Source organism: Sphingobacterium sp. UBA5996, assembly GCF_002429765.1.
GTDB lineage: Bacteria > Bacteroidota > Bacteroidia > Sphingobacteriales > Sphingobacteriaceae > Sphingobacterium.
In genome coordinates this window covers 288357-382662 of record NZ_DJAS01000021.1, presented here as the reverse complement: position 1 = coordinate 382662, position 94306 = coordinate 288357, and the positions used below count along the sequence as shown (strand labels likewise).

67 protein-coding genes (1 of these 67 running past the window's edge) are annotated in these 94306 nt (G+C 40.8%); 41 read left to right on the top strand and 26 right to left on the bottom strand.

What is annotated here, in order from left to right; translation table 11 throughout:
- Positions 1–285 precede the first annotated feature (285 nt).
- Positions 286–819 (bottom strand): NADPH-dependent FMN reductase, encoded by a 534-nt coding sequence (locus tag B3E00_RS16510; protein WP_293939340.1) that lies wholly within the window; start codon positions 817–819, stop codon positions 286–288.
- A gap of 240 nt (positions 820–1059) precedes the next feature.
- A complete protein-coding gene (locus tag B3E00_RS16505) occupies positions 1060–1593 on the bottom strand; it encodes a GNAT family N-acetyltransferase (protein WP_209575890.1) in 534 nt (177 codons plus the stop codon).
- Between the two features lie 327 nt (positions 1594–1920).
- Between B3E00_RS16505 and B3E00_RS16500 the strand changes: the two genes are divergently transcribed.
- Positions 1921–2619, top strand: coding sequence for an RNA ligase family protein (locus tag B3E00_RS16500; RefSeq protein WP_293881160.1), 699 nt, complete (start codon positions 1921–1923; stop codon positions 2617–2619).
- Positions 2619–3728, top strand: a complete 1110-nt coding sequence (locus B3E00_RS16495; protein WP_293939339.1) for an AAA family ATPase — start codon at positions 2619–2621, stop codon at positions 3726–3728. The genes B3E00_RS16500 and B3E00_RS16495 overlap by 1 nt, the downstream gene beginning before the upstream one ends.
- Positions 3729–3789: 61 nt before the next feature.
- On the opposite strand, the gene B3E00_RS16490 is transcribed toward B3E00_RS16495, so the two are convergent.
- Positions 3790–4284 (bottom strand): hypothetical protein, encoded by a 495-nt coding sequence (locus B3E00_RS16490; RefSeq protein WP_293881156.1) that lies wholly within the window; start codon positions 4282–4284, stop codon positions 3790–3792.
- Positions 4285–4570: 286 nt separating this feature from the next.
- On the opposite strand from B3E00_RS16490, the gene B3E00_RS16485 reads away from it, so the two are divergent.
- Positions 4571–5146 carry a Crp/Fnr family transcriptional regulator gene (locus B3E00_RS16485; protein WP_293939338.1) on the top strand — a complete coding sequence of 192 codons (576 nt, stop codon included), beginning with the start codon at positions 4571–4573 and terminating at the stop codon, positions 5144–5146.
- Positions 5147–5177: 31 nt separating this feature from the next.
- Here B3E00_RS16485 and B3E00_RS16480 read toward each other — a convergent pair whose 3' ends face one another.
- The gene (locus B3E00_RS16480) at positions 5178–5663 is read right to left on the bottom strand and encodes a hypothetical protein (protein WP_293881152.1); all 486 of its coding nucleotides are present in this window, start codon (positions 5661–5663) and stop codon (positions 5178–5180) included.
- 672 nt (positions 5664–6335) lie between these two features.
- Between B3E00_RS16480 and B3E00_RS16475 the strand changes: the two genes are divergently transcribed.
- The 3 genes from B3E00_RS16475 (at position 6336) to B3E00_RS16465 (ending at position 10100) form a co-directional block, all read left to right on the top strand.
- Positions 6336–7727, top strand: coding sequence for a 3-keto-disaccharide hydrolase (locus B3E00_RS16475; protein ID WP_293881150.1), 1392 nt, complete (start codon positions 6336–6338; stop codon positions 7725–7727).
- A gap of 11 nt (positions 7728–7738) precedes the next feature.
- Positions 7739–9154: a Gfo/Idh/MocA family protein gene (locus B3E00_RS16470; protein WP_293881148.1), complete on the top strand. Its 1416-nt coding sequence runs from the start codon at positions 7739–7741 to the stop codon at positions 9152–9154.
- 448 nt (positions 9155–9602) lie between these two features.
- A complete protein-coding gene (locus B3E00_RS16465; RefSeq protein WP_293939337.1) occupies positions 9603–10100 on the top strand; it encodes a DinB family protein in 498 nt (165 codons plus the stop codon).
- 29 nt (positions 10101–10129) lie between these two features.
- On the opposite strand, the gene B3E00_RS16460 is transcribed toward B3E00_RS16465, so the two are convergent.
- Positions 10130–10498: a winged helix-turn-helix transcriptional regulator gene (locus B3E00_RS16460; protein ID WP_293939336.1), complete on the bottom strand. Its 369-nt coding sequence runs from the start codon at positions 10496–10498 to the stop codon at positions 10130–10132.
- Between the two features lie 468 nt (positions 10499–10966).
- Between B3E00_RS16460 and B3E00_RS16455 the strand changes: the two genes are divergently transcribed.
- The 13 genes from B3E00_RS16455 (at position 10967) to B3E00_RS16395 (ending at position 29169) form a co-directional block, all read left to right on the top strand.
- Complete coding sequence (locus tag B3E00_RS16455; RefSeq protein ID WP_293881142.1) at positions 10967–11647, top strand: response regulator transcription factor; 681 nt, start codon at positions 10967–10969, stop codon at positions 11645–11647.
- A 2-nt stretch (positions 11648–11649) separates the two neighbouring features.
- Positions 11650–12996 carry a sensor histidine kinase gene (locus B3E00_RS16450; RefSeq protein ID WP_293939335.1) on the top strand — a complete coding sequence of 449 codons (1347 nt, stop codon included), beginning with the start codon at positions 11650–11652 and terminating at the stop codon, positions 12994–12996.
- Between the two features lie 90 nt (positions 12997–13086).
- Complete coding sequence (locus tag B3E00_RS16445; RefSeq protein WP_293939334.1) at positions 13087–14358, top strand: TolC family protein; 1272 nt, start codon at positions 13087–13089, stop codon at positions 14356–14358.
- Positions 14358–15464, top strand: coding sequence for an efflux RND transporter periplasmic adaptor subunit (locus B3E00_RS16440; protein ID WP_293888212.1), 1107 nt, complete (start codon positions 14358–14360; stop codon positions 15462–15464). The genes B3E00_RS16445 and B3E00_RS16440 overlap by 1 nt, the downstream gene beginning before the upstream one ends.
- Before the next feature lies 1 nt (position 15465).
- Positions 15466–18561 (top strand): efflux RND transporter permease subunit, encoded by a 3096-nt coding sequence (locus B3E00_RS16435; protein ID WP_293939333.1) that lies wholly within the window; start codon positions 15466–15468, stop codon positions 18559–18561.
- Between the two features lie 439 nt (positions 18562–19000).
- Positions 19001–19900 carry a dihydrodipicolinate synthase family protein gene (locus B3E00_RS16430; protein ID WP_293881132.1) on the top strand — a complete coding sequence of 300 codons (900 nt, stop codon included), beginning with the start codon at positions 19001–19003 and terminating at the stop codon, positions 19898–19900.
- Positions 19901–20069: 169 nt separating this feature from the next.
- On the top strand, positions 20070–21527 hold the full coding sequence (locus B3E00_RS16425; RefSeq protein WP_293888214.1) for an aldehyde dehydrogenase (NADP(+)): 1458 nt from the start codon (positions 20070–20072) through the stop codon (positions 21525–21527).
- 38 nt (positions 21528–21565) lie between these two features.
- On the top strand, positions 21566–22564 hold the full coding sequence (locus B3E00_RS16420) for a 4-hydroxyproline epimerase (protein ID WP_209575847.1): 999 nt from the start codon (positions 21566–21568) through the stop codon (positions 22562–22564).
- A 23-nt stretch (positions 22565–22587) separates the two neighbouring features.
- A complete protein-coding gene (locus B3E00_RS16415; protein WP_293881126.1) occupies positions 22588–23850 on the top strand; it encodes an NAD(P)/FAD-dependent oxidoreductase in 1263 nt (420 codons plus the stop codon).
- Between the two features lie 31 nt (positions 23851–23881).
- Positions 23882–25654 carry a DUF885 family protein gene (locus B3E00_RS16410; protein ID WP_293888217.1) on the top strand — a complete coding sequence of 591 codons (1773 nt, stop codon included), beginning with the start codon at positions 23882–23884 and terminating at the stop codon, positions 25652–25654.
- A 6-nt stretch (positions 25655–25660) separates the two neighbouring features.
- Positions 25661–27085, top strand: coding sequence for an APC family permease (locus B3E00_RS16405; protein WP_293881122.1), 1425 nt, complete (start codon positions 25661–25663; stop codon positions 27083–27085).
- Positions 27072–28859 carry a DPP IV N-terminal domain-containing protein gene (locus B3E00_RS16400; RefSeq protein WP_293939332.1) on the top strand — a complete coding sequence of 596 codons (1788 nt, stop codon included), beginning with the start codon at positions 27072–27074 and terminating at the stop codon, positions 28857–28859. The genes B3E00_RS16405 and B3E00_RS16400 overlap by 14 nt, the downstream gene beginning before the upstream one ends.
- Entirely contained in the window at positions 28852–29169 is a 318-nt protein-coding gene (locus B3E00_RS16395) for a prolyl oligopeptidase family serine peptidase (protein WP_293939331.1), read from the top strand. The genes B3E00_RS16400 and B3E00_RS16395 overlap by 8 nt, the downstream gene beginning before the upstream one ends.
- A gap of 130 nt (positions 29170–29299) precedes the next feature.
- Here B3E00_RS16395 and B3E00_RS16390 read toward each other — a convergent pair whose 3' ends face one another.
- The 3 genes from B3E00_RS16390 to B3E00_RS16380 form a co-directional block, all read right to left on the bottom strand.
- A complete protein-coding gene (locus B3E00_RS16390) occupies positions 29300–30973 on the bottom strand; it encodes a M1 family metallopeptidase (RefSeq protein WP_293888219.1) in 1674 nt (557 codons plus the stop codon).
- A 21-nt stretch (positions 30974–30994) separates the two neighbouring features.
- A complete protein-coding gene (locus tag B3E00_RS16385) occupies positions 30995–33169 on the bottom strand; it encodes a S9 family peptidase (protein WP_293881116.1) in 2175 nt (724 codons plus the stop codon).
- 80 nt (positions 33170–33249) lie between these two features.
- Complete coding sequence (locus B3E00_RS16380) at positions 33250–34638, bottom strand: aminopeptidase P family protein (RefSeq protein ID WP_293888223.1); 1389 nt, start codon at positions 34636–34638, stop codon at positions 33250–33252.
- 505 nt (positions 34639–35143) lie between these two features.
- Here B3E00_RS16380 and B3E00_RS16375 point away from each other — a divergent pair.
- From B3E00_RS16375 to B3E00_RS16365, 3 genes are all read left to right on the top strand, one after another.
- Positions 35144–36028, top strand: a complete 885-nt coding sequence (locus B3E00_RS16375; RefSeq protein ID WP_293888225.1) for an AraC family transcriptional regulator — start codon at positions 35144–35146, stop codon at positions 36026–36028.
- A 590-nt stretch (positions 36029–36618) separates the two neighbouring features.
- Positions 36619–39858, top strand: a complete 3240-nt coding sequence (locus B3E00_RS16370) for a SusC/RagA family TonB-linked outer membrane protein (RefSeq protein WP_293888227.1) — start codon at positions 36619–36621, stop codon at positions 39856–39858.
- A 44-nt stretch (positions 39859–39902) separates the two neighbouring features.
- The gene (locus tag B3E00_RS16365) at positions 39903–41414 is read left to right on the top strand and encodes a SusD/RagB family nutrient-binding outer membrane lipoprotein (protein ID WP_293888229.1); all 1512 of its coding nucleotides are present in this window, start codon (positions 39903–39905) and stop codon (positions 41412–41414) included.
- A gap of 835 nt (positions 41415–42249) precedes the next feature.
- Here the strand turns inward: B3E00_RS16365 and fabF are convergent.
- Together fabF and B3E00_RS16355 are read right to left on the bottom strand one after the other, a co-directional pair.
- Positions 42250–43488, bottom strand: a complete 1239-nt coding sequence (fabF, locus tag B3E00_RS16360; protein ID WP_209575826.1) for a beta-ketoacyl-ACP synthase II — start codon at positions 43486–43488, stop codon at positions 42250–42252.
- 61 nt (positions 43489–43549) lie between these two features.
- Positions 43550–44143, bottom strand: coding sequence for a TetR/AcrR family transcriptional regulator (locus B3E00_RS16355; protein ID WP_209575824.1), 594 nt, complete (start codon positions 44141–44143; stop codon positions 43550–43552).
- Positions 44144–45039: 896 nt separating this feature from the next.
- Here B3E00_RS16355 and B3E00_RS16350 point away from each other — a divergent pair.
- Together B3E00_RS16350 and B3E00_RS16345 are read left to right on the top strand one after the other, a co-directional pair.
- Positions 45040–47007 (top strand): sensor histidine kinase, encoded by a 1968-nt coding sequence (locus B3E00_RS16350; RefSeq protein WP_293881107.1) that lies wholly within the window; start codon positions 45040–45042, stop codon positions 47005–47007.
- 12 nt (positions 47008–47019) lie between these two features.
- Positions 47020–47643: a response regulator gene (locus tag B3E00_RS16345; RefSeq protein ID WP_293888232.1), complete on the top strand. Its 624-nt coding sequence runs from the start codon at positions 47020–47022 to the stop codon at positions 47641–47643.
- Positions 47644–47656: 13 nt separating this feature from the next.
- Here the strand turns inward: B3E00_RS16345 and cydB are convergent, their stop codons facing one another.
- Both cydB and B3E00_RS16335 read right to left on the bottom strand, forming a co-directional pair.
- Complete coding sequence (gene cydB, locus B3E00_RS16340) at positions 47657–48733, bottom strand: cytochrome d ubiquinol oxidase subunit II (RefSeq protein WP_293939330.1); 1077 nt, start codon at positions 48731–48733, stop codon at positions 47657–47659.
- A gap of 6 nt (positions 48734–48739) precedes the next feature.
- On the bottom strand, positions 48740–50077 hold the full coding sequence (locus B3E00_RS16335; RefSeq protein WP_293939329.1) for a cytochrome ubiquinol oxidase subunit I: 1338 nt from the start codon (positions 50075–50077) through the stop codon (positions 48740–48742).
- A gap of 227 nt (positions 50078–50304) precedes the next feature.
- Between B3E00_RS16335 and B3E00_RS16330 the strand changes: the two genes are divergently transcribed.
- Entirely contained in the window at positions 50305–51291 is a 987-nt protein-coding gene (locus B3E00_RS16330; protein WP_293888236.1) for a hypothetical protein, read from the top strand.
- Positions 51292–51400: 109 nt separating this feature from the next.
- Here B3E00_RS16330 and bglX read toward each other — a convergent pair whose 3' ends face one another.
- The 10 genes from bglX to B3E00_RS16280 all read right to left on the bottom strand — a co-directional run bounded on the left by bglX (position 51401) and on the right by B3E00_RS16280 (position 69742).
- Positions 51401–53677 carry a beta-glucosidase BglX gene (gene bglX / locus B3E00_RS16325; RefSeq protein WP_293939328.1) on the bottom strand — a complete coding sequence of 759 codons (2277 nt, stop codon included), beginning with the start codon at positions 53675–53677 and terminating at the stop codon, positions 51401–51403.
- A 167-nt stretch (positions 53678–53844) separates the two neighbouring features.
- A complete protein-coding gene (locus B3E00_RS16320; RefSeq protein WP_293939327.1) occupies positions 53845–55230 on the bottom strand; it encodes a glucoamylase family protein in 1386 nt (461 codons plus the stop codon).
- A 77-nt stretch (positions 55231–55307) separates the two neighbouring features.
- Positions 55308–56738, bottom strand: coding sequence for a RagB/SusD family nutrient uptake outer membrane protein (locus tag B3E00_RS16315; protein ID WP_293939326.1), 1431 nt, complete (start codon positions 56736–56738; stop codon positions 55308–55310).
- A 20-nt stretch (positions 56739–56758) separates the two neighbouring features.
- Positions 56759–59860: a SusC/RagA family TonB-linked outer membrane protein gene (locus tag B3E00_RS16310; RefSeq protein ID WP_293939325.1), complete on the bottom strand. Its 3102-nt coding sequence runs from the start codon at positions 59858–59860 to the stop codon at positions 56759–56761.
- A gap of 266 nt (positions 59861–60126) precedes the next feature.
- Positions 60127–63012, bottom strand: a complete 2886-nt coding sequence (locus B3E00_RS16305; RefSeq protein WP_293939324.1) for a helix-turn-helix and ligand-binding sensor domain-containing protein — start codon at positions 63010–63012, stop codon at positions 60127–60129.
- A gap of 419 nt (positions 63013–63431) precedes the next feature.
- Entirely contained in the window at positions 63432–64625 is a 1194-nt protein-coding gene (locus B3E00_RS16300) for an MFS transporter (RefSeq protein ID WP_293939323.1), read from the bottom strand.
- A gap of 268 nt (positions 64626–64893) precedes the next feature.
- Entirely contained in the window at positions 64894–65955 is a 1062-nt protein-coding gene (locus B3E00_RS16295) for a dihydrodipicolinate synthase family protein (RefSeq protein ID WP_293939322.1), read from the bottom strand.
- Complete coding sequence (locus tag B3E00_RS16290) at positions 65955–66977, bottom strand: NAD-dependent epimerase/dehydratase family protein (RefSeq protein ID WP_293939321.1); 1023 nt, start codon at positions 66975–66977, stop codon at positions 65955–65957. Before B3E00_RS16290 ends, B3E00_RS16295 begins: the two co-directional genes overlap by 1 nt.
- A gap of 6 nt (positions 66978–66983) precedes the next feature.
- Positions 66984–68216: an Nramp family divalent metal transporter gene (locus tag B3E00_RS16285; protein ID WP_293939320.1), complete on the bottom strand. Its 1233-nt coding sequence runs from the start codon at positions 68214–68216 to the stop codon at positions 66984–66986.
- Positions 68217–68221: 5 nt separating this feature from the next.
- Positions 68222–69742, bottom strand: coding sequence for a PQQ-dependent sugar dehydrogenase (locus B3E00_RS16280; RefSeq protein ID WP_293939319.1), 1521 nt, complete (start codon positions 69740–69742; stop codon positions 68222–68224).
- A 374-nt stretch (positions 69743–70116) separates the two neighbouring features.
- Between B3E00_RS16280 and B3E00_RS16275 the strand changes: the two genes are divergently transcribed.
- The 6 genes from B3E00_RS16275 (at position 70117) to B3E00_RS16250 (ending at position 79926) form a co-directional block, all read left to right on the top strand.
- Positions 70117–73302 carry a SusC/RagA family TonB-linked outer membrane protein gene (locus B3E00_RS16275; RefSeq protein WP_293939318.1) on the top strand — a complete coding sequence of 1062 codons (3186 nt, stop codon included), beginning with the start codon at positions 70117–70119 and terminating at the stop codon, positions 73300–73302.
- An 11-nt stretch (positions 73303–73313) separates the two neighbouring features.
- The gene (locus B3E00_RS16270) at positions 73314–75146 is read left to right on the top strand and encodes a RagB/SusD family nutrient uptake outer membrane protein (protein WP_293881075.1); all 1833 of its coding nucleotides are present in this window, start codon (positions 73314–73316) and stop codon (positions 75144–75146) included.
- A 25-nt stretch (positions 75147–75171) separates the two neighbouring features.
- Positions 75172–75567, top strand: a complete 396-nt coding sequence (locus B3E00_RS16265; protein ID WP_293881073.1) for a hypothetical protein — start codon at positions 75172–75174, stop codon at positions 75565–75567.
- 8 nt (positions 75568–75575) lie between these two features.
- Positions 75576–76568: a DUF4466 family protein gene (locus tag B3E00_RS16260; RefSeq protein ID WP_293939317.1), complete on the top strand. Its 993-nt coding sequence runs from the start codon at positions 75576–75578 to the stop codon at positions 76566–76568.
- A gap of 4 nt (positions 76569–76572) precedes the next feature.
- Positions 76573–79221, top strand: a complete 2649-nt coding sequence (locus B3E00_RS16255; RefSeq protein WP_293939316.1) for a hypothetical protein — start codon at positions 76573–76575, stop codon at positions 79219–79221.
- A gap of 66 nt (positions 79222–79287) precedes the next feature.
- A complete protein-coding gene (locus B3E00_RS16250; protein WP_209575775.1) occupies positions 79288–79926 on the top strand; it encodes a GntR family transcriptional regulator in 639 nt (212 codons plus the stop codon).
- Between the two features lie 30 nt (positions 79927–79956).
- Here the strand turns inward: B3E00_RS16250 and B3E00_RS16245 are convergent, their stop codons facing one another.
- A complete protein-coding gene (locus B3E00_RS16245; RefSeq protein WP_293881066.1) occupies positions 79957–80754 on the bottom strand; it encodes an SMP-30/gluconolactonase/LRE family protein in 798 nt (265 codons plus the stop codon).
- A 153-nt stretch (positions 80755–80907) separates the two neighbouring features.
- Between B3E00_RS16245 and B3E00_RS16240 the strand changes: the two genes are divergently transcribed.
- Genes B3E00_RS16240 through B3E00_RS16210 form a run of 7 tightly spaced genes read left to right on the top strand, consistent with a single transcriptional unit; the run spans position 80908 to position 89372 of the window.
- Positions 80908–82230 carry an aspartate aminotransferase family protein gene (locus B3E00_RS16240; protein WP_293881064.1) on the top strand — a complete coding sequence of 441 codons (1323 nt, stop codon included), beginning with the start codon at positions 80908–80910 and terminating at the stop codon, positions 82228–82230.
- A 9-nt stretch (positions 82231–82239) separates the two neighbouring features.
- Positions 82240–83418, top strand: coding sequence for a galactonate dehydratase (gene dgoD / locus B3E00_RS16235; protein ID WP_293881062.1), 1179 nt, complete (start codon positions 82240–82242; stop codon positions 83416–83418).
- Between the two features lie 31 nt (positions 83419–83449).
- Positions 83450–84217, top strand: coding sequence for an SDR family NAD(P)-dependent oxidoreductase (locus tag B3E00_RS16230; protein WP_293881060.1), 768 nt, complete (start codon positions 83450–83452; stop codon positions 84215–84217).
- Positions 84218–84220: 3 nt separating this feature from the next.
- Entirely contained in the window at positions 84221–85612 is a 1392-nt protein-coding gene (locus B3E00_RS16225) for a hypothetical protein (RefSeq protein ID WP_293888244.1), read from the top strand.
- Positions 85593–87158 (top strand): SLC5 family protein, encoded by a 1566-nt coding sequence (locus B3E00_RS16220; RefSeq protein ID WP_293881057.1) that lies wholly within the window; start codon positions 85593–85595, stop codon positions 87156–87158. The genes B3E00_RS16225 and B3E00_RS16220 overlap by 20 nt, the downstream gene beginning before the upstream one ends.
- 50 nt (positions 87159–87208) lie before the next feature.
- Positions 87209–88408: a M20 metallopeptidase family protein gene (locus tag B3E00_RS16215; RefSeq protein WP_293881055.1), complete on the top strand. Its 1200-nt coding sequence runs from the start codon at positions 87209–87211 to the stop codon at positions 88406–88408.
- A complete protein-coding gene (locus B3E00_RS16210) occupies positions 88401–89372 on the top strand; it encodes a Gfo/Idh/MocA family oxidoreductase (RefSeq protein WP_293881053.1) in 972 nt (323 codons plus the stop codon). The genes B3E00_RS16215 and B3E00_RS16210 overlap by 8 nt, the downstream gene beginning before the upstream one ends.
- Before the next feature lie 35 nt (positions 89373–89407).
- Here the strand turns inward: B3E00_RS16210 and B3E00_RS16205 are convergent, their stop codons facing one another.
- Genes B3E00_RS16205 through B3E00_RS16195 form a run of 3 tightly spaced genes read right to left on the bottom strand, consistent with a single transcriptional unit; the run spans position 89408 to position 91552 of the window.
- Complete coding sequence (locus tag B3E00_RS16205; RefSeq protein WP_293881051.1) at positions 89408–90085, bottom strand: YiiX family permuted papain-like enzyme; 678 nt, start codon at positions 90083–90085, stop codon at positions 89408–89410.
- A 16-nt stretch (positions 90086–90101) separates the two neighbouring features.
- The gene (locus B3E00_RS16200; protein ID WP_293881049.1) at positions 90102–91058 is read right to left on the bottom strand and encodes a hypothetical protein; all 957 of its coding nucleotides are present in this window, start codon (positions 91056–91058) and stop codon (positions 90102–90104) included.
- 2 nt (positions 91059–91060) lie between these two features.
- A complete protein-coding gene (locus B3E00_RS16195) occupies positions 91061–91552 on the bottom strand; it encodes a hypothetical protein (RefSeq protein ID WP_293881047.1) in 492 nt (163 codons plus the stop codon).
- Between the two features lie 314 nt (positions 91553–91866).
- On the opposite strand from B3E00_RS16195, the gene B3E00_RS16190 reads away from it, so the two are divergent.
- The 3 genes in view from B3E00_RS16190 to nadE are tightly spaced (at most 4 nt apart) and all read left to right on the top strand, a layout consistent with a single transcriptional unit that may run on beyond the window.
- On the top strand, positions 91867–92679 hold the full coding sequence (locus B3E00_RS16190) for a hypothetical protein (protein WP_293881046.1): 813 nt from the start codon (positions 91867–91869) through the stop codon (positions 92677–92679).
- A 4-nt stretch (positions 92680–92683) separates the two neighbouring features.
- Complete coding sequence (locus B3E00_RS16185; RefSeq protein ID WP_293881044.1) at positions 92684–94180, top strand: nicotinate phosphoribosyltransferase; 1497 nt, start codon at positions 92684–92686, stop codon at positions 94178–94180.
- Positions 94170–94306 carry the 5' portion of an NAD(+) synthase gene (nadE, locus tag B3E00_RS16180; protein ID WP_293881042.1) on the top strand. The gene runs 646 nt beyond the window's last position, so the window shows 137 of its 783 coding nt (coding positions 1–137); it begins with the start codon at positions 94170–94172; its stop codon lies beyond the right edge, outside the window. Before B3E00_RS16185 ends, nadE begins: the two co-directional genes overlap by 11 nt.

The following is a 94306-nucleotide window of genomic DNA, read 5'->3' as shown; positions in this document are numbered from 1 at the left end:
TGCTGTTTCTCTGCTATTTGTTTGCTGTTTCTCTGCTACTTGTTTGCTGTTTCTCTGCTACTTGTTTGCTGTTTCTCTGCTATTTGTTTGCTATTCCTTTGGTAAAAAGACAACAAAATGGTAATAAAATAGTAAGTAGAAAGTCAATAATCAGCAAAGAAAGGCCAAGCCAGTATGCAACTTGGCCTATAGAGCATCTTTATAAAGCTTTACCCAGCAAATTCAATGCATTGAAGGAATGAATTGCAAAGCTTAGAAAAGTAACAGTGGATTACGAAAGTACGATTAGGCAGAAATCTGCTTTTTAAATCCAGCAATTCTTTCCTTTAGCGTATCACTGTGTTCTGGACTGATTACGCCATTATTCTGATCAAAATTTTCGTAAAATTTGGGAAGCGAAAATGTTTCTTTAATGATTGCTCCAAACTGCGGAAAGAACTTTTGGGCTTCCGCCATGACATTCCCACCGCCATATCCCCCTGGCGAGGTAGTCATAAGAAGCATGGGTTTATCTTGGAAAACTTTCACATTGATCCTAGATGCCCAGTCGAACACATTTTTAAATGCAACGCTATAGGAACGGTTATTCTCAGCAAGCGAGCAAATAATAACATCACAAGCAGCTATATTTTCTAGGAAAAGCTGTGCTTCCCGCGGAAACCCATCTTTTTCGAGATCGACGGAAAAAACTGGCATGTCATAGTCATTCAGATCGATCAAATTAATCTCGTGTTCATCAAAACTTTTAAGTACAAATTTGACCAGCTGTTTGTTGATCGAAGTGGAAGAATTACTCCCAGCGAATGCGAATATTTTCATATTTTATTCTTTATAATTCTCAGTTCTTTAAATGTAGCCATTTCCTAAATATAGTATATGTTTAAGTTTAGCATACTGCTTTTGGTAAGTTAATCAGCAAATTTTCCATATTATACCGAATATAGTCATGGAATACCTTGAAATTAATACAGAAAGAATAAGGGTACTGCCACATAAAATATGAGTATAGTAAATGTATAATCAGAGCTAAACTTGATTTTTTATTCACGAATACCTCTTTTATTTTTCCGTATTGAAAATAGAGTATAATGGAATATCATAATATTTTCCATCTTTTTTTAGATGCTGTTTCAATAGTGCTTCTTTTTCCATGCCTATTTTTTCCATGACCTTTCCCGAAGCTGGGTTATGTGGAAAGTAGGTCGCAAAAATCTTGTTAAAATGCAGTTCTCTAAATCCAAAGTCAATGATGGCTTTTGCTGCTTCAGTAACATAACCTTTGTTCCAATAAGGAATAGCAATCCAGTATCCCAGCTCAGCCTTATCCGAGCCTTCATCGTGTAATCCGATCGCCCCAATCAGTTTTTTATCTTTATTTCGAATAGCAAAAGTAAAACCTTTACGATTGATATATGCTTCTTCTGCTAATTTAAGCCAATATTCAGCATCTTCTTTTCGGTATGGGTAAGGAATATTTGATGTAAAGTCCGAATATACTTTATCTTTAAGATAGTCAACAATCTGTGGAATATCAGAAGTAGTAATTGCATTGAGAATAAGTCGTTCTGTTTCTAGTTGTGGGAAATCTTTCATTTCGATAAGTCCTCAATTCGGTTTAAACGATATTTCGAGTTATTTAGTTGTTGGCAAATGTAATGATTTTATTAATTTCAAACTAATAACATTACGCTTTGGTGTCCATATCCGCTTTCATTTTCTAGGATCGATAGCATTGATTATGTTTTTAAAATAAATTTTATAATTTTGCAGCTGTAGATCATTCATGTTATCAATTTTTAAAACGTAAAGCCATGTAATGCATTGTCGATATTTAGGAGGAAAAGTAATCAACGGATTTATCTGATTTGATTACCCTATTCCTACGTCTTCAATTTTTTAGTATGGACTTAAATTTTAAAAATGAATTCAACAAAATATGGTCGTACCTACCATTTCCCTTTTTCTCCGGGGACAAGCAGCGACGATCGTTTTAATCAGCATTATTGGACGGATATACAATCCTTCCATCAACTGTTATATACAGAAAAGTTAGATGGTGAAAACAACTGTCTTTCACAAAGGGGGGTATTTGCACGGTCTCATGCGGCCCCGACTACCTCGCCATGGACGGCCCAGCTAAGGGAACATTGGGCCAGATTAAAAAATGATCTGGATGATTTGGAATTTTTTGGTGAAAATCTTTATGCTATACATTCAATCGAATATCGGAAACTAGAGCACTATTACTATGTTTTCGCTGCTCGAATTAAAGATCAATGGCTTTCGTGGGAAGAAGTTACTTTTTACGCTAGTTTATTTGATTTGCCCATGGTACCTGTTTTAAAATTCGAAAATGTAAAGGATATGACAGAACAGCAGCTTCAACGTTCAGTCGAAAACTTGTCCACACAGCCCTCGGTGTTTGGATCTGTTGATGCTAAAACTGGACATATATGTACGATGGAAGGGGTGGTGTGTAGGAATGTCGACGCATATAGTGTTGGCGAATTTCAGCACAACGTTTTTAAATATGTAAGAAAGGGACATGTGCAGACTGATGAACATTGGACAAAGTCATGGCGTAGGACAAAAATGATTTGGGAAAGGAGAGATTATTAATGGAATGGAAAATAGCAGTAGATAAGGACTGGGCGACGTTAGAGAATAAATTCTCTTGGGTAATGGATATGGAAAAGGTACAGCAGGATCCTTGGCATCATGCAGAAGGAAATGTAGCAATTCATACACAAATGGTTCTTCAGCAGCTTGAAGAGCTCCCTGAATACCAAAAGCTGGACGGGCAAAAGCAGGAGTTGATCTGGGCTTCTGCCTTGTTGCATGATGTCGAAAAAAGATCCACCACCATTCTCGGGTCAGATGGACGTATCAGTTCGCCAAATCACGCTAAAAAAGGCGCGAAGACCGCGCGCGAGATTTTGTTTCGTGATGTGGAGACTCCTTTCGCCATAAGGGAGCAAATTGTGTCCTTGGTACGCTACCATGGTTTGCCATTATGGCTTATGGAGAAAGCTGATCCCCTGAAGAGCGCCCTGGAGGCTTCGCTCACTGTAAATATGAGTCAGCTCAAGCTGTTGGCTGAAGCAGATGCCAAAGGTAGATATTGTCGCGATCTGGATGCACTGCTCTATGCGTTGGATATGTTTGAACTGTATAGCAAGGAGATTGGCTGCTGGAATGAGGCTCGTCCCTTTTTAACAGACAATGCTCGATTTACCTATTTTAATGGAAAAGACAGCTACGTCGATTATGTTCCTTTCGATACATTTAAATCTACGGTTATCGTGCTTTCAGGGCTGCCCGGAATGGGTAAAGATTATCATATTCAAAAAATGAATGCAGATATACCCGTTATTAGCCTGGATGATATCAGACGCAAATATCGCATTGATCCCACTGATAAAAGGAGAAATGGATGGGTCATACAAGAAGCGAAAGAACAGGCAAAAAAATATTTGCGCTGTGGACAGGATTTTATCTGGAATGCCACGAATATAACTTCCCAGATGCGTCAGCAGCTGATCGATCTTTTTGTTGGCTACCAAGCCTATGTTAAATTACTGTATGTCGAAAAGCCCTATCAGGTATGGCGCACACAGAATAGAGATCGAGAATATCCATTACCTGACGCAGTGTTAGATAAAATGCTCCGTAGTTTGGACGTTCCTCAGTTGACAGAAGCTCATGAAGTTCAGTATATCACAACATAAATAGCATCTTAACAAAGGGTATTTTGAAATTATCCTTTGTTAAGATATGAACGATTCCTATTTACTGTGTCAATTTTTGATTTAATAGTGGAATAAGCTCCTCTTCCCTGATATTGATCACATCCATGTCGATCCATAGACGAGCTGGCTTTGTGGAAAGGTTACGGTCGATAAAGCTTAAGAGATGTATGAGACGGTTTGTTTTTTGTTTTCGTAGCAATGAAGAGTCTTTTAATTTTATAAATATAGAAGACGTTCGGTATAAACCGGTAACAAAGCAATCGATGTCCGTCCACGGAATTGGCTGGGGCTTTAATGCGCTGTTGTTTACGAGCATGTCCTGATCTATCGTGAGTGCTGCTATCCCTTTTTGATAGCGACTCATTTGCTGTATTCTGAGGTAAAATACGCTTGCTGCTGCTAGCGCCCACACCGTCGACGCCAGTTTTACAATAAGATCTTTATGTAACCAAGCATAAAGCGCAACGACTGTCGCGAAAAAACAAAGCACCATGCTTATGATAATTTTACCTTTGTTAAAATGAATTTTGATCATTAATTTTTCTTTTTATAAACATACAAACTCTGCTAAAAATAGGCGAAGATTATCTGCTGCAAAACGGCTCTTTCTGTTTAGTGCTCATTTTGGATTTGCTTTTCCTAAAGATAAGCAGTAAAAACGGTCTAATCTATTCGCATTTATTATTCGCAGCTGTTGAATGATTATCCGTAATATATCAATTTATTTTGTCAGTCCTTTTAAATTGAATGTCGTTGAAATAGATTTGAACTTTTTTTTAGTAAAATGAATAGTAGTTTTGATTGTACAATAAATTGTCAAAATGTTAGAAAATCTCAAAGGACATTTAAAGAAATTTATCGATGTAGATCCGATCCAATTAGAGGAAATACTGGGATATTTGAGAACAAAAACGGTCGCAAGAAAAGAAAATATACTGGAAGAGGGACAGGTTTGTAAATATCATTTTTTTGTATTGAACGGTATGCTTCGAAAATTCTTTGTTAATGAAAAAAGTGTCGAACAAACGACGGAATTTGCGATAGAAAACTGGTGGATCACAGACAATATGGCTTTTGAACAGCGGGCAGTCACTACATTTTACATTCAAGCAGTAGAAAAATCAGAATTGGCATATATCAGTCAGGAAGATCAGGAAAAATTGGTGGCGGCATTTCCTACAATGGAGCGTTATTTCCGCTTTGTTTACCAAAGGGCGTATGCCGCGGCGCAAATGCGGATTAAATATCTATTCTCTTTATCCAAAGAGCAGTTTTATTTGGATATGCTTCAAAAGTACCCTCATTTTGTACAACGTGTTCCGCAATATCTGATTGCATCATTTCTTGGGTTTACGCCTGAATATTTAAGTGAAATCCGAAAGAGAATAATCCGCTGAATGCGCCGTTAAAATTAGCTACAACTAAAGACTAGTAACATTGGTCAGAATCAGCAACACGGAAGGGATTAATTCGAAATTGAAGGTTGTGCTCTTTTGCATAGTCATAGACTAATTTTTCGAATTTTTCCATAGCACTTTCTTCCGAAGCAGCAAAACAGTGCAAGTTTAGTTCAAGCGGTTTTTCTGAGGTTGCTGGATCTATGCGTAGTTGTTCAACTTCAGAGAGAACAACCGCAAAAGAAGTTTTGCAAATCTCTACCTCTAGCTGCGAAGCTACTAATTGAGATGAAATGCTATAATACGAATTTTTATTTTGGATTTCTTCTTGAAAAGGATCTAAATATGTCGTAATAATAGATCGATAACCATATTTAGCATTACCAAAAAACTGATCAATATATTCCTGCGCTTTTTCATATGTTGAGAAGACACCTTCGAGATTGGTGAACAAATCTGGATCTTCCCTTACTTCTTTTGAAACTACTGTATATACCTTAATGAGGTTGGTTGTCATATTTCGTATGCTACTTTTTGTACATTAAGTAAGTTTTTCTGCAAAAAAACTAATTTAGAATTTTATCCATGATCGATTATAAGATAAAATCATCGTTTTAAAATAAAAAATTTCCTCTACTAATTTGTAGCCTGTTTTAGATCAGGTGCTTGTGCTTTAAAGTTGTATATAATTTTCGTATTATCCAAATATTTTGCCAATTGTTTTCGTTTACACATCTTAAAGATCATCATATCACCAAATACGCCTTTCAGCATACGAAATCGATATCGGATGCAGCTTGCTGATTAGCTTCACTTTTGCATGTTGACACAAGAGGAACACGCCAATGTTTAGGTAGACTTGTCATCGGCTCTTCAAAAGGGCAGTCTAAAAGCACTATTTAAGAAGCTTTTTTACACTCGATCTTTTAACCTAAAAATATAGCCTAAACAATTTTACTTTTGAATGGAACATGCTTTCTTTGGTGCAGATTCAAACGTTTTCGTAAATAAATCATACCATTTGATTCATTTCACTTATATTAATTAATATATTGTTTTGCCAATTCAATTCAATTGAAATGAATAGCCCATACCTAAATTAGGATGTATGTGGCTTAAACTTGTTATGATTTACAAACCAATGATGAATAAATAAACCGGGTCTATAGACTCTAGATTAAATTATAAAATGAGAAGAAATACACTATTTAAATCTGTTTTAGTGGCAGCTATGGTCAGCAATGTTGTATTGACCCATGCCCAGACAGATAAGAGTAATGAAAAAGGTTGGACAAACCTTTTTGATGGAAAGACGCTAAATGGATGGAAGACTGTTGGAGGAAAAGCGCCCTATTCTATTGAGGGAGATGCTATTGTCGGCCGAATGACAAAAGGCACCCCCAATTCTTTTTTAATTACTGAAAAGGAATACGGTGATTTCATATTGGAGCTGGATATTAAACTCGAAGGAAATGAAACTAATTCAGGTATCCAAACTAGGAGCCATCTCGATCCAAAAGCCAATGATGGACGAGGGCGTGTATATGGAAGACAAGTAGAGATTGATCCATCCGAGCGCGCGTGGACGGGTGGAATATATGATGAAGCACGTCGTGGATGGATTTATCCTTTGGATTTAAATGAAAATGCCAAAAGAGCATATAAAGCAGAAGAATTTAATCATATCCGAATTGAGGCCATCGGCGATGAGTTGCGTACTTGGGTCAATGATATTCCAGTGTCTTACGTTGTTGATACTATTGATAGAATAGGGTTTATCGGACTACAGGTGCATAGTATTCCGGCGCAATTGGATGGAAAGAAAGTTTATTTTAAGAATGTAAAAATAAAGACAACTGATCTTAAACCGAAAGGTTTTCCTAAAGATGTATATATCGTCAATCTCAAGCCCAATGAAGTGGCCGATGCTGAAAAGAAAAAGGGTGTTAAACTCTTATTTGACGGTAAAACCAATAAAGGCTGGCGAAGCATACATAGCGATAAATTTCCAGAACGGGGGTGGGAAGTCAAGGACGGACAAATGACTGTACTAAAATCTGACGGCGGAGAATCAACTAATGGTGGAGATATTGTCACAAAAGATAAATATGCTGTGTTTGATCTTTCATTTGAATTTAAGCTTAGTCCAGGTGCAAATAGTGGTGTTAAATATTTTGTCACCTTGAAAGAAAAATCAAAAGGATCGGCTATTGGTTTAGAATACCAAGTGCTTGATGATGCTTTGCACCCTGATGCAAAGTTGGGTAGGGACGGAAACCGTACGTTGGCATCCCTATATGACCTCATCACATCCAACCGTGATGAGCGTGCACGCAGACCGATCGGTGAATGGAATAGGGGTAGAGTCGTTGTTACAGCAGATAATAAAGTTGAACATTATTTGAATGGCATTAAAATGCTGTCTTATGAACGGGGCTCCAAAGCGTTTAAAGATTTGGTTCAAATCAGCAAGTATAAAGACTGGGAGAACTTTGGCGAAGCTAAGGAAGGCTTTATTCTTTTGCAGGACCATGGTGATCGGGTCTCCTTTCGCAGTATAAAAATCAATACACCCAATTAAGACTACTCTTTATGAATCATTATTTATCGCGCAGAAGCTTTGTTAAACAGTCCGTTATTGCTGCAGGAGCTGTTATGTTGTCCAACAGTGTCTTAGGAAAGGTCAATCTGGCCAAACCCAATGAACGTGTTAATCTAGCCTGCGTAGGATTAGGCAATAGGGCAGCGGAAATCATTAAAGAACTCTATAAGACTGGACTCTGTAATATCGTAGCCTTATGTGATGTGGATCTTGGCGCTAAACATACACAGGAGATATTGGGTATGTTTCCCGACGCACCTCAATTTAAGGATTTTAGGGTGATGTTTGACAAAATGGGAAATCAGATCGATGCTGTGAGCATAGGAACCCCTGATTTCTCTCATTTTGCAATAACGATGCTTGCATTGGATTTGGGCAAACATGTTTACGTGGAAAAACCAATGGCAAGAACATTTCTTGAGGTTGAACTTATGACAGAAAAAGCTCGGAAAAATCCGAAACTTGCTACCCAAATGGGAAACCAAGGGCATTCTGAAGCAAATTATTTTCAGTTTAAAGCTTGGAAAGATGCGGGTATTATTAAAGATGTTACACGCATAGATGCGCACATGAATATGCCGCGCAGATGGCATGGCTGGGACGTGAATATGAAGGGCTTTCCTGCCGCGGAGATGATACCCGAAACGCTAGACTGGGATCTTTGGCAGATGCAGACTATTGGTCACAATTATAATAAAGATTTTGTCAATGGACAATGGCGTTGTTGGTACGATTTCGGAATGGGCGCTTTGGGCGATTGGGGGGCTCATATATTGGATACAGCACATGAATTTTTAGATTTGGGACTCCCAACCGAAGTCTCAGCGGTAAAGCTAGAGGGGTATAATTCGTATTTTTTTCCGATGTCTTCCACCTTAAAATTTCATTTTCCAAAAAGAAAAAAAATGCCTGCAGTAGATATTAATTGGTATGACGGCTTGGATAATTTGCCACCTATACCCGAAGGCTATGGGGTATCCGGACTGGATCCTAATATTCCTCCACCAAGTACAGGAAAATTAGAGCCCGCTAAATTAAATCCCGGAAAAATTATCTATAGCAAGGATTTGATATTTAAAGGTGGCTCCCACGCCAGTACGCTGCAGATTATTCCAGAAGCGAAGGGGAAAGAAATGGCGGCTCGTTTACCGGAAGTGCCAATATCACCATCCAACCACTTTGCTAATTTCTTAAAGGGGTGTAAAGGTGAAGAGAAGACGCGGTCGGCTTTTGAAATTGCAGGTCCTTTGAGCCAAGTGTTTTGTTTAGGTGTCATTGCCCAGCGATTAAACAGTAAATTGGTACTGAATACTCAGACAAAAGAAATTGTCAATGATAAATTTGCCAATGCTCTTCTAGCCGGACCTCCACCGGCTAGAGGCTGGGAACAGTATTATAAGATGTAAAGAATCGAAGACTAAACATAGAAATGAAGGGCAATGTAAAACGTTGCCCTTTTACGTTAATAAAAGCGCTGTTCTTATCCTTATGATTCGCCTGCCATCAATACATATTAATGAGTGGAAGATAGTAATAAATACGAAATCTAGATGTAGAGAGAAAAATTAGGTCTATTTTGATGAACCGATACTTTACTTCAGCCCCAAAAAAAAGGTTTTCAAACGGGGAGAATGAAAACCTTAAATAACCAATTATAAACCTAAATTATGATGATACAAATGTAAGTGTATTTTCTACACTATGCAAATTTATTTTAAAATAATTTGATGTTCTTTATACAAATTAAAAGAAGTCATTATTTTTACGTTATCAAAGCTTATTTTTACTTACAAATTTTCACGAGGTGGACATGGCAGTACATTAATAGTTGAAAATAACATATTAGATATTTATATGGAAAATTTAGAAGTGTGGATGCGCGGACCCATTGCTGGAATTCCCGATCTGCTGCAGCCTGTTGCACATACACTTTCGCAAGTCGCAGAGGATGTATCCACCTATACTGATCAGCTGTCTGCACAACAGCTCTGGACAAAGCCCTGTGGGAATGCCAGCATAGGTTTTCACCTACAGCATATCAGTGGGGTAATCGACCGAATGTTTACTTACACTGAAAGCAAGCCCCTTTCGGATGAGCAATTGAATTATCTCCACAGAGAAGGTATAGAAGATGTCGATGCAAGTCTTGCATCTCTTATCGAAAACTTACATCAACAGATCAACAGATCTTTGCAAAAGTTAGCTTTAATCGATCCGAATATATTGACCGAGCAACGTTTTTTGGGAAGAAAACGCATCCCCACCACATTGATTGGCCTGTTGTTTCATGCTGCAGAACATGCGCAGCGTCACGTGGGCCAATTGCTGGTAACGGCACGTTGCCTCCAATAAAAATGAAACTACGTGAAGTTAGATAAAGCCTATTTATTAAATTCTGGAGCTTGTTTTAATTTTTCCCCCCATTTCCCCAGTTCCTCGATGATCGGTCTGAGCGGATAACCAAGCTTGGTCAGTTCATACATAACGCGTGCAGGTACCTCCGCATATACGTGACGCTTTACAACTCTATGCTCTTCCAGTTTCCGCAGCTGTAGGGTCAGCATGCGTTCGGTAATATTGGGTAAACATTTTCTGATCTCCGTATAGCGCAAACTTCCATTGATGAGATAGCAACATATTGCTAAAGCCCACTGACCGCCAATCACATTGGCCGCAAATACTTCAGGACAGTCATTTTCAAGTCTCTTTTTATTCGAAAAATTAATAGAACACGCTTTAATTCTAGTCATACGCACATTTTTTATAGTACCTAACATTGGGTTGCCTATAAACCAAAATAGTAATTATGTTGCTATTTTTAAATCACAATCATGTCGTTTATTAAAACTGCTGTATGGGAGCAATATTAATTTATAAGTAATCTGGCAGGCTATTCAACAGCCATCGGTGACAAGAAACTCAACCTGAGGCGCAATCTTTTCTATATCCGGTAGTCCGCCCAATGCTGCTCTGTGCTAGGCAATTGATGCGGCGTTAATTATTTGGTTAAGGATAATCAATTTAGGTGATGCGAAGTATTTTATATCAGAATCGATTAATGTTGATTGGATGTATCCCTAAAAATCAGTGGACAGGATTGAAGAAGTGGGGGCGCCTATGGATTATCGGACGATTAAATTGTAAATTTGTATACTTGTAAGATTCTAAGAGGAATTCATGATTTTTATAATCCCACATAAAAATAAACAGCGTATACTATGCAGATACTTTTAGTAGAAGACGATCGCCGCATTAGCAGCTTCGTCGTTAAAGGCTTAGAAGAAATGGGAAACCAGGTGATCCTCGTTGAATCTGCGGAAGCGGCACGCGAATGGATCAATGTAGATTCATTGGATATTATTGTACTTGATATTATGTTGCCTGGTATAGATGGCATACAGTTTACAAAGACAATCAGGTATCGAAAAAATCATATTCCGATATTGATTTTAAGTGCTTTAGGAGAGATTGAAGATAAAGTCGAGGCCTTAGAAAGTGGGGCTGACGATTATCTTGTCAAGCCCTTTTCTTTTAAGGAATTGGTAAGCCGTATTAAAGCGCTAGTACGCAGGGACAACTATAAAAATGTACAAAATGATAGTAGTATAGAGATTCGCGATTTAAAGGTCGATCTTGAACGCTACGAAGTCTTCAAGAATGGTAAAAATGTCGATCTATCTCCTAAAGAATTCAAGCTATTGAAGTATCTGATCGAAAATCGCAATAAAACTCTTTCGCGAACAGCAATATTACAAGCTGTTTGGGGCATTGATTTTGATAATAATACCAATGTAGTCGATGTGTATGTTTCTTATCTAAGAGGTAAGGTCGACACTGGTCATGTGGCTTCCATTATCAAAACAGTGAAAGGTGTGGGGTACATGCTTACAACGGACTGATTATGAATTTAAAGATTCGGCTTACACTCTTTTCAACGTTGGTATTCACCATTATTTTCGCACTTGCAACAGTAGTCATTTACTGGATGTTTTACAATTCGTCTGAACGACATCTAATAAGCTCGCTGGAAAAAAATGCAAAGATTGCCGGTATTTATTACCTTGAAGCGGATGAACAGAGTCCATTAAAGCATTTGGAATCTAAAAATCAATATGAAAGTTTGGTCAAACGTGCTATGGTAGCAGTCTACAATGCCGCAGGAAAAGTAAGTTACGGCGGTATGCGTTTCGATAGTCTAATTAATAAGGATTTATTACGCCAGCTGAAAACAGACAAAACAATCTATTTAAAAACAGAAGATAGCTTTTATTTTGGTTTGTATTATCCCGATAATCAAGGCGATTTCTTTGTGTTTGTAAAAGAATCAAGTGCTGACTTTGATCATCAATTGAATCGTTTGCTCATGACACTTGTCCTTGTATTTCTTGTAGCATTGATCAGTATTGCCTTGTTGTCAGTTTGGCTAAGTAAGTATGCCTATCTGCCCATTCGTAAAGTAATCCAGGAAATTCAGCACAAGGATTTAAGTACCATCCAAGAGCCCTTGACAAGTATAAATACCAAGGATGAACTGCAAGATCTTATTGAAAGTTATAATGCTCTTCTGCGGCGGATTAGCGAAAACATGATTATTAGAAAGAACTTTGTTAGTTATGTTTCACACGAATTTCGAACGCCTCTGGCAGGTATACTCGGGTCAATCGAGGTTTTCGGCACAAAAGTGAGAAGCGAAGAAGAATATCGTGAATTAGCTGAAACTATTACCGACCATGTGAAATTTCTGAATCAGCTAATTGGTAATTTTCTTTTACTCACAGATGATCAGGCCGTGAAACGTTCCCAAGAACTTTTTAGGATCGATGAGGTGGTTTGGGATCTTGTACCTAAGCTTTCGCGATCGTTTACTGCTCCTCTGAAGATTGATATACAGGTCGATGAACCGCAACATTTTAATTTTTGGGGAAATAAGATGCTTGTCACACTTTCTATCTCTAATTTAATAGAAAATGCACTTAAATATGCAAATAGGCAAGAAGTACTTGTCCGAATGACAAATTCAAATGGTAGATTGTCTTTGCAGATTATAGACCACGGCATTGGGATTCCAGCAGCCGAACTGGAGTCTGTGAAGCAGACTTTTTATCGTGGCTCGAATGTAGGCAACGTCAAGGGCAGTGGTATAGGTCTTTCTTTTGCCCAAATTGTATTTAAGGATCAAGGGGTTGACTTTGAAATCCATTCAACCGATTTGGGTACAACGGTATCGCTACTATTCCCTAAATTCTAACCGTTTTCTAATCTCTTCTAATCAAACTTTAATTTACCCTAAAGTTACCTGTAATCCTCGCCAGTTAGTTTTGTAGAAATTCAAAATTAGGTGAGAAAACTACAGATTACATTATTGCTACTACTTGGCCTGAATAGTAAGCTATTTTCACAGGAAGCCGGCGAAAACCGTTTACAAAAATCAGAGATAGAACAAATTTTCCTGGCCCATAACCTGAACTTAATGGCTCAACGTTTTCATATGCAACAAGCGGAGGCAGCTGTGCTTCAGCAAAAGTTGTGGCCCAATCCAACGATCTCAATCTCTGAGGTCAATCTTTGGAAAAACTCCTCCAGCGAATCGCTTCCAGTGCTGATCGGTAATTACGGTAAATACCAGCAGGTGTCGGTCGAATTGGAACAGACTATCGAAATGGCTGGTAAACGAAAGAAAAGGGTTCATCTGCAACTGCTGGAAAAAGAGAATGCGCAGCTTCAATTCCAAGAATTGCTGCGGAACCTGAAATATGATCTTCGGAGTCAGTGTCTCGAATTACAGATCTTGCAGGAGAAAGAAAAGTTATACGATAATCAGGTCAATATCTTTCAGACATTGGCTCAATCGTATCAAAATCAATGGAGAGAAGGCAATGTAAGTGAGATGGACTACCTCAGGATTCAAAGCGAATCTATCGCGTTTGGGAACAAATTAAATGAAATCCAACAGGAGAAAATTGAAAAAATGAATGCGGTTGCGCGCTATCTCGGGAACGAGGGAGCCGCACTCACGATATCAGATACGATCGACATGCCACATTTTCTGCAGGGAAGAAAACAGGAGTGGAAAATGATGGCCCTCGACAATCGCAGCGACTATAAAATCGTCCGAAACGAATTGAAAAAAAGTGATGCTCAGCTGAAAATCGAAAAGGCAGAACGTATACCGGACTTGAAGGTATCAATCAATTATGACCGCGGTGGAAATATTATGCGTGATTTCGTAGGGCTGGGGGTGGCCATGGATCTTCCTTTATTTAATCGAAATCAGGGCAATATCAAAATCGCTAAACTGGAACTTGAGAAAAATAAAGTGGAGATCGAGCAATTTCGTATCGACATCGAACGCGAAATTGATTTCCTTTCGGCGCGATTGACCAATCTCGAAGTGAGTTTGAAAACGATGAATACAGGCTTTGATCATAATCTTGATGTAGCGCTGGAGCGCTATGTCCGAAATTTTCAAGAGCGGAGATTGACCATTGTTGAATTTATAGACTTTATCAATAATTATATGGAAAATAAGGAATCGATATTGGAACGTAGGGTCAAATACCTACAGTATAGAGAAGAATTGATGTATTTAATCGGAAAGGATATTGTCTAATGAAAAGAAACTTATTAATGCCATTGACCTTGATGTCCATCTGTGTAATTTGGGGATGTCAATCGACGAAAAACGAAGAGCAGGCTAACCTGTCAACCAAAGGTTTCTGCCTTAGTGCTGATTTCAAAAACCAAATCAAAATTGATGCTATAAAGAAGAGGGCGGTATCTGAACAGATTGCTTTGAATGGTGTGATCCAATATGATCAGGATGAACTTGCAGCGCTGAAGAGTCCGATACCCGGTATCGTGCAGTCTGTCTCGTTCAAAATGGGTGACTACGTGGAGAAAGGACAGATTCTTGTGTCGCTTAAAGGCACATCAGTCAATGATTTGGGAAAGGAGCTACGTGAGCTCGAAAATAGTAAGCGCTTGACGGAGCGTAAATTGGAAAGTCTGCACAGCTTGCTGAAAGATGGTATGGCTTCTCAACGCGAGCTGGAAGAGATGGACAGTGAACTGAAAGCCATACAGATCGGAATTCGCAATGTAAAGGCCAATATGAATCTGCTCAATGGATCATTAGAAAACGGTATGTTTTATATCCGTGCACCTAAAGCTGGTTATATTGTGGATAAAAAGGTGAGCCCCGGTATGACAGTTGGCGATGATACGGAGTTACTGTCGGTTAGTAAACTGAATGAAGTATGGGTTTCGGTCAATATTTATGCAAATAACCTGCCTTTTGTAAAAAATGGTGCTCCCGTCAAGATCACAACATTAGCTTATAAAGGAGAATCTTTTGAAGGTTATATTGATCAAGTAGCGAATTTTTTTGATCCCGATGAACGTGTTGTTAAAGCGCGTATAAAATTGTTAAACAAAGACTTGAGATTAAAGCCCGGCATGAGTGTAGATGTGTTGGTAGAAAAAGCCGTGTCTGGACAGGAAGAGCACATGTTGGCAATACCCAAAGATGCAATTATTCTTCACAACAATCAGAATTTTGTAGTTCTCTATAAGAATGATTGTGATTTAGCTGTAAAGCCAGTAGACATTGTTGCTGAGAATGAAACCTATGCTTTCGTCAAAACAGGAATGGCTGAGGGGGATCAGGTGATGACTGAAAATGAGCTGATTGTATTTGATGAATTGATAAATAAATAGGATGAAGAAAGTTGTACAAAATATTGTTTCATTCTCATTGAAACACTCCTTGGTCGTCCTTTTTTTTACGATGGCATTGTTATTCGGCGGTATATATGCCTATTTGCATACACCGATTGAAGCCTTTCCCGATGTTACCAATACAAGGGTTAGGATTATCACGCAATGGCCGGGACGCAGTGCTGAGGAAATAGAAAAGTTCGTCACACTGCCAGTCACCAAAGAAATGAATACGATTCCAAAGAAAACGGATGTTCGCTCGATATCATTATTTGGTTTATCTGTTGTAACGATTCAATTTGAAGATGGTGTAGCAGACTTTTACGCACAGCAATATGCAGGTAATAAAATGCGCTCTATTGAATTACCAGAAGGTGCTGAAAGTTCCATTGAACCACCCTCTGGCGCAACAGGAGAAATTTTTCGCTATGTGGTGAAGAGTAATCTTTCGATTAAAGAGGTTTCTGCCATTCAGGATTGGGTGATTGAACGGGAACTCGTTGGTGTGCCTGGGGTGGCAGACGTCGTTAGTTTTGGGGGCGAGGAAAAGATTTACGAAATAAAAATCAATCCAACAGAATTGGCCAATTATAACCTTTCGCCGTTAGATGTATATGAGGCCGTTTCGCGGTCGAATATCAACGTGGGCGGAGATGTTATCCAAAAGGGTAATCAGGCCTATGTGGTACGAGGTGTAGGGTTGTTGGATAAAATCGATGATATAGGCAATATATTGATCAAAGTGGTGGGCAATACACCGATACTCGTCAAGCATGTCGCCGAAGTAGAATTAGGGGCCAAGCCTCGGCTCGGGCAGGTAGGTCTCAATCAAGAAGATGATCTTGTCCAGGGAATTGTCATTATGCTTAGGGGAGAAAATCCATCTGCAGTCGTGACAAAGTTAAAAGAAAAAATAGCTGAACTGAATGAACGTATTTTACCCGAAAATGTCAAGATTGAACCCGTCATAGATCGTACGAAATTGGTGAACAATACAGTGCATACAGTCTCTAAAAATCTGATAGAGGGAGTTCTGCTCGTTTCGATTATCGTCTTTATCTTTTTAAACAACTGGAAGACAACCTTTATTGTCGCATCTGTTATTCCATTAGCTTTCCTATTCGCAATCGTCTTATTGAAGATTCAAGGATTGCCGGCCAATTTGATCTCTATGGGAGCCCTAGACTTTGGACTGTTACTCGAAGGTACGCTGGTCATTGTAGAAACTGTTTTTGTCTCTTTGGAAAAAGAGGCACATCGGCTTGGGACAGCCCGTTTTAATAAGATATCCAAGTTAGGAATTATCAAAAAAAGTGCAGGTTCAGTAGCCGGATATATCTTTTTTGCCCTGTTGATTTTAATCGTCGCGTTGACTCCGATCTTCTCTTTTCAAAAGGTGGAAGGAAAGATGTTCTCACCATTGGCTTTTACACTCGGTTATGCTTTGCTGGGTTCATTGATCCTGAGTTTGACGTATGTGCCCGCCATGTGTAAATACTTGCTGAAAAAAAATATCAAAGAGGATGAAAATAAGATCACTAAAGTTAGTCGGAATGCCATTTTTAAAGGTTTTAAGAAGGCTTTTGATCATCCAAAATGGACGTTATCTATTTTTGTCTGTGTGTTGTTAGTTTGTATTGTTCGATTTAGTCACTATGGTTCAGAGTTTCTTCCTAAACTGAATGAGGGGGCAATTTATGTTCGTGCAACTCTACCCAACAGTGTCAATCTGGAAGAATCGGTTAAGTTGACCAAAACGATGAAGACAAAATTGATGAAGCAGTTTGATGAGATCGATTTTATTATGACGCAGACAGGTCGTCCCAATGATGGAACAGACCCAACAGGTTTTTTTAATATAGAATTCAATATTGAATTGAAACCTCAGGGTGAATGGAAACGTAAACTGTCAAAAGAGAAATTGATCGGTCAGATGCGGGACAGCCTACAGACATTTCCTGGAATCAACTTTGGTTTTAGCCAGCCCATCCAAGATAATGTAGAGGAGTATGTAGCAGGAGTAAAAAGTCCACTAGTGATCAAAATTTTTGGTGAAAACTTACAAGATTTAGAAAATAAAGCTAATAGATTTGCAGAGTCACTTAAAAAGGTGGATGGTATCACAGATGTCAATGTTTTTAAAAATATAGGCCTTCCTGAATTGCGTATCCAATTGCATGATTCAAAGATGGCTAAATATGGTGTTTCAACCAAAGATGTACAGTCCGTTATCGAAATGACTATTGGTGGGCAATCTGTTACGCATTTCTACGAAAATGAGCGGATTTTTGATGTTCGCCTGCGCTTCCAAAAATCATATCGTGATAATCCAGAAAAGATCGGAAATATCATCATACCGACGATGAATGATCAGAAAGTGCCACTACGCGAGATCGCAACAATAGATTATCATACCGGTCCGGCTTTTATTTATAGAGAAGGTAATTCCCGTTATATTGGCGTTGGTTTTAACATTGAAGGACGGGATTTGGGAAGCACTATTGCCGACGCAAAAAAACAGATAGATCAGGATATTCAGTTGCCTAAATCCTATAAAGTGGTATGGGCTGGCGAATTTGAAAGCAAAGAACGGGCAACCAAACAGTTGATGAACGTCGTTCCTATTTCTTTGATTTTAATATTATTACTACTTTATGCCAATTTCGGCAATGTAAAAGATACACTGATTTCTTCGCTGACCCTCGCCTTTGCATTTATTGGCGGATTTATCTCCTTGTGGGTCACCGGAACAACTTTTGGAATTTCGGCAGGTATTGGATTTATTATTCTTTTTGGTGTAGCCACGATTGATGGTATTGTTTTAATTGGGGTTATGAAAGAAAATCTGGTACATAAGATGAGTTTGAAACCTGCTATCTATGAAGCTGTAAAGAGCCGCATAAGGCCCATTTTAATGATCGCTTTAATGGGTGCAATGGGATTATTACCAGCTGCGCTTTCCAATGGAATGGGATCCGAAATTCAAAAGCCGCTAGCTATCATGATTGTGGGTGGATTGATTATGTGTATGATACTGTCCTTTTCAATATTACCCATAGTTTTTTATTATGCATATAGAAAGGAAAGCAACATTTAGTTAACCATTTTTAAGTATTTATAATACGATGCAAAGGTTGCCTGTTTGACAGTGCAGCCTTTGTTGGTTGTAGTCCCTATCGGTGTAATTGCTATTTAAGGAATACTCAAAACGTCAGATAATGACATTTTAAAATCCGACGCGCCCCCTATGTATTGGAACGTATTTTTTTATAGCCCATTTTTTGTAAATATTATTATAAATGTTGAACTTACATTTACGTTGTTAAAACCGAACTTCATCTTAAAAAATAAATAATACATCGCGTACTGAAAAAAGTTCCAAGTCTGCATTTAAAGTTAAAAAGCCATTCTTCAGGTTTGTCATGAATGATTTTGCTGGAAAAGGTCAATATTAGGTCAGTGTTGATTAATTCATAAGAAGACTGTGTATCTTATTTCAGATAGATTTGTGATAAAGAAATAATAAAATATACGCTATGGCACAATTTAAATGGGAAGGAATTTACCCTGCAATGTTATCTCCATTTGATGAAAATGGAAATTTGGATTTTGATATGTTTGGTAAAAACATTGAAGCACAATTGGATGGAGGTGTTCACGGTCTAATTATCGCTGGATCGTTGGGAGAGGCAAGTGTTTTAAGTACGGAAGAAAAATATGATTTATTGACATATGCGTTGAAACTTGTCGATGGACGCGTCCCAGTGTTGCTTAATATTGCAGAAAATACGACGGCTGCTGCAATTAAAGTTGCTCAGACCAGTGAAGAATTGGGGGCAGATGGTTTGATGTTATTGCCACCGATGCGCTATAGAGCTGATGACCGAGAAGCTGTGACATATTTTCGTACTGTAGCACAAAGTACCAAACTGCCAATCTTAATCTATAATAATCCCGTTGACTATAGTACCTACGTATCTCTCGACATGTTTGAGGAACTATTATTAGAACCAAATATTCAGGCAGTGAAGGAATCGACACGCGATTTAACCAATATTACGCGTTTAAAAAATCGTTTCGGTGATCGCTTGAAGATTATGGCTGGCGTTGATACGTTGGGACTTGAGTCTTTGATGTTGGGAGCTGATGGCTTAGTGGCTGGATTGGTAGACGCGTTTCCTAAAGAAACGGTTGCTATGTACGATTTAGTGAAGGCGGGTGAGTACAACAAAGCCGTAGAAATATACCGTTGGTTTATGCCTTTATTAGAATTGGATATTCACCCTAAATTGGTCCAATATATTAAATTAGCTGCAACAGCCGAAGGAATTTCAACACCCTATACACGCGCCCCTCGATTACCATTGATTGGTGAGGAAGAACAACGGGTGAAAAAAATTATTGCAGATTCAATAGCAACCAGACCACAACTATAGGGACGTTTCTGAACTTTCTGAAAGAAGGTTCAGAAAATTTCCTTTTTAGGGTCTGTTAATAATAGGCGGAAAGAACCTTCTTATTTATATTCAAGCCACAAGGGATGAAAATATAGGGAAGGTTTTTATTGATTTTTGAAGATACTACTTACAATAAAAAACAAAAGGAATGGATAGAACGCAAAATGACATTGATTACGTCGTAAAACAGGCAGATGCTGGATTTCAGTTTCTTCAGAAAACTGATGTCACTGAAAGAGCGGAATTAATGTATGCTATTGCCGCTGAAATTGAGGGACTGGGCGAAATATTGATTGAAACAGCTCATCTGGAAACGGCACTTCCTTTGGGAAGACTGCAAGGAGAAAAGGCGAGAACCGTCAATCAGTGGCGTAGGTATGCCGATGCCGTCCGCACAGGTTTATACAGCGAAGCGCGGATAGATCGGGATCCAAATGGCCAATTTGATTTAAGGAAATATAACAAAGGACTCGGTCCAGTTGTCGTCTTTGGCGCTAGTAATTTCCCTTTCGCCTTTTCGACTGCTGGCGGAGATACAGCAAGTGCCATTGGTGCAGGCTGTTCGGTTATCGTAAAGGCTCACCCTGCTCATCGCAAAACCTCTCAACTAATGGCCGACGCTATCGATCGGGCGATTTCAATGTATGGTGCTCCAAAAGGTGTTTTTAGTCATGTGGTGTCGGATTCTTTCGACGCCGGACAGCAATTGGTGCGCCATAGCTGTGTGAAGGCGGTCGCATTTACAGGCTCATTTCATGGCGGGAAAGCCTTGTTTGATCTCGGACAGTCAAGGCCCGATCCTATTCCGGTATTTGCTGAAATGGGAAGCGTAAATCCGGTCTTTCTTTTACCTGATTACCTTACTAACAATCTTGAAGCTTTTGCAAAGCAGTATATTTCCTCACTACTTTTAGGTGTTGGTCAATTTTGTACCAATCCAGGTGTTTTGGTCAGTGTCGGAAGCGAACAGCTGGATCGACTTAAAGCGGAGTTGAAGAAAGAACTTCAAGCTGCCAATACTGGCAAAATGCTGCACGCAGGCATATTGGATACCTACAACCGTTTAAAAGAGGAAATGGTTCAATACGATGGTGTTCGTATATTAGAAGAAGGACAGGATAATGCAGCGCAAGATTTTGCTCAGGCACTACTTGTGGAAACCGAGGCAAGCCAAGTTTTAGCTAATCCTAAGTTATTGGAAGAGGTTTTTGGACCTTTTGGACTAATTATATCTTGTGCGGATCTCAACGAAATGAAACAGGTAATGGAGCAGCTCGAAGGGCAGATAACCATCACTTTCGCAGCTTCGGCGCATGATATTCGCGACTGTCAGAATCTTTTTGCCTTGGCACAGGATAGATGCGGAAGGCTTTTGTTTCAGGGTATGCCAACAGGCGTAGAAGTTCAATATGCCATGCAGCATGGTGGCCCTTTTCCGGCAACCACAGATGCGCGTTTTACTTCTGTGGGACCCGATGCGGTAAAGCGTTTTCTGCGACCTTTGAGCTTTCAAAATTGGCCAAACGAATTTTTACCCAAAGAATTGCAGGATGGAAATCCATTACAAATTGATCGTTTAGTCAATCAACAATGGACTAAAGCATAATTTAAACAAATGACCATATCAACAACAAAGAATCAGAAATGAAGAAAACTTTTTTTTGTATTGATTCGCATACCTGTGGTTGTCCCGTGCGATTGGTCGCCGGGGGAGCCCCGTTATTAGCGGGAAATTCCATGATGGAGCGCAGATTACATTTTATACGTGACTACGATTGGATCCGTATGGGATTGATGTTTGAACCACGCGGACACGACATGATGAGCGGAAGTATGCTCTATCCACCATTCGATCCTCAAAACGACATTGGTGTTCTTTACATTGAGACGAGTGGCTGCCTTCCCATGTGTGGACATGGAACGATAGGTACCGTTACGATTGCCATTGAGGAAGGACTCGTTCAACCTAAGGTTCCCGGAAAATTGAGGTTGGAAACTCCGGCTGGACTTGTACATATTGACTATGTGCAGGAAGGACCCAAAGTAAAAAGTGTCAAGCTTACAAATGTAAAATCATTTTTATATGCTGAAGGCCTAACGGTCGATTGCCCGGATCTGGGTGCAATTAGCGTTGATGTGGCCTACGGTGGGAATTTCTACGGTATTATCGATCCGCAGGCTAATTTTGATGATATTAGCTCCTATTCGGCGAGCCAATTGATCCATTATGGTAAGATAATCCGCCAGTTGCTAAACGAAAAATATTCCTTCGTACATCCCGAAGATGCCAATATCCATGGGTTGACACACATCCAATGGACCGGCAATCCAAAGCTTTCCAATTCATCCGGACGTAATGCCGTATTGGTTGGAGATAATGCCCTAGATCGCTCTCCATGTGGAACAGGTACTTCTGCGCGTATGGCACAATGGTATGCAAAGGGAAAACTCAAAAAAGGAACCGAATTTATACATGAAAGCTATATAGGTTCGCAATTCACCGGTAAAATCGAAGCTGAGACAACCGTGGATGGTCGGCCGGCTATTGTACCCTCCATAGAAGGCTGGGCGCGGATAACAGGGTATAATACCATTTTTTTAGATGATGAAGATCCTTATTTTGGAGGTTTTCAGGTGATTTAGTAATTTAATAAGACAATAGCAACGTGAAAGAAAACAATAGAGGTACAGTTGTCGTAATTGGCGCTGGAATTGCCGGACTTGCTTCGGCCTATTACCTTGTGAGAGACGGGTGGGAAGTGAAAATACTGGAAAAAAACACTTTGGATAATAACTGTTCTTACGGTAATGCTGGTATGATCGTTCCGAGTCACTTTACTCCCTTGGCAGCCCCAGGTATAGTAGCACAAGGGATAAAGTGGATGTTCAATAGCAAAAGCCCTTTCTATGTACGGCCTTCGCTAAACCCTCGGTTGGTCAATTGGGGACTAAAGTTTCTAAAACATGCCAATCGCGCCCATGTAGACCAACATGCATCTGCTATTCGCGATCTGAACTTATATAGCAGCAGGCTGTACAATGAATTGGCTGTGGAAGATGGCTTTGATTTTGAACTGAAGCAGAACGGTATACTGATGATGTATAAATCAAAGGAAATGCAGCATGAAGAGATTGAGCTGGCCCATCGTGCGCAGGATCTCGGACTGGACGTCGATATTCTGGAAGGGAATGCTGTTCAAGAACTGGAACCCAATCTGAAACTGGATGTATTAGGCGCCATACTTTATCGATGTGATGGAAAACTATATCCTTCCAAGTTAATGCAGCAATTGATTCACTACCTGAAAGCCGCTGGCGTAGCTTTTTTTGAAAAAACTGAAGTCCATAAGTTTGTTACGTCCGGAAATAAGATTAAAGAGGCAATCAGTGATAAGGGAAGTTTTCAAGCAGATGCTTTTGTATTGACCGGTGGTGCTTATTTGCCGCAGCTGACCTCAAAGTTGCACATAAATACACCGCTTATGCCTGGAAAAGGATACTCATTTATGTATCAGCCCGAGAAAGAGAACACATTGAATCATGCGGCATTATTACTGGAGGCTCGTGTTGCTGTAACGCCTATGAATGGCCAGATCAGATTCAGTGGTACGATGGAGTTGGGGCCTGCAAATGATCGGATTTATGAAAACCGTGTCCGCGGAATTGTAGAATCTATTCCTAAATATTATCCCGAATTGAAGGTAGATTACCCAAGCGAAAAAATATGGTATGGTTACAGACCATGCTCGCCTGATGGATTGCCCTATCTGGGCAGATTGAAGAAATTTGATAATGTCCTAATTGCGGGCGGGGGTGGAATGATGGGGTTGAGCTTGGGACCTGCCTATGGGAAAGTTGTTGCAGATTTATTGGCAGGACAGAAAATCGAGGCTGAAATCGCTGGTTTTAGGCCTGATCGTTTTGACTGATAAAATTAGGATATAAACCAACACCCAAATTATGAATCGTTCTTTTTCTTTTAAAGCTCCCAAAACATTGTTTTATGGGCTACTCTTTCTATTCCCCATCTCCATGCATGCACAGAAGATGAAATTATACGACCATACAACCCCTATAGAACCTTTTATTGTGCAATACAAGCATGATGTTGAGGCGATAAATTATTTTTATGGCCCTATGCCCAAAGGCTGGGGCAATCAACAGGCTGCCGCTTCGCCCGAACAGTTGGCACGTCTCCAACGTTTGGATAACGAATATTTGAACAAACTGGACAAGTTTCCCTATGAAGAACTCGAGACATCGGGACAGGTAGATTTTATCTTACTCAAGCGCAAACTAAAAAGTGATCTCCTTTCATTGGAAGAAGATGAGTCGAATTACAAGCGGTTAGCCATGTATTTACCTTTTGCACAGCGAATATTTACACTTGAAAAGGAACGTCGTAGGGGGAAGCGTCTCGCGGGAGAAGATGTCGCGAAAGAACTGACGCTCGTTGTGGGAGAAATAGATCAATCAATCGCTGCATTGCAGGGAAAAACCAAAATTCCTGATGCCGATGTGAACTTTTTAACCGCCTTATTAAATTCGTTGGATTTAAGGATCACGAGCACCTTCGATTTTTACAATGGTTACGACCCCGAATTTACGTGGTGGGTACCCGCCATCTTTCAACAGGTGAAAAACAAGTTGTCAGACTACAAGGAAAAATTAGGTGCAAAAAGCGACCGGAAAGTGTTTGATGATGGTAGCCAGATTGCGGGTGTGCCAATTGGCGAAAAGGATATAAACCGAAGGCTCAAAGCTGAAATGATCAGTTATACCGCTACTGACCTTTTAAAATTGGCTGATCAAGAGTTTAAATGGTGTGAAGCGGAGTTATTGAAAGCAAGCCGTGAAATGGGCTTTGGGGATGACTGGCGGGCAGCGCAGGAAAAGGTTAAAAACTCCTATGTACCCATTGGGGAACAGCCCGAGCTCATTATGAAATTGTATAATGATGCACAGCAATTTATCGAACAAAATAAACTCATGGATATTCCCGAGCTGGCAGACGAGACCTGGGGTATGATCATGATGACACCTGAACGGCAGCGGGTCAACCCCTTTTTTACAGGCGGGCGGGAAATTAGCATATCCTATCCGACAAATACCATGGATCAGCAGGCAAAATTGATGAGCATGCGCGGCAATAATCCTTATTTTTCCCGCGGTACAGTTCAGCATGAGTTAATTCCCGGTCATCATCTGCAATATTTTATGAATCGACGGTACAAACCTTATCGCGAAGAGGCATTTAACACGCCGTTCTGGACGGAGGGATGGACATTGTACTGGGAGTTGCTGCTGTATAGCAAGGGGTTTGCAAAAACGCCAGAGGAGCGAATCGGAATGTTATTTTGGCGCATGCACCGTTGTGCACGAATAACCTTTAGTATCAAATTTCATTTGGGGGAGTGGACGCCGCAACAATGCATCGATTATCTGGTAAACCGCGTGGGATTTGAGTCGGCTAATGCGCACGGTGAAGTGAAGAGATCCTTTGAAGGCTCTTATGATCCACTGTATCAGTTGGCCTATCTCGTAGGTGGCTTGCAGTTGATGCGCATCAAAGAGGAGGTAGTAGATCAAGGGAAAATGTCATATGCTGCATTCCATGACCGCGTGATCAAAGAAAATTATCTGCCGATGGAAATGTTGAGAGCGATTATCAAGGGAGAGAAGTTAAAGCCCGATCACGAGACAAACTGGAAGTTTTACCATTTTAATAACTAGGTTTTTATGAGTGAGTCTAAACAAACTTTTCAAAAGTCGCTCGGGTTACTGGATGCCACTATGCTGGTCGTTGGGAGTATGATCGGTTCGGGGATTTTTATTGTATCAGCCGATATTGCACGTAACACCGGTTCCGCGGGCTGGATGATGGTGGTATGGTTGATATGCGGTTTTATGACATTGACTGCAGCCTTGAGTTATGGCGAATTAAGTGCGATGTTTCCAAAGGCAGGAGGGCAGTACATCTATCTTCGGGAGGCCTATGGACCCGTATTGAGTTTTGTATTTGGATGGACCTTTTTTGCAGTTATACAAACCGCGACTATAGCCGCTGTGGGGGTTGCTTTTGCAAAATTTACAGCCTATCTCTTCCCTTTTATGGATGAAGATGTTTATTTGCTTGAATGGTCTGATTATCGGGTATCAGCAGCGCAGCTATTGGCGATTGCCATCATCGTTGTGCTGACCTATATTAATTCAAGGGGCGTGAATAGCGGAAAGCGTGTACAAACCTCCATCACATTAATCAAGATCGGGAGTCTGTTGCTCTTACTGCTCTTTGGCTTCCTCGCATTGAAACATGAAGTTTGGTCTTGGAACTGGGACAATATATCACTTTGGTCGATGCGCCGCTTAAATACGGATGGAACGTACACATCTTATGATGGATTTTCAGCAATGGGGGCTTTTTCTGCGGCTATGGTCGGTGCCCTTTTCAGTAGCGATTCGTGGCACTCCTCTTCCGCAGTAGCTGGTGAAATTAAGAATCCACAGCGTAATATTGGTTTGAGTTTAGCATTAGGTACTTTACTCGTTACCGTAATTTATCTCCTGACTAATCTGATGTACACCGGCATATTGCCCTTAGAAGAAATGGTCAATGCGCCAAAAGATCGTGTAGCCATGAGTGTAGCCCAAGAGGTTTTTGGTCCTTTTGGGATTACTATTATAGCCATAATGATCATGATTAGCACCTTTGGCTGTAATAATGGAATTATTCTGGCAGGAGCGAGGGTGTATTATTCGATGGCGAAAGATGGTTTGTTTTTTAAAAGGGCGGGTAAGCTCAATGCGCATGCGGTACCTGCATGGGCCCTCTGGATACAATGTCTTGCTGCATCAATATGGTGCTTAAGTGGTAAATATGGTGATCTATTGGATATGATTACCTGTGTGGTCGTTATATTTTATGTGCTTGCGATTGCGGGCATTATTCGTCTCCGCATTACACGGCCAGATTTGAACAGGCCTTATAAAGCATTTGGCTATCCTTTTCTTCCCATACTTTATATTCTGATGGGACTTGCTTTTATCGGCCTAATGGTAATTTTCAAGCCAAATTATACCTGGCCGGGTATTATAATCGCATTATTGGGTATTCCTATCTATTATTTAATCAATCCTAAACGAAGAAAGCATGAAATTTCTTAGTACAGCGGTTTTGTTGTTGTCTGCACAGTTTCTGTTTGGTCAAGGAACTTTGGCAGACTATACACGTGCACAAAACTTAAAAAAACAATTGACCAACAAAATTGACAATCTGCCGGGCCAGTTTTATTGGAGTGAAAAGGGTGACCTGTTTTGGTATGATCGAAATACGGTGCAGGGGAAAGAGTATATGCTGGTCAATCCCCAGGCAAAAACAAAAGAACAGCTGTTTGATCTGACGAAGGTATTTTCGTTAGTGGAAGAAAAACTAGGACGAAAAGTTGAAAGCCGTTTTATTTCCAATGAACAGATAAAACTGATGGATCAGGATCAAGTGTCGCTCGATATTGCGGGCTATTTATGGATCTGGAACCGTCGTTCTTCGCAATTGAGCCAAGGGGCGGCAAGTGGAAGTAGAGATCGAAATACGCGGTATTGGGGTCAGCGTGAACAGGGAAATGCCTACAGGGAAGTCGAATCTCCAGACAAAGTGCATGTCGCATTTATTCGCAATAACAATGTATTCCTGGCAAAAAAGGGAAGTGTAAACGAGGCGCGACAAATTACGTTTGATGGCAATCCGGCAAATTATTATAGCAATGATATTCAATGGGCGCCAGATAGCCGTAAGCTCGCTACAGTAAAAACTCAAAAAATAGAGATCAGACAACTGACGCTAATCGAATCATCCCCTAAAGATCAGCTGCAGCCCAAAATTCAGACACGCGATTACGTTAAGCCCGGAGATGAGCTGGCACAGAAACTACCCATCTTATATGATCTTGAAAAAGACCGGCTGTCCGTGTTTGATGCCGCGCTCATACCGAATCAATTTTCCCTTTCGGATCTAGCTTGGCGCGATGATAGCAGAGCATTTACCTTTGAGTATAACAAACGGGGGCATCAAGTTTATGGCCTTATGCAGATGGATGCGAACAGCGGTACATCCAGTTATTTGATCCGTGAACAGAATAAGACATTTATTGATTATAGCGGCAAGAAATTTAGAGAAGATATATCCGACGGCAAGGAAATCGTATGGGCCTCTGAGCGGGATGGATGGAACCACTTGTATCTGTATGATGGAATTACCGGAAAAGTAAAGAACCAGATAACCAAAGGAAACTGGGTTGTTCGGAAAGTTGTGCATGTTGACGCTGATAAACGAACAGTTATTTTTGAAGGCAGCGGTATGAATGCCGGAGAGGATCCTTATTTGATCCACTACTATACCATCGGTTTGGATGGCAAGGGCTTAAAACTGCTGACCGAAGAAAATGCGAATCATCAAGCTTTTTTCAATAAAGACTATTCGCAATTTATCGATACATATTCCCGGGTTGATCAGCCGCCAATTTCAGTATTGCGCGACAAAGATGGTCATCTTATCATGGAACTGGAGAAAACAAACAGTAGTTTGCTAGAAACTGTTGGATGGCGTGCACCGGAGGTTTTTAAAGCCAAGGGGCGTGATGGCGCAACAGATATCTGGGGGATTATTATTCGACCGACGAATTTTGATCCCGCTAAAAGCTATCCTGTCATCGAATACATTTATGCGGGACCGCATAGTTCTTTTGTGCCCAAATCATTCTACAGCAACCCGAGTGGGATGTACGAACTCGCTGAATTGGGCTTTATTGTGGTACAGATCGACGGGATGGGTACGTCAAACCGTTCAAAAGCATTCCATGATGTCTGTTGGAAAAATCTGAAAGATGCGGGCTTTGCGGATCGAATTGCCTGGATGCAGGCTGCTTCAAANNCGAATGGATAAAATATGGTGGAACGAGCAATGGATGGGTTGGCCAGTAGGTCCTGAATATTCGGCGAGCTCCAATATTGAAAATGCAGCTAAGCTGGAAGGAAATCTTTTATTGATTGTTGGGGAGCTGGACGATAATGTGGATCCCTCTTCCACCTTCCAATTAGTTGATGCCTTAATCAAAGCGCGTAAGAATCATGATTTTATCATGGTGCCTGGAATGGGGCATTCTTCTGGAGGAGATTATGGTGAACGAAAAAGAAGAGACTATTTTGTAAAGCACCTTCTTGGCGTAGATCCGCCCGCCTGGAATCAGTATTGATTCTTTCGATGTGACACAGCGCAGTCAATTTGTCTTTAACAAATTAATACGTTGAATGAGACAGCCCCCAGGAAGCACTAAACTTCTGGGGGCTGTTTAATTTGCGATGTTTTTAACGTTGTCGCCGTCTCTATTCCACCAATAGTCCGACATAATAATTGAACGTATCAACATCGATATTCTCTTTGGTCAATCCCTTTATTGTAATTGGTCTAAAATGCTGGTCCAATTGGATAAGTTCCCTTTTTTGACCTTTTAGTCCAATATGTATCGGCATATGAAAGCCTTTGACTTCACTGATCCAGCGGCCCAAGACTCTCCCTGAAGGATCTTGTTTGATTTCCAGTGTAGGAATGGCGGTATGCTGTACATACTGTTCAAATACTTTTAACAGGTCTAATCCAGACTGCTGGCTTACATAGTTGACAATATCATGATAATCGACTTGCTGATGATAAAACTTACTGTTTAATCCCCGTAGGATATTCCGCCACTTTTCATCATTGTCAATCATCGTACGGATCATGTTGAGCATGACGCCACCTTTGGGATACATATCCCCAGAACCTTCTTTATTGACATGGTAGGGACCCTGGATAGGGTTATCATTTTGGATTCCACTTCGGATACCATGGGCATAAGCCTGACTGGCTTCTTTGCCATAGAAATAGTCGATAAATAAGCCTTCGGAATAATTGGTGAAGCTTTCATGGATCCACATATCGGCCAAGTCGGCTGACGTAATATTGTTTCCGAACCATTCGTGCCCAGATTCGTGGACGACAATAAAATCCCATTTATGTCCCCATCCGGTTTCCGAAGCATCCCTGCCACGATAGCCATTTTGATAATGGTTTCCGTAGGCGATTGCACTTTGGTGTTCCATTCCTGTGTGATAGGTTTCAACAAGTTTATAACCATCTTCATAGAATGGATATGGGCCAAACCAATGTTCAAAAGCTTCTAAAGTCTGGTTAGCATTTTTTTGAAGATGGGCTTTTTTTTCTGCCGTATCGTTTTCGCGCAAAATATAGTAGTCTATATCCAATGGCCCTTTTTCCCCTTTATATTTTTCCTTAAAATGCACGTAGTCGCCGATGTTGATGGCGACATTGTAGTTGTTGATTGGATTGGCAACTTTCCAGTGGTATTTGGTGTAACCATCCTTCATCTTTTCAACCTTAACCAAACGTCCATTGGATACATTCATCACCTCTTTTGGGACAGCGATGGAAATCAGCATACTATCCACTTCATCGGATTGATGGTCTTTATTTGGCCACCAAACGCTCGCACCCATACCCTGGCAGGCTGTGGCCACCCAGGGTTTGCCGTTACTATCTTTCTTCCAGTCAAAGCCGCCGTCCCAGGGAGCTTTAACCGCTTCTGTAGGATTGCCTTCGTAATAAACCGTAAATTCTTCCTGCGCTCCTTTCTTGATAGCCGTTGGAAATTCGACAAAGACAGCATTATGTTCTCGAGTAAAGGAAAGTTTCTTTCCTTTGTAAACGACTTTGTCTACTTTAAGATTTGCAAAAAGATCAAATTGCAGGCGATTAAAATCAGTCTTGGCCTTGAAACGGAAAAGATTTGAACCCGAAATAAATTTATTGTCTATGTCTACCTTCACATCCAAATGATAATATTGGATATCGTAGCAGGTTCGCAGCGGTGACAGATATCCGCGCAGTGAATCAGCCCTGGTAAATTCATTTTTTTCTTTCATCAGCTGCGCTGCTGATTGTTGTATACCTGCGGTCAGTAGACTGCAGGTTCCCAATGCATATAATAGTATTTTTTTCATTGTAAATAATGGCTATTCGATCTATCTTCCTCCCGGAGGACAATGTAACCTGAGATAGTTTGTAAATAATGTTCTTAAATGCTCATGTGTACCCTGTCCCTCACTAATCGAATGGCTACGGTTGGGGTAGGACATCAACTGGAACTGCACGTTATTTTTAACCAATTCATTGATGAGGACTTCAGCATTTTGATAATGCACATTGTCATCCCCGGTTCCATGGATATAGAGTAAATTACCTTTGATATTTTTTGCATATTTCAGTGGAGAACCGTTTTCAAAGTCGGCAAGATTTTCTTGGGGAAGACCCATGTAGCGTTCTTGGTATACATTGTCGTAAAGTAACTGATTCGCTACTGCTGCAATGGCGATACCTGTTTTATAGATTTGAGGATATTGTCCCAGTAGGTTAAGTGTGCTTGATCCGCCACCGCTCCATCCCCAAACTGCAGTACGAGAGCTGTCTACAAAAGACCATTTCAGTATTTCTTGAGCTGCTAGGGCCTGGTCGCGGATGTTGAGCTGACCGATGTTCCGATAGATGCTTTTCCGCCACAAGCTGCCTTTAGGAGCAGGAGTTCCACGATTATCCAAAGAAATGTAAATGTAGCCGTCCTGTGCCATATTCCCTTTATATAGACTGTTGTAACCCGCACTAAAGTTGTCTATTACCGTCTGTGATGCAGGTTCGCCATAGACCATAAATACGACTGGATATTTTTTGTTGGGGTCGAAATCCAAGGGTTTTACCATCCATCCGTCCAATTCGACACCGTCGGTTGTTTTTACCTTAAAAAACTCAGCAATACCATCATTGGCCTTCTTCTCGCGTTTAAATTCAAAATCTACAAGCGTTTTATGTGTAGGTAATTCGATAACGGCATTGTGTTTTAATGTTGCCCGGTTACTAAAGCTGAAGATTGCTAGCTTACCGTCTTTTGAAATATCATAATCGCAGGTTCCTTCGTATGACGCCGGTGTTAGTCTCTTAGGAACGCCGCCTTTCGTAGATACACTATACAGATATTTTTGCGTTGCATTATTTGGAGAAGCGGTAAAATAAATAGTTTCATTTTTCGTGTCGAAAAAGTCGATATTGATCAGATCATAATCTGCTTTCATAACCAGTTTCTCATTGCCTGCGAGATCAATCTGGTAAATTTTGCGCCAGCCGTCCTTTTCAGACACCCAGATGAAGGCCTTTCCGCCTTGAACCCAGTCCCATCCAGAAGGATCGTTGTTGTTCCATCGTGATTTGATATCAATCCACGAGTCACTTTGCTCCTGATGTATGTTTTGCGCTTTATTGTCGGAGAGGGCGACAGTATAGATCTTGCTCTCATTTTGTTTTCTATTGAGCTGCTCTACGATGACCTGTTTGCTATCAAGACACCATTCCATGCGGGGAATATAGTGTTGGATGGGATCTCCCGGAATATTCAGCATCGTACTTTTTCCCGTGGCGATTTCATAGGTCCATATCGAACAGGCACTCGGTGGCTGTCCAACTTTAGGATACTCCACAGGGATGGTATAGGAATAGAGGCTATCCGTATTGTTGATCATCAAAAAATTACGGATGTTGCGGGCATCAAGCTTCCAATAAGCAATAGAAGTACCGTCCGGAGACCAGCGGAAACCATCTTTGCAGCCAAATTCTTCCTCGTATACCCAGTCGAAAGTACCGTTGATTAGACGGTCTGTTCCATCTTTCGTAACGGCAACGATGCGGCCATTCGCAAGATCTTCCACGTAAACATTATGATCGGCTTTATTGACGTAAGCTACTTTATCTGCTTGCGGGTTAAACTTCGCAAACATCAGTTGCGAAGCCGGGAATTGTTTGCCTAGCTGCTGTAACTGACTGGACTTTTTATTATAGACCCAATAATCACCTCTTGTATTCTCGCGCCAGACTCTCTTGCTATTGGTATACAGTAAAATAAGCTCCTTGTTTTTGGAAATCGAAAAATTCTCAACCTTTAGTGCTGTTGTTGTCCCTTTTGGAATAAGCGATTGCTGTGAAAGAAAGATGGATCTCATCCCATTTTTAGGGTTGACCATTTCTATTCCCTTATCAGAAAATTCATAATACTGATCACCTTGATCTGTCCATAGTCGTTGCGCAAAAATGGAGGCTGGAACCTGAAAAATCAGTATTAAAATAATAAAGATCGACTGTTTAATGCTGTTCATTTGTTTATCTATTTGAGCGTTGGCCCTAAAGTGATCAAAGTTCACTTTTCGGGTTTATTGCTATGTTCGTTATCTGTTTTTTAATTAATTGGGTTGTCTTTAAGCTGATATATTTCGTGTATTTCACGTTCAAGATATTTCCCTAAACGGCGATATCCATCTTTTTCAATAAGATAATTGTCTTCGATACGAACCCCTCCGAAATTGAGGTGCTTTTTTAAGAAATCATAATTAATAAAGTCCTTGTGTAAATTTTGCTGTTCCCAAAGCTGCGTTAATTCAGGGATAATATAGATTCCAGGCTCAACAGTTAGTACATTGCCAGCTTCTAGTTCCTTCCCTAGTCGGAGTGATTTGATACCGAAAGTCTTGGTATCTTTTGGCTCAGCTTCGGTATAGCCTACATATTGTTCACCAAGATCTTCCATATCATGGACATCAAGACCGAGCATGTGCCCGAGTCCACATTGAAAGAAAAGTGCATGCGCGTGATTCATGACCGCATCTTGCGCGTTACCTTTCATAAATCCTGTTTGTATTAGTCCGTCTACAAGCGCTTCACAGGCTTTTAAATGTATTTCTTTAAAACGTATTCCGGATGTCAGCAGCTGTTCAGCAGATTTAAAAGCATGTAGAACAATCTGATAAATTTCTTCTTGCAACGCTGTAAATCGTTTTCCTACGGGAAATGTTCTGGTTAGATCAGAAGCATATCCCATAGCGGTTTCCACGCCCGAATCATTAAGGAGAATATCACCTTCACAAAGTTGGTGAAATTGCATATGGTTATGCAGGATTTCACCCCGTTTTGTAACTATCGGAGGATAGGAGAATGGGGTTCCCTGATCTTGCGCAAAATGTTGCATAGCATTGCTGATCTGATATTCATAACAACCAGGTTTTGTCATTCGCATAGCTATGCGATGCATATCAACAGCGATATCTACCGCCTTTTCTAGTTCCGCGATCTCCTCTTCCGATTTGACGCTTCGTTGAGCAACCACGGCTTTAATTAAAGCGACCGAGGGTTCTAACTGACTTACAGAACGGCCAGTTATTTGTTGAAGTAATAATTTGTTGTGCGATTGATAAGGCGGAAGGTAGTGAATTTCTGCTTGCGTTTTCTTGTTAAGATAGTCGAAGAGTTGATTGAAAGGAAGTACCGCACTTATACCCGAAAGTTCTGCCTTTTCCGCTAAAGTTTGCTGCTGACCCATCCATACAATATCGTCGATCGTCATTTCGTCACCAAATAGTATAGTCTCATTTTTTTCAATATCCAATACAGCAGCCAAACCTGGACTTTTTATTCCTATGTAATATAAAAAGCTGCTGTCTTGACGAAATGGATAGGTGTTGTGCTCAAAATTAATCGGGTTTTCAATGTTGCCTAACAAAAGAATTTTGCCAGAACTGAGCGATGATAAAAGCTTATTTCGGCGATGAAGATATATTTCTTTTTTGAACATAAATTTTGGAAATTTTAGAATGTAATGCTTTTTATTTTGTTAAAGCCATAGATTTTTTGTTATATTTTGTTTTGCAATTGGCTTGCCCCTTAGATGTACATTGTCTAACACGAATATCGTAAAATTTAAGCGCTTCAAAACGATTTATTTAAGAGGTTTATCTTTGATAGTGCAATTTTTGCTGTTGTTACAAACGAATAAGATTCATTTTTATACACTATGAAGAATCGAAAACGAAATTTAATAAAGTTCTATCTTTCTGTTGAATTATAATTATCACAATTTATCAAAGTCTAATTGTATTTTAACCCATTTTTTTAATATTAAAGCGTTTTTAATACCAATTATACCTTTCCTTAGAAGAATTGTTAAAGGATTATTAAATATTGTCGGATTCTAAACATATTTTAGTATTGTAATTTTATGAACAAACTAAATAGATTGTTGTTGCTTTGGAGTTGTTATATTTATGTTAACTAAACAGTAACATAAACTAAACATACCTATGAAAACGCTCCAATTTAATGTTCCTACCATGCGAGGCCAGAGCCTTACTATTCAAGAAGATGTTTTGGAAAATTTCTACCCCCATTTTCATCGACATCAAGAAGCTCAATTAATGTGGATAAAAAAAGGCAAAGGAGTTTTGATTGTTGAAGATACCTTACACCCCTTTAAGGAAAATGATATTTTCTTTTTGGGGGCAAACCAACCGCATGTGTTTAAATCGGCCTCTCAGGACGGTTTTTCAAATGAATCTCGCTCTGTTTCCATTTTTTTCGATCCAAACGGAAAGCTTAAATCTCTGTTTTCCCTGGACGAATTTGAATCGCTGAATCAATTTATCTATAGTAACTCCAGAGGATTTAAAGTTCCCGAGACTTATTTTGACCAGATATCACAAAGGGTTTGTCAGTTGAAATCTGCGGATCAGATGGACAAGTTGATGCATTTTTTTTATCTATTGAGAACGCTAGCAAATATTTCTAGGGGCGCCGATGCGCTTTGTAACGAGCGCGTGGAAGTAGGCTTGGAAACAATACATGGATCAAATCGTATTAATTTTATCTGCAACTATATCAGGGAACACTATAGAGACGAACTGACGTTGGAAGAAGTTGCTGATCACGCCAATCTTACGCCACAAGCTTTTTGTCGCTATTTTAAAAAGCATTGCGGGGTTACTTTTGTGACTTATCTTAATCGCATAAGAGTCAAAGAAGTATGTAATCAGTTAAACGAAGACCACTTGGACAGTGTTTCTTTTATTGCCTACAACTGTGGCTTCAATAGCATTACCAACTTTAATCGCGTATTTAAACAAATCGTCGGCTGCAATCCAAAAGAGTATGTGCAGCAGTACAAACAAACGCTCTATTCTGTGATCTAATGCTAATCGGGAATACAGTATGAAGGATACTTTAAGCCATTAAATATTCTTTTATTGGCTCGCTGTGATTATATAGCTATTAAAATTCAGCGGTAATAAAATCTCGTTAAATTGTAATGTTAAAATTCTTTTTAATGAGATTTTTGCTTTTATATTTATCTGTCTTTTTCCCTAAAGAAACGGATATAGCTTACCAAATCCGATAGTAGAACCTATTCTTCATCCCTATTTTTTTTGAGGAAAAAAAATCATCTTTTTTTTTCATTATCAAAAAAAACACATCAATCATTTTTTTTATTGGTTTTTTTGAAAAATAAGGTGTTAAATAGATGTTATGTCGATGCGTTGATTGATTTTTTGCTTTTTTGGTAGTTTTTTTTAATCAAAAAAGGGTATTTAGTGTGTTTTGACGTATTTTTCTTGAGGAATATAGGTGGTGTGAAGTTTTTCTGCTGCTATTATGTTGTTTATTTAACACTTTAGGTTAAAAATCGGGTATTAATGATCAAAATTCGGTTATCAATGCAAGCTAAGTACCCCTAACTTAGTTGTTATAAAAACACTAAAAACTAACATCTGAAACTAAACTTATGAACAGAAAAAGCATTGCTATGCTAGCCGCTACCGTTTTGGTAAGCTCGGCGGTATATGCGCAAACAGTTTTAAAAGGGAAGGTGGTCGACCAAGACGGAAAGCCTATACCCGGAGTTACACTGACACTGAGGGATGGAACAGCGACACAAACAGGGCAAAACGGCGAGTTTACGATCAACTACAAGCAGGCAGGGACTTTAAGCGTTTCGGCTATCGGTTATGGTCGTAAGGAAGTGAACTTAACCAATCAGAGTACAATTCAGATTACATTACGATCTGATGAACGGAGCTTGGATGAGGTGATCGTGACAGCGATGGGAATTAGCAGAGATAAAAAATCGCTAGGATACGCAATTCAAGAAGTAAAAGCCAAAGACTTGACCGACGCTGGGCAATTGAGTGTAACGAGTTCTTTATCGGGAAAAGTTGCGGGGGTGCAAGTCAATCAATTTGGGGGAGCAGTAGGGGCATCTGCGCGGATTTCGTTGAGAGGAAACTCTTCTCTGCAGGCAGATCAACAGCCGTTGATTGTTGTGGATGGAGTTCCTATTAGCAATAATACACAACGTTCGGGAGACAATACCTATGGAGGAGTTGATTATGGATCTGGTTTAAATGATATCAACCCGGAGGATATTGAAGATATTCGCATTTTAAAAGGTGGTTCAGCTGCATTATATGGTATGCGTGCAGGAAGAGGAGTTATTGAAATCACGACAAAATCTGGTAAAAAGGCAAAAAACGGAGTGAGTTTGGCCTACGACGGAAACTTTACCGTGGATCAAGTTGCGACCTTGCCAAAATTCCAAAACTTATATGGCCAGGGATCACGAGGAGACGAGTATCATTATAATCTGAATGGAAAAGGATTGACTTATCAGCAGTATGCGGAACAAAAATCTTTTAATTATGTCGATGGTACGGGTGAATCAGATGAAGGTGTAAATGATGGTTTTGATGAATCGTGGGGACCTCGTTTGGATATAGGCTTGAATCTGCGGCAATTTGATAGCCCTGTGGTAAATGGGGTTAGACAAGCGACTCCTTGGATTTCACATAAAGACAATGTGCGAGATTTTTTTCAATTGGGACATTCGCAAAATCATAATCTCTCATTAATATCAAAAGGGGATAAGTCTTCTACTAGAGCGGCATTATCCTATAGAAATCAAACTGGAACTGTACCTAACACGGATCAGACTAAGTACTCCATGCAACTCAATAATTTTTATCAATTATCAGATAAAATATCCTATGATGTGATGGCTAACTATTCGAGGACACAAAGTGATAATTTGATTATGCAAGGGTATGACGGCGCCAATCCGATCAATGGTTTTATTTGGTTTGGTCGACAGGTAAATATGCAAAGTTTAAAAGACAATTGGGATCAGAAGGATGCCGCTGGTAATTATGACTTTTACAACTGGAATTCATCTTATCACGTGAATCCGTATTTCACAATGAACAAGACAACAAATTCATTGAATAAAAATCGCGTTTTTGGAAAGTCGTCCTTATATTACCAACCCTATACGTTCTTAAAATTTGAGGGACGCGTAGGGTTGGATTATTACAATTCGAAGATGTTTCAATCAAATTATTTCAATTATGATAATCCAAACGGAAGTTTTCGAGATCTTAAAACAAATAATACAGAGTTGAATTTAGATTTTATTGCTACGTTTAATAAACAACTCGGTGATTTCAATTTACTTGCAAGCGCGGGTGCAAATTATAGAGATGCACAGAATGAAAACAGTACTGTGGGTGCAGACGCCTTAACTGTGCCAGGGATTTATACGATTTCTAATCGGGTAGGAGATGCGGTCAACTTAATGGACCATAGTCATATTCGATCGAATTCTATTTATGGTTTGGCTTCAATAGGCTGGAAAGATCAGATATACGTAGATGTGACGGCAAGAAATGATTGGTCGTCTACGATAACTAAGTCTTTTTTCTATCCATCTTTCAACCTAAGTTGGCTTCCTACAACGACTTTTGAAGGTCTGAAAGGAGATATACTTTCCTTTTGGAAGTTGCGCTTCAACTTAGCTGAAATTGGCAATGCAACCTCAGCGTACAGAAATAAACGATATTATTACGCGCAAAACAGCTCATTTAATGGGGTTGCTCAAATCTATAAGGGTATGACTTATCCAAATCCTGATTTAGAGCCAGAAAGTATACGTACTTGGGAAGTCGGTACCGAAATTGGCTTATTTAAGGACCGTTTACACGCTGACTTTACTTATTATCACAAAAATGCAAAAAAACAAATCCTACCGGTGACAACCTCTAATGTTGTCGGATTTAGTAGTATGGTTTTGAATGCAGGGAATATTGAAAGTAAGGGGGTGGAAATCCAGTTACGTGGTGATATCTTAAAAAGTGAGACAGGAGTAAATTGGACGGCATCGTTCAATTTTGCAAAAGATAAAAATAAGATATTAGAATTGTACCCTCAATTAAATTTGGATACCTACCAAATTGGTTGGACATGGGGAATTGCCAATATGGCTAAGGTGGGTGAATCGTGGGGAGCATTAGTTGGCCCTGGGTATAATCGTGTCGAGGATGGTCCAATGAAAGGTGCTATTAAAGTTACCGAAGAAGGATTTGTAGATAACACAAAATCTACTCAGGTTATTGGACATGTTACGCCCAACTATTTGATGAGTTTAAGAAATGAATTTAAATATAAGGATTTTACAGTTGGTTTCATGTTAGACTTTAGAAAGGGTGGGGATATTTGGTCACAAACGATGAATCATGCTTATGCTTCGGGAATTGCAGCTATCACTGCTGAGAATGGCGTTCGTGAGCGTACTATTATTGCAGGGAAAGATGTTATGAAAAACGAACGATTCGTTATGCCCGACGGGAAAGGAGGTTGGGTAGAAAATACTATTGCTGTAAATACACAAGATTGGTATGAATCAGGAGGAATAGCGGAAATGTATGTATTTGACGGGTCTTTCTTGAAATTGCGTGAAGGATATATTACTTATACAATCCCGCAGCATGTTTATGGTAAGATTAAGGGGATCAAACGTGCGAATGTGTCATTGATAGGATCCAATCTAGCATTATTATGGGTGGATAAATCAAATACAATGCGGATTGATCCAGAAACTAGCGGTGTATCAAGTGATAGTAGAGGTGTTGGTTTTGAGCAAGCATCAGTGCCAAGTTCGCGCAGTATAGGATTAAAACTAGGTATTACTTTTTAATTAGACTTCAAGAGTTTTTTATATTCTCAACAAATACAATGAGTATGAATAAGATTATTAGGAAAACAGGATTAGCTGCTTCGGCGTTATCTCTCCTGTTAATTTCGGGATGTACGAAGAATTTCGAAGAAATAAATACAAACCCGGACGCACTGCCATACAGCCCGCCCACAAATACTTTGGTTAATGTACTCCGCAATACCGGAGAACAGTTTGGTGGGGATGTTGATGGTTATGGTACCTTCGCAGGCTATATTGTTAAGATTCAATATATGGACTTTATGTCAGGATTGGTGCCTACAAATAACACTTATGGCAATCGTTGGTATGCGTGTTATTATAATAATACGCAGCTAAAAGATATGCTTGAGTATACCGAAACGACTGCCGCAGGCTATAAAAATGTTCGCCTTATTGCACGAATCTGGCAAAATTATATGTGGTCCTATTTAACAGATGGATGGAGAAATGTACCATTCACAGAGGCTTTTCAAGGTACTGAAGCTCAAGGCGGTGTTTTAAGAGCAAAATATGATAAGCAGGAGGATATTTATCCAGCAATATTAAAAAGTTTAAAAGAGATTGCTGATGAAATGGCGGAAGGCTATGGAGACGATGCACTGGGAAAAGCTGATGCAATCTATTATATGGGCGACGATCAAGAATCTTTGTCAGCAGAGATGCTGAAGTGGCGGAAGTTTTGTAATTCCTTGAGACTCCGTTTAGCGTTACGCATTTCTGGGGTTGCATCGGATTTAGCAAAATCAACTATAGAAGAAATTGCAGGGAATAAAGGGAAATATCCAGTCTTGGAGGACAATAGTGAAAATTGTGCTTTGACTTATCCTGGAGCTCCACCATATTATGAACCATGGTATAATTCCGGGATGATAGGGAATAGAAGAAATAATTGGGCGCTTTCTGATATTTTTATAGATCATTTAATCGATACTAAGGATCCTCGTATTGCTACGGTTGCTTTAAAAGCAAATGACGGAGAATATCGCGGCTATCCTAATGGAGCAAAGCAAGGTCCTTCGAGCCTAACATCGGTTTCTTGGATAGGTGATCGCTATATAACCAATGCAGCTGGTGCAACACCATTTTTTAAATCTTGTGAAACTTACTATATTTTGGCTGAGGCAGCAATGCTAGGGTATAATGTGGGGATATCTGCACAGACAGCCTATGAAAAAGCAGTAAATCTATCCATGGAAGATAATGGTATTTCTACGGAAGCTACAAATGCATATTTAGAGGGGGCGGGGCGATGGAATAATACAAAAGAACGTATTTGGTGGGATATGTGGGTAGCGCTGTTTAAGGAAAATTTTGAAGCATGGAGTTTATACCGCAGAACTGGAGTTCCTACAACAAATTATCCTTCGTTGAATTCTATTTTTGGGAAGAAGCACAATGATCAACCATGGCGATTACCGTACCCCAATAACGAATATTTATACAACAAAGCGAATACTGATGCCGCGGCGGCCCAAGTAATTGACAATGTCTGGGGTGAACAGATGTGGTGGGATAAACGGACAGGAAAATTTTAATTTCATATGTTTATTATTACCTAGCGAGGCAACTTCGGTTGTCTCGCTATTTTTTTTCATAAATTTTTATCCTGTCTTAAAGAATTAATCATTGCTTCTATAGATTTTTTTAAGTCGAATGCATCTACAAATCCAAGTGATTGTAATTTTAGACTAACTGTATTTCTACCATCCGGTTGTCTGGGAATATGTTGGAGAATCCCCTTTGTAGATTCTAGTCCGATAAGGTCGTGCAATTTCATATTTCCATTTGCATTTTCTGTCTTGTATAAACAGTTTTATTTGAACGCTTCAATTAAATTTCCCTTTGATTCGGAGCGGCAACACATTGGGACCAAAAGGTGACCAAATTGTACCTTTTGACACTACTTGTTCAGTGCTCGTTCAGTGCTTGCTCAGTGATTCGTCAGTCAGGACTGAATAATCAGTGACCGATAACTGTCTAAATATTGATTGAAAATTGTGATTAGCTATAATTTGGTAATGCTTTTGTATTTATTTTTGCAGCTAGCTTAAATTATGATCAGCAAGTGATTGCGTCAACGATTAAAAAGGCAGTATTCATTATCAAACCAAGTATGCGATCCCGCCTGCTGTTCTCATAGCCTGTGAGAAAGCGATAACAAGCTCATCTAAATAATGGTGGGATTGATTGAGGGGAGTATAGTGTCCGCAAAAAGTAGATCTACAAATAGCATTGGACAAAAAAATAGGCATAAAAAAAGGTTTTCAAACGGGGAGAATGAAAACCTTAAATAACCAATTATAAACCTAAATTATGATAGTACAAAGATAGTGTGTTTAATACACTTTGTCAAGAATTATTTCAAAAAAATTAAATCTTTTTGAAAACTATACTCGAATTGTGTCCTCCAAACCCAAATGCATTGCTCATTGCTGCAGTCACGGTTTTTTCCAGTGGCTGATTGATCACAATATTTACCCCTTCCGGAATCTCCGGATCTATATTTTCGATGTTTATCGTTGCGGGGATAACATTGTTGTTGATAGATTTTACGGCAATGATTGCTTCGATAGCCCCCGCCGCACCAAGTAAATGTCCTGTCATTGACTTGGTAGAACTGACCCATAAATTGTTGGAGTTGCCAAAAGCGCGTTGCATCGCTTTTAGTTCAGCGATATCTCCAACCGGAGTTGAAGTAGCGTGGAGATTTAAATAGTCGAGCTCGCTGATGTTAATTTTGGCTTCCTCCAACGCTAGAGACATGGCTTTTGCAGCAGCTATTCCTTCGGGGTGGGGAGAAGTCATATGGTAAGCGTCCGCAGTCATTGAAGCTCCTACAAGTTCTGCATAAATTTTTGCGCCTCTTTGCTTTGCATGTTCGTACTCTTCGAGGATAAGCGCACCGGCACCTTCTCCCATGACAAAGCCGTCGCGATCGCGGTCAAATGGTCTGCTTGCAGTCTGTGGGCTATCATGCCGGCTCGACATGGCCTTCATGGCAGAAAAGCCTCCAACGGAAGCGGGTGTGATGGGAGCCTCGGAGCCGCCACTGATAAAAACTTTTGCTTTCCCTAATCGAATGTAATTGAAGGCATCCATAAAAGCAGTATTGGATGTTGCGCACGCCGATACTGTTGTGTAGTTGATTCCTTTTAAACCATATTTCATCGATATCATTCCAGAAGCCATATTCACGATGAGGCGCGGAACGAAAAATGGACTGAATCGCGGTTTGTAATCTCCCGTTACGTAACCTTCTACCTCTTTTTCGAAAGTTTCCATTCCACCCTGACCAACACCCCAAATGACACCGATGTCAAAGGGATCCATGCTTTCAGGTACTAGTCCCGAATCTTCTAGTGCTTGAGCTGCACTGTATAACGCATATTGCGTGAAAAGATCACTCCTTTTGATTTCATTTCTATCTAAGTATTTTTCGGGCTGAAATTGCTTAATTTCACTTGCAATCTGTGTTCGAAATAGGGATGCATCAAAACGGCTAATCGCTGCTGTGCGGTTTTCACCGCGCAAAATGTTATTCCAGAATGTATCAATGTTTTCTCCCAGCGGATTTATGGTTCCCATGCCGGTAACTACAACTCTTTTCATCTCTTTTTATTTTAATATTTTTGTAATAATATACCGATTGGTATTTGAATTTTTAAAAAAACTAACTTTTGATTTCCCGGTTGACCATTTCTCTCATTTTTTCTAAGACAATCGCTAAATCTTTTCCTCTTCCGGTAATTTTTGAAAGCAAAATTCCGCCCTCGATCATCGCCATAAACGTAATGGCGTAATCCTCAGCAGAAACATCTTGCTTAAATTCTCCATTTTTTATTCCTTCCTCCAGAATCAAGATTAAACGCTGGCGCCAAAGGTCAAATGAACGCTTCACTTTTGGCGTTAAAAAAGGCAGTGAATCATCTGCTTCAACAGCAGCGTTCATCATTGGACATCCGCCAGAGGCTGCGATAGCTTTAAAATTCTCTTTGTAGAAATCAAAAAAAGACAAAAGCTTCTTTAACGCTGTTTTTTGCTGAATAATCTGCTGATGAACCGCATCGGAAATGTTTTTGCTCTGATAAGTATAAACATGTATGGCCAGATCGTCTTTGTCCTTAAAATTACCATAAATACTTCCTTTTGTTAAGCCTGTCGCTGTTGTGATATCTGATAGGGAAGTCGCAAAGTAACCTTTTTTATTAAAGATGGGCGCAGTTTTCTCAATAATAAATTGCCGTGTGTGTTCTGCTTTCGACATGATGAATTCTATTCTTTGCGTGCAAAGATAGAAAATACTTATCGGTATATTACTAGTTTCTTAGCATTAATTCGATAGGGTAGCCTTATTTCTTTTCCATAATGCGATACGTACAACGTGGAGCGTTGTCTATTATATATTCCGTTCTGCTGATGACATAGGCCGGACCGACCAGTTGTTGAAAATTCTTCAGCCTGTTAGCTGCTATAACCTTGAGTTTTTTTCAATTGAGTCGATATCCCTTACTGCCTCGGCATATTTTTGATATATCTTAGACTCCTGGTCACTAAAAAGTAGATTTAACGCATTCCCGCCAAGCACATGTTAAATCGATTGTAACAATTGTACCGCAATTTCAGCGTGACTATCTCGAAATCTTAGCATACCTTGTGAAGACAGGATGTAGTTTTAAAACGTAAAGTATGATTAAATCGGCGCTTTTTGAGTCCGATAATCCAAATGTGCTGTCTTCGGCGTACCAACCAGTGTAAGCTAGATTGGCTGATCGATATTGCGACAAAAAAGAGCAGCTAATATCTTTTAAAAACGCCTCTCGGGCTATCTGGAGGCGTTTTTTTTAGTTGAAATATTTTGGCCTGTTTTTAAATAGACTAGCCTATTCTTGTGTTGGCAATTAATTTCAAAAAAGTAGAAGAATGTCTTTAACAATTCATTGTGGAGATATATCTTTGTTTTTTTGCGATCCGCCATTTGATTATGCGGTTTTCCGGCATGTATTTTCTGCTGTCGACATTGATGAAGTCTAATAGCATGCTAATAGAAGTAGATTGAAGTCTTGAACCACCATAAGATATTCAGTATTACATATTATATAACCATTGGCTGAAAAGGCCCGATTTAGTTTAGTTGTTTAAATGATATAATATATTGGATTAATGATATTTCAGTTGAAAGAGTTAATGAAGATAATGGCCTTTTTTATAGTATACTTTACTATACATGCTGCAGCTGGACAGAGTTTCCTACCATTGGATGAGAATAAATATCGAGTTGACGCGGAGAAGTTATTGCTATCGAGGTCCAATGATAGTGTGAAGGCAATGCAACATTTTTATTTGGCAGATTACTATCGATTTAGAGATACGGCGAAATTTTGGAATCATATGCGTGCGGGTGAGCGGTTGGCTAGGCCATTCAGGACCTTACAGGCCATGGGCGCATTATATAAAAGCTATTATTATGGGCAATTCCTGGATAGTAAAAACGCGAGCATTGAAGTCCAGAAATGTATCGACCTGCTTGGCAATACGCAAAAGCCTTTCCAACAAGGGCTATTGGCTAGAGCATGGTACAATCTGGGCTTGATTCGATTTCCTAAAAAGGGATTTGCTGACTTTTTGGATATTCTTAATGGGAAGTGCTTACCGTACGCTAAAGCGCACGATCCTATTATGGAAGGTAGTATAAATACGATGATCGGTATGACTTTTATGTCGTCCAATCAGCTTGCAAAAGCGGATGAATACCATCAGTTGGCGATTAAGCAGCTTGAGCAGCAACCTCCGAGTGCCGCACTTTTAGTAACTTACCTCAACGCAGTAAGCAATTATTGCTATCAGGTAAAATCCAAAGAAGCAAAAATCTTATTGGACAAAGCCAAGCAGCTATTGGACGAGTATCCAAATTCTTCTCAGCTGCCCAATTACTATTACAACGAGGCTCTTTACTTTACGACAAAGCAGCAAACGGATGAGGCGTTAAGGTTATTGGATATCGGTTTGGATTGGTCGGTCAAGATGAACAATTGGAAATTATTCCAGATGATGCGGTTCAGAAAGTTTAATGTGTATCTCCTGCAGAAAAAGTATGCCGATGCCAAACTGCAGCTGGAGGAAATTGTAAAAAATGGCCTATTGACCCGAGATCTTTATAATAGCAAAATAGTATATAGCCAACTGGCAGCCGTAAATGAGCTGATGGGTAATTATCAGGATGCACTGAAGATGTCCAATACCGCAAATAAGCTATCCGATAGCATTCTGCAGGTCCAACTGCTGGAAAAAATGAATGAGATGGAGACCAAGTATAAGACCGTTGAAAAGGAAAAGGAGATTCTGAATCTGCGTGCAGAAAAGGACCGGAACCAATTTCGAGTTTTTCTAGTTTTGGGTATTGCTATTTTGCTTTTCTTCATTGTGCTATTTACTGCTTTTTTTTACAGAAAGCAGCGGAAGCTCAATACACAGATACGGCTCAACCACGACATAGTATTGGAAAAATTGGAAAAGGAAAAGCAGTTGCAAATTTCGGAATCTATGCTCAAGGGGGAGCAGCAGGAGCGGCAGCGCATTGCTCAGGATCTGCACGACAGCATAGGCGGTATGTTGACAGGGTTAAAATTTAAGATTGCGGGCGACGTAGCGAAGAGTACAATCTTGACGGACGAAATACCGCAGAAGCTGAATGATATTTTGGGCGAAGTAAGGCGGATCTCACATAATCTAATGCCTGCATCTTTACGTCAGTTTGGGTTGATAGCAGCATTGGAGCAATTATGTCTGGCAATGAAAAATAGTCATGTTTCCATTCAGTTTGAGAATTACGAACCTGAATTGAATGTCGATTTTCAAAAAGGATTGGCCCTCTATCAAATTGTTCAAGAAGCGATTTCAAATGCACTAAAGTATGCAAATGCAGATACGATTATTGTTCAGGTAAGTAAATCGCAAGAAATATTACATATACTTGTGGAGGATAATGGTAAAGGCTTTGATTCCTCCGTATTAAATTATGGATTGGGATTAAATAATATGGTCAATAGGATTAAATGGATCAACGGATCAATTGACATTCACAGCAAGCTTGGATCCGGAACCCAAATCGAAATTGCTATAACTGTTTAAATTGGCTGAGTCATGAAGATAATTGCGGTGTTAGATGATCATCCCTTACTGTTGGAAGGAGTTGTTTCTTTTCTCAATAATCAGGACGGGTATCGGGTATATCCATTTTTGGAAGAGGTGGCAATGATTGAATTTTTGGATACAACGAGAGTTGACTTGGTTCTGATGGATATGCAGCTTTCCAACATTAGCGGCGTAGATGTATGTAGGCAGGTCAGGAAGCAATTCCCTTTGGTTCCTATAGTCGCCTTGAGCAATTTAGCCGATGGCAATCTTATTTTTCAGTTTATGCGTGCCGGCGGAAATGGCTATATTTTAAAGGATGTGTCCAACGAGGAATTTTTAGGTTGCGTACAACTGGGGATAGATGGCAAAGAATCAATTTGTGATCGTGCAAAAGAGCTATACACGGGCGCAGTTGCCACAATGAAAAGCCTTCCTAGGCTGACACAACGTGAAAAGGAGATTTTGATTTTGATTTCAAATGGACTGACAACGAATCAGATCGCAGAAAAGTTATTTTTAAGCCCAGTTACTGTAGAAACGCATCGGCGTAATCTACTGACTAAATTCAAAGTCAAAAATATGATTAAACTTGTACAGTTTGCAATGAAGCATAAGTTATTGGACCTTTAATCGAGGGCGCATCTTAGTGTTCGCCGTAACCTACATTATCTAGCTTACCTTTGAATACTCTAAATTGGATAATGAAATAGGCTATTACTAAAATGGCAGCAACTATAAACCAGCCTAAACCTACAGAGAGACCATATTCGTGTGCAGCAGTATTTTGAATCGTCAAGGACGGATTTACGTCATTCGTTGATGGTAATAATATGGGAAACATGGAAGCCACGGTTGTGGCAAAGCTCCCGAGTATAAAGAGGGATGAAAACAAGAAGCCCATACCGTCTTTCTTAAAGCTCCTGATCCAGAATTGTCCGAGCAATCCAGCTGCTGCAATTAGGGGAAATAACCATAGCCAATAATGATTTTGAAAATTGCTTAAAGAGATGGGTTTTACGTAATGCCATACATAGGCTGATAGCATAACGAGAATAAGCAAGACAATGTTGAGTTTAAAAACAATACGTTTTAATCTATCGTTTAAGGTGCTGGAGGTTTTGAGGATAATCCAGCCTGCTCCATGAATCGTCAATGTAACGACAGCGACTAAACCCAATATAACGGTAAACCAGTCAATAATGCCTTGATGCTGGGCTAAGGGGTCAAAGGTCGGGTTCCAAAGTGCAAGGAAAAAATAATGTGGCTCCTGTGTTGATACACCATTTTCGACCATACCAAGATTGACTCCACGAACGACGTTTCCCAGGGCCGCGCCAAAGAAAAGCGCAAGCAATAAACTTGCTAGTCCAAAGGCTTTGTCCCACAAAGCTTCCCAAAGGCGATGGTGTATCTGACCTCTCAACTCGAGGCTTATTGCCCTAAAAATAAGTAGCCATAACACAAGCATTAGCGGTAGGTAAAATCCACTGAAAGAGGAAGCGTAAAGCGTAGGGAAAGCAAAAAACAAGACACCTCCGGAAGCAATAAGCCACACTTCATTGGCATCCCAAAATGGTCCAATGGAATTCGTTACAGCTTTTTTCTCCTGTTCCGTCTTAGCGAAAAATAGATGGACAATTCCTGCTCCAAAATCGTACCCATCGAGTACAATATAGATTCCCAACATAAAAGTTAATACGATAAACCAAAATATTTCCATAGCTAATTAGGTTAATGCAGGGTAAGTTTCGGGACCTTTTTTAATGATTTTGAGGACTAACATCAGAAATAGTAAACCCAAAAGAATGTACAGACCAACGAATCCCAGAAAGGTGAATAAGGTGTTTCCAGAAGAGACTGTAGGGGATACACCGTCTACCATTCGCATGAGATTATACACAAGCCAAGGTTGTCTTCCAAGCTCGGCCGTGTACCAGCCTGCCGTATTGGCGATATAGGGAAAAGGGATCATAAACATGATAATCCATAATAACCATTTTGTTTGGTATAATCTGTTTCTCCAAAGCAGTAGCACTGCGAGCACCATGACTCCAATGAATATGGTACCAAGACCTACCATGATGTGATAACTATAATAAAGTCCAGGCACGTTCGTTGGGTGTAACGATTGGTCGAATTCATTTAATCCCTTAATTTCTGCATCCCAGCGTTGATAGGTAAGAAAACTGAGGACATTCGGTACGGCTATTTTATTATCCAATTTTTTATTTTCCATGTCCGGTTGACCGATCAGAACAATCTCTGATCCGCCTTTTTCTGTTTTGAAAATTCCTTCCATCCCAGCAAAGGCAGCGGGTTGGTATTTTACCACATTTTTTGCAGCCAAATCTCCTGTAGGAAAGGCAAGCATCACCGAAGAGATCGCACCAAAGATGACCCCGCTTTTAACGAATATCTTACCAAATTTGCTATGCCTGTCACTGAGCAGATAAAATGCGCCAATAGAAGCAACAAAAAAGGAACTTGTAACCAAAGATGCGGCTTGATTGTGAAGATAGGAGGGCCAGAGCCATGGATTACTGAATAATGCGCTAAAATTATTCAGTACAAATTTGCCGTTTTTAAGAATCTCATAGCCCACCGGATGTTGCATCCAAGAATGTGTGGCTATAATCAGGAAGCCACTGGCCCAGGATCCAATAAAGACCATCAGTCCTGATAGAAAATGGAGCTTATGGCCGAGCAACTTTTCTCCAAAAAGGAACATTCCTAGAAACGAAGATTCTAGGAAAAAGGAGAACATGCCCTCCATAGCTAGGGTCTGTCCAATAATCCCACCGGTAAGTTCCGAAAACTTCGCCCAGTTTGTGCCAAACTGAAACTCCATGGGGATGCCGGTGACAACGCCCATGGTAAAATTAAGGGCGAAGATTTTCATCCAAAATTTTGAAGCGTGGTTGTAATCTTCGTTTTGAGTCTGCAGAAATTTCCATTTAAAGTACACGATCATCAGCGATAAACCCATGGTCAATTGGGGGAAAAGATAATGAAATGTAATAGTAAATGCGAACTGAAGCCGATTGTAGAGAATCATATCTTCCATGGATCCGAAGTTTTGGTTAAAAGACAGCTAAATATAGCCATTTTATTTCCCGATTTAGCTTGGAGCCAATTTATTTTTTGCTAAAAATTGTTCATTTTTATCATTTTCTGAGTTAATTGTAAAATAGTAGAACGATAATCCCTCATGACTCACCATAATCCCTTATTTATCTTATCTTCGTCCGATTTAATGATGGACTAGAAAGGGAGAGAAGAACATAAAGGGAAATGAAGAAAATAATCATTTTGATGGGTGTTTTATTAATACCTGTACTTTTAATTGTCGTAAATAATATCGGTCGCGGAAGAACTGCTAAAGATAATATTGTATTTAGGAGCAAATTATCGGATTACAATCTGTTCAAAGGTAAATTGGCTGATCTTGTGCCAAACGACCAAGGGATTTCCTATGAATTAGCATCTGCCTTATTCACAGACTATGCTGATAAAAAGCGTGCAATCTTTCTTCCCAAAGGGGAAAAAATGAGTGCATCGGACGATGGACTACCCGAATTCCCCAATGGTACTATCATAGCTAAAACTTTTTTCTATTCGGCAGCAAATGTGGTAAAAGGGGCTAAATTACAGCTGCTTGAGACTAGGCTTATTATCAATAAAGATGGGCAATGGAATGCGGCTACCTATCAATGGAATGCAGCTCAAGATGAAGCTTTTCTACTCATGGACAGCGCTTCCGTTCATGTTTCGTTTCTAGACAGCAAAGGTGTCGAAAGACAGACGAATTATATCATTCCTTCGCGGGAGGATTGTATCGCATGCCACCGTCAAGGAAATCATATGCTTCCAATAGGTCCCAAAATAAGAAATATGAACCGTATTGTCCATGTCAATAAAGAACCTCTCCAGCAATTGTTATATTTGAGGGATAGGGGTATGCTTGATTTAAAATCGTTGAGTGATTTTAGCGCCCTGCCAAGTTATGATGATGTGACCCGGTCGACACCTGTGCGAGCACGTGCTTATTTGGATCTTAATTGCGCCCATTGTCATAATCCTAAAGGTACCGCTTATATGACTATGCTGGATCTCCGTTACGAAAGCCCCTTGAATGAAACTGGAATTTTGTTGAAACAGGCCAAGATGATTGGAAGAATGTCAACATTAGGAGAGATGCATATGCCCCAAAAGGGAACCACAATCTTGCATGATGACGGAATATCGTTGATCAAAACCTATTTGAAATCTTTAAAATAAAAGGTCTTTTAAAGATGAGGTTGTTAGCATCGACTGACGATCGCCACAGAAAAACAAAGCGGCACTTATTGATTTAAGTGCCGCTTTGTTTTTTTATAGAAAAATAGTTTTAAAGCAATTCAAATTCTTTTTCTTTGACATCGCGACTGTTGGGGCCAATGTACACTTTGAAATTTCCTGGCTCTGCGATATAATTCAGGCTGTTGTCAAAAAATTTCAAATCATCCACGTTAATTTTAAAGTTTACCGTTTTTTGTTCTCCTTTTTTAAGGAATATTTTCTGAAACCCTTTTAGTTCTTTTACGGGACGCGTAACTGATGCGACTACGTCTTGTATATAGAGCTGTATAGTTTCCTCAGCATCATAGTTTCCAGTATTACTGATGTCTATACTCGCTTGTAGCGTACCTTTTTCGTGGATTTTGGTACGGTCGAGACGAATGTCACTATAGGTAAAGGTCGTATAACTTAAACCATATCCAAAAGGGTAAAGTGGCGAATTACTTACATCGAGGTAATTGGATTTGAATTTTTCAAAATCACCTGAGTTTCCGTAAGGTCTACCGGTATTCTTGTGCGCGTAATAGATCGGAATCTGACCAACATTACGTGGGAAAGTTGCCGTAATTTTTCCCGATGGTACAACATCTCCAAATAAGACATCAGCCACTGCTTTTCCAGTTTCTGTCCCACCAAACCAAACATTTAATATCGCGGGCACGTGAGCATCTTCCCATGTGAGCGTCAGTGGTCGACCCGTAAATAGCACAAGAACAACTGGCTTTCCGGTAGCCAACAATGCTTTTAAAAGATTCTGTTGATTTTTTGGAATATCCAGTTCAGATCGACTGGAGCTTTCTCCAGACATTTCCGACGATTCGCCGAGCGCAGCGACGACGACATCGGACTGCTGGGCAACTTTCACGGCTTCTGCAATGATCTCTTCTTCTTTTCGGGGATCACGTGCGATTGTACGTCCAAACATAGTTGCATGTTTTTGGTAATTCGGATCCTCCAACAGATTACTGCCTAGGTGTGTCAGGATATTTACTTTGTTACCCAATACAGCTTTCATGCCCTCAACCAACGAGGCCGTTTTGTCTAGTTCAGCACTGACACTCCAGGTTCCTGGCATATTTGCTCCTGAATTGGCTAAAGGGCCAATAACAGCGACTGTGCCCGTTTTTTTCAATGGAAGCGCTTGGTTTTCATTTTTCAATAAAACAAAAGATTTTGCTGCAATTTCTCTTGCTTTCGCATGATTGGCTTCAGATCCAATCACTGTTTTCGCCCGTTTTTCATCACAATAGCGATATGGATCATCAAATAAGCCTAATTTGTACTTGGCTTCCAAAACAAAACGGCAAGCCCTGTCAATATCTGCGATTTTGACTTTTCCAGCGTCCAAAGATTTCTTTAGCGTCGTAAGAAACCCTTCACCGACCATATCCATATCAACACCCGCATTGAGACTTAAAGCAGACACCTGCTGGAGGTCACCTAGACCGTGTGCCGTTAATTCATTTACCGCTGTATAATCGGTTACGACCAATCCTTTAAAGCCCCATTGTTTGCGTAAAACATCAGTCATTAACCATTTGTTTGCTGAAGCAGGGACACCATTAATATCGTTAAAAGACGTCATAATACTTCCAGCTCCGGCGTCTATTGCTGCTTTGTAAGGAGGTAAATATTCATTGTACATCCGGTGAAGGCTCATATCCGTGCTATTATAATCACGACCGCCTTCGGCTGCACCGTATAGGGCAAAATGTTTGACGCAGGCCATCATGGTGTTGTATGCCGCGAGATTATCACCTTGGAAACCATGGACGATAGCCTCAGCAACCCTTGAGCTAAGATAGGTATCTTCACCTGCACCTTCAGAAATACGACCCCATCGTGGATCGCGAGAAATATCGACCATTGGCGAAAATGCCCAATTGATTCCATCCGCAGTAGCTTCCTCTGCCGCAATACGTGCAGATTGCTGAATTAAATTCATATCCCAAGTAGCGGCAAGTCCCAAAGGAATAGGGAATACGGTACGGTACCCATGAATGACATCCATACCAAAGATAATGGGTATTTTTAAACGGGACTGTTTAATGGCTATCTCCTGTGTTTTGCGGATCTTAGCGGGGGTACTCATGCTGAAAATACCACCGATTTGACCATTTCTAATTTTTGATTCCACATCAGTGGAGACAGTCGTTCCTGTAGTCGCCTCACCACCTGTTACTAGATTAAGTTGTCCAATCTTTTCTTCGACAGTCATCTTAGCCATCAGCTGATCAATGAACTTGTCCATTTTCTGATTGCTTTGAGCCGAACTTGTATGCCAAGCTAGAAATGCAAGAAGGAAAGCACCTACTACTTTTTTCATCTTATTATCTTTTGTTTATGTGCGCATGAATCTTCTACTCTGCGCTACTTAATATTTAGGGTAGATGTTCAATTTTAATTGTTGAACTTTTTGATACTATGCAATGTTATTTTCGTGGTAGGAACCATTTTCAACGTGTGATGGATCGAAAATGATTCCACAGACCACTATTTTAAATAGGGACTTGTAAAACCAAGTTTTTTTAGTCCCTGTTGAATTTCCGGGGCTTGCATAAAAAGATCCCAGATTTTACCAGTTCTATAGTTTTCGATCATCACTATAATAGGTCCCTGATCAATCGCCAGATACCGTTGTGGATACCAATTTGCTGTTTCGCTATACGCGTCGTAATAGCCATATTTACCCCAAATTTTGTCGCCAAGTTGTTTGTCGAGGTATTGTGCAAATTGAATGCTTTCGTGCGGTGTATAGGGAATGGATGATAATGCCGCTGTTGGCGCGATCACGCCAGGATCGTTGTCTGGGTGATGGGCATCATAACCGTTGATGGAATAACTGGCTGTCCAGCCCCATCCTTTAGAGGAACCATAACCCGTGTAGCCTTTTGGGTTTAGATGAGCATAGGCCAAATTTATCTTGGCATGGTTGCTTGTTGCTTCCCAGTAATCTGCATATTGATCTTTTAATCCCTTGGGGCTTAATCCTAAATAAGAATAATGCTCCCAGAAAAGTGGCCCCACTTCGCCTTCTTTGGCATTATGCTTAAGGACGAGTGGAATGTTATATTTTTTAGCTGCTGTTTTAATCGCACCTGATCTTGCCCAGCCCTCATGGTATACCGATGGAGCAATAGGATAAGTAGGCGAGGAGGCTGCTAAGATATAGGTGATCAGACATTCATCATACCCTCTTACCGGGTGATTTTGTTGAAAGTTAAATTTGGGGCTCCAATGCCAATACATGACATTTTGCCCATTTGTATAATGATTCCAATTGATTTCTTTCCATAGCTTGTCAGCCTTTTGGGCAACCTTTTGAGCAGAATCATCTTTATCCTTTAGGTACTCCCGAATGGCAATCAGACCCTGTGCTAAGAATGCGGTTTCAACAATATCGCCACCATTATCTTTTTCACTGAATGGTTTAGCTGTGCCTAGTTCGCCATCATACCAGTGAGCCCATGCACCTTTGAACCGTTCGATTTTTCCTAAGTAATCCATGATGTGATCCAATTTTTGGACACCTTGTTCTTTGCTGATAAACCCGCGTTCCATGGCGACAATCATCCCCATAAGACCGAAACCACTACCACCTATGGTGACCACGTTACGGTCATTTTGAGGGTAGACACCATCCATATGGATGCGTTCCCTGGCGAGGCCAGAAGTAGGCTCCGCACCTTCCCAAAAATATTGAAATGTGTGTTGCTGAATATTGGTCAATAGCGAATCTTCATTGACGCGGCCTGCATTTGTTGAATCAATTTTTGAGGGATTGTCTGGACTGCTATTGATAGCATTTTGGCACGAACTGCTGAGAATAAGCGCCAAAGCTATACCGGTGAATACGGGATATGCTATTCGTTTTCTCATGGATATGTTGTTTAATTCTTGAAAAAATGTTCAAACGGCCAAAGGCCGTTTGAACGGAGTTACTTTTACTTATATAATTACCAACCGGTATTCTGCGGCATTTCTGGAGTTTGGATACGTTGGTTTTCCGGAATAGGGAAAAGCGTCATTTTATCCTGGAAAGTTTTTCCATTGGCCGCCATGGCTGTTTTTGCTTGTTTTGTACGAACCAGATCAAACCAGCGGTCGTGCTCAAATGCCAATTCAAGGCGTCTTTCTTTCCAGATCAATTGACGGAGCTGTGCTTGGTCGGTTGTAGTTACGTTGGGCAGTTTCACGCGTGTCCGGACAGTATTCAATGCAGTCAGGGCTTCGCTGCTATTGCCAACCTCATTTGCGGCTTCGGCAAGGATAAGATAAATTTCGCCTAGACGAAGGTAACGTACATTTTTATCACCATCAGCTGCACCTCCATTTGCAGAAGAATACGCTTTTTCATTGTACATCGGATTCTCTACACCATTGTCAATCAGACGACCATCGTAAAGAGTTTCACCCCTGAAAATAATCGTTGCATCGCGACGGATGTTATCTTTTTCGGCGTTAAAGGCATCCAATAGGTTTTGGCTTGGAATATTAAAACCCCAGCCTAAATTGACGGCTCCGCCACGAGGCGCCTGTACCTGACTATACTGTTGGATACCATGGGCTATAGAAGTACCCCTTGCTTGAAATTCAAATAATGACTCAGGCCCATTTTCTCCCGCTAATCGCCAAATTGTTGCATAATCTGGTTCAAGGCTGTAACCACCGGATGTAATGACAGTCTTGGCCATATCAGCCGCTTGTTGCCATTTGCTTTGGTACAAATATACCTTCGATAGCAATCCTTGTGCAGCACCTTTGGTTGCCCTGCCTAAATCTTTCGCCGCATACGCAGATTTGGCGGGTAAGTTATCTATCGCAAATTGCAAGTCAGCTTCAATATAGGCATAGACCTCTGCAGCAGGTTCCCTTTTGATCAGATCACGTTCTTGGATGGGAATATCACCCCAGCCCCGTACAAGATAAAAGTAATTCAAAGCACGCAGAAAACGGGCTTCAGCAATTAATCTGTTTTTATAGGTTTCGTCAGTTAAACCAAATTTCTCGGTATAATCTATTGCTTGGGTAGCTCGGCCAATGGATTTATACCAGCGTGTCCACATGGAAAGAAAAGATCCAGTTGTTGAGGTATAAGTTAATTCATCGAGGCTTAATTTATCGCCACCTGCGTCGGTTGCGGAACTTCCTTTGTCCGCATTGTCAGATAACATGTCGGTGATACCAATGTAGGAGAAAGAATAGTCCCAGTCTGTAAACATACCATAAACACCGTTTACAAATTGTTCGGGAGTATAAATTTCTTCACTGTCGCCTGCTTCTACATATTCTTTAGAAGGCACATCTAAGAAATTATTGTCTTTACAGCCTTGTAATACAATGCCTCCACTAAGAAGAATCGCTATATAAAGTTTGTTAATTTTCATTGTGTTCAAAACTAAGGTGATTAAAATTGCATGTTAAGCCCAAATAGGAAATTACGTGTAGTTGGATAAGCTGAAAGCTCAATACCAGACGTAAGATTTGGACTGCCATCGCCTGCCAGTTCAGGAGAGAAACCGCTGTAATTCGTGAATATAAATGGATTCTGAGCAGTAACATACAGGCGTAGTTTAGATCTTGAGCTATAGAGGTTGTTAAAAGTATATCCTACGGTGATATTATTGATACGGAAGTAAGCTCCTGATTCAAGGAAATAACTCGATGCCCAATACGCTCTTTCTGCACCAGGGTGCTCATTGGTTGAACCTGCGCCAGTCCAGCGATTCTCAAAAGTTGACAGGGCAATATTCTCCCCAGCGTTGGATCGTACGCTATTTAAACCGTTGTAAACTTTATTGCCGGCAACGCCGTAGCCCGAAACATTGAAATCAATAGCTTTGTAATTAATACCTAAGTTGATACCGTAAGTTGAAGTTGGCAAGAATGATCCAAAGAAAACTTTGTCCCTAGAATCGATAACTCCATCTTCATTTTGGTCTTTATACTTTAAATAGCCGGGTTTTGCAGCACCGAAAGAAGGATAGTTCTTTACATCGGCTTCATCTTGGAAAACACCATTTGTTTCAAACATCCACCACGCATAGATGGGTTGTCCGACACGGAGCTGTTTGGTGATCTCACCGTTATTTAAGCTTCCTCCAGTAGCGCGGTCATAGGCTGGAACCACTTCTGTTACTTTGTTTTTGTTGTAGGAATAATTGACACCGACGGTATAATTGAATTCAGGATTAATGCTCTTGTTCCAATTTAAAGCTACTTCAACTCCTTGATTCAGCACTTTGGCACCATGTGCATAGAAATTTTTCTCTGAAGGAGAAGTGTAAGTTGGTGTTACATCAAGAATGGTATTGGTGTTCAGCTTATGATAGTAGTCAATGGATCCTGAAAGCTGGTTGTTTAGAAATGCGAAGTCTAAGCCAGCGCCAGTCTCTCTCGTTACTTCCCATGTTAGATCTACGGCAGGAGTGCCATATGCACTTCCATAGACCATATTTTGTTCAGGCCCAAAAACGTAGTTGTAATTTGAACTTTCAGGACTTGTTAAAATTGTGGAAACATTTAAAGGAATATCTTGGTTACCTAACTTACCCCAGTTTCCGCGTACTTTCAATAAATTTATCCAGCTAACATCTTTCATGAAGCTTTCATTGGTAACTGTCCAACCTAATCCTACCGATGGGAAGGTACCCCAATATTTTCCTGTATTACGAAATACGCTTGATCCGTCTCTACGCAATGTTGCAGTTAAATAATACTTACTATCGTAATTGTACTGTAATCGTCCAAAATAGGATGATAGCGCTCTTGGCGTATAATACGTTTGCAGCGCAACAATGCCGTAATTGGTTGTTCCTTTTGCAAGATTAATATTCCAATATTGCTCTTGTTCCGGTACATTGTAGCCTGTTTGGCTGCTCATACTATTGATATCATATTTTTCACGCGACATACCAACGACGGCTTCGATATGATGTTTGTCGAAATTCTTGTTGAAGGTCAAGAAATTCTCGAATGACCAGCGAAATTGTTCCAGATTTTCATATTTCAGACTATTGTCTACATAATCAAGGGCTTTCGGATTGTTTTCCTTTAATTTGATGAAGTCAGATTCATTCAATAAAGTATTTGCATTTAACCATTGATCTTTTACATTATTAAAAACCCGTTGTTTTGAATAGAACTTATTCCCCCCGATGCGGGAGTTAATTTTCAGGTAATCTGTAATCTTGAATTCGCCTTCCATACTTCCTTGTAGACGGAATGTATTTGTTCTCTCATTTTGACGTAAAACCTCATAAACTGGATTTCCAATTGAATTAAGATTTCCGATTGCTTGTCCTGAAGCGGCTTCAATACCCGCAACACCGGTTGTTGTATTTACACGGCCAAGACCATAGCGACCATTGTCAAACATGACTGGAGCAAGCGGCGATTGACGATAAGCGGTAGTAAAAGCACTATATGGTTTTGGCGTTGCGTTAGTTAAAGTAAGATTTAAATTTTGACTAAACTTTAGACGATTGTTTAAAAATTTATAAACATTGTTATTGCGTATTGTATTTCTCACAAATTTAGAACCATCAAGAATACCATTTTCGGTATAATTGTTTGCAGACACAAAGTAATCTACTTTTTCAGTTCCTCCAGAAAGATTGACAGCATTATTAAAGACAGAACCTGTGCGTAACAACTCATCATACCAATCTGTATTATATTTTTGGTTCTCAGCCAAACGATACGATCCATTGGTCGAGGTAAGGTATTCATTGGCAAATATTCTAAACTGATCAGCATTGGCCATTTTTACGCGATTGAGAACGTTCTTAATGCCTGCAAAGCTTTCGTAATTAATACTTGTAGTTCCAGTCTTTCCTTTCTTTGTTGTTACAATGATGACACCATTTGCAGCGCGAAGACCGTAAATTGAAGCTGATGAAGCATCCTTTAATACATCCATCGACTCAATGTCAGAAGGATTGATATTGTTGATATCGGTTTGCGCAATACCGTCCACAATATAGAGTGGATTTCTACCTCCAAGCGCTGTACCTAGACCTCTAATAACGACGTTGGGTGACGATCCCGGAGCTTCGTTGGCAATGATATTGATACCGGCAGCTTTGCCCTGTATAGATTGCATGGCTGACATGGCCGGTTGCTTGGTGATATCGGACGATTTCAATGAACTGATCGATCCGGTTAGATCGGCTTTCTTTTGCGTACCGTAACCGATAACCACAACCTCTTCCAATGCTTGATTCTCATTTTCTAAAAATACATTCAGCTGTGTTTGGTTGCCGATGTATACAGTTTGTTTGCGATAACCGAGAAAATTAAAGACTAGAGAATCGGTAGGAGCGGCGTTAATCTGAAATTTTCCCGTTGCGTCGGTTTTCGTAGATACAGCTTTCCCTTTAATACTAATGGTTACGCCAGGCATGGATATCATGCTTGAGCCATCTTTGACCACTCCTTGTATAGAAGTTTGTCCATAGGCAACAGAGACGACCATGGAAGTCAAAAATAATGCGGATAGATTCCTCATATCGTAAATTTTTGGTGTTTGTTTAAAATACAGTTGGTTATTTCCCTGAGGCAAATATGTTGATGTAGTACAACATTCCCAAAATTTAACATTTACACATCACTACTACACGAAAATTTCCCCTGCTCAATCGTGTTTTATGTGTATGTTATTATTTTGATAATCAATTTTTTAAATTGTTTTTTTTGATGAAATAACACACTCTTTAGTGTGTTTTATACACTAAAGAGTGTGTGTGGTAATGATGTAGTGTTTGCAAGGAGAATTTAACGTTCTAACAGAAATTCAGATAGGTTCTTGTCTGTTGGAAGTCCTAGTTTTTTGCGTAATCTATAGCGTCTGATCTCGACGCCGCGCGTACTAATGTTGAGCAACGAAGCGATTTCCTTACTCGACATATTGAGCCGTAAATAGGCGCATAGCTTAAGGTCATTGGGGACTAGATCAGGAAACTCCTGCTTCAATTTTTTAAAGAAGTTTTCATGCGATTCATTAAAACTTCTTTCAAATATATGCCAGTCACGGTCGTCATTATGCGCATCGTCTATGAGCTTATTGATTTTTTTCAGCTCATCCGAACTCAGTTTGTTCCCATCCGCATCTTTAAGCTGTTTAAGTTCGTCGTGCAAGTTGTTCAACATCTCATTTTTGTAGACGATATTGAGTGCTGCATTCGCCAATTCTTTGTTTTTTAATTGAAGCTGGTCTTCCAATTGTTGGTTTTTCAGTTTGATCCAGTCTTTTTCCTTTTTTTCAGCTTCGCGTTCCAAAGCAATCTTTTTTTCTTCGAGCCATTTTCGCCGTATTTGAAACTGACGCCTACGCTCACGTTGAACATTAAAGATATAAGCAAAATATAGAAGTATTAAAACAGCAAGTGTGTACAAAGCCTTTGCCCACCAGGATAGATACCAGGGATGCTGAATTGTGAAGGAGTATGATTGGATTTCAGAAACCATCCCCATATTATTTTTTGCCCTTATTTTAATTTGGAATTTTCCATAGGGCAGATTTGTGAAATCCTGGTAGGCAGTCTCACTCCATTCGGACCAATTGTCTGAGTATCCCTCCAGATAATATTGATATTGAAGCGGTGAAGATGAGTAATAGGGGCTCGAAAAGCTAATTCTAAGGTTATTGTCTGAAGACGATAATTTAAATGTTGAATCTGGAAAGATAGCTTGTCCGGTGGTCAAGTTGATGAGCTGTGCTATTTGCGGAAGTGGCAACCTATTTTTTTGTGATTTGTCTGTATGTCGATAGATCGCAAACCCATCATCTAGCCCGATGAGGTAGTATTGATTTTCAATAGGAAGGATGTTTTCATAGTTATTCATCATACGGTCCTGTAGTGGACTTAATAGGTTGGAGTCAATGTGCAATTTACCCTTGCTATCAAAATCTACTTTGGCAATTTTAGTCTTCTGAATAAACCAATAACTGTTTGTGTTGATCGGTATGATCTTATTCGAGTTTTTATAGGTACCTAATGCGGCGTTCAATTCATTCGCATAACTGAATCTCTTTACAATATTGTCGAATTGAAGGAATCCGCTGTCAGTGGCGAATACAAGATTATTTTCTAACGTATACACCCCTTTAAATTGTCTCTTCGAGGCAATACTGTCCTGTTTGGAGGAGAATAATATATTTGCCTGTTGAAAACTCGGGTCAAATCCGATAAGTTGTAGTTGTCCCCAGTCTCCAATCCAAAAGGAATGAGTATCCTTTTGGGCTAAAAATCGAACGGGCTCCTTAATACCCTCAAATTGCTGCACAAATTGTAATTGCATACCATCGAAGGTAAATTTTGAAAGACCGGTATAATTTCCTTGCAGGATATTTCTCGTGCCAAATATAGGTTTGAAAATCCACCCGCCGGTGATCTGTGAAATCTTTTCTAGACGGCCGTTAAGTAGCTTAAATGTTCCATCGTTGTGGCCACAGATGAGTTCATCACCGAATAGTGCTAACGTCCAAACCTGGCCATTTGAATTTGGGACCTGAGTGAAGTTTAATGCATTGTAATTGTTCAATCCCTTCCATTCACTGGAAAATAATCCTTTATTGGTGCCCAGGTAGATTTTTCCCTGATAGATAATAGATGTATAGACCGTGCCAATTTTTCCAATAAAATCTGTATAAAATGAAATAGGGGAGTTGATTTCAATACGATCGATACCATTATCCAGTCCTACCCAGATATTCTTTTGGTTGTCTTTGACGATACTGAGCACCGTATTGTTTTGCAGCCCATTGTTTTTATTGATGTGTTGAATGACTTGGCCATCCTTGTTGATAATGATAACGCCGTTCTGGATGGTGCCAAAGGCGTATTGTCCATCATAGAGGTATATGCCATTATTTACCTGTGATTGGCTCAATAGCTGATTTGCAGGAACCGACCAAGGTTCGATAGTTCCGTCGGCTTTCATCAGATAAAGGCCGTTTCGTGCGGTGGCGATGAGCGAAGTATTTGTGTCGAAAGGCAATAGGGCAAGGACGTTTTTATCTTTTAAGACGTCTTTGCCTTTGATTGGAATCAATTTACCCTGTCTAAATTCATGCAGACCACTGGGTAGTTGTTCGAAAAACAACTTTTCATTAAGCTGATGTGGGAATAAAAAAGGCTCTCCTTTTGCCGTTAACTGCCTTATCGTATTGTTTTCCCAAATATAGGATTTGGAAAAGGTATGGAAAAATACGCGCTGGTCTTCCACAATGATTTTCCAGATTTCTTCGTTTGGAAAATAGGTCTTGTCGCGTACCAGCCTCGAAAGACTATGATAAGTCAAGTTTCCAAAAGGCTTAGCAGTCCAATAACCAAATTCTCCTCTGCCACCGGTATAAATTTTACCATCTTTACCTATCGAAACACTTCGGACGGTGGAATGGTTTGGTAGCGGAAAGATACGCCAGTACTGTCCGTCAAATTGTAATAGACCTTCAGTATTTGCACTATAGATACGGCCATCTTTGTCTACTGCCAACGACCAGTTTTGATTTCCAGCCTTGTATTGGTCTTTTTTGAATTGTTTAACAAAAGGTGTACCTGTAGGTATGATGGTCTGGCAATAGCTGCAGTTTGGAAAAATAAATAAAATGGTGCAAAACCAAAAGATATAGACGTTCCTATATTTTTTTATTGTCATCGACTCCCTCACTTAAAATTGATTTGGGGTACAATATATCGATTTTATTGGAGAATTGGTAATCTCCGAGCTCATATAGCACTTGAAAATCTCCTTAAGACATCCCTCTTGTGCTGGGGAAAAAAATCATTTGGTTGATCCTACGTATTTCTTTTGATATTTCGATTTTTAATAGCTGGGGTGCGGCACAAAAGACCAGAATAAGTGCTACCGGGGATATTAAAAAATTAGGAGAAAAAAAAGGTTTTCAAACGGGGAGAATGAAAACCTTCAATAACCAATTATAAACCTAAATTATGATGATACAAATATAGTTGTTTTTGATACTAAGTTAAAAACAATTCATCTTGTATGTGTATTTTTGTGGTCAAACGACTACAGGGGGTCTGTGTTTTCTGTGTGTAAGACTCATTCAACAACTAGCTGCTCTTGACGAGCTTATTTATCACATATAAGGTGATCAAACCCAATATGGAAAATACGCCATATCCTAATCCAATCTGAAACTGAGTAGCAGGGTTTACTAGACTCACGGTGAGATAGCTGAGTGAAGATGTGAGCAGGTAGGTTATTCCGCCTACTAGTCCTCCGGCAATACCAGCCGACAATGGAAATCTTCCCAAACAGTAGCTGAAATAATTGTTAAAAACGAATCCGGCAGTACAATGTACTGCAAATGCAAAGAACGTAAGCGTATATAAATTCGCTTTATAAAGTGAAACGATCAGCATGCCTATGATGAGCAATATTTGAATAAAGTTGGCAATTCTCAGTTTGGGTATCAATGCCTTTTTGATCAATGCTTTTCCAATAAATCCACCACACATCCAGGCTAAACCCATAATAAGGGAGGTGTAGCCAGTGGTAATCGCGCTATATCCCAGTTGATGCTCAATAAAGAAGGGGCCACTGAGATTGTAGAACATGACCAGGCCATAGGATATGCCGCACATGAATATGCCGAAGGTAAAATCGATGCTTTTTAGCATCATTTTAAACTCGCTAATCAAATAATCGATGTGAAGGGGCTTTTTCTGTCTGATTGTTTCGCTGGAAAAGATCAGTTCAAGTACAAAGAGCACAGCACTATATGCAGCCAGAACAATAAAGTTGGAACGCCAGCCAAATTGTGTTTGGAGGTAACCACCGATAAAGGGAGCCACAATCGGTCCGATCGACCAGACGATGGTCATGATACTCAGGTAGTGCTTACGCTGTTCACCGTCGTAGACATCTACAAAATAGGCTCTTTTGGAGATGACAACAAATGCCGATAAAATTCCCTGTAAAATCCGCATTAGGTAGATAACCCAGATATCCTGCGTGTGTGCCGTTACCCAAAAACTAATAATAAAAAGAAAAAGTGAAATGAGGTTAATGCGATACCTTCCCCAGGCATCCACCAATGCTCCTGTGAAGAACTGAGCGATACCATAACTAATTAGAAAAAGCGAAAGCGTCAATTGAATTTTGCTTTCATTTAAGCCAAGTTCCTGCGCCATTTGTGGCATTGAAGGAAGATAAATATCTGTGGCAAGCCCGGTAATCGGAACAAGTGCAAATGCAAGTATTGTCGGTATAAATGACTGTTGTGGGGTAGTGTTTTTTTCCATCCTTTATAAAATTTTTATTTGTTTTCCGTCGCTACGGACGTTCACGCTGCCTTAAATAGCTGGCATGTCACGGAAGGGTGGAGATTAATGCTATTTTCAAAAATTTCATGACGCAAAGTTATAAAAAGCAAATCTTTCGTTCTGTCCACTATTTTCCTTGCTTGGTCATTGATTCGTCAAATAAGAATAGGGGGTAAAAGAAAAGTCCCATTGCTCTGGCAGTCGTGACGGGCCAGGGACAATGAGACCTTTTGAAGAGATTGACCTATTAGAATCTCGATTTCAGAAATTCTTTGACAAATTCATCATCATTTAAGTCTGGGTAATCGCTATATACGCGATCAATTTCTTCCTGCTGTCCGACGGATAGATTTTCTTCCGGATTTAGGCACCAGATACCTTTCATCAGCCCTTGTCTGCAGAGTACCGCATGTAATCCCGGTATACATCCATGGAAAGCATTCGCTGGATCGAAGAAGGCAGCATTGCTATCTGTTACAGCAATGCCTTTGCTCAGTAGCTGACTTGCGGTGCAGTTATTGGGCTGTTGCTTATATGCTTTTATTTCTTGTAGGAGTTCCACGGCTTTTGCTGTCCAAACGGCCCAGTGGCCTAATAGCCCTCCTTTAAATCCTATGGAAATGTTTTCTCCAGCTACGGGAAAGGTATAGGTTGTCATAAGGTCGTTCACGATATTATCATCATTGCCGGTATACATGGCGATCTGCTCTCTTCGGCTTGAGTTGGCTACAGCCCGCATGACGTCCAAGGTCTGGTAACGGTTGAATGAGGCACACTTGATTGCGACCACGTTTTCGATTTCGGCAAACTGCCGCCAAAAGGAATAAGAGAAAATGCGGCCCCCAACAGCAGGTTGAAGGTAAAAGCCAAAGACAGGGATAACAGCTGCAACTGCTCTGACACGATCTAATATCGCCTGTTCTGTCCAGGTCTGTAAACCACCCATACTCAAAAGTCCAATATCATAGCCGTATTTGACGGCAATGGTGGCTTCCTGAATGGCTTGTTGTGTGGTACCACAGATGCCCGCGATTTTGATAAATGGCCTATTAAGTTGTGCTTTTTCGACTTCTTCGCTAGCCCATTTTAATACCGTTTCAAAGAGATTGACCTCAGGATCGCGGATTTCAAACTGGGTCGAATGGACAGCGACAGCGATTCCGCCTGCTCCGCTGGCGATGTAATATTGGGTCAGGAGACGTTGATGTACCTCGTCGATAGTGCGATCCTCATTTAGGGCTAGGGGATGTGCAGGAATGACTGTTCCTTCCCAAAGTAGCTGTTGTAATGTGTGGTCTAAAGTATTCATTAGAATTTTCCTTTTCGTTCTTGAAAATGCGTGTCCTTGTTCCAAAGTTCACCGCCATGGCTTAGCCATTGAGCAGTAATGTCTATTGCTTCCCGAATCGTTGTCTTAGGATAGCCAAATAGACGGTGACATTCTGAAGCGTTGTTTAGTAATGCTGTGCCAGCAGGCGCATTAATAAATATCGGCCTTGTATTAAAATGTTCTGCAAAACGCTCGGCTATCCATCGGATAGAGAGGATTTCTGGCCCTGTGACATTCAATATTTTGGCTGGCGACTGGCAGTGCAGCAACGATCGCAAAGCAATTTCATTGGCATCTCCCTGCCAGATAACATTGACATTTTCTGTCGTCAAATCTATGGGAAGCTGGCCTTTGACTGATTTAGCGATTTCTACCAATACACCATAGCGAAAATCTACCGCATAATTTAATCGATAAATTAGGGTAGGTGTACTATTTGTCTTTGAAAAGTACTCAAATATGCGCTCGCGGCCTAAGCAGGATTGTGCATACTCGCCAATCGGCTGGGGGGATGTTTCCTCGGAAACACCCGCATTGCTGATCGGTACAAATGGCAGTACGTTTCCCGAAGAAAAGGCGACGATGTTGGATCCTTTAAAATGAGAAGCCACCATCCCGGGAAGGTAGGTATTCATTGCCCAGGTAAAATCTTCATTTCCGGTGGTGCCGAATTTATGTCCAGCAAGGTAGATGACATTTGGAACTTGTGGTATTTTTTTGAGTTCCTCTTCATTAAGTAGGTCGCAGGCAATGGTCTCTATGCCTAGATCCTCCAGCTCCTGTTGAAGTGGTTTGGTGGAAAAACGCGAAACCCCGATGACCTTCTTGTCAATCCCGGCTGCCTGGATAGCCCGTATAGCCAATTTGGCCATGCTCGGACCCATTTTTCCGCCAATTCCTAAAAAAAGAATGTCACCTTCTATCTTTTTGATGTCTTCAATGAGGTCTACTGATGGCGCAAGTATTTGCTGCTCCAATTCTGCTAAACTGTTATGATCCATGGCTGATTATTTAATTAAATTATAGAAATTACTAAAGGCAAGAAAAACAAGTAGGATAAGTCCAAGGATAGCCCATAATTTTGTTAAAGGTGTATTTGTCAGGGCACCCATGATTTCTTTGTCATTGGCGACTAGAAATAGGATCAATCCAATAAAAGGGACTAGGAAAATCGTAATGCTTTGGGCAAAAACAATGAGCTCAAGCGGTAGGTTCCCAAAAATAAGTGCAATTGCAGATCCAAAAATCATGACCAGCGAAATAAAGAATTTCACTTTGGGGTGATTAAGATCGTTTCCATAGCCGAAAGTATCTCCCAATAAGGAGCCGCCCAGCACCGCATTGCCGATCAATGAGGAGAATGAAGCGCCGAAAAGACCGATAAAAAAGAGGTGTGAAGCGTAGGTTCCCAAAAGAGGTTCCAATGCACGGCCCATTTCAGCAGCTGAGCTTAATTTAATTCCCTGGGGATGAAGAGTATTGGCTGCGCACACCATTACGGCTGCACTCATGATTCCAAGGATAATAATCCCGATTCTACTTCCTATAATTTGCCGCTTCAAAGTCTCGTGGGTCGGCGATAACTTTCTTCTTGATTGCACCAGATAGCTTTGATAAAATGCACCGACGATGGAAAAACAGGACGCTGTAAAAGCAATAATTAATCCTACAGAAGCGGGCGGGATACTCGGTAAAAATCCGAAGAAAAAGTCATGCGATGGCGTTTTGATCATAATAGCTGTGGAAAGAAAAGCAAATAACATGAGTATGATAAGCGCTAGCATGAGCTTTTCCAATAGCGCATAGAAGGACTTAAAGAATAATAATAGAATGCCGATCACGTTAAAAACGATGATCCATATCTTAGGATTACTACCCGTGGCTTCTGAAACAGCGATGGAGACACCTGTAGCATTCCCGGATTGAAAGCATGTCGACACGACGAAGATTCCCAGACCGATGATAATGGAAGTTGTTTTTCCAAATTTGTTGCGAATGATGGCGAGTAACGACTCGTCGCGAGCAATGCCGATACGTGCAGCCATATTGGTAAATACCATCATAAAGAAAATAGCGACAACGACAACCCATAATAGGGAAAAACCGTAATCTGCGCCCATTTTGGATGTGATGGTCATTTTACTGGGGCCGAAAACCAGGGCAGCGGTAATAATGCCTGGCCCTAAAATTGAAAGCCAATTTTTAAGTATAGAAGTCTTGGGCTCGTGTTGGTGTTCCATAGAATTTATCGTAATGAGGTTAAATGCTGTTGGTTGATTGTACTGGCAGAATTTCCAAAATGTGTGCGGATATAATTGGTGATTTCAACAATGTCTTCATCTTTCAGAAAGGAAAAAGAGGGCATCGTACTCTCGTATTTTGCTCCACCGATATGCTTGTCTTTCAGTCCATGTAAGATAACTCGCAATAAATCCTTTGGATTGCCGTTGACAAGGGTCGAATTGGCCAATGGTGGAAATGTATTGTTGAGTCCTTTTCCGTCTGCTTTGTGACAGGAAGCACAATACGCTTCATATAGTGTTTGTCCAGTTTTGGCCGGATTGTTCATTACTTTGGATGTAGTGGGTTTAATAATTGGAGCCGAGGCCTTATCCGTGATGCGGAGGCGATAGATCACATCATCATCGGATTGTGGAAATCCCTTTTGGGGATTCCAGTCGCGGTTGCTGGAACAGAAGTAAATATCTCCATTGGGTAAAGTCAATACCGAGCGGAGGCGACCAAGCTGATCTTTGAATAAGACCTTCTCATCGACGATCTGCTGGCCATTGGCGGATAATTTTAGGATGCGTAAAGATTGATTTTTTAACGTCGCAAGCAGTAAACTATGCTTCCATTCGGGGATAACACCGGATCCATAATAGGCCAGTCCTGATGGTGCAACGACGGGAGTCCAGGATTTAATGGGTTCCTGCCTTGGCGAGCGTTTTGCAATCGCCTTTTCCTTATCGGTATCAATCATGCCTTCGATCTGTGGCCAGCCATAGTTTTTAAGCGGTCGTATCAAATTGATTTCATCCTCAATAGCATCGCCATGCTCAGATGTGTAGATCAGGCCTTTGGCGTCGTGCGTAAGCCCCTGCATGTTCCGAAACCCCCATGCATATACATAACTATTTGCAATCGGGTTATCTTTTGGGATGCTTCCATCAAGATTGAGGCGCAAGATTTTGCCGTTCAAAGTGCTGCTGTCCTGGGCGAAGGTATCACTTGCGGCATCTCCTGTGGCCCAATAGACTTTTTTGTCGGTTGAGACAATCACTCTAGAACCGTTGTGCCCGGTATTCCCCGGTATTTGCAACAGCAATTTTGGATGTGCGAGCTTGCCTTCTGGGCTGTATTCGTATCGATATAAATTGGAAAAAATGGAGCTATCTTTCTTGCTGGTATAAGAAAGGTAAAGGTAGGCTTGCTGACCTTCCGGTTGATACAGTGCCATTCCTAATAGTCCCAAAGTGCGCTGATGATACACGTCAGCTAGGCTGTCTATTAAAGTAACTGCTTTCGTCTTTATATCCAGCTTTCGTATACTTCCACTGATTTCGGAAAACAAGATGGCATCGTTGACTTTGTCGTATTGCAAGTCCCAAGGGACATGGAGCTTTGTAGCTTCTTTCGATAGCGACAGTACACTATGTTCAAGCTGGATGCTGTTTATTGCCGCGCTTTCTGTCTCCGTTTTTGCAACACAGGAAGAAAGCAGGGGCATTAGCAATGCAAGCCAGATATATGTTTGTTTTTTCATATAGGATCTGCGGTTACTCCTTTGATTTATTTGGTTAGTCAAATGTAGTTTAATAAAAATAAATATACAAAAAATAAGTTAAATTGTATACAAAATTATTTTATCAAATAGATTTTTGTGCCACTAAGGATTGAATTCTCTATTGAAAGCTATAGTTCGATAGGCTAAACATGCTGCTACATTCATTACGATTTGTAAAAAAATAAAAAAAATAGTGAATTGTATACAAAAAATATATATTATTGTATTCACTATGATAAAGTAAGAAAAGCGATATAAATCGTATTCGAATTAAAAATTGCTTTTTCTTAAAAAATACCAATAAACTAAAGAGCTTATAAATCATTTATTTAACCACTTTAACCTGAGTATTCATGATACTAAAGCAGATTAAAATCCGGGATGTAATAAACAGGAGTTGCCTATTAATAGGGCTGCCTTTTATTTCAATGGCGACCTTTGCAAATACGCCTTCTTCCCTTAATAATGGAAAGATTCCGATCTTGAATGTTTTGAACCCGTCGACGGGTTTAGCTAAATTTCAGCAACAGCTCGTTGGGCAGGTGCTGGATGCCAAAGGGCAAGCCTTGTCTGGCGTAGAGGTGCGTAACCTTAGAAATTCGACCGTCAGCGTTACGGATCAGGAGGGGCGTTTTAAGTTAACTGGTGCCATTTCGGATCAGATTCAATTTCGGTTAATTGGTTTTAGTACAAAAGTGGTATCAGGAAAAGAAGTACAGGCTGTAGTGCTTGAAGCAAGTGAAAGCGCGCTGGATGAAGTGGTTGTGGTCGGTTATGGCAAGCAGAAAAAAGGCAACTTGACCGGAGCAGTAGCTAGTGTCAATTTTGATCAGTCGACTTCAAGTCGGGGGCTTTCAAATGCTTCTCAAGCATTGCAAGGTGTTATTCCTGGCTTAGCAGTGAGTCAAAATTCTGGAATGGCCGGAAATAACGCGGCAGATCTTTTGATCAGGGGCTTAGGGACTGTCAATAGTGCTGGACCTCTGATCGTGGTAGATGGCATGCCCGACGTGAATATGAACCGTGTGAACGTCAATGATATTGAAAGTGTCACCGTTTTGAAAGATGCTTCATCGGCAGCAGTGTATGGTTCCAGGGCAGCTAATGGAGTTGTCTTGATTACGACAAAATCTGGTAAAAGAAACAGTAAAACGGCTATCTCTTTTAATGCTAACAGGTCGCTGGTCAAACCCACTCGCTCTTTTGATTTTGTGAATAATTACGCAAAAGCGATGACGGCTACGCAAAGAGCCCAAGCTTATAATACAGCTGCATCTGCATTCAATTTTAAAAATGGGACGATCGACGAGTGGTTGACTTTAAGTATGATCGATCCAAGATTGTATCCGAGTACCGATTGGTGGGATGTCATTCTCCGCAATGGTCAAAGTGGTAATTATAACGTTTCTATCAACGGGGGTACTGAAAATAATAATTACTATTTATCAGTCGGTATGCTTGACGAGAAAGGGATACAGATTAATAATGATTTTAAACGTTACAATGCTGCATTTAACTTTGAAACCAAGGTGATGAATACGATTGGCGCTGGAGTCAGGTTTTCGGGCAACTGGTCTGACTACCGGTATAATTACGAGGACGGTATGACTGCAAACTCGACCAGTGGAATGGATTTGTTTACTTCCCCTGCAGGCATATTGCCTTACGACCCTGTTACAGGATATTATGGCGGTGCGATGTCTTACAACGAAAGTCCACAGGCCAATAATATTTATGCGGATTACATGACACGCAACCAAAACCATATGAATCAAAAACAGGCTTTGGTGAATGGATATTTAAACTGGAAACCATTTAAAGGGTTTGAGGCCAAAATAGATTATGCCCTAAATTATGATACCCGTTTTCAATGGAAGGCAGATATGCCGACAAAATTATATAATATCCGGACGGGATTGTCTATCCGGGATCTTGTTCCAACAAATGATGGTATTTATAATACCGACAGAAACAACTACAAAACACAGCTGAACTTCAAGCTGAGTTACGACCATAAGTTTGGTGCCAATCATGATTTTTCTGCTCTGGCCGTGTATTCGGAAGAATATTGGAATAATCGTGTGCTGGCGGGGAGCCGGTTGGATCGCTTACACCCGAGTTTGCATGAAATCGATGGTGCTTCCGAAGATGTGCAAAATGTTTCTGGATCATCCTCCGCAGAAGGTCTCCGTTCTTATATTGGCCGATTGAATTATACGGCTTTTGGAAAATACATGTTTGAAGGGAACTTTAGGGTAGACGGTTCTTCCCGGTTCTTGCCGGGCGATCAATATGGGTTCTTTCCTTCTGCCGCAGTGGGTTGGCGAATTTCGGATGAGGTATTCATGAGGTCACTCAAAGATAAAATCAAAATGAGTTCGGCCAAATTCAGAGCTTCTTATGGTTCTTTGGGTAATAATAGTGGTGTAGGCTTGTATGAGCAAAAGCAATCTTTGGTCTCCAGTCCTTATTATTTGATCGACAACAGTACAGGTACCGGTTCCGTGGTAAAAGGTCTGATCAATAAGAAACTGATCAACTATGACCTGACCTGGGAAAAGACGCGTGTGTTTAACTTGGGTCTGGATCTTGGCTTCTTTAACAATAAGCTAACCGCTGAGTTGGATTACTACGAAAGAAAAACGATTGGTATGAATCGCCCTTCGGACGTATCGATGCATCTGACAGGTTTATTTACCGCTCCCCGAAGGAATATTGGCGATATGATGAATAAAGGGCTCGAGGCAAATGTGACCTGGAATGACCGAAAAGGGGATGTTGGGTATATGCTGAACTTTAATGTGGGCTATAATAAAAACAAGTTGCTTTCCTGGAACGAACAATTGCAAAGAGGTTCGGTATTTATTGATATGCCTTATAACTTTATTTATGCCTTTGAGTCGCTGGGTATCGCACAATCTTGGCAAGATATTTATAATGCTGTTCCTCAGGGCGCTTCTCCCGGGGATATCTTGTTGAAAGATGTAAATGGTGATGGTAAATTGGATGCGAATGATCGTGTGGCGTATCCAGCGTATCAGTTGGGCAGACCCAAGGTTAATTACGGGTTTAGAGGTTCGGTAGATTACAAAGGCTTTGATTTCTCCTTTCTGCTTCAAGCTGCTACTGGAAGAAAAGAATTTTGGATGAATAAAGCGAATTCGAACTTTTTAGGCACGGCAAATCAGGCCATTACTGAAGACCAGTGGAATAATATGTGGAGCTTAGATAACCGCGATGCCGACTATCCTAAGTTGCTTCCAAGTACGCTGGGGTCAACAAGCCCTAATGGATATTTGAGTACATTTTGGTTGCAAAACATGTCTTATTTAAGGGTGAAAAATCTGCAGCTTGGTTATACTTTTAAGAAAGAATTACTGACGAAGCTTGGTATTCAAAAGTTGCGTGTGTTTGGTTCGGTAGATAATTTAGCGGTATTGACCAGTTTCAAAGGGCTGGATCCGGAAAAAAGTACCTATACCAATGATGCCTATCCAATGACGAAGAGTTTTGTGGTTGGACTGAATGTAGACTTATAATATTTAAACTTATGAAATCGATATATAACATACTGTTTATTTCTTCTTTGCTGCTGCTTGGTTTATCCGCCTGTCGCAAAGATTTGTTAAATCAGAATCCGACAACAACACCAAGTTCCGAAACTTTCTGGGTGAATGAGAATGATGCACTTGCTGCATTAATGGCAAATTATTCCATCTTCAGACCTTGTTTTGATCGCGATTACCATTTTGATGGACATGGAGATTTTCTGAAGATGTACAATACGGGTGCGGCGCCAATCTCAATGACCGTCAATAGTCCCATGAATTATGGTTCTGGAGCTTCTGCAATGTATAGGGCATTATATGGCTCTGTATTCAGTTCTAATTTTGTCATCGAAAATACCAATGCGCGTTTGTTGCCGTTTGCAAAAACAGATGCGGTAAAGCAAACATTGGAAACTATCGTAGCGGAAGCTAGATTGCTGCGCGCCATCGCATATTTTAGGCTGGTTTCCCTTTGGGGTGATGTGCCTTATTTTTATAAGTCGGCACCCGCTCCTGCCGAGGCTGATACGGTACGGAGAATGCCTATTGCACAATTGAAAGATTCCATTATGGCTGATTTGAACTATGCGGTGGACAAATTACCCAATAAAGGGGCTGCTATTGGTAGGGCGGGAAAACCTGCAGCCTTGGCGTTTCGTGGTAAGTTTCAATTGTACTGGGGCTCGTGGAAGAAAAATGGATGGCCCGAATTGGATGGATTTGTCCAGTCTGCTGCGGATGCCAAGGCGGCATATGCTGCCGCTGCTGCGGATTTTAAGCGCGTGATCAATGACTTTGGGATCAAAATGTTTAGAAATGGTGATCCGGGTCAATGGGGTGAATTGGGTAAAGCAGATGTGCTGCCGAATTATTATTATATGTTTATTCCGTCAACAGGTAACTTGAGTCAGGATGAAGAGATGGTCATGGTGCTGACGCATGGTGGTGTCGGAACAAAACAGAGTGAGGAGTATCAGCGGGTATGGACTGGACCGCTGGTGTCTTTGGGGCAGAATCAGGCTATTCCGCGTTATGAACTGGCCGACCGGTATCAATCGACCGTTACCGGAGATTTCTTACCTAAAATGGTGCAGATGGATCCAGTGAAAAATCCAGCCGCACGTACGACGGTAAATTCTGCTGTAAACCCCGAATCGTACCGTAATCGCGATTATCGCATGAAAGCAACTTTGTTGTGGGATTACGAATTGATAATGAGCATGAGCCCTACAGAATTGACCGGCTATATTCCATTTATCTACAAGACTTGGGGGGCAGCAGTGACCGTAAACGGTGTTTCTTATAAATCTTCGTTCACCGATAATACCACCAATCTTTCGGGACTGCAATCGCGTAAATTTGTGCGCAATTATGGCGGTGTGGCGCGTAGCGATGGAAATTACAATTGGCCTTTAATGCGTATCGCTGATGTATACCTGATGTATGCAGAAGCAACCAATGAGGTGGGTGGTCCACAGTCAGATGCAATCGAGCTAGTCAATAAGGTGAGGCGTCGTGGTAATCTGCCGGCACTGGCTGGCGCTAAAACTGCTTCTCGGGACGCCTTCTTTGATGCTATTGAGCAGGAAAGAATTGTTGAGTTGTTTGGTGAAGGTCAACGTCCTTTTGATCTGAGGAGATGGCGTAAACTGGAAACGGCATTTGGTAAACCTTATGGGGATGGGAAATGGTTTCAGGATAGCTTTGGTAATAATTGGGAGCGCTTTTTCTTCAATGAGTCTGAATTGACGTATCAAAGATGTTATATCTATCAAATTCCAGAAACAGAACGTTCAAGAAATCCGAATTTAACACAAAATATGCCTTGGAAATAATATGGTAACACTTGACTGTAATAAAATGAAATATACGTTATTTTTAATCGGAATGCTATTTGTTAGCTTGTCCGGTTGTAAGGAAGATTATCCAATCGATGAGGATGGTTTATTGATCACAAATAGGTCGGAATGTTATGTCAGTAGTTTTGAGCTTTTGGGGGCTGATTTTCAGACAGTACGTACGAAGGCTGCTGTAGTTGATACCCTCGCGCAGACCATCAACGTAGAGGTGCTATTTGGCACAGATTTGAAAAATTTATACCCACAGTTTTCATTGGTCACTGATGCGGTACTTGATCCTAAGATTTTAGGAAAGGAAGATTTTTCCAATTTGGGTACGCCGCGCGAATGGACTGTCGTGTCGGGAAACAGAAAGGTGCGCAAGACTTATAAGGTTTATTTGACAGTACAAAAATAAGGAAGCAGATGAAAACAAATTATTTAAAAATAGGGCTGTTATCTCTCGGATTTGGATTCTTGTTGTTCGTTTCTTGTAAAGAAGAAGCTTATGAAGTTCCAAAAGCAAAAGATGGCTTACAAAACGATATCATTAAACGTTCTCTAGGACCCAATGTGGCTGGTTCTACACTAGATTTTGCTTATGCTGCGGCGATATTGCCGGATCAGGGAAAACTGACCTCTATTTCGGTCGAGGCCAGTATTGTGGGGGATGAAGGTACAATGCTTGAAAATAAATCATATGCTACAAGTAGTACAGGGGCTGATGTCGGTGTTGTCGTTGGTGATCCGGCAACCGTAAATGGAAATAGCATGGAGGTAAAGTTTACAAAAGATACCTCAGCTTCAACCTTGCGCTATAGTTATAAAATACCGGCAGCGGCAAAGGGCAAAGCCGTTACCTTTACCTTCAGGGCAAAGGCCAGTAATGGACAGGAGATCACATTGAAAACGGAAGCTTATGCGATCCGTAATATGGATATGGCTTTGGACTTGACGGGGAAGGATGGCGCGGCTTGCTTTTTTTCTGTTGCCGACTTGAAATGGTATACTGCGGCAGAAGCGGCAGCAAACCCGGATAAAATTGATTTTGTTTATTTGTACCGGGCATTGCCGACAGTGACCTATGCACATTCCTTGGTCGCGCCCACGGCGGATACCGGCTATTTTCCGAGTTTCACTTTGCCGGCAGGATTAACCAATAAAACGAAGATTGTGAAGGCTTGGACCGTGCGCGACCAGCAGCTGGCAAGATTGCAATATAGTGTATTTGTGGATGATATGGATCTGGAAGATAAATCTTTTGCAGATGCCCCGGATTTTGCCATTAATCTCAAAGCTGAAGCAGGAATATGGGTGCAGACAGCCGATGGTAAATACAACGCTTATGTATTTGTGAATAGCGTAAATAATACCACCAAAGAAATGAAGATAAGTGTAAAAAGATTGCAAGTAAAATAAGGATATGGGTGTGAGGATATGGCTAAAAGTCAAGTTAGGCATGTTGGGGGTCGCTTTTATGGCGATCCTCGGTAGCGCCTACGGGCAACAGGCAAAGGTCACTTCGGTAAAAGGTAAGGCGCAGGATCTGCAGGTACAGGTAGATATCCCGGCTGCAGGTGTCTATAGCTTAACTTCGGAAGGTGAAGTGACTGATTTGAATAAAATAAAAGCCGCCGATAAAACGGGTATGGTGACACTGTATGCTACGATTGAGGTTCGTGCTTCGCGACCGACCAAGCGTATCGTATTTGATAGTTTTAGGGGTGCGAAGCAGGATCTCGGTAAATTCTATTTTGAGAAAGGTAAGCAAACGGTCAATATGCTGTTGCCTGCCGATTTTAAGGTTAAAGCTGTTTCGATCCATGCATTTGTACCACCAGTTGTGCCTCTTGCGGCAGAAAATTATAAACCCCGTATTGTTCCGCCTGCAGGACATCCCCGATTATGGGTGAATAATGAATCTTTGCTGCTCGTTAAAGGTAGGCTTAAAGAGGCTGATCATCTGGAGGCGTGGGAAAAAGTGAAAGCGCTTGCGCTGCAGCCTGTTCAGTTTACTTTCGATCCGGATAAAGAAACGTTTTACGACGAAAAGCTCGAGCGCGCTATCGAAGCTAAAGCATTTTATTACCTGATGTCTGACGACCAAAAAATAGGGAAGGAGGCGGTGGTACTGGCAGATCAGTACTTAGAAATGTTGGAGTTTGGGAACGTATCCTATGGAGATATAACGCGTGAGTTAGGGCGTGCTATTTATACCGGAGCGTTGGTTTATGACTGGTGTTACGCTTTGTTGGATATGCGCACCAAAACAGGCTTACATAAAAATATGATGCGTCTGGCGCAGGATATGGAAATTGGCTGGCCACCGTTTTATGGTATCGAAAGTATTATTAATGGACATGGGAACGAGGCGCAGATATCGCGCGATTTGCTTGCAATGAGTATTGCTTTGTATGACGAAGATCCCGTACCTTATAAATATACTTCCTATTCCATTTTGGAAGAATTGGTTCCGATGCGCAAGTTTGAGTATCAGTCGCCGCGTCATAATCAAGGGGTTGATTACGGCGGATATCGTTTTGGCTGGGAAATGCATGGTGCCTGGTTGTTTGACCGCATGCTGGGCTATCCAGTTTTCGATGATAATATCAAAAATATGCCGTACTATTGGCTCTACATGCGGACGCCGGATGGTAAAATGTTGCGTGACGGAGATATGTTCAACGTAAAGTACAACAGCAGTGATGACTTCTATTGGAAAAATCCCCAAACCATGCTTCTTTGTTATGCTTATTCAGGTGATCCGGTAATCAAGGCTGAGTTTATCAAGCAGGGCAGTTTGCCAGATAATCCAATCTTGTTTCTCTTGTTGGACGATCCTAAATTGAAACCAGATTTTGGACGTGATAAAATGCCGTTGACCAAAGATTTTGGACCTATTTTAGGGTCTATGGTTGCCCGCACAGGATGGAGTGAAGATAAAGAAAGTTCTAATGTTGTTGCAGAGATTAAGGGGGGTGGTTATCATTTCGGCAATCATCAGCATGCAGATGCTGGGGCTTTACAGATTTACCACCATGGAATTCAGGTCGGCGATCTGGGTTTGTATCTTTCGTATGGCTCTCCCTATGATTTTAACTTTAATAAACGGTCGGTCTCGCACAGTATGATGCTGGTGCGTGATCCTGTCGAGCCCCTTTTGTTCCGAACAAAAACCAATGATGGTGGAACGCGCTTCAGTCAGCGTTTTCCGAGGACGGTTGATGAAGTTATCCATGATTCGTGGTATCATACCGGTGAAATTAGGGCTTCAGCTTTCGGTCCGGATCCCATTCAGCCGAACTACAGCTATTTTAATGTAGATCTAACCGCAGCATACACGGCTAAAGTAAAAGCTTATGCTAAAAGTTTCTTATTTCTGAATTTAAAGAGAAAGGATGTGCCGGCTATCATTGTGCTATTGGACGAGCTGGAAACGAACGATCGAAAATTTGAGCCCTATTGGCAGATTAATACCCTGGAAAAGCCAGTGAAGACGGAACAAGGATTTGTGCTGAGCAGTACGTTTAAAAATGTAGCTGGTTCAACTTATGTGGATCTGCTGAAACCGAAGCTAGCGGACAGTGAGGTTAATATGTATTCAGGCGATTCGACAGCTTTTGTTTTTGGTGATCTTTATCACGTGAAATCTCCTTGGCCAGAGGCACGGGGAACGCGGATTATGGTTTCTCCTAAACAGCAAAATAATCAGTTTAGTTATGCTTCGGTTTTTCAGATGACGGAAAGCGGCTCTTCAAAATTACCATTGCACTACGACGAAAAATCGAATTATTACATCATCAAAGTAGCTGATCGTTTGCTTGTTATTGCAAAACCAAACCGATATCTTGATGAGCCTATTGAGCTTGTGGTGCCGGGAGATCAGTCTTATGAAGTTGTTGTGGTTGGGTTGAAAGATGGTTTCTGGAATATGAAAAGTTCATTAAAAAATAGTAGCTTTAATATAAATGTTCTTAAGGGAAATCATACAACCAGTTGGAAATCTAAAGCCGAAACTATTTATTTATCTCCGGGTAGGCGGTATGATGCCCAAGAAGGAAGGATTAATTAAAGAATATATTGTTTAAATTTTTTTAATGATTTTGTATTCTTATTTTTGTGCCAAATTGTATACAATATGAAAGAGGATTCGCTTGCCTATAAGGTTTATTTAGAAGTGCGTAAGAAAATTTTGTCTAGTCAACTGGTTGGGGGGGCAAGATTGGTGGAGAGCGCTTGGGCAGATAAGCTTAATGTAAGCAGAGTTGCTGTTCGCGAGGCATTTATGCGTTTAGCTGGAGAAAGTCTGGTTGAATTTGGTGAAAAAGGTGGTTGTTTTGTGAAGAAAATGACGGTCGAAGATGTAAAGGATATTCGTGAACTTCGAGAACTTCTCGAAATAGGGGCCTTGAAGATTTTGTTTTCAAAGAAAAATAAACAACTTATCGAAGATTTGGAATTGATATGCAATGATTTTTCTGAAATGGTTAGCAAAGGGTATTATGGTGGTGCGTGTGAAGCGGATGTACGCTTTCATGAGCGGATTATTGAGGGGACCTGTAATTCAAGATTAATTTCCATTTACAAGAACAGTAATATCCCTTTATTTCATATGAAACTTGGAGCTATTATGGGCCAAATGGAGGATTATTTGGATACGGAAAAAGAGCATCGTGCGATTGTGGATGCGCTGAAAGCTGATGATTGGAATAAGGCTTACACTACGCTGGTGCATCATTTGGATCGAGGTGAGCAGGAAGCTTTGGAATTAGTTTAGTATTTTTGGTTTTTATAGCGGGTCTATTGGTTACAATAGACCCTTTTTTGTACAGTCCCACTGTAATAATTGCCCATTTTGGGCTTCGGTAACAATTAGTCCTTGAATGCCTTGTCGATCCAAGGCACAATTCGTTGGATTCATTCCAGGAGTAAAAATTTCCTTTGTAGTCTTGCTGTTGATATCCATCGAGAGGATGTGCTGTGATCCATAGATTGCCGCAAAAAGATGGTTATCATGACTTAAAGCTATCCCGTCTGGGCCGATGCTCCCGCCTGTTTCTAGGAATTTTTCACTATGTTCTACCTGACATGATATAGGATTCCAGCGCATTCGCCATATCCATTTGGTACCTGTTTCGGCCACGAAGAGCGAACAGTGATCTGCTGCGAAGGCCAATCCGTTTGGATAGAATAAATCGGTTTGGATTTTAGCAAGCAAGCCATGTGTATTCAGGCAACAGAGGTATCCTGTGCCATCCGCTAAGTCATCTCCTGGGCAGGTAAACAATAGGTTGCCAAGTCGGTCAAAACATAAATCGTTGGGCATCTTTAAGGGTTTTCCTTTAATTTCTGTAGTGATGGTCGTGCATTTTTTGTGAATGGGATCATAGTAGCGTATGCTATTTTGTTGTGAATCGCAAAACCAGATATTTCCTTTTTTGTCTATCGCAATCCCATTGGGATGGCCGCCAACGGCTATTCTGCTATGCCGATTGTTTTTATAGTAAACCAAGTTTCCTGCTTCTTTCTCGACAAGCCATATGTTGCCCTTATGATCGAAAGCCGGGCCCTCCGGAAATTGAAGTCCGTCTAAAAGAATATTCATTTTTAAAAATTTTAAAATTTATTTTAAATGTATACAAAAATATCGTAATTTGGTATACATAAAGTAATGCGAATTTAAATACAAATTGCTGCGTCATACGCAGCCGTAATGATCCAATTATAACAATAATAAATAGCAAAATTTTTAATAAGCATGCAAGAAAATGAAAAATCATCCGCTATACTGCGGGAGAATGCAAGATGGATACCTGGTGGAGTGGTGTCCTTAAACAGGAAGTCAGATCCTAATATCTGCTTCGTAAAAGGAGAGGGCAGCCAAGTCGAAGATATTGACGGCAATAGGTACATTGATTATCAGGCCGGATTTGCAGCATCTTTTTTGGGGCATAATGATCCCGATGTCAATGCTGCAGTGTTGCAGACATTGCAGGAGCAGCAAGTGTTGATGGGAGCAGGGCCAACCTTATTAGAAGGTGAATTTGCAGAGCTTTTTTGTCAGTCTGTTCCTTCCGTGGAGAGTGTTCAGATCACGACGACAGGATCGGAAGCAACTTACCATGCCATCCGTATTGCCCGGGCTGTAACAGGGCGTGATCACGTGATTGTGATGCAGGGCGGGTATAATGGTTGGCATAATGATGTGTCGTGTAATGTGATCAGCCAACGTGCAGATGTGGGGTCGTACCAAAGCCCTGGGGAATATCCTTTCGATTCATTAAGTGCCGGTGTTCCCAAAAACCACAGCGATTTAGTCCATATTGTGAACTATAATGATTTAGAAAGCGTGCTGTATGTGGTTCAAAAATATGATGTTGCTTGTATTTTATTGGAACCGATTTTACAGAATATTGGAATTGTAAAGCCACAGGAAGGTTATTTGGAGGGTTTGCGTAAAATGGCCGACGAGCAGGGATTTCTATTGATCTTTGATGAAGTGAAAACCGGATTTCGACACGCACTGGGCGGATACCAGTCGATCTGCGGTATTCAACCAGATCTTTCAACATTCGGAAAGGCGGTTGCAAACGGCTATCCATTGGGTGTTATTGCAGGAAAGAAAAAATATATGGATTACTTTGTGGATCCCGACAAATCCAAAAGAGTTATGATTGCCGGTACTTTTAATGCTTTTCCATTAACTACTGCGGCGGCAATTGCGACATTGAAAAAATTGGGTAGCTCCAAACATGGCGTTTATGCCCATGTCGAAGCATTAGGTGCGCGTTTGGAGCAAGGATATAAGGAAATATTTCCTAAATTAGGCATACCATTTTATGTCGCACGACAAGGATCTGCCTTCTGTACATATTTTATGGATCATGCGCCTGTGAATTTTCATGATATTTTGGATAACCACAACTTTGAATTGGATACCCAATATCGTAAGAAGCTCATTAAAGAGGGAATTTTCAATTTTCCAGCGCCAATTAAACAAGGAAGTATCTCCTTTGCACATACTGAGGAGGATATTGACAGGACTTTGGAAGCAACTGAACGCGTGATAAAAAGTTTGTAAACCCTAACTATGAAAATAACCGCTATTGAAACCTTTGTGTGCCATGCGCGCATGCGAAATTGGATTTTTGTCAAAATCATCACCGACCAGCCTGGTCTTTGGGGCTGGGGCGAAGCCACATTAGAATGGCACACGCAGAGTGTGGTCGGTGCAATCAAAGATATTTCTCAATTGTTGATCGGGGAGGATCCTCGTCGTATCGAGTATCTATGGCAGATGATGTATAGACAACACTTCTGGCATGGAAACGGGATCGTTCGAGGTACGGCCATCAGTGGTATTGATATCGCCTTATGGGATATTCTGGGCAAAATACACAATGTTCCTTGTCATGAGCTGTGGGGCGGCCGAGTACGTGATTATATTCGTTTGTATTGTCATTTAGGAGGTGGTCGCATGGAGGATTTTTATGAGACGGCTCCAGATGATGCGAAGAGATTTGGTGATCTTGCGCTGAAAGCCGTTGATGAAGGTTTTACAGCTTTTAAATCGATGGCTGTTCCTGAAACCATGTCTTTAGAAGGTCTTCGCCCAATTAAATATGCAGAGGCTTGTGTAAAGGCCATGCGTGATGCGGTGGGCGACGATATTGACATCATGGTAGATTGTCACGCGCGGCCTAGTCCACGTATGGGGATGCAGTTTGCTAAAGCGCTGGAGCCTTATGGGCTGTATTTTTTTGAAGAACCCTGCTGGCCAGAGACCATGGAAGATATTGCCTTAATCCAGCGTGCTGTTACCACACCTATTGCTTCGGGCGAACGATTGATTGGTGTACATGCATTCCGGGATATGCTCGAGAGGCGCGCGGTGAGTGTGATTCAACCCGATATCACTCATTGCGGCGGTCTTTCTGAAGCGCGTAAGATCGGGGCTTTGGCTGATGCCTATCGTGTGTCAATGGCACCACATAATCCACAGGGCCCTGTGAGTACAGCAGCCTCTATCGAGCTGGGTTTTGCAACACCTTCCTATATTATTTGTGAGAGCGTGCATAAGGACGTCGAATGGCGGCAGGATGTAGTTACCGAAGGGTTTAAGGTTCAGGAGAAAGGGCGTATTGTGCTTCCGAATACACGACCTGGATTGGGTATTGAAATCAATGAAGAAGAAGTGAAGAGACATCCTTTTCAGCAGGAGATATTGCAGCGAACATTTTACAAGGATGGTAGCGTAGGGGATTGGTAGTCTTAATATTGGTACTCTTAAAATAGCGTAGATGGAGGAATTTAAGAATAAAGTTGTGTTGATCAGCGGGGGGCTCGGTGATATCGGAAGAGCAATGGCTGAGGCATTTTTAGCGCAGCAGGCCATCGTCTGTATCTCAGATCGGTTTGAACCCCATATCGCTAACGAGCGATGGCCGCTATTAGGAAGATCCCAAACTGGCATCTTTTACGATCAGGTTGATGTGGCTGATGCAGCACAGGTGGACGCCTGGGTTGCACGCATACATCGCGAGTTTGGGGCGATATCCGTTGGGATTGCCAATGCTGCCTGTGTTACGATCAAAGATTTTAGGACATTGACAAGCCACGAATGGCGGAATGAAATGGCCGTTAATCTTGATGGTGCATTTTTTATGGCCAATGCCTGTGCAAAATCATTTATAGCGGGTGGTACTGCGGGTTCAATTGTATTTCTCGGTAGCTGGGCAGCACATGCAGTCCATCAGAATTTACCGGCTTACAGTGTTTCGAAGGCAGGGATAAGGATGCTCTGTCAGGCCTTGGCACTTGAGTATGCCAAAGATGGGATTCGCATCAATGAAATTGCGCCAGGCTATGTCAATGCAGGATTGAGTAAAATTGTATGGTCGACAAATAGTGAACTTCAGGAAAAAGCAAAAGCGATCGTGCCCCTCGGTGAGATCATCGAAGCTGATGAGATCGCTAAACAGGTCCTTTGGATTTGTTCAGACAACTGTAAGCATATGACTGGTACTTCTATTGTGATGGATGGCGGTCTTTCCTTGATTAGACCTTAGGCTATGAAACAAAAAGATAGCTTTAAAGATACAACAGGAAGGTTGGCCGCAAGGTTCGGACTTAGTCAGGCTGATATTACGCCGCCGATCGGTATTTATTCCCGTAATTGGGGTGCTGCTGCCTTTGATCAGGCGACAGCTATCCACCAGCCGCTGATGATGCATTGTTTGTATATCGCATCCTTTGATCAACCGCCTGCAATTATAGTAACTGCAGACCTGGGCTGGTGGAAAAATGCAGCCGATGAGAAAGCTTTGCGCTTTGCGCTACTTGAGCATTTTGATCTCGATGAATCGCAGCTGATTTTTGCACTATCACATACACATGCAGGCCCAAGTATCTGTTCGAGCGATGCCGGGCAGCCTGGCGGACAACTGATTGTGCCTTACCTGAAATTTCTTACACAACAGGCGATATCTTGTATTGAAACGGCACGCAGTACGCTGTTTAAAGGAAGTTTGATCTGGAATTATGGCGTTTGTGATTTGGCAAGCGACCGTGATTTGAAGGTGGATGCACAGTATCTGATTGGTTACAATCCATTGAAAACAGCCGATACAACGCTGTTGGTCGGGCGATTACATGACAGTGCCGAAAATTTAAAGGCGGTTATTTGCAATTATGCATGCCATCCCACAAGTTTTGCTCATGAGAATGACTTGATCTCACCCGATTTCGTAGGCGAAATGCGAAATACGGTGGAAAGCGTGCTTGCTGTACCTTGTCTTTTTTTGCAGGGCGCATCGGGAGATCTGGCTCCACGGAGACAGTATGTAAAGGATCCGACAATAGTAGAAGCCAATGGAAAACAGTTGGGATATGCCGTGCTTGCGACACTGGCCCAAGAACAGCATAGTCATAAAAACTGGGGGTTTAGAGAGGCATTGATTTCAGGAGCTCCATTAGCCTGCTGGGAATTTCAGGAACAGCCTGTTTCAACCGATTTTAGACAAACGGTAGTATCGGTCAAAGTACCTTACAAAAATCTGCCTAGTCCCGAAGCCATTTTAAAGGAATATGAAAGCTGTACCGATCGTGTGCTCAAAGACCGCCTTTGGCGAAAATATAATACATGTAAATCTATTGGGAACAAAAAGGAAGCAATTATTCCCGTATGGATATGGAAAATGGGAGATGCGGTATTAGTAGCCCAGGCCAATGAAGCCTATTCCTGTTACCAAATGGAGGTTAGGGCTCAGTTTCCAGATCACACAATTGTTTTTATCAACATTGCCAATGGATATGTAGGGTATCTCGCACCAAGGGAGCTTTATGATAAGGATATCTATGCCGTGTGGCAAAGCCCTTATGCCAGTGGAAGTCTTGAAATACTTATTGAACAAACGAACTTAGGAATTCAAACATTATTGACCGATGAAACTCGATTGGATTGACATCATTATTTTTGCCGTATACATTATCGGTATAGTGGTACTGGGATTATATGCTTCTCGAAAAAACTCCGTTTCAAAACGTGATTATTTTCTCGCGGGCGATAAGCTGCCCTGGTGGATGATTGGCGGAAGTATCATTGCTGCAAATATCAGCAGCCATCATCTGGTAGGAGCCATGGGCGCTGCTTATAGTCGTGGTTTCGTAGCGATTACCTTGGAGTGGGGAGCCATTCTAATCGGTTTTAATGCATTGCTTTGGATATTTCTGCCATTTTATATCCGAAATGGCTTTTATACGATTCCCGAATACCTCGAAAAAAGATATGGCAATGCTACCCGGGTGCTTTATGCTATTCTGATCTTGTTTACCTATGTATTCGTGGAGATTGGTGCTGTTCTTTATTTGGGTGGCCTTTCGTTACATGCTTTGTTCGGTATTCCTATCCTATACAGTATTTTTGGCATGGCAATTCTAACGGGCTTGTATACGGTGTTAGGGGGGCTGAAGGCGGTAATATGGACAGAAATGGTGCAGCTTGTCATTCTGGTGCTGGGGGGGATAGTTTTGACTTTTGCAACCATCGATGCAGCGGGAGGATTTCAGTCTGTTATCGATTCAACCAAAGATTGGAAAATGTTCTATCCCGCAACTGATCCTGATTTTCCCTGGACCATGTATCTTGGCGGGTTGTTATGTATTAGTGTGTTTTATTGTGCCACAAATCAATTTATTGTGCAGCGCGTATTGGCTGCAAAGAATGAATGGCATGGACGCATGGGGGTAATCTTTGGCGATTACCTTAAATTTTTGGTTCCGCTGATTATTACCATTCCAGCATTGGTTGCTCCTAAATTCTTACCGCATCTCGATCAGCCCGATTTGCTGTTCGCGACCTTGGTAGAAACATTATTGCCCAAAGGTCTGGTAGGGTTGGTTATGGCCGGATTAATCTCGGCAATTATGTCTCATATTTCGGGTGCGATCAATTCCTGTACGACGATTCTGACAGTTGATATCTATGGCCAGTACATTAATAAAAATGCAACGGACTATGAAGCCATCCGTTTTGGGAAGCGCGCCGGAGTAGCGATTATCGTTCTCGGAATCATGAGTGCAGTTGTTCTAATCAGTTATTCGGATAAACCAGTTTTTCTTTATCTAATGAACCTATATGGTCTCTTCACACCAGGTATTGCAACTATGTTTTTGATGGGTGTATTTTGGAAAAGAACAACATCGCAAGGAGCATTGACGGCTGGTTTATTGACCATTCCGCTGTCTTTACTTTTGGAATATGCATTGCCTGAAATGCCATTTTTCAATCGAACTGGTATTGTATTCTGGACATGTATGATCGCTTGTGCAGTAGTCAGTCTAATGACACCTGCGGTTGCAGAAACGAGGTTGACAAATCTTGTGCTCACAGGCGAAACTTTTCAGGTTCCCGATCAGGATAAAGCCGCTTATCGAGGATTTCGAAATCCAACGCTGTGGTGGATAATCATTACGGTGCTTGTACTCTATTTTTATGTACGTTATTTTTAACTTAACTTGTTGCAAGATTTACTTATTAAACGCTTCAAATAAAGGAAAACATGCTGAAAGAACTGCACGAAAAAATTAAAAATATTTTTCCAAAAGTTGTTGCTATACGCCGCCACATCCATCTAAATCCCGAATTGTCCTTCCAGGAGTTCGAGACAAGTGCTTATATTCAGCAAAAACTAGTAGAGTTGAATATGCCATTTAAGGTTGTAGCCAATACCGGTGTAGTTGCTGTGCTGACGGGTGAAAAAGCAATGAGCAATGATATTATTGTGCTGCGGGCTGATATCGATGCATTACCAATCCATGAACAAAACAAGGTGAGTTATAAGTCCCGAAATGAAGGTGTGATGCACGCTTGTGGCCATGACTTTCATACGGCCAATCTTTTGGGCGCAGCGTCAATATTGAATGCGTATAAAGCCGAATTTTCCGGAAAGATCGTTTTCCTGTTTCAGCCTGCGGAGGAAAAGATACCCGGTGGGGCTATCCAAGTTTTGGAATCTGGAATTTTGGAATCTTTTGGTGGTACCATCAAAGCTGTACTAGGGTTACATGTAAGTCCTCGTGTTGCATTGGGGAAGGTCGGTTTGCGTTCCGGCCGGTTTATGGCTTCAAGTGACGAGTTTTATTTTACCATAAAGGGGCGCGGTGGTCATGCTGCAGAGCCGCATAGGGCTATTGATCCGATTATGATCGGTGCACAGTTGCTCACTACCTTGCAGCAGATTGTTAGCCGAAAAGCCAATCCCGATGTACCTTCTGTATTAACCTTCGGACGTTTTATTGGTGATGGGGCAGCTAATGTTATTCCAGAAGAAGTGAAATTAGCTGGAACATTCCGTACAATGGATGAGGTATGGCGCAGGGAGGCACTAGCAACGGTGGCTGAAATAGCAGCCACGCTTCCCATGTCGCTTGGGGCAGAGGTCGATGTTGAAGTACGGCATGGTTACCCTGCTCTTTATAATGATCCTACCTTAACGCAAAAAGTCAAAGCGATTATTGCGGATACAATGGGGGCAGACGTGCCACAGGAACTCGACATCTGGATGGCAGCGGAGGATTTTGCCTATTATTCTTATCGTTATCCTTCGCTGTTTATGTTGATCGGAACTAATAACGATGAACCTTCAACCCAATATGGTCTTCACAATCCACAATTCAACCTTGATGAAAAAGCGTTCGAAACAGCGATGGCTGTTATGGTCAATGCTGCGATCTCCCTTTTGAATGAATCAGATGAATAGAAAAGAATTTTTGATGTCCTCTTTTGCATTTGGACTATCCTATGCCGTTAATGCGAATAACAAGGTGTTTTCAAGGCAAGAGAACGTAAAAAAAATAGGAATCATCGGACTGGACATTACCCATGCTGTGGCATTTACAAGGGCGATCAATACGGCAGATAGCAATCATCCCTATGGAAAATTCAGGGTTGTTGCGGCTTATCCCTATGGAAGTAAAACAATCCCTTTAAGTATCGAGCGTATTCCGAAAATTACAGCGGAAGTGCAACAGCTCGGGGTTTCGATTGTATCAAGTATTGCCGAGCTATTGAAAAAAGTAGATTATGTGCTTTTGGAGACAAATGATGGAAATCTACATTTGGAACAGGCACTTCAAGTAATCAAAGCTAAAAAACCTTTATTTATCGATAAACCAATAGCGAATTCCTATGTGGACGCTTTCAAAATTTTTGAAACGGCAAAAAACTACGATTGTTCTGTATTTTCCTCAAGCTCATTGCGTTACATTAATGGGCTTCAGGAATTGGATCGAGCCAATATTATTGGGGCTGATGTCTATTGTCCGGCGGTAACGGAACCTTCACATAAGGATCTCTATTGGTATGGTATCCATGGGGTTGAAATGTTATTTGCGTTGATGGGACCGGGATGTCGTTCGGTGAGGACTGTTCAGGAAGAGGGTACTTCGTTTTATGTTGGGGACTGGTCGGATGGAAGAATTGCCTCACTTCGGGGCATTCGCGAGGGGAAGGATGATTTTGGTGGTACGGTTTTTTTGAAAGATCAGATTGTACATTTGGGACAATTTATGGGCTATGGCCCCTTGTTGGATAAGATCCTTACGTTTTTCGAAACGGGCGTAAGTCCGGTGGACGAAAAGGAAACCTTGGCAATATGCGCATTTATTGACGCCGCCGAAGAAAGTAAATTAAACGGTGGCAAGGCAGTTTTGCTTCAAAAATAGAGGCGGCGGTTTCAAAAATAAAGGATAGAGCCTGCTTAATAATTACTCGCCACCGTAATCAACAATGGACTATTAAAGATTGAAGCGGGGGATATGACGGTTTCGTTCAGGGGAACAGTATTGCCATAACGCTCTTTCAATTTAGCTTTTACTTCGGGACTGCTTAAATCAAAATCTTTCAGCTTTTCCAGCTTCCCAATTTCGATGTCTGCTCCACGTTGGTATATTTTCCAGATCAATTCCGAGCAATAGATCTTATCGTCTGACCATTCGAATGTCGCGTCGTAATTTTTGCCGATAAAATTTTTGCCGATTGCTTTGATTTTGGCTATTGTCGAGCTGTTTAGTATATTGTTGGCATTTTTGAGGCGTTTGACGGCGTAATGTTGCTTTTCGCCACGCGCAATCCAGTGTTCCAGCTTCGTTACAGTTACAGGCTGTACGGCTTCCAACACGTAAGGTTTGCCTTGTTCGTAAAAAATAATGCCACAATGGGAATAGGGAGAACGTGTTGCTAATTGGATGGCCTTGCATTGTGGTGAAATAGAAGACTGAAAGATCATATCGCCATCGTTGAACTGGGGCAATTTTGAATTAGCTTTCGATTGCTTGGAAATCATTGGCTTTTTTTGCGCATGGACTGGTAGCGTCAGCGCTGTAGTGATCATAAGATAACTAACAAGAGATATCAGGTAAATAAGTGTCTTTTTCATTGTTTTATCGATGAAGTTACTGAAATAGTTTCATGATTTTCTTTGACTTGGTCCTTTCGGCGAGTTGGAAAGCAGATAATACGTCGGATTCATATTGATATACTTTCTCCGTGCTGGCACCTTTCTGCAAAAGATAATCTATGGCTATTTTGTTTTTCATTAAGATCGCTTTTCCAAGTAATGTACATTGTGTGAAGCTATAATCTGCTTTAACTTCATCTATACCCAGACGGTTCAGACTATTTAAAGAAGCTTTACGGATAAAATCCATGTCATTTTTTTCTATTGCCATCTTCAAGACTTCGAAATCATTAAATTGTCTATTTCGAGGCAGAAATAAGCGGTAAAATTGTTTGGCAATAGCATACTGATCCTTTTCTAAAATCCGATGAATGGCATTGCTGCTAAATTCCTCTACTGTGGAAAATCCATGCAGCTGACTAAAAAATAAAAGTATATTTTCAAAAGGGAGCATGGTCGTTTCGAGTTGCAGGAGGCCATGGAGGTCATTCGTGTCAAACAGCTCCTCTATGTGCTTCAGACTATCCAACGTCATCGTGCGAACTGCCGGCTGCATGCTAGGCAGCCAATTTGAGGATTTGGATACAACAAATCTGTGGTCGGTAATCTTATAACTGGCGGAAATGGGAGGAGTATCAAAGCTAATGATCGTTATTATTGTATCGGATAGCTCATAGTGCTTTGATCGAAGGTGCTCTACCGTTGAATTTGTAAATACCGCGTTTAAATCAACCTGAATTGTGTTGATTTGATTCTCCTCAGCCGACAAATTGTAACAAAGTATTCCTTGGTCGCTGATGTAAAAGGGCAGTTTGTCGCCTGTCTGTTGCTGTATATCAAACACCATACTGCTTTGGGATGAAAAAAGTACCGTTGGCAGGAATGATAGCCAACAAAGTAAGTAAAGACCTGTTTTTAGCCATTGGCGATTAATAGGATAAAATGATCGCATAATTAATCGTGATACTGTTCTAAAAACTGATTGATCTGATTCGTTAGACCGAAAGATTCTGTTTCCAATAAATTGATTTCAGCCTCTATCTCGGTTGTCGTCGGTGATAAGGTTAGCTTTTGGTACACCTGAATGTCCAGTTCCAAAACAGCTAATTGCAGCGCTAACAGATGCTTTCCCTCGGTAGTATGGAGCTGCAGTTCGTTGAAGGCATGTTTTAAACGTTCCAGTTCAGCAATTGACTTTTGAAAGTCATTTTCATCGGCCTTGCCAAAGTTCGGATAGGTTTCACCCAAGGTACGAAAAGCATCGAGGTATTCTTCCTCTGACATTTCATAAATATTCGAATAGAGCATATTGTACGCATCGATGGCGTCATAGGTCTCCTCATCCATTAAGTCTTCGCGATAGTTTTCGACCAATTGGTTGATGTCTTGAGATTCAATTTGTATGATTGATTCAATATCTTGTTTGATAAGATTGGCTAATTCCATGCTTTATGCTTAAATAAATCAAAGTCTCTCTCAGCCTACAAATGTGCTGACAAAGATTTTCGTGACTATGGTATAGACAAAGATCATGTTTTATCGTAAAATTTCAATCCCTATAATCCGCTAATTTCGATGAAAACCAGATCGATTTTTTCGTTACACAGATTTTTTCAAATTATTTAACTGGTTTTCAGTGCTGTATGTTCTATTTTAATTTTTATGAGTAAAAAGTACTCAATATATTTTGCAGCGTTAAATTTAATCTCCATATTTGTTGAGTAAAAAATACTCAACAGGATAAAGGAAAATTAGAAGTTATGATTGTATTAAATAAGCATCAGATAGTCACAGAGCAATTTCCAAATGGGGAGACAAAAGTGAAAGATTTTGATCAGTTGATCTTAAAGAACAATCTCATCGAATTTACTTATCAGGAGGATGGCGATTTGATCCGCTTGCTTTTTGTCAAAAAGCGACTGGACGAGGTTCCCTGCGAATCTTGCCGTCTACTGATTCGATATATGCCCTATAGCCGCATGGATCGTAAGATTGAAGGTGATTTGTTTACCTTACAGTATGTGGCTGACTTTATAAATAGTTTACAATTTGATACGGTATCTGTTGTCGAGCCACATTCCAATGTGACGTTGGAGCTCCTGGCGAACAGTGTGGGGATTTATCCGGCACTGGACTGGTTGCCACAATTAATGGAAAAACTTGATTTTTCAGCTCAAGACCGGATTGTTTTTCCGGATAAAGGAGCCGCGGCACGTTATATCAACAGTGGTTATGAAAATAGCTGCATTTTTGAGAAGAAGCGAAACCCACAAACAGGCCGAATCGAAGGGATGGAGCTCAAGGCCGGGGATATTCCGCTCGGGGCAAAATGCATTATTGTCGATGACTTATGTTCTGCAGGTGGAACCTTTCTCTGGGCAGGGAAAATTTTGAAAGAAATGGGAGCTAGTGTGGTCTATCTTTTGGTTACACATTGTGAACCTCGAATTTTTAAAGGCGCATTGCTGGATGATGATTCACCGATAGTCAGTGTGTTTACCACCAATTCAATGATGGATACGGTCCATCCTAAAATAAATTATATCAACTTAACAAATGAGAACCATGTTTAAATCGATGAACAAAAATCCAATCCTTTGGACAGATGGTTACAAATTGTGTCATAAGGATCAATATCCGGATCATACACAATGGGTATACGAAACCTGGACTCCACGCATGTCACGCCTAGAAGGTATCAATCATGTTGTTTTCTTTGGACTTCAAGGGGCACTCGCCGAAATCACCAATTCATTTGATGAGAACTTTTTTGCCCAGCCGGAAGAAAAGGTAGTCGCGGCGTATGAGGAAGCAATCGCATCCGTTTTTGAGCCGACAAACGTTAATTTTGCCTCAACACATGAATCAAAACATATCCGCGATCTGCATCGATTGGGCTATCTCCCAATCAAAGTAAAAGCCTTGCCCGAGGGCAGTCTAGTGCCAATCGGTGTGCCGATGTTTACGATTGAAAATACACATCCGGATTTTTTCTGGCTGCCCGGATATCTGGAGACACAGCTATCCGCTTACGTCTGGTCGCCGATGACTGCGGCGACGATAGCGGATCAATATAAAAGATTGTTGATGGGCTTTGCGGAGACAACGGGCGACGTCAATAAAGTTTTCACCCAAGCCGGAGATTTTTCCATGCGTGGCATGGGTTCTCCCGAAACAGCATATCGTACAGCCGGTGGGCATCTATTAAGCTTCGGTGTATCGGCTACGCTTTCTGTCAGAGAGTATCTGAAATCGTACTACCATGCAAAAAGTGATGTAATGATGTATACCCCATCCACGGAACACAGCGTTATGTGTTCCTATGGAGACGACGAAGTGGAAGCTTTCAGGCATCTCATCACCAACGTCTACCCAAGTGGAAATATCTCTATTGTATCAGACACCTATGACCTCTGGCATGTCGTAGATCATGTTTTGCCGCAGTTGAAGGACATTATTATGGCAAGAGCGGGTAAAGTGGTGATCCGTCCCGATAGTGGCGATCCTGTAAAAATTATCTGTGGTGATGCAGAATCTGATCGCAGTACTGTTCAGAAAGGTATTGTCGAACGTCTATATGAACTTTTTGGCGGCACGACCAACAGCAAAGGATTTAAGGAGCTGGATTCACATATCGGAGTGGTATATGGCGATTCCATTACACTAGATAGGGCCAATGAAATCTGTCAAGGTCTGCTTGATAAGGGTTTTGCTTCCACCAATACCATATTGGGAATAGGCTCTTATACCTATCAATATGTCACACGCGATACTTTTGGTTTTGCGTTAAAAGGGACTGCCGAAATTGTCAATGGAGAATTTAAAGCAATTCAGAAGCGTCCCGCTACAGATACCGGAAACTTTAAGAAATCGCAAAAGGGTATGGTGGCTGTTGTTTTCGAACATGATGAACTTCGTTTAATAGATAACCTGAACCCACAAACTGTAGCTGAACTGGAAAATAGAAACTTGCTGCGAGAATGTTATTTGAACGGTGAATTTATTCACACGTCTAGCTTTGAGGAAATAAGAAATAGATTAAAAACCGAAACAATTCGAGTATATGGAAAATAGCGTAAACAAACCGTTTTTCATCCAGGATGAAAACGTAGCACAGTATGCACAATTAATGGCATCCTGGATTGCTCAGCAAGTGAAATCGGCCGGCCGTAAAGGACTTGTATTGGGAATGAGCGGTGG

Coding starts and splice junctions, on each gene's coding strand:
- B3E00_RS16510 (WP_293939340.1), bottom strand. CDS start 819: ATGAAAATATTCGCATTCGCTGGGAGTAATTCTTCCACTTCGATCAAC.
- B3E00_RS16505 (WP_209575890.1), bottom strand. CDS start 1,593: ATGAAAGATTTCCCACAACTAGAAACAGAACGACTTATTCTCAATGCA.
- B3E00_RS16500 (WP_293881160.1), top strand. CDS start 1,921: ATGAATTCAACAAAATATGGTCGTACCTACCATTTCCCTTTTTCTCCG.
- B3E00_RS16495 (WP_293939339.1), top strand. CDS start 2,619: ATGGAATGGAAAATAGCAGTAGATAAGGACTGGGCGACGTTAGAGAAT.
- B3E00_RS16490 (WP_293881156.1), bottom strand. CDS start 4,284: ATGATCAAAATTCATTTTAACAAAGGTAAAATTATCATAAGCATGGTG.
- B3E00_RS16485 (WP_293939338.1), top strand. CDS start 4,571: ATGTTAGAAAATCTCAAAGGACATTTAAAGAAATTTATCGATGTAGAT.
- B3E00_RS16480 (WP_293881152.1), bottom strand. CDS start 5,663: ATGACAACCAACCTCATTAAGGTATATACAGTAGTTTCAAAAGAAGTA.
- B3E00_RS16475 (WP_293881150.1), top strand. CDS start 6,336: ATGAGAAGAAATACACTATTTAAATCTGTTTTAGTGGCAGCTATGGTC.
- B3E00_RS16470 (WP_293881148.1), top strand. CDS start 7,739: ATGAATCATTATTTATCGCGCAGAAGCTTTGTTAAACAGTCCGTTATT.
- B3E00_RS16465 (WP_293939337.1), top strand. CDS start 9,603: ATGGAAAATTTAGAAGTGTGGATGCGCGGACCCATTGCTGGAATTCCC.
- B3E00_RS16460 (WP_293939336.1), bottom strand. CDS start 10,498: ATGACTAGAATTAAAGCGTGTTCTATTAATTTTTCGAATAAAAAGAGA.
- B3E00_RS16455 (WP_293881142.1), top strand. CDS start 10,967: ATGCAGATACTTTTAGTAGAAGACGATCGCCGCATTAGCAGCTTCGTC.
- B3E00_RS16450 (WP_293939335.1), top strand. CDS start 11,650: ATGAATTTAAAGATTCGGCTTACACTCTTTTCAACGTTGGTATTCACC.
- B3E00_RS16440 (WP_293888212.1), top strand. CDS start 14,358: ATGAAAAGAAACTTATTAATGCCATTGACCTTGATGTCCATCTGTGTA.
- B3E00_RS16435 (WP_293939333.1), top strand. CDS start 15,466: ATGAAGAAAGTTGTACAAAATATTGTTTCATTCTCATTGAAACACTCC.
- B3E00_RS16430 (WP_293881132.1), top strand. CDS start 19,001: ATGGCACAATTTAAATGGGAAGGAATTTACCCTGCAATGTTATCTCCA.
- B3E00_RS16425 (WP_293888214.1), top strand. CDS start 20,070: ATGGATAGAACGCAAAATGACATTGATTACGTCGTAAAACAGGCAGAT.
- B3E00_RS16420 (WP_209575847.1), top strand. CDS start 21,566: ATGAAGAAAACTTTTTTTTGTATTGATTCGCATACCTGTGGTTGTCCC.
- B3E00_RS16410 (WP_293888217.1), top strand. CDS start 23,882: ATGAATCGTTCTTTTTCTTTTAAAGCTCCCAAAACATTGTTTTATGGG.
- B3E00_RS16405 (WP_293881122.1), top strand. CDS start 25,661: ATGAGTGAGTCTAAACAAACTTTTCAAAAGTCGCTCGGGTTACTGGAT.
- B3E00_RS16395 (WP_293939331.1), top strand. CDS start 28,852: ATGGATAAAATATGGTGGAACGAGCAATGGATGGGTTGGCCAGTAGGT.
- B3E00_RS16390 (WP_293888219.1), bottom strand. CDS start 30,973: ATGAAAAAAATACTATTATATGCATTGGGAACCTGCAGTCTACTGACC.
- B3E00_RS16385 (WP_293881116.1), bottom strand. CDS start 33,169: ATGAACAGCATTAAACAGTCGATCTTTATTATTTTAATACTGATTTTT.
- B3E00_RS16380 (WP_293888223.1), bottom strand. CDS start 34,638: ATGTTCAAAAAAGAAATATATCTTCATCGCCGAAATAAGCTTTTATCA.
- B3E00_RS16375 (WP_293888225.1), top strand. CDS start 35,144: ATGAAAACGCTCCAATTTAATGTTCCTACCATGCGAGGCCAGAGCCTT.
- B3E00_RS16370 (WP_293888227.1), top strand. CDS start 36,619: ATGAACAGAAAAAGCATTGCTATGCTAGCCGCTACCGTTTTGGTAAGC.
- B3E00_RS16365 (WP_293888229.1), top strand. CDS start 39,903: ATGAATAAGATTATTAGGAAAACAGGATTAGCTGCTTCGGCGTTATCT.
- fabF (WP_209575826.1), bottom strand. CDS start 43,488: ATGAAAAGAGTTGTAGTTACCGGCATGGGAACCATAAATCCGCTGGGA.
- B3E00_RS16355 (WP_209575824.1), bottom strand. CDS start 44,143: ATGTCGAAAGCAGAACACACACGGCAATTTATTATTGAGAAAACTGCG.
- B3E00_RS16350 (WP_293881107.1), top strand. CDS start 45,040: ATGATATTTCAGTTGAAAGAGTTAATGAAGATAATGGCCTTTTTTATA.
- B3E00_RS16345 (WP_293888232.1), top strand. CDS start 47,020: ATGAAGATAATTGCGGTGTTAGATGATCATCCCTTACTGTTGGAAGGA.
- cydB (WP_293939330.1), bottom strand. CDS start 48,733: ATGGAAATATTTTGGTTTATCGTATTAACTTTTATGTTGGGAATCTAT.
- B3E00_RS16335 (WP_293939329.1), bottom strand. CDS start 50,077: ATGGAAGATATGATTCTCTACAATCGGCTTCAGTTCGCATTTACTATT.
- B3E00_RS16330 (WP_293888236.1), top strand. CDS start 50,305: ATGAAGAAAATAATCATTTTGATGGGTGTTTTATTAATACCTGTACTT.
- bglX (WP_293939328.1), bottom strand. CDS start 53,677: ATGAAAAAAGTAGTAGGTGCTTTCCTTCTTGCATTTCTAGCTTGGCAT.
- B3E00_RS16320 (WP_293939327.1), bottom strand. CDS start 55,230: ATGAGAAAACGAATAGCATATCCCGTATTCACCGGTATAGCTTTGGCG.
- B3E00_RS16315 (WP_293939326.1), bottom strand. CDS start 56,738: ATGAAAATTAACAAACTTTATATAGCGATTCTTCTTAGTGGAGGCATT.
- B3E00_RS16310 (WP_293939325.1), bottom strand. CDS start 59,860: ATGAGGAATCTATCCGCATTATTTTTGACTTCCATGGTCGTCTCTGTT.
- B3E00_RS16305 (WP_293939324.1), bottom strand. CDS start 63,012: ATGACAATAAAAAAATATAGGAACGTCTATATCTTTTGGTTTTGCACC.
- B3E00_RS16300 (WP_293939323.1), bottom strand. CDS start 64,625: ATGGAAAAAAACACTACCCCACAACAGTCATTTATACCGACAATACTT.
- B3E00_RS16295 (WP_293939322.1), bottom strand. CDS start 65,955: ATGAATACTTTAGACCACACATTACAACAGCTACTTTGGGAAGGAACA.
- B3E00_RS16290 (WP_293939321.1), bottom strand. CDS start 66,977: ATGGATCATAACAGTTTAGCAGAATTGGAGCAGCAAATACTTGCGCCA.
- B3E00_RS16285 (WP_293939320.1), bottom strand. CDS start 68,216: ATGGAACACCAACACGAGCCCAAGACTTCTATACTTAAAAATTGGCTT.
- B3E00_RS16280 (WP_293939319.1), bottom strand. CDS start 69,742: ATGAAAAAACAAACATATATCTGGCTTGCATTGCTAATGCCCCTGCTT.
- B3E00_RS16275 (WP_293939318.1), top strand. CDS start 70,117: ATGATACTAAAGCAGATTAAAATCCGGGATGTAATAAACAGGAGTTGC.
- B3E00_RS16270 (WP_293881075.1), top strand. CDS start 73,314: ATGAAATCGATATATAACATACTGTTTATTTCTTCTTTGCTGCTGCTT.
- B3E00_RS16265 (WP_293881073.1), top strand. CDS start 75,172: ATGAAATATACGTTATTTTTAATCGGAATGCTATTTGTTAGCTTGTCC.
- B3E00_RS16260 (WP_293939317.1), top strand. CDS start 75,576: ATGAAAACAAATTATTTAAAAATAGGGCTGTTATCTCTCGGATTTGGA.
- B3E00_RS16255 (WP_293939316.1), top strand. CDS start 76,573: ATGGGTGTGAGGATATGGCTAAAAGTCAAGTTAGGCATGTTGGGGGTC.
- B3E00_RS16250 (WP_209575775.1), top strand. CDS start 79,288: ATGAAAGAGGATTCGCTTGCCTATAAGGTTTATTTAGAAGTGCGTAAG.
- B3E00_RS16245 (WP_293881066.1), bottom strand. CDS start 80,754: ATGAATATTCTTTTAGACGGACTTCAATTTCCGGAGGGCCCGGCTTTC.
- B3E00_RS16240 (WP_293881064.1), top strand. CDS start 80,908: ATGCAAGAAAATGAAAAATCATCCGCTATACTGCGGGAGAATGCAAGA.
- dgoD (WP_293881062.1), top strand. CDS start 82,240: ATGAAAATAACCGCTATTGAAACCTTTGTGTGCCATGCGCGCATGCGA.
- B3E00_RS16230 (WP_293881060.1), top strand. CDS start 83,450: ATGGAGGAATTTAAGAATAAAGTTGTGTTGATCAGCGGGGGGCTCGGT.
- B3E00_RS16225 (WP_293888244.1), top strand. CDS start 84,221: ATGAAACAAAAAGATAGCTTTAAAGATACAACAGGAAGGTTGGCCGCA.
- B3E00_RS16220 (WP_293881057.1), top strand. CDS start 85,593: ATGAAACTCGATTGGATTGACATCATTATTTTTGCCGTATACATTATC.
- B3E00_RS16215 (WP_293881055.1), top strand. CDS start 87,209: ATGCTGAAAGAACTGCACGAAAAAATTAAAAATATTTTTCCAAAAGTT.
- B3E00_RS16210 (WP_293881053.1), top strand. CDS start 88,401: ATGAATAGAAAAGAATTTTTGATGTCCTCTTTTGCATTTGGACTATCC.
- B3E00_RS16205 (WP_293881051.1), bottom strand. CDS start 90,085: ATGAAAAAGACACTTATTTACCTGATATCTCTTGTTAGTTATCTTATG.
- B3E00_RS16200 (WP_293881049.1), bottom strand. CDS start 91,058: ATGCGATCATTTTATCCTATTAATCGCCAATGGCTAAAAACAGGTCTT.
- B3E00_RS16195 (WP_293881047.1), bottom strand. CDS start 91,552: ATGGAATTAGCCAATCTTATCAAACAAGATATTGAATCAATCATACAA.
- B3E00_RS16190 (WP_293881046.1), top strand. CDS start 91,867: ATGATTGTATTAAATAAGCATCAGATAGTCACAGAGCAATTTCCAAAT.
- B3E00_RS16185 (WP_293881044.1), top strand. CDS start 92,684: ATGAACAAAAATCCAATCCTTTGGACAGATGGTTACAAATTGTGTCAT.